Source organism: Streptomyces sp. NPDC056161 (assembly GCF_042268025.1).
In the GTDB taxonomy this organism is placed as follows: domain Bacteria; phylum Actinomycetota; class Actinomycetes; order Streptomycetales; family Streptomycetaceae; genus Streptomyces.
This window is the reverse complement of record NZ_JBHJUV010000008.1, coordinates 1-115,343: the sequence shown is the minus strand read 5'-3', so window position 1 is coordinate 115,343 and position 115,343 is coordinate 1. Positions and strand designations below refer to the sequence as shown.

Here is a 115,343-nt window from a genome sequence, read left to right as displayed (position 1 = left end):
GGCGGTAGCCCCGCAGGGCCAGGCCGATCGCGGTGCCGACGATGCCCGACTCGGCCAGCGGGGTGTCGATGACGCGGCTCTCGCCGAAGTCCTTCTGCAAGCCGTCGGTGACCCGGAAGACACCGCCGAGCTTGCCGACGTCCTCGCCCATGACGATGACCTTGGGGTCCGCCTCCAGGGCGCGGCGCAGCGACTCGTTGATCGCCTTGGCCAGCGGCACGTTCCTGGTGGCCGTGGTCTCCACTGCCATGATCAGACCCCCTCTGAGTCCGCGAACGACGCCTGGTAGGCGGCGAACTGGGCTCGCTCCTCGTCGACGAGCGCATGCCCGTCCGCGTACACGTTCTCGAAGATGGCGAAGGTGTCCGGGTCCGGCATGGCACGGACCACTTCGCGTACTCGTTTGCCCAACGCTTCGCTCTCCGCGTCGAGTTCCGTGAAGAATCCCTCGTCCGCGTGGTTTGAAGCCTCCAGATAGCGGCGAAGGCGCAGGATCGGGTCCTTCGCCTCCCACGCGGCGCGCTCGTCGTCGTGCCGGTAGCGGGTCGGGTCGTCGGAGGTGGTGTGGGCACCCATCCGGTAGGTGTACGCCTCGACCAGCGTCGGGCCCTCGCCGTTGCGGGCGCGCTCCAGCGCCCACCGGGTGACCGCGAGGCAGGCCAGCACGTCGTTGCCGTCCACCCGGATGCCCGGGAAGCCGTAGCCCTGGGCGCGTTGGTAGAGCGGGACGCGGGTCTGCTTCTCGGTCGGCTCGGAGATCGCCCACTGGTTGTTCTGGCAGAAGAACACCACCGGGGCGTTGTAGACCGCGGCGAAGGTGAACGACTCGGCCACGTCGCCCTGGCTGGAGGCGCCGTCGCCGAAGTAGGCGATCACCGCGCTGTCCGCGCCGTCCTTGGCGACGCCCATCGCGTAGCCGGTGGCGTGCAGGGTCTGGGAGCCGATGACGATGGTGTAGAGGTGGAAGTTGTTGCTGTTCGGGTCCCAGCCGCCGTTGTTGACGCCGCGGAACATGCCGAGCAGGTTGGTCGGATCGACGCCGCGGCACCAGGCCACGCCGTGCTCGCGGTAGGTCGGGAAGACGTAGTCCGCCGGCCGGGTGGCCCGGCCGGAGCCGATCTGGGCGGCCTCCTGGCCCAGCAGCGAGGCCCACAGTCCCAGTTCGCCCTGGCGCTGGAGGGCGGTGGCCTCGGCGTCGAAGCGGCGGGTGAGGACCATGTCGCGGTAGAGGCCGCGCAGCTCCTCGGGGGTGATGTCGGCCACGTACCCGGCGAATTCCGCGCTCTTGGCGTTCTTCGCGTTCTGGGCGTTCTTCGCGAACTTGACGCGCTTGCCCTCGGGGGTCAGCAGCTGTACCAGCTCGGGATCGGTGCTCTGCTGCGCGGGGGTGCCGGCGGTTCGGGTGGCGCCGGCGGTTCGGGTGGCGCCGGTGGTGCCGGCCTTGCGTGCGGCGCTGCGTCGCGGCTTGCGCGCGGCACTGCTGTCCACGGTCACGTGTTGCTCCTCCGTCGGTCCGGCTCCCGGGGTTGCCGGGTAACCAGTGCGGCTCACCGATTCCAGACCACCGGGCACGGGGTGGGTGCCGCTCGGCCGGGAACAGGCGGGACAGGTGCCCCGGCGAGCGCCCTGCAAAAGTCACGTTACCCAGTGCGCCACATATCTGTGAAACCCCTCCTGACCTGCGTTTTTGCTTGGATATCCAAGTAAATCGGCGCGGACTGGAAGGGCGCTGGTCACAGCCTTGCAGGAGGCCGGAGCAACGGCACGTTATCCCGGCCACCCGGCCCACGGGAAGACTTCGTGTGTGAGACTGATCCCGTGCGCGAAGAGGGAAAAATCAGGGTATTTCTCTTGGACGATCATGAGGTCGTCCGCCGCGGGGTGCACGAACTGCTCTCGGCCGAGGACGACATCGAGGTGGTCGGCGAGGCCGGCACGGCGGCCGACGCGCCGGCGCGGATCGCGGTCACCCGGCCCGACGTGGCGGTCCTCGACGTGCGACTCCCGGACGGCAGCGGTGTCGAGGTGTGCCGCGAGATCCGGTCCCGGGACGAATCCGTCCACTGCCTGATGCTGACCTCGTTCGCCGACGACGAGGCCCTGTTCGACGCGATCATGGCGGGCGCCTCCGGATACGTCCTCAAGGCGATCCGCGGCCATGAGCTGCCGGCCGCCGTGCGGGACGTCGCCGCGGGGAAGTCCCTGCTGGACCCGGTCGCCACCGCACGGGTCCTGGAGCGGCTGCGCGGCGGCGGCACGGCCCGCGCCGACGACCGGCTCGCCCGCCTGACCGACCAGGAGCGCCGCATCCTCGACCTGATCGGCGAGGGTCTCACCAACCGCCAGATCGGCGAGCGGCTGCACCTGGCCGAGAAGACGATCAAGAACTATGTGTCGAGCCTGCTCGCCAAGCTCGGCATGCGCCGACGCTCCCAGGCCGCCGCGTACGTGGCCCGGATGCAGGCACAAAGAAACTGACATCCGCCCGCCGGTCATCCGCGCGCGGGACGCCCGCACGTACGGAGAACGTCACTTCGAGCACGTACTGTGAACGAATGCGACTGCGTGTGACAAGGCCCAGCTCACCGGCCCTTTTTGTGCCCTAGCATCTGGCGCGTGCCGCGCTCATGTGTACCACCCCTCGTGTCCCACGCGCCCCCGCTGGGCGCCCTGCTGCGCCTGTACTCCGCCGGTTCGGCCCTCACCTGCGAGCCCGTCGACCAGGGCCTCCTCAACCGCGGCTACCGCCTGCGCACCACCCGCGGCCGCTACTTCCTCAAGCACCACTTCGACCCCGACACCGCCGACCCGGCCGCCATCGAGCGCCGGCACCGGGCCACCCAGCGCCTGGCCGACCTCGGCGTCCCGGTCGCCCCGCCGCTCGCCCACCGCGAGGGCCGCACGGTCGCCGTGGTCGGCGGCCACGCCTACGCCCTGCACCCCTGGATCGACGGCAGGCACCGGCACGGCGGCCAGCTCACCCGCGGCCAGTGCACCCGGCTCGGGGCGCTCCTCGGCGCCGTACACGCCTGCCTGGAGCGCGTGATGCCGCCCAAGGCGGGCACCCGGCCCGCCACCAGCCCGCATCCGGTGGAGAGCGCCGACCCCGCCGCCACCTTCAGCCTCATCGACGACCTGCTCGCCCAGGTGCGCCGCCACCGCCCGTCCGACGCCTTCGACGAACTGGCCAGGCACCGCCTCCTGGAGCGGCGCGCGCTGCTCGAACAGCACGCCGACCGGCGACCGCCGCGCGGCGGCTCGGTGGGCTGGGTGCACGGCGACTTCCATCCGTTCAACCTGCTCTACAAGGGGGACGCGCCCGCCGCGATCGTCGACTGGGACCGGCTCGGCGTGCAGCCCCGCGCCGAGGAGGCCGTCCGCGCCGCGGCGATCTTCTTCGTCCGGCCCGCGGGCACCCTGGATCTGCCGAAGGTGCGGGCCTACGCGCGCGCGTACCGGCGCGCGGCCGGGGCCACGCCCTCGCAGCTCGCCGCGGCCGTGCACCGCGTGTGGTGGGAGAGGCTCAACGACTTCTGGATGCTGCGCTGGCACTACGAGCGCGGCGACACCCGCGCCGACCCCCAGTTCCCGGCCGCCTCGGCGCTGGCGGTGTGGTGGACACGGGAGTACGACGCCGTGTGCGACGCCTTCGTGGCATGAGCGGAATCCGACGCCGCGCGGACGAGGACGCCGCGAACCCCGCCGGCCCGGCGAACCCGGCGAGCGCTACGCGCGCGTGGAGCGTCGTTCCGCTCTCACGCGCGCGGGAAGGCCGCCCGGAACGGCGCGGCCGACGCGGACGCGACGGCACGCCCGGCACCCGGGACGTTCGCCTTTCAGGGACCCCCGCCGGGCAGACCGGCGGTGTCCCCCTCCGTCGTGCCGCCCGGGTCGGTCGCCGTCTCCGACGGCTCCGACTGCGTCGGGGTCCCCGGGTTCGTCGGCTGCTGGCTGGTCTGCTGGTTCGTGGGCGGCGGGCTCGATTCGCCGCTCGTGCTCTCGGACGGGCTGAACGTCGGTGTGGACGGCGGGGAGTAGCCGGAACCGCTGCCCGAGTCGGTCGAGTCGTTCGTAGGAGCGCCGCCCGTCTGGTCGGTCGCCTCCTCGCTCGGCCCCTTGCTGGCCGACTCGTGCTCAGTGGTCGGCGAGGTGGTCGGCGACTGCGTGGTGTCCGTGCCGCCCTGACCGCCGCCGCCGGAGTGGTTCATCGCCAGCGCCACGCCCGCCGCGATGGCGATCACCGCGAGCACGGCCAGGATCCACAGCTTGCCCCGGCCGCTGCCCTTGTTGCCGTGCCCTTCGAAACCGCCCTCGTCGCCGTTTCCGTACCCGGTGGGCAGGATCGGCTGCGGGATCTGCGCGGTGCCTGCGCCGTACTGGCCGGGGTGCTGCATCGCGGTCGTGCCCGCGAAGCCGCCCGGCGGGGTGTGCCGGCCCTCGTGCAGCTCCACCGGGCCGGTGTTCCAGGTGCCCGTGTGGCTGCCCTGCTCGTACAGCATCTGCAGGCCGTACTGAATCAGTCCGCGCATCTCCTCGGCCGTCTGGAAACGGTCGTCCGGCTCCTTGGCCAGCGAACGCACCACCAGGCCGTCCAGCTCCGGCGGCGAGCCGGCGGTGATCTGTGACGGGGGCGTCGGCAGGTCCTGGACGTGCTGGTAGACCACCGAGAGCGGGGTCTCGCCGACGAACGGGGGCCGCAGCGCGAGGAGTTCGTACAGCAGGCAGCCGGTCGCGTACAGGTCGGAGCGGTGGTCGACCGCCTTGCCGAGCGCCTGCTCCGGCGACAGGTACTGCGGAGTGCCCATGACCATGCCGGTCTGCGTCATCGTCGTCGACGCACCGTGCAGGGCGCGGGCGATGCCGAAGTCCATCACCTTGACGGCGCCGTTGTCGGTGATGATGACGTTGGCCGGTTTGATGTCGCGGTGCACGATGCCGTGCTGGTGAGAGTAGGCCAGCGCCTCCAGGACCCCGGAGACGATGATCAGGGCCTGCTCGGGACCGGGCGCCTCGGCGCTGATCAGCAGGTCGCGGATGGTGCGGCCCTCGACCAGCTCCATCACGATGTACGGCACGGACTGGCCGCCCACGGCGTCCTCGCCGGAGTCGTACACGGCGACGATCGCGTGGTGGTTGAGCCCGGCCACCGACTGCGCCTCGCGCGTGAAACGGGCCTTGGAGACCGGGTCCTCGGCCAGGTCGGAGCGGAGCAGCTTGACCGCGACGGTGCGCCCGAGGCGCACGTCCTCGGCGGCGAACACCTCGGCCATGCCGCCCCGCCCGAGTCTGTGGGTCAACCGGTACCGGCCATCGCCGACGAGCCCTCCGTTGCCCCACATCTCCGGCGCGTCTGACATGCCGCCGCCAGTCGCCTCGGGGTCGGACGGGCCCTGGGCGCTGTGCGTCTGTGCCATCGGTCCTCGCCGTCGTTTCTGCCCGCGGTGCGCGCGGTGTTGTCACGGTCTCCGTCGGCCACGCTACAGCCTCCGCGCATGCCTCCGGCCCCGGACCGATGCCCCGACCGGCCCGAAGACGGACCGGCCATGAAACCGGTTGACCATACCGTCGTGCAAATTCCGTGCGCCGGTCGTACAACTGCGGTAACGCTTCCGCGACGCTTCTTTCGCTTACGGTCACGGAACGGGCACCGACCTTGACGTGTCAGTGCCCTTCGGCAGACTTGGCCGCGCATGGCACATTCGATCAACGGGGCGCCCGACGGCGCGGTGGGGGACGCGGAAAGATGAGCCAGGACGGCCCGCAGGGCCGGTATGCGGGGCGGGCCCTGGCCGGCGGCCGCTACCAGCTGCGCGACCTGCTCGGCCAGGGCGGCATGGCCTCCGTGCACCTCGCGTACGACACCGTGCTGGACCGCCAGGTCGCGATCAAGACGCTGCACACCGAACTGGGCCGGGAACCGGCGTTCCGCGAGCGCTTCCGCCGCGAGGCACAGGCCGTGGCGAAGCTCACGCACACCAACGTCGTCTCCGTCTTCGACACCGGCGAGGACGACGTGGACGGCGTGACCACGCCGTACATCGTCATGGAGTACGTCGAGGGCCGCCCGCTGGGATCGGTGCTGGAGGAGGACGTACGGCGGCAGGGCGCGATGCCCACCGACAAGGCGCTGAAGGTCACCGCGGACGTGCTGGCGGCGCTGGAGATCAGCCACGAGATGGGACTGGTCCACCGCGACATCAAGCCCGGCAACGTGATGATGACCAAGCGCGGCGTCGTCAAGGTGATGGACTTCGGGATCGCCCGCGCCATGCAGTCCGGCGTCACCTCCATGACGCAGACCGGCATGGTCGTCGGCACCCCGCAGTACCTCTCCCCCGAGCAGGCGCTGGGCCGCGCGGTGGACGCCCGCTCCGACCTGTACTCGGTCGGCATCATGCTGTTCCAACTGGTCACCGGGCGGCTGCCGTTCGACGCGGACTCGCCGCTCGCGATCGCGTACGCTCACGTGCAGGAGGAACCGCCCGTCCCCTCCACGGTCAACCGCGCGCTGCCGCCCGCGGTGGACGCGCTGGTCTCCCGCGCGCTGAGGAAGAACCCCAACGAACGCTTCCCGACCGCCGAGTCCATGCGCGACGAGTGCCTGCGGGTCGCCGTGTCCTGCCAGGCGGCCCCGCCGAGCATCGTCCCGGGGACCCCGCCGCAGAGCGGCGCCGGTGTCGGCTCCGCGGTGTTCCCGCCCGTCGACCGGACGGCCCCGGCGCCCCCCGGCCCGGTGCAGACGCCCTATCAGCCGGCCCCCGCACCGAACCCGTACGGCGGTGCCCCGGCCCCCTCCCCGGCGTACGGCCACCCGCAGCAGGGCGGCTACCCGGCGCCCGCTCCGCCCGGGTACGGCCGGCAGGCTTACCCGACCCCGCCGCCGTACGACCTGGCGCCGCCGTCCGTGCACCCGTCACCGGGTCCGGACGGCGGCAAGGGGAACAGACCGGTGGTCATCGGCTCGATCGCGGTGTCAATCGTCGCGGTCGTCGCCCTGGTCGTCGCGCTGATACTGAACAACGGGAGCGGTGACGACGCCGCTGCCAAGGGCGGGGGCACCAGCGCCTCGGTCTCCGGGTCGCAGGCGGTGGGCCACCGCGGCCCGGACCCGTCGAAGACGATCGACGCGACCGAGTGCTCGGAACCGCGGGAGTCCTACACGGACCCGGACAAGATCCAGGTGCCCAGCTTCAAGTTCAAGTACGTCAAGTCGGTCAAAGCCTGCTTCCAGAGCGCGGGCTGGAAGATGCAGGAGATCGAGGTCGACGAGAACACCTACGGCGAGGGCACGGTCATGGACCAGTTCCCCGCCGCCGGCACGGACGTCGACCCGGGAGACATGCCGACGATCCAGCTCAAGATCTCCACGGGCGATCCGGCGACCGGCTGAGGCCCGCAGTCCGCAGTCCGCAGTCCGCAGTCCGCAGTCCGCAGTCCGCAGTCCGGCAGAACGTACGGGCCCGTGCGAGCCGGTACGAGCCGGTACAGGTCGAGGGCCCGGCGACGTGCCGCCGGGCCCTTCGCGGAGCGGTGGTCTACAGGTACGGTCCGCCCGCACGGCCGCCCGGCTGTTTGTCCTCGGCGCCGTCGTGACCGCCCACGCCCGGCGGCAGCGCCCGGCGCATCTGCTCCAGCTGGGCGCGAGCGGCCATCTGCTGGGCGAACAGCGTCGTCTGGATCCCGTGGAAAAGACCTTCGAGCCAGCCCACCAGCTGGGCCTGCGCGATGCGCAGTTCGGCGTCGCTGGGCGTCGCCCCGTCGGTGAAGGGGAGGGAGAGCCGCTCCAGCTCCTCGACCAGCTCCGGGGCGAGACCGTCCTCCAGCTCCTTCACCGAGCTGCGGTGGATCTCCTTGAGCCGGGCACGGCTCGCCTCGTCCAGGGGAGCGACGCGCACCTCTTCGAGCAGTTGCTTGATCATGCTCCCGATCCGCATGACCTTGGCGGGCTGCTCGACCTGCTCCGTCACCGGGATCTCGCGCGAGTCGTCGTCTCCGCCGCCACCGAGCGCCATGCCGTCCTGGCCCACGACCAGGATCTGGGGGTTCTCGGGCGACCTTTCGTTCCTCGGCATCTCCATACGGCCATTCTCTCGCACACCCGCATCGCACCGCCCTGTGCCCCCTGATCTGCCCGATCCGCCTTTTAGACCTGTCGGCGGAGTACGGAATGCCAGGAATGACAACACATGTGAGGCTTGACTGTGTTGATCTTGGCAACTGGGTTCCGGGAGGTCACCGACGTGGCTCCATGGCTGCGTTTCACGCTCCGTCTCGCGCGACTGCTGCTGGTGCTGGCGGCGGTCCTGGTGCCGTGCGGCACGGCCACCGCGTACGAACCCGAAGCCGCGCCGTCGGACTCCGCGGCCCCCTCGTCCGCCGCCGCGCCGTCCCCGGCCGGGAGCCGTCCGGGCGAGGCGCGGCCACAGCCGGATCACCCGGACGGGCCCGCGGCCCGCACCGAGGGCAAGGAAGACGCGGACCGCACCGAGGGCAAGGAGGACACGGACCGCACGAACGACGCGGACGGCACCGACGAGGAGATCGGGGAAGGCGAGGGCGAGGGAGACGACGACACCTCGCCGCAGCGGACCGGCCCGCGGACTCCGCAGGAGGACGACGACGGCGACGGTCTCGTGGACCCCACCGGCTCCGAGTCACCCCAGGCAGCCGGTCAGGTCCCGTCCGCCACCCCGTCGGCCGACGCCGCGAACCCGGACCTGGACCGCGACGACCAGGAGACCGCCACCGGGCCCGCCATGCGGCTGCTGCCCCTGGGCAGCGGACTGGTCCTCATCGGCCTGGGCCTCGGCCTAGCCTTCCTGGGGCTACGGGTGCGGCGCGGTTGAGGGGCCGGGTGCGACGGGTCCGGCCTGTTTGAGGGGGGGCCGGGTGCGACGGGTCCGGCCTGTTTGAGGGGGGCGGTTGCGGCGGGCGCGGCCTGGTTGAGGGCCGGGTGCGGCGGGCGCGGCCTGGTTGCGGCGGGTGCGGTCTGGTTGAGGGGCCGAGGGTGGCGCGGCTGAGAGGTCGGGTACGGCGTTGAGGGGGCGGGGTGGCGCGGCGGAGAGGTCGGGTGCGTAAGCGCTGCCGGCTCCGGGCGTGCTGCAACTGCCGACCGGGAGCGTCGCGGCCGGCTTCGGACGCGCCCCCGGTCGGCACGACCTGTGGGCGGGACTCGGCGGGCAAAACCCGGCGGGCGAGACCCTGTGGGCGGGACTCGGCGGGCAAAACCCGGTGGGCACACCCGGCCACGACGCTCCCGGCAGTCGGTCGGACGGTCCCCGCCGCGTACGGCGAGGGCCCGGCGCCCGGGGTTACGGCGTGACCAGCAGCACCTTGCCGATGTGGCCGCTGGCCTCCAGTACCCGGTGGGCCTCGGCGGCCTGCGACATCGGCAGTTCGCAGTCGACGACCGGGCGGACCTGGCCCGAGGCGAACAGCGGCCACACATGCTCGCGTACGGCCGCCACGATGGCCGCCTTCTCGGCGAGCGGGCGGGCCCGCAGCGAGGTCGCGCTGACCGCCGCCCGCTTGGCCAGCAGCGCACCCAGGTTCAGCTCGCCCTTGCTGCCGCCCTGAAGGCCGATCACGGCGAGCCGCCCGTTGACGGCGAGCGCCTGCACATTGCGCTCCAGGTACTTGGCGCCCATGTTGTCGAGGATGACGTCCGCGCCCGCGCCGTCCGTGGCCCGCTCCAGTTCGGCCACGAAGTCCTGCTCGCGGTAGTTGATCAGGATGTCCGCGCCCAGTTCGGCACACCGTTCCAGCTTCTCCTTGCTGCCCGCGGTGACGGCGACCTTGGCGCCCACCGACTTGGCCAGCTGGATCGCCATCGTGCCGATGCCGCTGGACCCGCCGTGCACGAGCAACGTCTCGCCCGGCCGCAGCTGGGCGATCATGAAGACGTTGGACCAGACCGTGCAGACCACCTCGGGCAGCGCGGCGGCCCACTTGAGATCGACGCCCTCGGGGACCGGCAGCAGTTGCCCCACCGGGACGACGACCCGTTCCGCGTAGCCGCCGCCCGCCAGCAGTGCGCACACCTCGTCGCCGACGGCCCAGCCGGTGACGCCGGGCCCGATCGCCGCGATCCGGCCGGAGCACTCCAGACCGGGGTAGGGGGAGGCGCCGGGCGGCGGGTTGTAGAAGCCCTGCCGCTGTAGGACGTCGGCGCGGTTGACGGCCCCCGCCACCACGTCGACCAGCACTTCGCCCTCGCCGGGCGGTGCCGGATCGGGCACCTCGCTCCACACCAGCGCTTCGGGGCCACCAGGTTCGGGAATCGTGATCGCATGCATGCCCCGGACGCTACTCCTCCGCCCTGGGCGAGGTCCCGGACAACATCGGCACGGAAAAAATCCGCTGCGTACGGCGATGAGCCAGCCTCGCGATCGAGCCGGTGACCGGCCGTCCGTCCGACCGACCGGGACCGGTCCTGGACCCGGAGCCCCGGGCTCAGGCCCGGGGCAGGTGGCGGATGCCTGGCGTGACCGGTGCCGTCGGTGATGCTCGGACGATCGTGATCAGACGGTCGGTCAGCTGGAGGGCTCCGAGGGACGGATCGTCGTAGCCGAGCACCCGGTGTCCGCGTACGACGCTCACGACCAGGTCGTCCGTCTGCCGCGGGCTCTTGCCGACCTCGGCCTTGACCACCGGGCGTTCGACGATGTCGAGCCCGATGCCCTGCTGGATGAGGTCCTCCATGACCATGCCCGCGGCGGGACTGAGCACGGACAGGCCAAGCAGCCGGCCGGCCGCGCTGGCGCTGGTGATGACGGCGTCGGCGCCCGACTGCTTGAGCAGCGGCGCGTTCTCCTCCTCGCGCACCGCGGCCACGATCTTGGCGCCGGGGTTGAGCTGCCGGGCGGTCAGCGTGACGAGAACGGACGTGTCGTCGCGCTGCGGGGCGACGATGATCTGCCGGGCCTTGTGCACCTCGGCCCGCTTCAGCACCTCGCTGCGCGTGCCGTCGCCGGCGACGCCCGCGTATCCCTCGGCGGTCGCCGCCTCGACCGCCTTGGAGCTGGGATCGACCACGACGACCTGGTCCTTGTTCAGACCGGTCGCGCAGACGGTCCGAATCGCCGACCGCCCCTTCGTGCCGAAACCGATGACGACGGTGTGATCCCGCAAGGTGGCCCTCCAGCGCTTTCCCGAAAATGCCCCGAGGGCAAAGTGCCCCAAGGGCATGGACAACGGCCTTGTGCAGCACGTCCGTCGAGACGTCAGGGAGAGACCGTCCGGACCGGATCGGACCGGACCGAACCGGTTCGCCCGCCCTTCGAGTCGACGAGAGCCGCGCTGCCGCTGCGGGCGACGCTACCGCCGCCACGGACACCAGGCCCATGGTCCGGCCGCCGACCGCCGACCCCGGCCGACGGCCGGCAACCCGAAACCGCCAACCGCCAACCCGCAACCCGCAACCGGCTCATGTCTGCCCACGGCTGCCCACATGTGACAGGGTCACCCACGTCATGTGGACAGCGGTCGACGCTTCGGCCGGGGCGGCCGAGTATGTTTCTTCCGCTCCTGCACGGAACATGGTCCTCTAGATCCGCGACGTCGACCGCAGAGGAAGCACGGGATGAGTTCTCCCAGGCAGCCAGGATCCGCCCGGGGTCGCCTTCCGATCCTGCGGTCCCTCCGCTACTGGTCACGGGCCGAGGAAGACCAATCCGTCAGATTGCCGGCCGGCGTCACCTCACCGCCCCTCCAACAGGTCCTCCGCCGCTTGGCGATGGCACTCCTGGTGCTCGTCGTCACCACCCTGGTGGTCTGGCTCGACCAGGCCGGATACCGGGACAATGCCGACGGCAACGTCGACCTCATCGACGCCGCGTACTACGCGACCGTCACCCTTTCCACCACCGGCTACGGCGACATCACCCCGGTGACCCACGGCGCCCGCATCACGAACATCTTCGTCATCACGCCCCTGCGCGTGCTGTTCCTCATCATTTTGATCGGTACGACCCTCGAAGTCCTCGCCGAGCGCACCAGGCAGCACGTCCGGATCGAACGGTGGCGCGCACGCACCCGCGGCCATGTCGTCGTGGTCGGCTACGGCACCAAAGGCCGGCATGCCGTGGAGACGCTGCTGGGGCAGGGCACCCCGAAGGACCAGATCGTCGTGGTCGACCCGCAGGAGAAGGCGGTGGACGCCGCCAGCAGCGACGGCCTCTTCTCCGTGCACGGTGACGCCACCCGTACCGACACCCTGCTGAAGGCGGAGTTGCAGAGGGCGGCCCAAGTCATCATCACTCCCCAGCGCGATGACACCGCCGCCCTGGTCACCCTCACGGCACGGCAACTCAACAAACGGGCGGCCATCGTCGTGGCCGTCCGAGAGGACGAGAACGTGCCACTCCTCAAGCAGAGCGGCGCCACCACGGTGATCACCAGCTCCAGTTCCGCCGGAAAGCTGCTCGGAGTGGCCATGTCCAGCCCGCACAGCGCTGACGTCCTGGAAGACCTCATGACGTCCGGCAGCGGACTGGACCTGACCGAGCGGGCGGTGACCTCGAACGAGGTGGGAGTCTCACCACGCCAAAGCCCCGATCTCGTCGTAGCCGTCGTGCGCGGCAAAGAGGTGCTGGACTACGCCGATCCGAGGCTGGAGACCCTTGAGCACGGGGACCGGCTGATCACCATCCAGCGTGCTGTGCCGAGCTACTGACGTGGGTGGGAACCAAGACGAACAAGGTGCGGACGAGGCCGAGCGGGGCAAGGACGAAGGCTGACGGAGCGCGGACGAAGATCGTCAGGCCCTGACGCCGCGGCGTGGACGTTTCACGTGAAACACACCCCGATCCCCGCGGATGCCCACGGCAGGTCGAGCAGTTCCGTCTCCTGGCCCCGTTCCGCCCCGCCCGGCGGCACGACCGCCAGCGCGTCGGCGGCGGCGATACCGCGCAGCATGGCCGGACCGCTGTAATGCAGCGGCATGGCACGGTCGCCGCGCACCACGACGGGGACCAGCCGGGTGTCGTACGGATGCCCGTGCACCGCCTCCCACAAGGGCAGCGCATACGGCTCGGGAGCGGGGTGGACGGCCAGGGTGCGCACCAGGGGCTCGGCCAGGGTGAGCAGGCCCGAGACAGCCGCAAGAGGGTTTCCGGGGAGACCGACGAGGTGCTGGTTCTCCTTGGTGCGGGCCAGCAGCATGGGGTGGCCGGGGCGCACCTTGACCCCGTCGATGAGAAGTTCGGCGCCGATGCGGGCCAGGGTGGGGTGGACATGGTCGACCGGGCCGGCCGCGGTGCCGCCGGTGGTGACCACGAGGTCCGCGTCGGAGAGGGCGATGGCCTTCCGGAGTGCCTGGGCGTCGTCCCCCAGCCGCCGCACGGCGATGACCTCGGCGCCGAGGGCCCGCAGCCAGGGCGGCACCATCGGACCGAGCGCGTCGCGGATCAGACCGTCGTGCGGCAGTCCTTTGGTGAGCAGTTCGTCGCCCAGGACGAACACCTCGGCACGCGGGCGGGGGACGACGGTGACGGTGTCGTATCCGGCGGCGGCCGCGAGGCCCAGGACCGCGGGGGTGATCAGGGTGCCGACGGGCAGCAGTTGGTCTCCGGTGCGGCACTCCTGGCCGCGTGGGCGGATGTCCTGGCCGTGGCCTACCTCACGTCCGGCGTACAGGCGCCCCTTGGGGTCGGTGCGGCCGTGTTCGGAGCGCAGGACCGCGGTCGTGTCCGCCGGGACGCGGGCGCCGGTCGCGATGCGCACCGCCTCGCCGTCGGTCAGCGGTTCGGGCTGCGCCTGGCCGGCCAGCACGCCCTCGTCCCGGACGGACCAGGGGCCGGGCCCGGCGACCGCCCAGCCGTCCATCGCGGACGTGTCGAAGGAGGGGAGGTCGCTGAGCGCGTCGAGCGGGGCGGCGAGAACCAGGCCGAGGGCACCGGCGAGCGGCACCGAGACCGGGGTGCGGCGGGTGCCGGACCGGGCGGCGCGCGCGGCGATCTCCCGGGCCCGCGGCCAGGGGGTGGCCCGGTGCTCGTGCGTCGGGGCGGGTGCGGGCACCTGGCCTGCGGAGGCGGAGCCGGAGCCGTGGCCGTCGCCGGGTCTGCTGGGTTGCCTGTGCTCCCTCACGAGGGCGAGCGCCTCCTCGACGTCGAGGTCGTCCATGTCCTCGGTGGGCCCGTCGGCCCGGATGCCGCGGGCCGTCATCCGGTGTGCGAGCCCGGATCGGGCTGGTCGGCGGGGCGTGGTGCCTCGGCCCGCGCGACGTCGTTCCGTTCCGCCGGTTCGGCTGCCCGCGCGGCCTCCGACTGCTCGGCCTCTTCCTCCCAGCGCAGCGCCAGCGCGGCGGCCTTGCGGGCGGCGTCGGCGACCGCCTCGGGGCCGCCCTTGCCCTGGGCGGCGGCGTAGCCGACGAGGAAGGTGGTCAGCGGGGCGGCGGGGCGGGCCACCCCGTGGGCGGCGTCACGGGCCAGGTCGAGCAGTACGCCGGTGTCGACGTCCAGGTCGATGCCCAGCTCGTCCTTGACTGCGGAGATCCATTCATCCAACACGTGCCCATGCTCCCTGATCCGTGCCCTGGCGGTGGCGATGTCGTCCCAGGTGTCGCAGTCGAAGGACGCGAGCGGGTCCGGGACGCGGGTGAGGTCGAGCGCGCCGGTGAGCCTGCGCAGCGGCAGCCCGGTGAGGCTGCCGTGCGCGTCGGCGAGCGCCGCGAGTCCGCGGCGCAGCGCGCTCGTGCGGTACGCGGCCACGAGCGGCTGGTCGCGGCCGTCCACGTCGGTGACCAGCGCCCCCTCGGTGCCACGGGACACGAGTGCGTTCAGCAGTCCGCCCACCGTGGCCGCTGCGAGGAACGGCAGGTCGGCGGAGAGGACGACCGCGTACTCCGCCTCGGTGTGCCGCAGCCCGGCGTCGAGCGCGGCGACCGGTCCGGCGCCCGGGGGTTCCTCGCGCACCCAGCGCACGGGGCGCGCGGTGGGGCGGGGGTCGGCCACGACGACGGTCGTGCGGGCCGTGACGCAAGCGGCCAGCACCCGGTCGAGCAGGGGCCGCCCGCCGACCCGCAGGCCGGGTTTGTCGACCCCGCCGAGCCGCCGGGCGGCGCCGCCCGCCAGGACGACGGCGTCGTACGGCACTGTCGTCGCGGCGGCGGGGGCGTTGTCGGTCACCCTCCGAGTATGCGTGCCGCGCTGATCACAGGGAACCGATCCGGGCGGACGTGATCCGCGGGGAACGTCTGGGGGCTTGCGCGGGGGCGGCCGGGGGTGCCGCCTGGATCACCGCATGATCACAGCGTCCGCAGCAGCACCGCCGGCTGTTCCACGCAGTCCGCGACATACCGCAGGAAGCCGCCCGCGGTGCCGCCGTCGCACACCCGGTGGTCGAAGGTGAACGAGAGCTGGACGACCTGCCGCACGGCCAGCTCGCCCTCGTGCACCCAGGGCTTGGCGGCGATACGGCCGACGCCCAGCATGGCCGCCTCGGGGTGGTTGATGATCGGTGTGGAGCCGTCGACGCCGAACACTCCGTAGTTGTTCAGCGTGAAGGTGCCGCCGGTCAGCTCCCCGGGGGTCAGCGTGCCGGAACGGGCGGCCTCGGTCAGCCGGGCGAATTCCGCCGTCAGTCCCTCGGCGTCCCGCGCGTGCGCGTCGCGTACGACGGGCACGACCAGGCCGCGCTCGGTCTGTGCGGCGAATCCGAGGTGGACGCGGTCGAGCCGGACGATCTCCCGGGCCTCGGCGTCGACGGTGGAGTTCAGCTCGGGGAACCGGGCCAGGGCGGCGGTGCAGATCCGGGCGAGGAGCGCGAGGAGGGAGATCTTCGGCCCGCCCGCCGCGTTCATCGCCGCCCGCGCGCCGAGGAGTTCGGTCGCGTCCGCGTCCACCCAGCAGGTCGCGTCCGGGATCTCCCGGCGACTGCGGGACAGCTTGTCGGCGACGGTTGCGCGCATGCCCTTGAGAGGGATGCGGGTGGCCGCGGCGGCCGCCGCCGGGGCAGGCCCGGTCGCCCCCGGAGCGACCGGAGCGGGGACAGGTCCGGTGCCCGGTGCGGCCGACACCGGGGCGGCTGCGGCGGCCGGGGCGCTCGGGGCCGAGGTGGGCAGGCCGGCCGTCACATCCGCGGTGGGCGTGCCACCCGCCGCGGCGGCGCGGAGCGCCTGCTCGACGTCCGCCCGCAGGATCAGCCCGTCGGGACCGGAGCCGGTCAGCCGGCGCAGATCCACCCCGTTGTCCCGGGCGAGCCGGCGGACCAGGGGGGAGATCACGGGTACGGGGCCCTCGGCGGGCCGTACGGCACCGCGCACGGGTGCCGTGGCCACCGCACCGGTACCGGCAGCCGTCGTGGACACCGCCGCGCCGGGCGCCGACCGTACCCGGCGCCGCCGCGCCGGAGGCGCCCCCGTGCCGTAGCCGACCAGGACGTTTCCCGAGCCCTCCGACTCGCCGCCCGGAGTGTCGGTGGAGGTAGACCCCACCGCGACCATCAGCAACGGCGACCCCACGGGCAGTTCGGCACCCTCCTCGCCGAAGCGGGCCGTGACCACGCCGCCGTACGGGCACGGCACCTCGACCATCGCCTTGGCCGTCTCGACCTCGACGACCGGCTGGTCGACGACGACCACGTCACCGACCTCGACCAGCCAGCGGACGACCTCCGCCTCGGTCAGCCCCTCCCCGAGGTCGGGGAGCTTGAACTCCAGCACCTGTGCCATCAGCCTTCGGCCTCCCATTGCAGCCGTGCCACGGCGTCCAGGATCCGGTCGACACCGGGCAGGTGGTACCGCTCCAGCATCGGCGGCGGATACGGGATGTCGAACCCGGCCACGCGCAGCACCGGCGCCTCCAGATGGTGGAAGCAGCGCTCGGTGACCCGCGCCGCGATCTCCCCGCCCGGCCCGCCGTACCCGCCCGACTCGTGCACCACGACCGCGCGCCCGGTCCGCCGGACCGAGGCGCAGACCGTCTCGTCGTCGAACGGCGCCAGCGAGCGCAGGTCGACGACTTCGAGGTCCCAGCCCTCCGCCCGCGCCGCCTCCGCGGCCTCCAGGCAGACCGGCACGGACGGCCCGTACGTGATCAGCGTGGCGGTGCGGCCGGAGCGGCGCACCACCGCGCGGCCCAGTGGTTCGACGGCCGTGGGCCGCTCCGGGTTCCAGGTGGCCTTGGCCCAGTACAGCCGCTTGGGTTCGAGGAAGACGACCGGGTCGTCGGAGGCGATGGCGGCGCGCAGCAGCCCGTAGGCGTCGGCGACGGTGGCGGGCGTGACGACATGGAGCCCCGGAGTCGCCATGTAGTACGCCTCGGAGGAGTCGCTGTGGTGCTCGACCCCGCCGATGCCGCCGCCGTAGGGGATGCGGACGGTGATCGGCAGGGGCATCGCCCCGCGGGTGCGGTTGCGCATCCGGGCCACATGGCTGACGAGCTGTTCGAACGCCGGGTAGGCGAAGGCGTCGAACTGCATCTCCACGACCGGACGCAGCCCGTACATCGCCATGCCGACGGCCGCGCCGAGGATGCCGGCCTCGGCCAGCGGGGTGTCCGTGCAGCGCTCGTCGCCGAACTCCCGGGCGAGCCCGTCGGTGACCCGGAAAACTCCGCCGAGCGTGCCGACGTCCTCGCCCATGACGTGCACGGCGGGGTCGGCGGCCATCGCGTCGCGCAACGCGCGCGTGAGGGCCTGCGCCATGGTGGCGGGTTTGACCGCGACGGTGGTCATCGGTCACCGCCTTCCGGCCCTGCGACCGTCCCGGTGCCCGCCTCGGCGTCCAGTTCGGCCCGCAGGAGGGCCTGCTGCTCGCGCAGTTGCGGGGTGGGCGTCGCGTGGACGTGGGCGAACAGGTCCATGGGGTCGAGCGCGGGGTCCTGGTTCATGCGCTCGCGCAGGTCCGCGGCCATCGCCTCGGCGTCCTCGCGGGCGGCCGTGACACCGTCCTCGTCGAGCAGCCCGCGGCCGGTCAGCTCCCGCTCAAGGAGCAGGACCGGGTCGTGGGCGCGCCATGCCTCGACGTCGGCGTCGCCACGGTAGCGGGTCGCGTCGTCGGCGTTGGTGTGGGCGTCGATGCGGTAGGTGACCGCCTCGACGAGCGTCGGGCCGCCGCCCTCGCGCGCGCGTCGTACGGCGTCGGCGAGGACCTGGTGCACGGCGGCGGCGTCGTTGCCGTCGACCAGCCGGCCCGGCATGCCGTACCCGACGGCCTTGTGGGCCAGGGAGGGCGCGGCGGTCTGCTTGGCGAGCGGGACGGAGATCGCGAAGCCGTTGTTCTGGACCAGGAAGACGACCGGTGCCTGCCAGACGGCGGCGAAGTTCAGCGCCTCGTGGAAGTCGCCCTCGCTGGTGCCGCCGTCGCCGACCATGGCGAGCGCGACCACGTCGTCGCCCTTGAGGCGGGCGGCGTGGGCGAGGCCGACCGCATGCGGCAGCTGGGTGGCGAGCGGGGTGCTCAGCGGGGCCACACGGTGCGCGTAGGGGTCGTAGCCGGTGTGCCAGTCGCCGCGCAGCAGGGTGAGGGCCTCGACGGGGTCGACACCGCGGGCGACGACGGCGAGGGTGTCGCGATAGCTGGGGAAGAGCCAGTCGCGGTCCTCCAGGACCAGCGCGGCGGCGACCTCGCATGCCTCCTGGCCGGTGCTGGAGGGATAGACGGCGAGTCGGCCCTGCTTGGTGAGGGCGGTGGCCTGGGTGTTGTAGCGGCGGCCGCGCACCAGCAGCGCGTACAGCCGAAGGAGCAGTCCGGGATCGGTCCGGGCGGCCGCCTCGGTACCGAGGACGCGGTGGGGCTCGGCGTCGGGCAGCAGCGGTGCGGGGTCCAGACGGGGCTGCCAGGCGGGCGGCGGCGAAGGCCGGTACGCGCCCCGCTGCTCCATGACCGTCATGACGGCACCTCCTCGTGGGAACGGCTACGGGAGGCGTGTCGTCGGTGACCCGCCTCACCTGACGATTGTTCGGTCGCCGACACATTTTGGCTACAGGCGGCTTCAGGCTGTGGACAAACGGTTCTCCACAACTTGCAATGAACGCAGTACGTCCATGCTAGGGAGGCAGGGGGACATGGCACCTGAACAAATGGCCGAAGGCCCCGAGGCCGGTGCCGCACTGCCGCCCCCGCGCCCGCTGGACGCCATCGATCAGGACATCCTGCGGATCCTCCAGTCGGACGGCCGGGCGTCGATACGGTCCGTCGCCGAACGCGTCCACGTCTCGCGCGCCAACGCCTACGCCCGTATCAACCGCCTCATAGAGGACGGTGTCATCCGCGGCTTCGGCGCCCGTGTCGACCACGAACGGGCAGGTCAGGGCACATCGGCGTACATCACCCTGACAATCGTGCAGAACTCCTGGCGCACGGTACGCGAGCAGTTGCGCGAGCTGCCCGGGGCCTCCCACATCGCGCTGGTGGGCGGCGATTTCGACGTGCTGCTCCTGGTGCACACGCCGGACAACAGGGCGCTGCGCGAGCTGGTGCTCACCCGGCTCCAGGCGATCCCGGAGGTGCTGAGCACACGCACGCTGCTGGTGTTCGAGGAGGAGGACCTGGAGCCGAGCGGCTGACGTCAGTCGCGGCGCAGCCCGGAGAAGACGAGGCGCACCACCGCGTCGGCCACCTCCCGCTCGGCGACGCCGCGCCCGTCGGGCCGGTACCACTCCACGATCGAGTTGATCATTCCGAAGACCAGCCGGGTCGCGAGCCGCACGTCCACGTCCTCGCGCACGTCGCCTTCGTCGGCGGCGGCCTTGAGCAGCGCGGCCACCCGGTGGTCGAAGTCGCGGCGCCGCTCCAGGGCCCAGCGCTCGGTGGCGGTGTTGCCGCGCACGCGCAGCAGCAGCGTCACATAGGGCAGCTCGGCTATGAGGACCTCGACCATGCGCCGTACGACGTACTCCAGGCGCTCCACGGCCCGCCCCACGCGCGCGTGCTCCTCGTCGAGGATGCCGAAGAGGCCGTCGAGCGCCCGGCTGACGGCACGCCGCAGCAGTTCCTCCTTGCCCGCGACGTGGTGGTAGATCGACGACTTGGAGATGCCGGCCGCCTTGGACAGGTGCTCCATCGACGTGCCGTCGTAGCCGCGCTCGTTGAACACCTGGACGGCCACGGAGAGCAGGGTCTCGGGAGTGTACGTGTCACGCCTGACGGTGGTCATGAGGTGCTGCCCTCCCGCTTGTCGGTGGCGTACGCGTGGCGGTAGAGCGCGAGGGACGGCGCGTAGCGGCCGGAGGGGTCGCGCAGGTGCAGGTCGTCCAGGAGGTCGTAGGCCCAGCTGCGGCCGAGCCTGCGGCTCCATTCGAAGGGGCCGAGGGGGTAGTTGACGCCGAGGCGCATCGCGGTGTCGATGTCCTCCTCGGTGGCGACGCCCTTGGCCACGGCGTCATGCGCGAGGTCGATGATCCGCGCCACCGTACGGGCGACGATCATGCCGGGCACGTCACCGATGACGCTGACGGTCTTGCCGAGCGCCTGGAAGAGGCCGATGGCCTCGGCGACGGTCTGCGGGGAGGTGTCCTGGGAGGCGGACAGGGCGATGCGGGTGGCGCTGCGGTAGTCCATCGCGAGGTCGAAGTAGACGACGTCCCGGAACTCCACCGAGGTCTGGCCGTCGGCGAGGGCCAGCTGGCCGCCGCCGGGCAGCACCAGGCGGCTGCCGTGGTCCTCGTCCTCCTGGCGGACCTGGATGCCGGCCTCGTGGATCAGCCCGAGGAGTTCGGCCGCCGGGCCCAGGTCGCCCTCGGCGACGACGTACGCGGGCGCCCGCCGCGGCTCGGCGGTGTGCGGCTCGGGACGCTCGGCGTCCGCGCCGTACTCGTACCAGCCGTGCCCCGACTTGCGGCCGAGCCGGCCGGACTCGACGAGCCGGCGCTGCGCGAGCGAGGGCGTGAAACGCACGTCCTGGAAGAACGACTGCCACACGGAGTGCGAGACGGACTCGTTGACGTCCTGGCCGATGAGATCGGTCAGCTCGAAGGCGCCCATCCGGAAGCCGCCGCACTCACGCAGGACGGCGTCGATGGTGGCGGGGTCGGCGGCCTGCGCCTCGTGGACCGCGAACGCCTCGGCGTAGAAGGGCCTGGCTATCCGGTTGACGATGAAGCCCGGGGTGTCCGCGCAGGCCACCGGAGTCTTGCCCCAGGCCCGCGCCATCTCGTACGCGCGCGTGGCGGAGGAGACGTCGGTGGCGAACCCGGAGACGACCTCGACCAGCGGCAGCAGCGGGGCCGGGTTGAAGAAGTGCAGGCCCACCAGGCGTCCGGGGGCACGCAGGGCGCCGCCGATGGCCGTCACCGACAGGGACGAGGTGTTGGTGGCGAGCAGGCAGTCCTCGGTGACGATGTTCTCCAGCTCGCGCAGCAGGTCCTGCTTGACGTCCAGGCGCTCCAGCACGGCCTCGACGATCAGCGCGCAGTCGGCGAGTTCGGCCGGGCTCTCGGCGGGCAGCAGCCGGGCCCGGGCCGCGTCCCGCTCGGCCCCGGTGAGCCGGTCCTTCTCGACGAGCCGGTCGAGGCGGGCACCGATCGCGGCGGCTGCTTCCCCGGCCCGCCCGGGGACGGCGTCGTACAGCCGTACCAGGTGGCCCGCGACCAGCGCGACCTGGGCGATGCCCTGACCCATGGTGCCGGTGCCGACGACGGCCACGGGGCTGCTGAGGTCGAGTCCTGTCATGTGCGCGATCCTCCCGCACGACGTTTTCCACAGATGCGGCGGACCCCCTTGTCCCGACCGATCGTTCGGTTACTCTAACCCTGACGGAGCGTCCCTGCCCATGTTTCCGCACAGGTCATGAGCTCGACGACGAGCTCTTGAGACGAGGAGTTGGTCCCGCATGGCCGCCCAACCGACCGAGCACGCACTGACCGCCAAGCACCGGCCCACCCTCGACCAGGCGCTGGAGGCCATCCGCACGCGCGCGTACTGGTCCCCGCACCCCGAGCACCCGAAGGCGTACGGCGAGCACGGCAGCCTGGACGCGGCCGCGGGCAAGGCCGCCTTCGACGCCGTCCGCGGCACCCGCCTCGACCTGGGCCAGCCCGGCACCGACGACTGGGTCGGCGGCGAGGTCTCGCCGTACGGCATCGAGCTGGGCGTGACCTACCCGCACCCGGACCTCGACACGCTGCTGCCCGCGATGAAGGCCGGTCAGCGCGCCTGGCGGGACGCGGGCCCCGAGACCCGCGCGGTGGTCTGCCTGGAGATCCTCGCGCGCATCAGCGCCCGGACCCACGAGTTCGCGCACGCGGTGATGCACACCAGCGGCCAGGCGTTCATGATGGCGTTCCAGGCGGGCGGCCCGCACGCCCAGGACCGCGGCCTGGAGGCGGTGGCGTACGCGTACGCGGAACAGGTCCGCACGCCCGGCACGGCCGAGTGGACCAAGCCCCAGGGCAAGCGCGACCCGCTCAAGCTGACCAAGCGGTTCACCCCGGTCCCGCGCGGCATCGCACTGGTCGTCGGCTGCAACACCTTCCCCACCTGGAACGGCTACCCGGGCCTGTTCGCCTCCCTCGCCACCGGCAACGCAGTCCTGGTGAAACCGCACCCGCGCGCGATGCTGCCGCTCGCGCTCACCGTGCGGGTCGCCCGCGAGGTGCTGGCCGAGGCGGGCTTCGACCCGAACCTGGTGGCACTGGCCGCCGAGCGCCCCGGCGAGGGCATCGCGAAGACCCTGGCCACCCGCCCGGAGATCAGGATCATCGACTACACGGGCTCCACCTCGTTCGGCGACTGGCTGGAGGCCAACGCCCGCCAGGCGCAGGTCTACACGGAGAAGGCCGGCGTCAACACGGTCCTCGTCGAGTCGACCGACGCCTACCGGGGCATGCTGTCCAACCTGGCGTTCTCACTGTCCCTGTACAGCGGCCAGATGTGCACCACCCCGCAGAACCTGCTCATCCCCCGGGACGGCATCCGCACCGACGAGGGCCCCAAGACCTTCGACGAGGTGGTCGCCGACCTCGCCCGCGCGGTCGACGGCCTGCTCGGCGACGACGCCCGCGCGAACGCCCTGCTCGGCGCCATCGTCAACCCCGACGTCAAGGCCCGCCTGGAGGCCGCCGCCGGACTCGGCGAGGTCGCCCTCGCCTCCCGCGAGATCGACAACCCCGACTTCCCGCAGGCGATCGTCCGCACGCCCGTGATCGTCAAGCTGGACGGCGCCAAGCCGGACGACGAGGCCGCCTACATGAGCGAGTGCTTCGGGCCCGTCTCCTTCGCCGTCGCCGTCGACTCGGCGGCCGACGCTGTCGAGTTGCTGCGGCGCACCATCCGCGACAAGGGCGCCATGACCGTCGGCGCGTACACGACCGACCCGGAGGTCGAGGAGGCCGTCCAGGAGGTCTGCCTGGAGGAGGCCGCCCAGCTGTCCTTCAACCTCACCGGCGGGGTGTACGTCAACCAGACCGCCGCCTTCTCCGATTTCCACGGCTCCGGCGGCAACCCGGCGGCCAACGCGGCACTGTGCGACGGCGCGTTCGTCGCGGGCCGCTTCCGGGTGGTGGAGGTGCGCCAGGAGGTCTGAGAGCCGTCGGGAGGCCCGAACCCCACTGGGCCGGAGCGGGTGCGCCCCACCTCGTAGGGGGAGGAGCGCTCGCGACCGGCCCCGGCCCCGGACCCGGACCCGACCGTGGCGGTGGCGGCAGCGGCAACGGCAGCGGCAGCGGCAGCGGCAGCGGCAGCGGCAGCGGGGACGGTCGCCGGCTCGGACGGAGCCCGCGCCTCCGGGCCTGACGCGCACGTGTGCCGACAGACACGCGTCCTGGCGTGCAGGGACCTTGCGGGCGGCGTAACGGCCCGTCCGGCGGTGCGCGCTCAGGCGGGCGGCGACGCGCCCCCGACGGCGCTCCAGTGGTACAGCGTCATCGCCACACTGGTGGCGAGGTTGTAACTGGAGACCTGGGGGCGCATCGGCAGGGCCAGCAACCGGTCGGCACGCGCGCGCAGTTCGGCGGACAGCCCGCTGCGCTCCGAGCCGAAGGCCAGCACGGCGTCGTCCGGCAGCTTCGTACCCCGGATGTCCTCGCCCTCGGGATCGAGGGCGAACAGCGGTCCGGGCGGCAGTTCCTCGACGGCCAGCCGCTCCACCACGGTCGCGAAGTGCAAGCCCGCACCGCCGCGTACGACGGTGGGATGCCAGGGGTCGAGGGTGCCGGTGGTGACGACCCCGGTGGCACCGAAACCGGCGGCGAGCCGGATCACGGCCCCCGTGTTGCCGAGGTTGCGCGGGTTGTCGAGCACCACGACGGGCGCCCGACGGGGTGTGCGGGCGAGCGTCCGCAGACCGGCCTCCCGGGACGGCCGTACGGCCAGGGCGGCGACCGCGGTCGGATGCGGACGCGGCACCAGTGACGCGTACGTCCCTTCCGGCACCTCGGCCAGCAGGGCGTCCAGCACCTCCCGCACGTCCGCGGCCAGCTCCTCGGCCAGCGTCAGCGCCGCCCGCCGGTCCGTGGTGACGGCCACCGGAACCTCGGCCCCGAAGCGCAGGGCGTGCTTGAGGGCGTGGAAGCCGTCGAGCAGCACGGCACCGCCGGCGCGCTCGCGCCACAGGGTCACGGGGTCGGTCATGCCGGGAAGCCTACGCGTGCGGGTATGGCGCCTTCGGGGGTGCGGGCCACGACGAGGGGAGGCAGGCGAGGCGGGATGGCCTGCACCGACAGGCAGCCCGCGGCGACTGGCGGCCGGTTACCACGGGTTGCCGGCTTCGACAGGGGGCGGCTACGACAGGGGGCCCGCGCCGACGGGCGACCGACTACGACAGGGGGCCGGCTACGGCTGGCGGCCCGCGCCGACGGGCGGCCGGCGTGCGCGTGAGGCCACGACGGTCCTGTCCGGTCCGGGCGCGGCCGCCGCCACCGGGCCCCGGCGGCCCGCTCCGATCCCTACGGCGACGGCGACCGCAACTGCGACTGCGGTTCCTGCTCCGAGGGGGACTGCGGCCTCGGTTCCGGTCCGGGGTCCGGTGCCGACTCCGACATCGATACCGGCACCGGCACCGATTCCGGTGCGGGCACCGATTCCGGTGCGGGCACCGATTCCGGTGCGGGCACCGATTCCGGTGCGGGCACCGGCTTGGCGCGGCCGGTGCCGCCAAACCGGACGAAGGGTACGCGTGCCACCCAGCCGCCGAGGCGGCGCAGGAACGACGTCGGCAGGAAGACCGAGTCCGCGGCGATCATCGCCAGCGAGAAGAACGGCAGCCCCAGGAGGACGGCGATCGCCAGGTGCTCGATCATCATCCCGACCAGGAGAACGTTCTTGACCCGCCGGTTGAACAGCGTGAACGGGAAGGCGACCTGCACCATGACCGTCCCGTACGTCACCAGCATGACCAGGACGCCGCTGACTGACAGCAGGTTGGCGAGGGCGGGCCAGGGCGAGAAGTAGTCGAGTTGCAGCGGGTAGTAGACCGCGGTGCCGTCCTGCCAGCGTGAGCCCTGGATCTTGTACCAGCCGGCCGTGGCATAGATCAGGCACGCCTCGACCATGATCACGAGCAGGGCGCCGTTGTGCACGATGCTGGCGATCACGTCCAGCAGGGTCCGGGACTCGGACGTCGGCCCGAACCGTCCCACCAGCCACCACAGCCCCAGCACCGCCCACACCGTCCACAGCAGCGCGGGCACCAGCCAGCCGGTGTCGAACCGGCCGCCCAGGGTCACGGCGGCCAGTACCAGGCCGAGACCCACCCACAGGACCGGTCCCAGCCGGTCGGTCACCCGCTCCCCACGCGCGCGTGCCGCACGTTCGCGCGCCACCCGCCGTGCGTCGAGGGACCACACCTGAGCGCAACGCGTGAACACCAGGTAGATGGCCATCAGGTGCAGCACGTTGTCGCCGCCGTCGCCGACGAAGACGCTGCGGTTCTGCAACGAGAGCACGCCGACCATGAACAGCACCGACGACGTGCGCGAGCGCCAGCCGAGCAGCAGGAGCACGCTGGAGACGACGGCGAGCAGGTAGCAGACCTCGAACCAGAGTTGCCCGTTCGACCACAGCAGCGCCGAGAAGGCGCCGTTGTCCGCGGTCAGCTGCTTGCCCAGGGACCAGCTCCAGGGGCCGTCGGGCCCGTACAGTTCCTGGCGGTGCGGGAACTCACGCAGCAGGAACAGCAGCCAGGTCGCCGAGAAGCCGATGCGGATGACGGCGGACTGGTAGGGGCCGAGCGAGGATCCGGTGACATGCGCGATCGCGCGCGAGACCGACGGCACGAGGCGGTTCACCGCACACCCCCCGCGGCCTCGTCGGTCGTGACCGTCCACCAGGGCAGTACGCGGTAGACGGGCTTGTCGGAGACTTGCTCGTCGCTCCACTCGGGCGGCGGCACGCTGGTGGTGCGCGAGCGGATCTGGATCATCTCTATGGACCCCGCGCGGCCCGCCGCGTCCTGCCGCTGCAGACGCAGCACCGCTATCCGCCGTACGTACTGCTCGGAGAGCGCGCCACGAAGTCCTACGGGACGGTTGTCGCCGTCGTGCGTGGCGACGAAGAAGTCCCAGGCCCTGCGGAGTTCGTTCTGCCGGGTGTGGCTGGGCAGCAGGTTGCCGTCGATCGCCCGGCCGTCCTGCGCGGACAGGTCGTACCAGCCGGTCGTCGCGGTGTCACCGTCGGCCGTGCGGGTCTCCGCACGGACCTCGACGGCGATGTTCTGCTGCAACGGGTTCGGCGCGAACAGCTTCCAGTTCTGCTCGAACTCCGGAAGGACCCAGTCCTGTATCGCCTCGCCGTGCTGCTTCGTCAGGGTGTTGGCGGGCGCGAGGCTCAGGAACACCATTCCGAGATGCACGCACGCGGCGAGGGCGACGATCGCGAGAGCCAGGGCGGCACCGATCTGGTACCGCGGGGAGAGCGCGGCCACTCCGGTGCGCGGGGCGGCCGGGGACGAGGAACTGTCGTCCGAGGAGACCGCGCCGGCTCCGAAGGAGGGCGCGCCAGCTCCGAAGGAGGGCGCGCCGTCCTCTCCGGGGGAGCCATCCGGTCGTCTCCCGCCCGGCGGCCCGTCCCACCCGGACCGCGGCCGCACCACGACCGCGCCTCCGGCATTTCCCACGGCACCGTCGACACGGTCCCCGGCCTGGGCTCCTTCGGCTCCGGCCCGGCCTCCTTCGGCTCCGGCTCGGGCTCCTTCGGCTTCGGCTCCGGCTCCGGTTCCGAAGTCCCCGGTCTCGGTCTCGGCCTCGGCCCTGAGGCTCCCGGCTCCGGCCTGCGCCTCGGCTTCGGCTTCGGCTTCGGGGCTGTACGACGCGGGGTCGCGGGGGCCGCCCGGACCTTCCGCCCGACGCGCCTCGCCCGACCCGTCCGGCCCCCGCTGGGCGTGCGAGTCCTTGTCGTACGCGTCCATTCCGCCCCGTTCCCCATCCCGCTTCGTCGTCCGGCCGTCGCCGCGGGTCACCGCGCCGCCCGGCGAACCCTACTTGCTCGGCGTTCGCACGGAACGGTACTCAGCTCCACCCATTCGGCGCAGCCCCGAGGCACAGCTCGCGGGCGTTGCCGTCGCCACTGCCACGTCCGTACCGGGCCAGTCGGCCCGGCACGGGACCGGGGCCGCCCCGCGCAGACCCACGGTCCTCGGTTGTCCACAGAGAGTTGTCCACAGGTTCTGGTCCACGGACCGCGGCATGCGCGTCGGCGTCGGCATGGGCGTCTGCGTGGACATGGGCGTGGGCGCGGGCGCGGCCGTGGGCGGAGTTGTCCACAGCGGTTGACACCTCACGGCGGCTCGCCCACCATGGAATCGCACGGACCGAACGATCGGTCGGTTCCGAATTTCCGAAAGAGCCCGAGGTCAGGGGGACCGCATGGCCACAGCAGCCGCCCAGGGCACAGCCCGCGCCGAGGCGTACGACAGCGAGGGCGCCGCCGACACGACGGTGTACGAGCGTGCCTTCGACGCCGCAGTGGCCGCGGACGAGCGCATCGAGCCCCGTGACTGGATGCCCGACGCCTATCGCGCGACGCTGGTCAGGCAGATCGCCCAGCACGCCCACTCCGAGATCATCGGCATGCAGCCCGAGGCCAACTGGATCACCCGCGCCCCTTCCCTGCGCCGCAAGGCCATCCTGATGGCCAAGGTCCAGGACGAGGCAGGCCACGGCCTGTACCTGTACAGCGCCGCCGAAACCCTCGGCACCGGCCGCGACGAACTGCTCGACAAGCTGCACACCGGCCGCCAGAAGTACTCCTCGATCTTCAACTACCCCACGCTGACCTGGGCGGACGTCGGCGCGATCGGCTGGCTGGTGGACGGCGCGGCGATCACCAACCAGGTGCCGCTGTGCCGCTGCTCCTACGGCCCTTACGCACGAGCGATGGTCCGCATCTGCAAGGAGGAGTCCTTCCACCAGCGCCAGGGATACGAACTGCTGATGGCCCTCAGCAACGGCACTCCCGAGCAGCACGCAATGGCGCAGGACGCGGTGGACCGCTGGTGGTGGCCGTCCCTGATGATGTTCGGCCCGCCCGACGACGCGTCCCAGCACTCGGCGCAGTCGATGGCCTGGAAGATCAAGCGCCATTCGAACGACGAGCTTCGGCAGCGCTTCGTCGACATCTGCGTCCCGCAGGCCGAATCCCTCGGCCTCACCCTCCCCGACCCGGACCTGCGGTGGAACAAGGAACGGGGGCACCACGACTTCGGCCCGATCGACTGGACGGAGTTCTGGGAGGTCCTCAAGGGCAACGGCCCGTGCAACGAACAACGGATCACCCAACGCCGCCAGGCACACGACGAAGGCGCGTGGGTACGGGAAGCGGCCGCGGCCCATGCCGCGAAGCACAGCGGCACGGCCGGGTCCGGCCGGAGCGGAGGAGCGCGGGCATGACGAACACCGACTGGCCCCTGTGGGAGGTCTTCGTACGCTCCCGCCGCGGGCTCTCCCACACCCACGCCGGCAGCCTGCACGCCCCGGACGCGGAACTGGCCCTGCGCAACGCCCGCGACCTGTACACCCGGCGCGGCGAGGGCGTCTCCATCTGGGTCGTCCCGGCAGCCGCGATCACCGCGTCCTCGCCCGACGAGAAGGACCCCTTCTTCGAACCCGCCGCGGACAAGCCCTACCGGCACCCCACCTTCTACGAGATCCCGGAGGGGGTGAAGCACCTGTGACCACCACCCAGCCCACGCCCACCGAGCCCACGCCCACCGAGTCCGCGCCGACCGCGACCACCGCACCCGGGCCCGGCCCGGCCACGCCCACGGCCGCCGCGCTCGCGCTCGGGGACGACGCCCTGGTGCTCTCGCACCGCCTGGGGGAGTGGGCGGGCCACGCGCCCGTCCTGGAGGAGGAGGTCGCACTCGCCAACATCGCACTCGACCTGCTCGGTCAGGCCCGCGTGCTGCTGTCGATGGCGGGCGACGAGGACGAACTCGCCTACCTGCGCGAGGAGCGCGCCTTCCGCAACCTCCAGTTGGTCGAACAGCCCAACGGCGACTTCGCCCACACCATCGTCCGCCAGCTGTACTTCTCCACCTACCAGCACCTGCTGTACACGGAACTGGCCGTCGGCGACGGTCCGTTCGCGCCCCTCGCCGCCAAGGCCGTCAAGGAGGTCGCCTACCACCGCGACCACGCCGAGCAGTGGACCGTGCGGCTCGGCGACGGCACCGAGGTCAGCCATGAGCGGATGACACGCGCATGCGATGCCCTGTGGCGGTTCACCGGGGAGATGTTCCAGCCGGTGGCGGGCCTGGACACCGACCGAACCGTCATGGAGGCGGCCTGGCTGGAGTCCGTCCAGGACGTGCTGCGCCGGGCCACCCTCACGGTCCCCGAGGGGCCGCGCACCGGCGCCTGGTCGGCGGGCGCGGGCCGGCAGGGCCTGCACACCGAGCCGTTCGGGCGGATGCTCGCCGAGATGCAGCACCTGCACCGCAGCCACCCGGGGGCATCATGGTGACGACGACGGCAACACCGCTGGAAGCGGAACTCCTCGACCTCGCGGGCTCGGTGCCCGACCCCGAACTGCCCGTGCTCACCCTCCGCGAGCTGGGCGTGGTACGCGCCGTGCACCTGCGGGGCACGGACGCCGTCGAGGTGGAGCTGACCCCCACCTACACCGGCTGTCCCGCCATGGAGACCATGTCCGTCGACATCGAGCGGATACTCCGCGACCACGGCATGCGCCAGGTCACCGTGCGCACAGTGCTCACGCCCGCCTGGTCGACCGACGACATCACGGAGGAAGGGCGGCGCAAGCTGCACGAGTCCGGCATCGCTCCCCCACGCGTGCGGCACGGCTCCGGTCCGGTACCACTCACCCTCGCCCCGACCCGGACACACACCGGCACATCGAAGGCACCACAAGCACCACAAGCACCGGAAACGCTGGAAACACCGGAGGACGCGAACTCAACCGCCACAGCCGACGCACCGGCCGCCATCCCTTGTCCGCACTGCGGATCGGCCGACACCGAACTGCTGAGCCGGTTCTCCTCCACCGCCTGCAAGGCGCTGCGCCGCTGCCTGGCCTGCCGTGAACCGTTCGACCACTTCAAGGAGTTGTGATGGCCCGCTTCCACCCGCTCCCGGTGGCCGCGGTCGACCGGCTCACCGACGACTCCGTGGCCCTCACCCTCGCCGTACCGCCAGGGCTGCGCGAGGAGTACCGGCACGCACCCGGCCAGCACCTCGCCCTGCGCCACCGGGCAGACGGGCTGGACATCCGGCGGACCTACTCGATCTGCTCCCCCGCTCCCGCACCCGGCGACGAAGGCCCGTCCACCCTGCGGGTCGGGGTGCGGCTGGTGGAGGGCGGCACCTTCTCGACGTACGCGCTGAAAGAAATCAACGTCGGCGACGAGCTGGAGGTGATGACCCCGGCCGGACGCTTCACCCTGGAACCGGCCCCGGGACTCTACGCGGCAGTCGTCGGCGGCAGCGGCATCACCCCGGTGCTGTCGATCGCCTCGACGCTGCTGGCACGTGAACCGAATGCCCGGTTCTGCCTGATACGCAGTGACCGTACGGCCGCCTCGACGATGTTCCTGGAGGAGGTCGCCGACCTGAAGGACAGCTATCCGCAGCGGATGCACCTGGTGACGGTGCTCTCACGGGAGGAGCAGCAGGCTGGCCTGCCCTCCGGGCGGCTGGACCGGGAGCGGCTGACAGGGCTGCTGCCCGCACTGCTGCCGGTGGACGCGGTTGCCGGATGGTTCCTGTGCGGTCCGTACGGGTTGGTGCAGGGCGCGGAGCGGGCGCTGCGCGATCTCGGAGTGGACCGGGCACGGATCCACGAGGAGATCTTCCACGTGGACGCGGCTCCGGCACCGAAGGTGACCGTCTCGGCCCCCGCTCACAGCACCGTGACCGCCCGGCTCGACGGACGCGGCGGAACCTGGCCGGTCCGGGACGGGGAGTCACTGCTGGAGACGGTGCTGCGCAACCGGCCCGACGCGCCCTACGCCTGCAAGGGCGGCGTGTGCGGGACCTGCCGGGCCTTCCTGGTCTCGGGCGAGGTCCGCATGGACCGCAACTTCGCCCTGGAGTCGGAGGAGACAGCGGCCGGATACGTGCTGGCCTGCCAGTCGCATCCGGTGACGGAAGAGGTGGAACTGGACTTCGACCGCTGACCGCCACGTCCCCACCACCGCCTGCCGTCCGGCCTTCCAGCCCGCCGAAGTGGACCGGACCGGTCACGCCAGCCGGCCACACCGGCCGGTGACGCTGACTGGTGGCCCGGACCAGCGGCCCGGACCGGCGACGGCGGCCACTGCCCGGCGAAGCTGCGCCCGGCACACCGGCACACCGGCGCACCGACGGACCGACGGACCGACGGACCGACGGCGGACCGTTCCCTTCTCCTAGAACCTGTTCTATCTTGACGATCCGTCAGATGAGCGGAGCCGCCGGGAGGACAGAACCGTGGACTTCACCTTCACCGAGGAACAACTGGCGGCGGCCGAAGCGGCCGCGGGGGTGTTCGCCGGGGTGGCGCCGGACGCGGTGCCGAGCCCCGCGCTCACCACGGGTGCCGTCGCCGAGGACTTCGACCGGCCACTGTGGACCCGGCTGGCCGAGGCGGACCTGCTGAGCCTGCTGCTCGACGCGGAGCACGACGGGGCGGGTCTGGACGCCATCGCCCTCTGCCTGGTGCTGCGGGAATCCGCGAAAGTGCTCGCGCGGGTACCCCTGTTGGAGAGCAGCGCCGCCGCCGCGGCCGTACAGATCTACGGTGGAAAGGAGTTGGCGGCCGAACTGCTGCCGCGGGCCGGACGCGGCGCCCTCGTCCTCACCGTCGCCGCAAGCGGGCGCAGCGGCCACGACCCGGCCGAACTGGCCGTCACCGCACGGCCGGACGGCGACGCATGGGTGCTGGACGGAGTGCAGACGGCGGTGTCATGGGCGTACGGCGCCGATCTCATTCTGGTCCCCGCGCACTCCGAGGCCGGCCGTACCGTCCTCGCGCTGGTCCCCCGCGATCACGACGGCGTCTCCCTCGCCGAGCAGTTCTCCACCAACGGAGAGCGGCTGGGCGAACTGCGCCTGGAAGCCACGCGGATCACGGCGCGCCACGTCATCGACACCGACGGGGCATGGGAGTGGCTGCGTGGGCTGCTGACCATCGGGACGTGTGCGCTCGCGCTCGGGCTGGGCGAGCGGGTCCTTGAGATGACCAGCACGTACGCGAGCAAGCGCGAGCAGTTCGGGCACCCGATCGCGACCTTCCAGGCCGTCGCCGTCCAGGCCGCCGACCGCTTCATCGACCTGCGTGCCATGGAGGCCACGCTGTGGCAGGCCGCCTGGCGGATCAGTTCCGGGGCACCGGGTCCGCTGCCCGTCACCGGGGACATCGCCGTGGCGAAGATCTGGGCGTCGGAAGGCGTCCGACGGGTGGTACAGACGGCACAGCACCTGCACGGCGGGTTCGGCGCCGACACCGACTACTCCCTGCACCGCTACCACGCCTGGGCCAAGCACCTGGAACTCTCGCTAGGCCCGGCGGCGGCACACGAGGAGGCGCTGGGCGACCTGCTGGCGGCGCATCCACTGAGCTGACGGGCCGCCCGCGCACACACCGCCCACGCCGTCTACAGCACGTGACCGGGCTGACACCCGTCGGTGACGACCGGGCGGCCGACGGCCTCCCAAACCTGCATGCCGCCGTCGACGTTCACGGCGTCGACGCCCTGCTGGACCAGATACATGGTGACCTGGGCCGAGCGCCCTCCGGAACGACAGATCACATGGACCCGGCCGTCCTGCGGGGCGGCCTCGGTCAGTTCCCCGTACCGGGCCACGAAGTCGCTGATGGGAATGTGCAGTGCTCCCTCGGCATGGCCCGCCTGCCACTCGTCGTCCTCGCGGACGTCCAGCAGGAAGTCGTCGCTCTTGAGGTCCGCGACCTCGACCGTGGGCACACCAGCTCCGAAACTCATGCCGCCGACGCTACCCGAAGGGCATCGCGGACCCGAAGTACACAGGGGGATTCCGAAGACCGTCGGGAATCACGATGGCCATCAGGAAGCACGTCCATCAGGGAGCACGAGCGTCGGGAAGCACGAAGGCCGTCGCGAGTACGGAGCCCGTCGGGAAGTACGAAGGCCATCGGGAGTACGGAGCCCGTCGGGAGGTACGAAGGCCGTCGGAGATCGCGCAGGCCGTCAGGACGGGGCCGGGCGGGCTATTCCTGCGCCAGGAGTTCCGCCAGCTCCGCCTCCCGTCGGGCCACATCGCCCCGAAGCCGCTCGGCGATCTCCTCCAGCAGAGCGTCGGGGTTGTCGGGGGCCAGCCGGAGCATGGCCGCGATCGCACCGTCCTCCAGTTCACGGGCGACCATGGTGAGCAGTTCCTTGCGCTGGTCCAACCACTCCAGCCGGGCGTACAGCTCCTCGCTGCGGCTCGGGACCGGATCGGCGGGTGCCGGGCCCGCGGCCCACTCCTCGGCCAGTTCACGCAGCAGCGCCTCGTCGCCGCGGGCGTAGGCGGTGTTGACGCGGGTGATGAACTCCTCACGCCGCTCCCGCTCGTCCTTCTCCTGCGCGAGATCCGGGTGGGCCTTGCGGGCCAGCTCGCGGTAGAGGCGGCGGGCCTCCTCGCTGGGACGTACCCGCTGCGGGGGCCGGACCGCCTGGTCGGTGAGCATCGCGGCGGCCTCCGGGAAAAGACCGGTCCCGTCCATCCAGCCGTGCAGCAGATCCTCCACGCCGGGCATGGGCATGACCCGGGCACGGGCCTCCTCGGCAGCGCGCAGGTCCTCGGGATCACCGGACCGGGCGGCTCTGGCCTCGGCGATCCTGGCCTCCAGCTCCTCCAGCCGGGCATACATCGGGCCCAGCTTCTGCTCGTGCAGCCGGGAGAAGTTCTCGACCTCGATGCGGAAGGTCTCCACCGCGATCTCGAACTCGATCAGCGCTTGCTCAGCAGCCCGTACGGCCCGCTCCAGCCGCTCCTCGGGCCGGGGCTCCTGGGACTGCTCAGCTTCCGGGGTCGTCACCGGGCCAGCCTAGGCCACACCCCCGACCGTCGGGACCCGAGCACCGATCCCGCGCTCACCGCCGGGAATCAGGCATCCGGGCTGCCACACCGCGCACCTTCCGTACGGGCCCCTCTCCCTCCCCCCTCCCCCTCCCCCTCCCTCCCCTCCCCCATCCCCCGCCCACCCCAAAAAACCCGCCCCCTCCTCACACCCCGCTGTCAGCGGCGATGCGTCCTGTCCTTACCGCCGCCACCAGTTCCGCGTGGTCCGCCTCGGTGCGGTCGGCGTAGGCGACCGCGAATCCGGCTATCGCCTCGTCCAGCTCCTCGTTCTTGCCGCAGTAGCCCGCGATCAGGCGCGGGTCGACGCTGTGGGAGTGGGCGCGGGCCAGCAGGGCACCGGTCATACGGCCGTAGTCGTCGATCTGGTCTGGGGCGAGTGCGGCGGGGTCGACGCTGCCCTTGCGGTTGCGGAACTGACGGACCTGGAAGGGACGGCCGTCCACCGTCGTCCAGCCCAGCAGGATGTCGCTGACCACCTGCATGCGCTTCTGCCCCAGCACGACCCGCCAGCCCTCGTGGTCGACGGACGGCGTCTCGAAGCCGGCCGTGGCCAGATGCGGGACCAGCGCTGAAGGACGGGCCTCCTTCACCTGTAGGACCAGCGGCTCGCCCCGGTGGTCCAGGAGCAGGACGACGTAGGAGCGGGTGCCCACGCTGCCCGTGCCGACCACCCGGAACGCCACGTCGTGCACCGCGTGCCGGGCGAGCAGCGGCAGTCGGTCCTCGGACAGGGTGGTCACATAGGTCTCCAGGGATGCCGCCACCTGCGCCGCCTCGGCGTCCGGTATGCGGCGCAGCACGGGTGATGCGTCGACGAACCGGCGCCCGCCCTCGTCGACGGCTTCGGTGGACCGCGCCGCGAACCGCCCGCTGGTGTTGGCGCGGGCCTTCTGCGAGACCCGCTCCAGTGTGCCCAGCAGGTCGTGGGCGTCGGTGTGGGAGACCAGTTCCTCGTCCGCGATCGCGTTCCAGGCGTCCAGGACCGGCAGCTTGGCCAGCAGTCGCATGGTGCGCCGGTAGGCGCCCACCGTGTCGTGCGCCGCGGCGCGGCAGGTGTCCTCGTCGGCGCCCGCCTCGCGGCCGGCCAGCACCAGCGAGGCGGCGAGCCGTTTGAGGTCCCACTCCCAGGGGCCGTGGATCGTCTCGTCGAAGTCGTTCAGGTCGATGACGAGGCTGCCGCGGGCGTCTCCGTACAGGCCGAAGTTGGCCGCGTGCGCGTCGCCGCAGAGCTGGGCGGCGATCCTGGTGGTGGGGGTGCGGGCCAGGTCGTAGGCCATGAGGCCGGCCGAGCCGCGCAGGAAGGCGAAGGGCGTCGCCGCCATCCTGCCCACGCGTATCGGTGTGAGGTCGGGTATGCGGCCCCGGTTGGACTCCTCGACGGCGCTCAGCGCGTCGGGGCGGGCGGCGTCCAGGTCGAGGGCGCTGTGTGTACGGCGTGGGACGCTCGCCCGCAGTGCCTTGCCCTCTGTTTTCGGTGAGCCCGGCGACGGCCATGGGGCGAAGCCGCGCACCGGGGGAAGCCTGCGTCCCACTCCGGTCGCGGTGCCGGCGGCCTGCGCCCCGGCCCCGGGCGCGGTACTCACCACCGTGACACCGACACGGGCACCGACCCCGACCCCGGCCCCGTTCCCGGTCGCCGGGCCCGTGGCTCGCGCCCCGTCACCGGTCGCCGGGCCGGTTGCTGCCGCCCCGCTCCCGGTCACGGTGCCCGCCGCTGCCGCCCCGTTCGCGGTACCCGTACCCGTACCCGAATCCGTATCAGTACTCGTACTCGTACCCGTCACTTCCGCCCCCGCCTCGGTCACCGCGACCGCCCTCCCGTGCATGTACGAACATCAACTTGTGCCGACCGTACCGCCGGTGGCCGGGGCCGCGTCAGGACCTGTGGACAAGCCCGCGGTTGTGGACAACGGCGTCGGCGGGCCGCCGGGACCGGGGGCTCAGGCCCTCAGATAGGCCAGGACCGCCAGCACTCTGCGGTGGGTGTCGTCCGCCGGGGGGAGGTCCAGTTTGGTGAGGATGCCGCCGATGTGCTTGCCCACGGCCGCTTCGGTCACGACGAGTTCGCGGGCGATCGCGCCGTTCGACCTGCCCTCCGCGACCAGGGCGAGGACTTCTCGTTCGCGTGGGGTGAGCCGCTCCAGCGGGTCGCGGCGGCGGCGCAGCAGTTGTCGTACGACCTCCGGGTCGACGACCGTGCCGCCGGCGGCGACCTCGCACAGGGCGTCCACGAACTCCTCGACCTGTCCGACGCGGTCCTTGAGCAGGTATCCGACGCCCGATCCGGTTCCGGAGTCGAGGAGTTCGCCGGCGTACCTGTGCTGCACGTACTGGCTGAGGACGAGGACGGGCAGGGCGGGGGTGGCCTCCCGCAGGCGTACCGCCGCGTGCAGGCCCTCGTCCTGGAATCCGGGGGGCATACGGACGTCGGTCACGACGATGTCGGGGGAGTGTTCCTCGGTCGCGGTGACCAGTGCGCCGGCGTCGCCGACCGCCGCGACGACGTCGTGGCCGAAGCGGCCGAGCAGGCCGACGAGTCCTTCGCGCAGCAGGACGCTGTCCTCGGCGAGCACTATGCGCAGTGGTCGCTCGGCCCGCAGGGTTCGCAAGGAAACTCCACACTCAGCAGGGTCGGTCCGGCCGGCGGACTGGACAGGGAAAGTCTGCCATCGAGGACCGCCACCCGGTCCGCGAGTCCGGTGAGGCCGGTGCCGGCGGTGGCGTCGGCGCCGCCTCGGCCGTCGTCGCGCACCCGTACGTGCAACCGTCCGTCGTGGTGGCCGCCGGTCACCACGGCGTGGGTCGCCTCGCTGTGCTTGGCGATGTTGGAGAGGGCCTCGCAGACGACGAAGTAGGCGGCCGCCTCGATGGGCCGGGGCAGGCGTCCGGGGAGTTCGAGGGCGACGTCCACGGGGATCGGGGAGCGGTCCGCGGCGTCGGCGACGGCGGCTTCCAGGCCGTAGTCGGCGAGCACCTGGGGGTGGATGCCGTGGATGAGTTCGCGCAGTTCGGCGAGGGCCCGGCCGGCTTCGCCGTGTGCCTTGGCGAGTTGGTCCGCGAGCGGACCGGGCGGTGCGTCCAGGCGGGCCAGTCCGAGTGTCATCGTCAGGGCGACGAGGCGTTGTTGGGCTCCGTCGTGCAGGTCGCGTTCGATGCGGCGCCGTTCCGCCTCGAAGGCGTCCACCAACCGGGCGCGGGAGCGGGTGAGTTCGACCACCTTGGCGCCCAGGTCACCGTCTCGTGGTGCGATCAGCAGCCGGGTCAGTTCGGCGCGGGCGCCGGCCGTCAGCCCCAGGACGTAGGCGCCGACGGCCAGGAGGGCGAGCCCGAGCGCGGCGACGGCGAACGCGGCCGGCCAGGTGGTGACCGTCCACTGCTTGAGCACCTTGGTCTCCTGGCCGTCGCCGGCCGTGGCCAGCAGCAGCGGTGTCGCGGCCACGGAGAGCGGAAAGAGCAGCCCGACCGTGATCGCGAGGGCGTCGACCGGCCACAGCAGGCCCGCGAACAGCAGGGCGTGGCCGAGTTCCCGCCAGGTCGTCCGCTCACGCAACCGGGTCGTCAGCCAGGCCCGCAGGCCCGTGGCGGCGGGTGCGGCGTACCGGCCGGGTGCCGGGTCCTGGTCGACGAGGCGCAGCCTGCGGCGTTCCAGCCGGGCCACCGGGATGCCGGCCAGGGCGGTGAGAACGAGGAGCGGCAGCCCCACCAGCACGATGGCGAGTGCGCCGCCCACCACCCCGGTGGTCACGATCCCCACCAGGGCGACGGCGCCGCACACCGCGCCGGAGAGCAGGTACGCGGCCGAACGCCACGGCCACGGCGACAGCACGAAGCCGGTGCGGGACATGGCCTGCCACACGTTCCGGGGGTGCGGGTGCCCCAGGGTCCGGGGGTGCGGGTGCCTCGGGTTCCGGGGGTGCGGGTGCCTCACGTTCCGGGGGTGCATGGGGAGCACGGTAGGAGGTCCGCCGGTGCCGGGCCATCGGGCCTGTGGGCGGACCGGGGGTAGGTCTGGCCCTACCCCGGGTTCTCGGTCCTGCCGCACTGCGCCGGGGCGCCTCCACGCGATTTCGTGGTGGGGCCGGGCACCGGAAGGACCGGAGGCCGAAAGGGCCCGACACCGAAAGGGCCCGACGCCAGAAGGACCGGACACCAGAAGGTCCGGACACCAGAAGGTCCGGACACCGGTGGGCGCCGGCGCAGCGAAATCACTCACCAGGCGGGGGAAGATGAACCACGAAGCGATCCAGTTGCGCTCCGTCAGCAGGCGGTACGGGTCGGGCGACGATGTCGTGACCGCGCTCGACGAGGTCTCGCTCTCCTTCCCCAAGGGGACGTTCACCGCCGTGATGGGTCCGTCCGGTTCCGGCAAGTCGACCCTGTTGCAGTGCGCGGCGGGTCTCGACCGGCCCACGTCCGGTTCGGTCACCGTGGGCGGGAGGGAACTGACCGGGCTGAGCGAGACCGAGTTGACCCTGCTGCGCCGTGAGCGCATCGGTTTCGTCTTCCAGGCGTTCAATCTCCTGCCGTCCCTGACGGCCGAGCAGAACGTGGCACTGCCGCTACGGCTGGCCGGCCGCCGTGTCCCCAGGGCGCGGGTGCACGACGCGCTCCGCCAGGTCGGTCTCGGCGAGCGGGCACGGCACCGGCCGGCGGAGCTGTCCGGCGGCCAGCAGCAGCGCGTCGCCCTGGCCCGTGCCCTGATCACCCGGCCCGAGGTGCTGTTCGGCGACGAGCCGACCGGTGCGCTGGACTCGCGGACCGGTCGCGCGGTGCTGGCCCTGCTGCGCGGCATGGCCGACCACGAGGGCCAGACCGTCGTCATGGTCACCCACGATCCGGTGGCGGCCTCCTGTGCCGACCGCCTGGTCTTCCTCGTCGACGGGCGGGTGGCCGGCGAACTGGCCGGTGCGGGCGCCGACGGCATCGCCGCGCGGATGGCCGAACTGGAGGCCGTGCCGTGCTGAGCGTCGCCCTGTGCACCGTGCGCACCCGCTGGGTCACCTTCGTCGGCAGTTTCGTCGCGCTCTCGCTCGGCGTCGCGCTGCTCGCCGTGATGGGACTGGCCCTCGCCTCCTCGCTGGACGCGCCCGGCCGGGCACCGGAGCGGTTCGCCACCGCACCGGTCGTGGTCAGGGCGTCGGACACCCTGCGAGTGCCCACCCCGGCCGGGGACCGCCTCCACAAGCTCGCGCACCCGCGTGCCCTGCCCGCCGGCACCGTCGCGCGGCTCAGGGAACTCGGGACCGTCGTCGAGGACCGGACGTTCGCGGTGCGCGTCGCGGACGGGCCCGCCGACCTGGTGGGTCACCCCTGGTCGACCGCCGCCTTCGCCCCGTACGGGATCACCGCGGGGCGGGCGCCGACGGCCGCCGACGAGGTCGTGGTCAGCGGCGACTGGGCGGATCCGGGCGCACAGGTCCGGACGGATCGTGGCACCGTGCGGGTCGTCGGCACCGTCACCGACCGCGGCTTCGAGAACGCCGTCTTCTACACCGACGCGCGGGCCGCCGAACTGTCCCCCGTCTGCGTCCAGGTGGCCGTACGCGCGAACCCGGCGGCCGTACGCGAGGCGATACGCGACACCGCCCAGAACGACGCCGACAGCACCGAACGCGACACCGGCACGGGCACCGTCACGGGCACGGGCACCGGCACCGGCACCGGCACCGGCACCGGCACTGAGATCGCCCCCGCCCCCGCCCCCGATTCCGGTTCCAGTTCCGACGTGCAGGTCCTGACCGGTGACGCGCGCCGCCTCGCCGACCCCGACCCCGACCGCGACTCCGCGGCCGTCACCGCGCTGAACGCCATGTTCGGCACGGCCGGCGGCGTCACCGCCTTCGTGTCGGTGTTCGTGGTGGCGTCCACGTTCGCGTTCTCGGTCGCCCGACGGCGCCGGGAGTTCGGGCTGCTCAGCATCGCCGGGGCGACCCCGGGGCAGCTACGGCGCACGGTCCTCGCCGAGGCGCTGGTGGTGGGCGTGCTCGCCGCCACCGCGGGCTGTCTGCTCGGCCGTTGCGTGGCGCCACGGCTGGCCGACCTGGTGGTCGACGGCGGGCTCGCGCCGGGCTGGTTCACCATCGGCGATCACATCTGGCCGTACCTCATGGCCTTCTGGACCGGTCTGCTCGTCGCCCTGTGCGGTGCGGTCGCCGCCTCCTGGCGGGCCGGCCAAACCGGCCCCGCCCAGGCGTTGCGCGAGGCGTCCGTGGACAGCGGGCCGATGACCCCGGGCCGTCTGCTGTCCGGGACGGCGCTGCTGCTGACCGCCGCGGTCACGCTGTGCCTGGCGCTGGCCGGCGACCCGGGTGAGCTGCTGCACCGCAAGTCCTACGTGAGCCGGCCGATGCTGCTGATCACCGCGGTCGCGCTGCTCGCGCCGGTCGTGGTGCGCCCGCTGGTGCGGCTGCTGGCCTGGTTGCCGGCCCGGCTGCCCGGCGCCGTGGGCATGGTGGCGGGCGAGAACGCCGTCGCCGGACTGCGGCGCACCACGGCGGTCGCGGCGCCCGTCCTGGTCACGGTCGCCCTCACCGGATCGCTGCTGGGCGCGACCGCCACGCTCAACCGGGCGCAGGCCAGCGAGGCGCGGGAGCGGACCTCCGCCGCGTTCGTCGTCACCCCTGCGGACGGGTCCGGTTTCGACCCGGCGACACTGGCCGCGCTGCGTGCGGTGCCCGGTGCCGAGGTGTCGGTGACCTACTCCAGCGCCGTCCACGTCCTGGAGGACGGGGTGGCCGTCGTCGAGTCCGCGGCCCGTGCGGCCGAGCCCGGTCCGCTCGCGGCCACCGCCCGGCTGCCGCTCGCCGCCGGGAAGGTGAGCGACCTCGACGACGGCTCGATCATCGTCAACGAGGAATGGCAGCGGCACGGCGTGGGGCAACGCGTACGGGTGTGGCTCGGCGACGGCACGGAGAAGACACTGCGGATCGCCGCCGTGATGACCACCGGCACCGGCGGCAACGGCGTCTACGTCACCCCGCGCAACGCCCCCGGCGCGAGTGCCGACCGGGTCGACGTCGCACTCACCGACAGTGCCGGCACGGACCCCGTGACCGCCGCGACCGCCGTGGCCGCCGGACTGCGCGAGGCGGTACGGGGCTCGGGCGGGCAGGTGCGTACCGCGGCCGACTGGGTGCGGGCCACCCACCCGGAGACCGACCGCACCACCCGGCTCGGCCTGTTGCTGGTCCTCGGCATCGCCCTCGTCTACACGGGCCTCTCCGTGGCCAACACCATGGTCATGGCGGCGTCCGACCGGGCGCGCGACCTGGCCGTGCTGCGGCTCGCCGGTGCCACCCGCCGGCAGGTGCTGCGGCTGGTGGGCGCCGAGGCGCTGCTGGTGGTCGCGGTGGGCGCACTGCTCGGGCTGGCGGTGACCGGGCTCAACCTGGCGGGCATGTGGGGCGCGCTGGCCCTGCTGTCGGTGCGGACCACGATCGAACTCCCCTGGGCCGCGATCGGCGCGACCGTCGCCGCCTGCACGGCGCTCGCCGTCCTCTCGGCCGTCGCGCCCGCCGGGTTCGCCCTGCGCCGCCGGGCCGTGGAACTGGCGGGCGTACGGGAGTGACCCCGCCCCCTCCGTTCTCGCCACGCTCCCGGCCGACGCAGCGTTCCGGAGAACGGTGCGCGGGGCGCGTGGGCCGAGACCGATCCGAATGACGCCGGCCATGGCCCCCTCAGTGGTCGAGCGGTTGCGACAGGGCGCGCTTGACCTGCCTGGTCCGCTCGTCGGTGAGGACCTCGACCCGGTCGTTCTCCAGGGCTTCCATGGTCTGCTCGGCGACGTCGGCCGCGCTGATCTTCGGTGCGTCCGTGAAGGAGCTGAGTTCCGTCTCCACGAAACTGGCGTGCACGCCGATCACGAGCGTCCCCTGTGCGCGCATGCCTTCCCGCAGCGCGCCCGTCAACGACCACTGGGCCGCCTTGGACGCCGCGTAACCGGGGTAGTCCGGCCGCGAGGCCCAGGAGGCGGTCGACAGCATGTTCACCAGCGCACCGCCGCCGTTGCGGGCCAGGACGGGGGCGAAGGCACGGGAGACGGCCCAGGTGCCGAAGTAGTTGACCTCCATCGCCTGCCGTGCGCCGTCCAGCGAGCCCTCCCAGAGCTTGGTGCTGAAGCCTCCGACGCCCGCGTTGTTGATCACGATGGTGACGTCACCCGCGGCGACGGCGGCAGCGACCACCTCCTCCAAAACCGTGACGTCCAGACGCAGCGGGGACAGGTCCTTGTCGCGCACGCTCGCCGGATCGCGGACACCGGCGTAGACCTTGTCCGCTCCGCGGTCGAGCAGCGCCCGAGCGAACTCCCGGCCGATACCGCGATTGGCCCCGGTCACCAAGGCGACCGATCCCTTGATCTCCATCGCGCTTCCTCCTGTCACTGTCTGCCCGCCCGAGCGGCACCGCGGCCTGCTCCGCCCGAGCGGCACCGCGGACAGGTGACGTCCCCGCGACCGGCTCACCCCGGCCGCACCGCGCAGGGCGCGCCGGTGCGCGTGCGCGAGGTGCGCGGAAAGGGACACCCCGGCCTGGCCGGGCCTGGATCTCGCACCGCCGTTCCGGGGCGACGCCGGACGGACGGGCAGTTGCACAACCGCCCCCGCGGAACGTGTGTCCTCCCCTGCCAGCCTGCACCGAACCCCACGGCTGCGCATCACGCCGCCACTGCCGCACGCGCCGGGCAGCACCGGGCACGGGACCGACGACAGCGGACCTGTCCGGGACCGGCGGCAGGGGGACGAGCACGGGACCGACGGCAGGCGGACGAGCACGGGACCGACGGCAGCGGACCGGTACGGGACCGACGGCAGCGGACCGGTATGGGACCGACGACAGCGGACCGGTACGGGGCCGGCGGCGACGGACGTCGACGATCCCCCGAACGGGAGCGGCGTTCCGCCCTGTTCGCCGAGTTCCCGCCCGCCGCCCGCGTACGAGCCCTCCATGGGCCGCCGGGTCCGGAGATCCTCGACCAGACTTCGCGCACGCGAACGCGGAACCCGAATTCCCCGTCGGCGCCCGCGCCTTCCACTACCCGGACCCGACGAATGGCAACTCCCCGTCGGTCCCGTCGCTCCCCTCAGTCCGGTCGACCCCGTCAGCCCCGTCGCCCCCGTCGGCCGGCTGAAGTTCCACCGCCGAACGCACGAAGATGCGCCACCGTGCACCGGCCGAACCGGGCCGGGCCGTGAGATAGGTCACCGGCGACGCCGACGGCACCTGTCCACAGGCTGTGCGATGCCTCACAACACCGACCGCGCCGCACAACGAGAAAGGGCCCCTGCCGTTGACTTCCGTCACCGGCGGGGACCCGTTCCGTCGCTACTTCTCGGTGCGCGAGGGGGGAGTTGAACCCCCACGCCCTTGCGGGCACTGGAACCTGAATCCAGCGCGTCTGCCTATTCCGCCACCCGCGCATTGGGTGTGTCTTCCGGTTCTGACCCTTTTGGGTTGGCGCCTTCCGACATGCAGAAGATTAGCACGCCGGACAGGGTGGGTTCACATCACTTCTGACCGCCCTCCGGCCGCCCCCGACCCCGCTCCGGGACCCCCTCCCGCACCCCGGGAACCGCGTCTCGTATCAAGCTGTCCTGGTTCGCGTATCAACCTCGTACCGGTCCGGGCCATCTCTCCATGAGGAGGACCGGGTCCACAGCCGGGTGCGGGACACTTGTCCCCACTCGCCTCTACGATCCTTGACAGGAGGAGTCCGAAGGGCGGCCGTCCGGGGAACCGGCCGATCGGCGGGCGCGTGGATACGATCAGTAAGCAGTACCAGGACGGGCGGGCGGTTCCGGGACCGCTCGGCAGGACAGGCAAGTGCGGCAGTAGCAGCAGCAGTAGTAATAGTGACTGTCGCAGTAGCGGCAGCACGGCAGGGAAGAACGGCAACGACGGAGGAGGTGCCCCATGGGAGTCCTGAAGAAGTTCGAGCAGCGTCTCGAAGGTCTGGTCAACGGCACCTTCGCCAAGGTGTTCAAGTCCGAGGTCCAGCCCGTGGAGATCGCCGGAGCGCTCCAGCGGGAGTGCGACAACAACGCCACCATCTGGAACCGGGACCGGACCGTCGTCCCCAACGACTTCATCGTGGAACTGAGCGCCCCGGACTTCGAGCGGCTCAGCCCCTACTCGGGCCAGCTCGGCGACGAGCTGGCCGGCATGGTGCGCGACTACGCCAAGCAGCAGCGCTACACCTTCATGGGCCCGATCAAGGTCAACCTGGAGAAGGCGGACGACCTGGACACCGGCCTGTACCGGGTCCGCAGCCGTACCCTCGCCTCCTCCAGCGACCAGCAGGGTCCGGCGCCCTCGGCGGCCGGGCGGCCCGGCACCGGCGCCGCTCCGGGCGGCTACGGCTACCCGCAGCCCGCCATGCCCGCGGCAGCGCCCCCCATGCCCTCGGCGCCGCCACCCGGCGCCCGTCCCGGCGGCTACGGCTACCCGCAGCCCGCGGGCCGGCGGCCCCCGGCCGCCCCGGCGGGCGGCGGCCGCACCCGCCACTGGATCGAGATCAACGGCACCCGCCATCAGATCTCCCGCCCGACGCTGGTGCTGGGCCGCAGCACCGAAGCCGACGTGCGGATCGACGACCCCGGCGTCTCCCGCCGGCACTGTGAGATCCGGACCGGAACGCCCTCGACGATCCAGGATCTCGGCTCCACCAACGGCATCGTGGTGGACGGGCAGCACACCACCCGCGCTACGCTCCGCGACGGCTCGCGGATCGTCGTGGGCAGCACCACCATCATTTACCGGCAAGCCGAAGGGTGAAGCGGGGGCAATGTCAGAGCTGACCCTCACGGTCATGCGGCTGGGCTTTCTGGCCGTACTGTGGCTGTTCGTGATCGTGGCCGTGCAGGTCATCCGCAGCGACCTGTTCGGTACGCGCGTCACCCAGCGCGGGTCCCGCAGGGACGCCGGGCGCCAGCAGGCCGCCCGGCAGGCCCCGCCGCCGCAACAGCAGCAGCGTCAGCAGCGCGGCCAGCAGAGCGGCGGCCGCCAGCGCCGCAACGCCCCCACCAAGCTGGTGGTGACCGAAGGCACACTGACCGGGACCACGGTCGCGTTGCAGGGCCAGACGATCACCCTGGGCCGGGCGCACGACTCCACGATCGTGCTGGACGACGACTACGCCTCCAGCCGCCATGCCAGGATCTACCCGGACCGCGACGGCCAGTGGATCGTCGAGGACCTGGGCTCCACCAACGGCACGTACCTGGACCGGTCCCGGCTGACGACGCCTACGCCGATCCCGCTGGGCGGGCCGATCCGCATCGGCAAGACCGTCATCGAGCTGCGGAAGTAGTGCTACATCATGAGTGAGCGCGAGCGGAGCGAGCACGCAACGGCGGACCGCGGTGCGGTCTCCGGCGCGCTCCCGACCGGAGGGTGGGCAGGGTGGCTCGACACGACCGGCTGTACCCGGAGCAGCCGACCGGCGAGGTGCGCATGAGTCTGTCACTGCGCTTCGCCGCCGGATCGCACAAGGGCATGATCCGGGAGGGCAACGAGGACTCCGGTTACGCCGGTCCCCGGTTGCTCGCCATCGCCGACGGCATGGGCGGCCAGGCGGCCGGCGAGGTCGCCTCCTCCGAGGTGATCTCCACGCTGGTCACCCTCGACGACGACGTGCCCGGCTCCGACATCCTGACCTCACTCGGTGCCGCCGTGCAGCGCGCCAACGACCAGCTGCGCGCCCTCGTCGAGGAAGATCCGCAGCTGGAGGGCATGGGTACCACGCTCACCGCCCTGCTGTGGACCGGCCAGCGCCTCGGTCTCGTACACGTCGGCGACTCCCGTGCCTACCTCCTGCGGGACGGCGTCCTCACCCAGATCACCCAGGACCACACCTGGGTGCAGCGGCTCGTCGACGAGGGCCGGATCACCGAGGAGGAGGCCACCACCCATCCGCAGCGTTCGCTGCTGATGCGTGCGCTCGGCAGCAGCGAGCACGTCGAACCCGACCTGTCGATCCGCGAGGTCCGGGCCGGCGACCGCTATCTGATCTGCTCCGACGGCCTGTCCGGCGTGGTCTCCCACCAGACGATGGAGGAGACCCTCGCCAGCTACCAGGGCCCGCAGGAGACCGTGCAGGAGCTGATCCAGCTCGCGCTGCGCGGCGGCGGCCCCGACAACATCACCGTCATCATCGCCGACGTCCTCGACCTGGACACCGGTGACACCCCCGCCGCCCAGCTGTCCGACACCCCCGTGGTGGTCGGCGCGGTCGCCGAGAACCAGCTCCACCTGCACGACAACGGGATCATGCAGACCCCGGCGGGCCGCGCCTCCCACCTCGGCCGCCAGGCGCCCGGCCAGGGCGGCGGCGAGTTCGGCCCGCCCGGCAGCGGCGACACCACCGGCTACGCACCGGCCGACGGCTTCGGCGACTACGGCGACGACGACTTCATCAAGCCGCGCAAGGGCCGCAGGTGGCTGAAAAGGTCCCTGTTCGGCGGTCTCGCGCTCGTCGTCATCGGCAGCGGCCTCTACGGCGCCTACCGGTGGACCCAGACCCAGTACTTCGTCGGCGTCAAGGACGAGCACGTCGCGCTGTACCAGGGCATCAGCCAGGACCTGGCCTGGGTGTCGCTGTCGAAGGTGGAGCAGGACCACCCCGAGATCGAACTCAAGTACCTGCCGCCCTACCAGCAGAAGCAGGTGAAGGCCACGATCGCCGAGGGCGGTCTGGGGGACGCCCGGTCGAAGGTCCAGGAGCTGGCGGTGCAGGCTTCCGCCTGCAAGAAGGAGACGGAGCGGCAGACCGTCCAGGGCTCGGGCAACGCCAAGGCGGGCAAGGGTACGAGCGGCGGCACCGCCGGAACCGGCCACACCTCCCTCACGTCCAAGACCTCGCAGTCACCGAACCCGTCGACTTCCCCGGGGACTTCCTCGTCCTCGCCGAAGTCCACGACCACGACCCCGTCCGCGCCCCCCAGCCCCGGCCCCACCCTCTCGGAGGATGAGCAGAAGGTCGTCTCGCTGTGCGGTAAGCAGTAGGCAGCCGTGAGAGGCCCCGTCACACGATGAGCAGTTCTACCAACACGTCGACGCACCACACGTCCACGATCGGTTCCATCGGCGCGCCGAGCCGGCGCAACACCGAGCTGGCGCTGCTGCTGTTCGCCGTCGCCATCCCGGTGTTCGCCTACGCCAACGTCGGCCTCGCCATCAACGACAAGGTGCCGCCGGGCCTGCTCAGCTACGGCTGCGGACTCGGCCTCATCGCGGGCGTCGGCCACCTGGCCGTACGGAAGTTCGCGCCGTACGCCGATCCGCTGCTGCTGCCCCTGGCCACGCTCCTCAACGGCCTCGGACTCGTCGTCATCTGGCGTCTCGACCAGTCGAAGCTGCTGCGGTCCATCAACCAGGCCGGCAACGCGGCGCCCCGCCAGCTGCTGTACACCGCGATGGGCATCGCGCTGTTCATCGTCGTGCTGATCTTCCTCAAGGACCACCGCGTCCTACAGCGCTACACCTACATCTCGATGTTCGGCGCGCTGGTGCTGCTCCTGCTGCCGCTGGTGCCCGGCCTCGGCGCCAACATCTACGGCGCCAAGATCTGGATCAACATCCCCGGCCTGGGCTCCCTCCAGCCCGGCGAGTTCGCGAAGATCGCCCTCGCCATCTTCTTCGCCGGGTACCTGATGGTGAAGCGTGACGCGCTGGCCCTCGCCAGCCGCCGCTTCATGGGCCTCTACCTGCCCCGCGGCCGCGACCTCGGACCCATCCTGGTCGTCTGGGCCATGTCGATCCTCATCCTGGTCTTCGAGACGGACCTCGGCACCTCGCTGCTGTTCTTCGGCATGTTCGTCATCATGCTGTACGTCGCCACCGAGCGGACCAGCTGGATCGTCTTCGGTCTGCTGATGTCCGCGGTGGGCGCCGTCGGTGTCGCGAGCTTCGAACCGCACGTCCAGCAGCGTGTCCAGGCCTGGCTCAACCCGCTGCACGAGTACAAGCTCAGCCAGCAGGGCGTGCTCGGCCACTCCGAGCAGTCGATGCAGGCGCTGTGGGCCTTCGGCTCCGGCGGCACCCTCGGCACCGGCCTCGGCCAGGGCCACTCCGACCTCATCCGGTTCGCCGCCAACTCCGACTTCATCCTGGCCACCTTCGGCGAGGAGCTGGGCCTGGCCGGCCTCATGGCGATCCTGCTGCTCTACGGCCTGATCGTGGAGCGCGGCGTCCGCACCGCCCTCGCCGCCCGCGACCCCTTCGGCAAGCTGCTCGCCGTCGGCCTCTCCGGCGCCTTCGCGCTCCAGGTGTTCGTCGTGGCCGGCGGTGTGATGGGCCTCATCCCGCTGACCGGTATGACGATGCCGTTCCTCGCCTACGGTGGTTCGTCCGTCATCGCGAACTGGGCACTCATCGGCGTGCTGATCCGCATCAGCGACACCGCGCGCCGCCCGGCCCCGGCCCCCGCCACCAATTCCGACGCCGAGATGACCCAGGTGGTCCGCCCGTGAACAAGCCCCTCCGCCGGATCGCGATCTTCTGCGGCCTCCTGGTCCTGACCCTGCTCATCCGTGACAACTGGCTCCAGTACGTCAAGGCCGACAGCCTCAAGGACGACAAGCTCAACCGGCGCGTCACCATCGCCCGCTACTCCACCCCGCGCGGGGACATCATCGTCGACGGCAATCCCATCACCGGGTCCAAGACGACCAGTACGAGCGGTATCAACGACCTCAAGTACAAGCGCACCTACAAGGACGGCCCGATGTGGTCGCCGGTCACCGGGTTCGCCTCCCAGTCCTTCGGCGCCAACCAGTTGGAGTCCATCGAGGACGGCATCCTCACCGGCAACGACGACCGGCTGTTCTTCCGCAACACCCTCGACATGATCACCGGGAAGCCGAAGCAGGGCGGCAACGTCGTCACCACGCTCAGCGAAGCCGCGCAGAAGGCCGCGTACAACGGCCTGAAGGCCCAGGGCGGCAAGGGCGCGGTCGTCGCCCTCGACCCGTCCACCGGCAAGATCCTGGCGCTGGCCTCCTACCCGTCGTACGACCCGTCGTCGTTCGCCGGGAACTCGACGGAGACCGACGCCAAGACGTGGAGCAAGCTGCTGAAGGACCCGAACAACCCGATGACGAACCGGGCGCTGCGCGAGACCTACCCGCCGGGTTCCACGTTCAAGGTGGTCACCGCGGCGGCGGCGCTGGAGAACGGCCTGTACAAGTCGGCCGACGAGAACACCGACTCGCCGCTGCCGTGGATCATGCCGGGTACGACCCTGCCGCTGAAGAACGAGGGCAACCTCCCCTGCAAGGACGCCTCCATGCGCCTCGCCCTGGAAGTGTCCTGCAACAGCGTCTTCGGCAAGATCGGCGCCGACCTCGGCAACGAGAAGATGCTGCAGGAAGCGGAGAAGTTCGGCTTCAACGCCGAGCAGTTCACCCCGGTCCGCTCCAACGCCTCCGTGTTCGACGACAACATGAACCCGTCGCAGACCGCGCAGTCCTCGATCGGCCAGTACAACACCGCCGCCACCCCGCTGCAGATGGCCATGGTCGCCTCGGCGGTCGCCAACGACGGCAAGCTGATGAAGCCCTACATGGTCGACAAGCTCCAGTCGTCGAACCTGGACACCATCGAGCAGACCAAGCCCGAGGAGCTGAGCCAGCCGCTGTCCTCCGACAACGCGCAGATCCTCCAGTCGATGATGGAGACGGTCGTCAAGACCGGTACCGGTAAGAACGCGCAGATCTCCGGCGTCACCGTGGGCGGCAAGACCGGTACCGCCCAGCACGGTGTCGACAACAGCGAGAAGCCGTACGCCTGGTTCGTCTCGTACGCCAAACTCCCCGACGGCAGCTCGCCGGTCGCCGTGGCCGTGGTGGTCGAGGACGAAGCCGCCAGCCGCGACGACATCTCCGGTGGCGGTCTCGCCGCGCCGATCGCCAAGAACGTCATGGAGGCGGTCATCAACTCCAAGCAGTGACCGCCGTCACATCCCCTTCACATCGGCGCACGGTGCGATACCGGTCCTGTATCGGGTTACGGGCTTGGCCAGGTCACACAGAGCGAGCCGGGTACGGTAGGCCCGGACGGCAGCCTCCGGCCGCGCACACCGCGCCGGCCGGGACCGACGGAGAGGGCTGGTAGGTAGCTATGGAAGAGCCGCGTCGCCTCGGCGGCCGGTACGAGCTGGGCCAGGTGCTCGGCCGTGGTGGCATGGCGGAGGTCTACCTCGCGCATGACACCCGGCTCGGCCGCACCGTGGCGGTGAAGACGCTGCGCGCCGACCTCGCGCGCGACCCGTCCTTCCAGGCCCGGTTCCGCCGGGAGGCCCAGTCCGCCGCCTCGCTCAACCATCCCGCGATCGTGGCGGTCTACGACACGGGCGAGGACTACATCGACGGGGTCTCGATCCCGTACATCGTCATGGAGTACGTCGACGGCTCCACGCTCCGTGAGCTGCTGCACAGCGGCCGCAAGCTGCTGCCGGAGCGTGCGATGGAGATGACCGTCGGCATCCTCCAGGGCCTGGAGTACGCGCACCGCAGCGGCATCGTCCACCGTGACATCAAGCCCGCCAACGTGATGCTGACCCGCAACGGCCAGGTCAAGGTCATGGACTTCGGCATCGCCCGCGCCATGGGCGATGCCGGCATGACGATGACGCAGACCGCGGCGGTCATCGGCACCGCGCAGTACCTCTCGCCGGAGCAGGCCAAGGGCGAGCAGGTCGACGCCCGCTCCGACCTGTACTCGACGGGCTGCCTCCTCTACGAGCTGCTGACGGTACGCCCGCCGTTCGTCGGCGACTCCCCGGTCGCGGTCGCCTACCAGCACGTCCGCGAGGAACCGCAGGCGCCGTCGGTCTTCGACCCCGAGATCACGCCCGAGATGGACGCGATCGTGCTGCGCGCGCTGGTCAAGGACCCGAACTACCGCTACCAGTCCGCGGACGAGATGCGCGCGGACATCGAGGCGTGCCTCGACGGCCAGCCGGTCGCGGCGACGGCGGCGATGGGCGCGGTCGGCTACGGCGGCTACCCGGACGACCAGCCCACGACCGCGCTGCGCGCGGACGGCGGGGCACCGGCGACGACGATGCTGCCGCCGATGAACCCGGACGACGGCGGCTACGGCTACGACGAGCGACCCGACCGGCGCCGCCAGCCGCAGAAGAAGAACCACACCTCGACGATCCTCCTGGTGGTCGCGGGCATCCTGGTCCTCGTCGGCGCGATCCTGATCGGGAAGTACCTGGTCAGCGGGGACGGCGACGTGGGCGGCGGCAAGATCCCCACCCCGCACTTCGTCGGCGAGACCGAGAAGAACGCCCGGAAGATGGCCGACAACGTCGGCCTGTCCGTGACCACGACCAGCAAGACCTGCGAGAACCAGCCGAAGGGCAATGTCTGCTCGCAGGACCCGGTCGCCTCGACGGAGATCAAGAAGGGTGAGACCGTCACCCTGGTGATCTCGACCGGCGCCCCGAAGGTCACGGTGCCGGACGTGCGGGGCGTGGCCTACGACGAGGCGAAGTCCCAGCTTGAGGAGAAGGGCTTCAAGGTCGAGCAGAAGACCCAGGAGTCCGACCGGACCCCCGACGTCGTCATAAGCCAGGACCCCGAGGGCGGCACGGACAAGCAGAAGGGCACCGTGATCACGCTGACGGTCGCCAAGGCACCGGAGACGGTGGCCGTGCCGGACGTGCGGAATCAGACCTGTGAGGCCGCCCAGAAGCAGTTGCAGGACAACCAGCTGACGCCGGGCTCCTGCACCGAGGTGGACACCACCGACCCGAACATGGTCGGCAAGGTCGTCCAGACCAACCCCGCGGCGGGACAGCAGGTCAAGAAGGGCGCCTCGGTCGAGATCCAGATCGGCAAGGCGGCCCAGCAGACGACGGTTCCGGAGGTCCGCGGCGGGACGGTGGCGCAGGCCAAGCAGACGCTGAACGCCGCCGGCTTCACCAACATCCAGTTCGCGAACGGCAGCGACCAGAGTGACGGTGCGCTCGTCACCGGCGTGAGCCCGAACCCGGGCTCGCCGGTCGGCGATCCCGGCGGCACCGTGATCACGCTGACGACCGCGGGCGGCAACGGAAACGGCAACGGCGGCAACGGCAACGGCGGCTTCTGGGGCATGGGGCAAGGCTGATCCGCCCCTGACGCCGCAACGGCTCGTGGCCCCTGCCGGGACTTCCCGGCGGGGGCCCACGCCTTTTCCCGGCCTGGAACGGCAGCGGCGGCTTGAGCGCTGGAGAGGACCGGCCTGCCGTCAGCGTCACGGCGGCCGTGACGGGCGTGAACGCAGCGGCCGGCCCTCAGAGCCGCCCGCCCTCAGAGCGACCCGGCGCTCAAAGCGGCCCGGCGCTCAGCGCAGTTCCTTCGGTGGTGTCCGCTTGCTGTCGACCTTGTCCACGCGGACCAGTTCGCCCCAGACCACGTAGCGGTACTGGCTCGTGTAGACCGGGGTGCAGGTCGTCAGGGTGATGTAGTGGCCGGGCTTCTTCTTGCCGGACTCCTCGGGGACCTGGTCGAGTACCTCGACGTTGTACTTCGAGGTCTCGGGGAGGACGGCGTACGTCCGGTAGACGTACCAGTCGTCCTTCGTCTCGAAGACGATCGGGTCGCCCTTCTTCATCCTGTCGATGTTGTGGAACTTGGCGCCGTGGCCGTCGCGGTGGGCGGCGAGGGTGAAGTTGCCCGGCTTGCCGGTCATGGGGAGCGCGGCCTTGGCCGGGTCGGTGTAGTAACCCGCCACGCCGTCGTTCAGGACCTCCGTCGACGTGCCCTTCTCGACCAGCACCTCCCCGTTCTTCATCGCGGGCACGTGCAGGAAGCCGATGCCGTCCTTGGTGTCCAGCGCACCGGGTCCGGTGTCCTTGGTCCAGTGCTCGCGGACCTTGTCGGACTGTTTGCCGGCCGCGCGGTCGGCGACGACGTTCGTCCACCACAGGGAGTAGGCGACGAACAGGGCGAGCACCAGGCCCGCGGTGATGAGGAGTTCACCGAAGACGCTGATCGCCAGGGCGATCCGTCCCGTCCTCCGGCGTCCCGGCTCCGGCACCGGCCCGGGTGCGGACATCTGGTCCTGGGTGTCGTCGGCGGTCGCTGACACAGTTCATCTGTCCTTTACTGGACGAGTGCATCCGGCTTGCCCTTGCTGCGCGGCCGTTCCTCGACCATCTTGCCCCAGACGATCAACCGGTACTTGCTGGTGAACTCCGGCGTACAGGTGGTCAGGGTGATGTAGCGGCCCGGCGCGGTGAGACCCGACCCGTTCGGTATCGGGTTCAGCACGCTCGTGTTCGACGGCGACGTCACCGGCAGGGTCGACGCCACCTTGTACACGAAGTACTCCTCCTGCGTCTCGACCACGACCTCGTCACCGGGCTTGAGCTTGTTGATGTACCTGAACGGTTCGCCGTGGGTGTTGCGGTGGCCCGCGAGCCCGAAGTTGCCGGTCTTGTCGGACGGCATCGCGGTCTTCAGCGGTTCCTCGGAGTAGTGCCCGACCATGCCCTTGTCGAGGACCTTCTTGTTGCTGACGCCCTCGGCGATCGGGACCACGACGTCCAGTTTCGGGATGTGCAGGATGGCGAAGCCCTGACCCGGCGCGAACACCCCCGGTGCCCGCTTGCCGCTCTCCCAGTCCTGCTGGAGGTTGTCGGCCTCCTTGCCGGCCTGTGCGTGCGCCCGGACGTTCGTCCACCACAGCTGGTAGCTGACGAACAGCAGCATCAGCACACCGGTGGTGATGAACGCCTCGCCTATCACCCGGCTCGCGACCACGGCCGGGCTCGGTCTGCGCAGCCGGGCCTGCCGCCGGGCCTCGACCCGGGACAGCGGCGCCCTGGGCTCGTCCCCCTGCGGCGCCGGCTCGGCCGCTCTGGCACCGCCGCCGTGACGCCCGCCGCGCCGCTTGGCGGCCTTTCTGCGGGCCGCGCGGCCGCCCGGCTCGGGTCCGGTGGCCGATGGGCCGGGAAAGGCGCCAGAAGGCGATCCAGCGGCGGTCGTGGACCCGTCGGCGGCCGAGGGGGGAGGCGGTATACGCAGCGCGACCGTCTCGTCGTCGGCGGGGGGCAGGTACGGCTCGCCGGCCGGGAGCGGGTCCGGCTCGTCGACCGGAGGCAGGTGCGGTGCTTCCCGCTCGCCTTGATCGCGCCGGTCCGCGGGAGCGCCGGAAACCTCGTACGACTGATCCCCGTACGAGGCATCGGTCTCCCGCTCCGGGCGCAGCGCGGTCACGCCGTGGCCCTGCCCACCACCGGGGCGAGCCCCGCCGACCTCGCCACCGCGCCCTGGTCCCCGCACTCCACCAGCCAGTTGGCCAGCATCCGGTGGCCGTGCTCGGTCAGCACCGACTCGGGGTGGAACTGCACGCCCTCGACGGGCAGTTCCCGGTGCCGCAGGCCCATGATGATGCCGTCGTGGGTGCGGGCCGTGACCTCCAGCTCCGGCGGGACGGTGGCCGGGTCGGCGGCCAGCGAGTGGTACCGGGTCGCCGTGAAGGGGGAGGGCAGCCCGGCGAAGACTCCCTTGCCCCCGTGCTCGACCGGCGAGGTCTTGCCGTGCAGCAGTTCGGGCGCGCGGTCCACGACACCGCCGTACGCCACCTGCATCGACTGCATGCCGAGACAGACGCCGAAGACCGGGACGCCGGTGGCGGCGCAGTGCCGGACCATCTCGACGCAGACCCCGGCGTCCTCGGGGGTGCCGGGGCCGGGCGACAGCAGGACGCCGTCGAATCCTCCCCCGCTCCCGGCCGAACCGAAGCGGGAGGTGCCCCCGGGGACGTGTGCCGTCGACACCTCGTCGTTGCGCAGCACCTCGCACTCGGCGCCCAGTTGGTACAGGTACTGGACCAGGTTGAAGACGAAGCTGTCGTAGTTGTCGACGACGAGAATCCGCGCACTCACTGGTTGTCCACCGTCACATCGTTGAAGGGCAGCAGCGGTTCGGCCCAGGGAAAGACGTACTGGAACAAGACGTAGACCACGGCCACGACCAACACGAGGGAGATCATCGCCTTCACCCACGCGTTGCCCGGCAGATGCCGCCAGATCCAGCCGTACATGCCGCCCCTTCCGTAGCGCCACGGCACCAGACTCACGCCGTACGCCACCAGACTAACGGCGCAGCGCCTTCGGTTTGCCTGCCTCCACAGGCTGTGTGGAGTCCAAGTGCGCCCAGACGATCAACCGGTGGCTGTGGCCCCATTCGGGATCACACGTGGTCAGCGTCAGATAGTGGCCCGGACGAGAGTATCCGGACATACGTGGCACCGGGTCGATCACCGCGACATCGGTCGGAACTGTTTTGTAGGGGCCTTTGTCGATCCGATAGGTGAACCAAGTGGTCCCGTCCGTGAGCACCACCGCGTCCCCGCGCCGCAGCTCGGGGAAGTCCTTGAACGGATCTCCGTAGGTGCGCCGGTGCCCGGCGACCGAGAAGTTGCCCGTCCCGCCGAGCTGAGCGGTGCTCGCGTAGTGGCCCAGTCCTTCCTTCAGGACGTCCGTGCCGGTGCCCTCCAGCACCGGCTTGTTCCACGTGAAACCGAACCGCGGGATGTACATGATCGCGAAAGCCCTGCCGTCGCGGTACGGGGCGGTGCTCGTGGCGGTTCCGGGGTCCGCCGGCTCGTGCACGGCGCCCTGCGACCACTGCTGCTGGAGCCGGTCGATCTGGTCGCTCATGGCGCTGTCGGCCTTCACCCCGGTCCAGAACAGCACGTACGCGACGAAGAGAACGATCAAGGCGCCGACGGTGATGCACAGCTCGCTGACGGTTCTCACGATCACGCGCACCGGCAGCTCCTGTACGGACGCCCTCGGGTACTGATCGACGGGCCTCTACTCGACGGGTTTCGCGTAGTGCAGATCCACTGTGCCCGAGTAACCCGGCAGAGTCACCGCCCCGTCGTCGGTGACTTTCCAGCCGAGGCCGTAGACGTTGACGTACACCAGGTAGTTCTGGATGGCCGGGGAATCGGTGAGCGCCTTGCGCAGCTTCGCCCGATCGCCCACCGCCGTGATCTTGTACGGCGGTGAGTAGACGCGGCCCTGGAGGATCAGCGTGTTGCCCACGCAGCGCACGGCGCTGGTGGCGATCAGCCGCTGGTCCATGACCTTGATGCCTTCGGCGCCGCCCTGCCACAGGGCGTTCACCACGGCTTGCAGGTCCTGCTGGTGGATGACGAGGTAGTCCGGCTGCGGCTCCGGGTAGCCGGGGAGCCTGGCGGTGGCGTTGGGCGGGGCGTCGTTGAGCGTCACCGTGACCGCCTTGCCGGTGAGCTTCTGGGTGCCCGTGTCCTTCTCCAGCCCGGAGAGCCGCTGATCCTGCGCCTTGCTGCTGCCGTCGCGCTCGGCCAGCGCCTCGATCTCGTCGTGCGCTCCCGCGTTGGACTCGTCCAGTTCCTTGTTCTTGCGGCTGCGCTCCTGGATCAGGTCGGACAGCTTCAGCAGGGAGGTGTCCGTGCGGATGTCCGTGCCCTTGGCCGTGTTGAAGCTGGTGAAGAAGATGAGCCCGGCCAGGGCGAACACGCCCACCGTGAGGATCCGCACCGGCCGCAGGCGCGGCGAGCCGGCCTGCCGATCCGCGCGGACCTGCGGGGAACCCGTTGATCTCCTCCCTGGGGAGTCGGCAGAATTGCTCAACGTACCCTTATCTCCTTCGGCGCCGCGGAACCACTACGCTAACGGACGCCCGGGGGAGTACTCAGCGTCCCCTTGTACGCTGCTCCGGAGCCCGATCCAGTTACCTGCGCGGCCACGCAGCGCATCGACAGGAGAGACCCTCGTGCCGAAGTCACGTATCCGCAAGAAGGCCGACTACACGCCGCCACCGGCGAGGCAGGCGGCGGCTATCAAGCTGAACAACCGCGCGTGGGTGGCACCCGTGATGCTGGCCATGTTCCTCATCGGTCTGGCCTGGATCGTCGTCTTCTACGTGACCGACGGGTCGCTGCCGATCGATTCCCTGGACAACTGGAACATCGTGGTCGGCTTCGCGTTCATCGCGGCCGGGTTCGGCGTCTCCACCCAGTGGAAGTAAGAGCCGCGCTCCGGTGAACACGGCTCTACCCAGGGCTATCCACTGAGTTATCCACAGGCCCGGGGTCGACATCCACACCCCCTGGGGAAAAGGTCTGAAGATCTGTGGATAACCCACTGGGTGTTGACGCCGGTGTGACTGACCTACTGGTCGCCGCAAACTTGTTCGCCCCCCGTCCGACCTGGGAAAACGCACCCGGGCGGCGGGGGGCTCACTTGTTCCGCACACTGTGCACAGGATTCGACACGGGCTGTGGACAACGGTTCGGTATCAGCTGCACCAAGGCGGCGCGTTCACCTGGAGCGGTCCGCCCTGGTCATGTGAGCTGCGTCGTTCTGACGACGGTCATGACCACGACGACCACCAGCACCAGGGCACAGACGCCGTACTGGATCAGCGCCCGGTTCTTCCGCGGGGCGTGCACCATCGCGTAACCGGTGATGACGCCGGCCACCAGGCCACCGATGTGCGCCTGCCAGGCGATGTTGAAGCCGGGGCTGAAGGTGAAGATCAGGTTGATCACCAGCAGGGCGATGACCGGGCGCATGTCGTAGTTGAGCCGGCGCAGCAGGACGGCGGTGGCGCCGAACAGTCCGAAGATCGCCCCGGAGGCACCCAGCGAGGGCTGGTTGGGCGCGGCGAGGAGATAGCTGAGGGCACTGCCGGCCAGTCCGGAGACGAAGTAGAGCGCCACATAGCGGGCCCGGCCGAGGGCCGCTTCCAGCGGGCCGCCGATCCACCACAGGCTGAGCATGTTGAACAGGATGTGGACGACGCTCGCGTGCAGGAACATCGCGGTCAGCAGGCGGTAGTACTGGCCTTCCGCGATGCCTTCGACCGAGCCGAGGACCGGGACGTACGCCTGGCCGATCAGCTCCAGCCGGTTGGTGAAGCTGTCGCCGACCGCCTGCTGGACCAGGAAGAGGGCCAGGTTGAGGCCGATCAGGACCTTGGTGATCAGCCGGGGATCGGACGTCACGGTGCCGCCCGCGATGGTGCGGGGCCGGGCAGCGGCGGCCGGGGGCTGTCCGGTGCCGGAACCGCCACGGACACAGTCGGGGCACTGGAAGCCCACGGAGGCACTGACCATGCATTCCGGGCAGATCGGGCGCTCGCAGCGGGTGCAGCGGATACCGGTCTCGCGGTCCGGATGCCGGTAGCACACGGGCAGGCTCTGGGCGTCCTGCGCGCGGCCTGTGGCCTGGTCCATGGGGTCCCCTCGGTCGGTTTCGGGCACTGCACCGCCCCGCCCATCCTTACGGACGAGCGGGGCGTTTGGTTCCCTGCGGCAGAACCGGAGCGCCTGCGCGCGGACCGGTGGCGGCGAAACGGCGCGGCTCAGCCCTGGCGCTTCTCGACGACGACCGATTCCAGGACGACGTCGTTGACCGGCCGGTCGTTGGGGCGGCTGGTGGGGGTACCGGCGATGGCGTCCACGACCTTCTGGCTGGCCGGGTCGGTGATCTCGCCGAAGATGGTGTGCTTCCGGTTCAGCCAGGTGGTCGGCTGGACCGTGATGAAGAACTGCGAGCCGTTGGTGCCGGGGCCGGCGTTGGCCATGGCCAGCAGGTACGGCTTGTTGAAGGACAGGTCCGGGTGGAACTCGTCCTCGAACTCGTAGCCGGGGCCGCCGATGCCGGTTCCGAGCGGGTCGCCGCCCTGGATCATGAAGCCGCTGATGACCCGGTGGAAGATCGTGCCGTCGTAGAGCCGGTCCTTGCCCTTCACGCCGGTCTTCGGGTGCTCCCACTCCCGCTCGCCCTGGGCGAGTTCGACGAAGTTCCTGACCGTCTTGGGCGCGTGGTTCGGAAAGAGCCGGACCTCGATGTCGCCGCGGTTGGTCTTCAGGGTGGCGTAAAGCTGCTCGGCCACGATCTGCCTTCCGTTGTTTCCTGTGACTCTCCGATCCTCGCACGGCTCGGCTCGCACGTCGCCCGGCGGTGGTGTGCGGGCGGGCATCTCCACGAATCGCTTGCGGAAACCGGCTCCCGTCCGCTCGGACCCGAGGCGCATGCGGCAGCGATCCGTGGCATCGTCGACGACAAGTTCCCCTTCAGTGGAACCTGTGCTTCGTGCGCTCTGCTCCTGATCGAGCGGACCGGCACCCGTATGCCCGCCCCGCATGCTTCGGGGCGCGCGGGCAGGCATGATCCTGAAAAGGGTGGAAAGTCGAAATACCGTACGCCACCGAGAAGGAGGATCCCGTGACCCGCATCGACAGCGTGCGCGCCGCGACCGGCTCGGCAAAGGACAGCGTGCTGCACGCCGCGGAAGTGGTGGCGCCCTACGCCGACACAGCCATGGACCGTGCCGCGCACTACGCACAGGAGGCGCGCGTACGGCTGGCGCCCGTGATGTCGCAGGCCGCCGGACAGGCCCGCGTCCAGTACGGCGCCCGGCTCGCTCCGCGTCTGGAACTGGCGCGGGCCCATGTGCCGCCGAAGATGGACCAGGCGGCGCATGACGCAGCCGTACGCACCCGCCGGGCGGCCCGGCAGGCCGCCGAGTACTCACGGCCGCGGATCGAGCAGGCCGTGGCCGCGGCCGGACCGGTCCGTGACGAGGCCGCCGCACGGAGTGCCGCCGCGCTCGCCGCGCTGCGTGGCCAGGTCTCGCCCCAGGAGATCCAGAAGCTGGTCCGCAAGCACGAGCGGCGAGCGAAGGCCGGCCGGACGGCGAAGGTGCTGGCCGTGGCCGGCGTGCTGGTCGGCGCCGTCGTCGCCGCCTGGAAGTGGTGGGACAGCCAGACCAACCCCGACTGGCTGGTCGAACCGCCCGCCGCGACGGATGTGTCCGAGGCCCATCGGCTGCATTCGGTGGACGGCAGCCCCGACGCCTCCCTGGACCCCGAGGTTCGGGCGAAGCAGGCCGAGGAGCAGTCCCGCAGGGACGACGACCAGCGCTGACGGCCCGGACGTCCGAACGCCCGGCGTCCGGTGTGGCGCCGTACGGCGGGAGATCAGCCTTCTAGGTCTCCCGCCCGTCGCCGTGTGCCACGGGGGTCTCCTGTGCCCGTCGCGGGTGGCGCCTGTCGCTCCTTGCGCTGCCCGTGCGCGTTGCGGGTGTCCCCTGCCTTTGGACGGCCGCTGCCCTCGGACGCCGGCGGGTCCGTGTTTCACGTGAAACATCGGGTGGTCGACATCGGGTGGTCGACGTCGGGTGGTCGACATCGGGTGGTCAGGCCCGCCGGCGGGCGTCCTCCAGGTAGTGGAGGACGGCGGCCACCCGCCGGTCCACCCGATCGGTGGGGGCGAGGTCGAGCTTGGCGAAGATGCTGCGGATGTGCTTGTGGACGGCCCCTTCGGTGACCACGAGCCGCTCGGCGATGGCGCCGTTGCCCAGCCCCTCGGCCATCAGGGCGAGCACCTCCCGTTCGCGGGGGCTGAGCCGTTCCAGCCGGGTGTCCTGACGGGACCGGGTGAACAACTGGGCCACGACCTCGGGGTCGATGGCGGTGCCGCCGTCGGCCACCCGTCCGAGCGCGTCCAGGAATTCCTCGACGCGCCCCACGCGCTCCTTCAGCAGATAGCCGAGGCCGCCCACGCCTCCGGTGAGCAGTTCGGTGGCGAAGGACTGCTCGACGTAGGCGGACAGGACGAGGACGGCGAGGCCGGGCCGCCTGCGCCGGGCCTCGACGGCCGCGCGGATGCCTTCGTCGGTGTGGGTGGGCGGCATCCGGACGTCGAGGATGGCGATGTCGGGCTCGTGCCGGTCGATGGCGTCCAGCACGTCCTCGGGGTTGTCCGCGGTGGCCACCACGTCGAGGGACTCCGCCCGCAGCAGGAGGGCGAGTCCCTCGCGCAGCAACGGGTCGTCCTCGGCTATCACGATCCGCACGTCACGCTCCACAGGTCACTGTCCGTCCGGCACGTTCCACAGGTCTCTGTCCGCTCTGCCACCGGTGCCGGTGAGCCGGCCGGGCTCACCGGTCTCTGCCGCCACTGCCGGCCTCCGCCTGTCGCGGCTGACCGGTCTTCCCCGCCGCTCCGGTCCGTCTGTCGCGGCTGACAGTCTTCCCCGCCGCTGCGATCCGCCTGTCGAGGCCGACCCGACCGGCTCTCTGCCCGCGGGCGCCGTCCGTACGGCACTTGCCGCGTGACAGGGGCCGACGGTCAGGATCCGACGGGCAGATCCGCTTCGAGGACGGTGGGTCCGCCCGGCGGGCTGGCCACGGTGAGCGTACCGTCGTGCGCGGCGATGCGACGGCGGATGCCGGTGAGCCCGGAGCCGCGCTCCTCGTCCGCGCCGCCGCGGCCGTCGTCCTCGATCCGCAGGAACAGCCGCCCGCCCCGGCCACGCACCGTCACCGCCGCCGTGGTGGCACCGCTGTGCTTGGCGATGTTGGTCAGCGCCTCGGCCACGACGAAATAGGCGGTGGCCTCCACGGACGCGGCGCATCGCTGTGGCGCCTCGACATCGACGCGGCAGGGCACGGCACAGTTCGCGGCGAGGCCGGACAGCGCGCCCGCGAGTCCGCGGTCGGCGAGCACCGGCGGCAGGATGCTCCGGGAGACCGTGCGCAACTCCGCGAGCGCCTGTTCGGCGGCGGTCTGGGCACGTTCCAGCAGTTCCTCGGCGCCGGAGGGGTCACGGGCCACCATCCGGCGGGCGGCGCCGAGCAGGACGGTCACGGTGACGATCCGGTTCTGGGTGCCGTCGTGCAACGAGCGCTCGATGCGGCGCAGTTCGGTGGCGTGGGCGTCCAGGGCGGCGGCGCGGGTGGCGGTCAGCTCGGCGACGCGCAGCGAGAGGTCGGTGTCCGGGCCGACGGCGAGCAGGCCCCGGCCGGGCCGGGCCTGGAGCCGGGCCATCGCGGGCGTCAGGCACAGGATGATGGCGGCCCAGGCCACCCCCAGGAGGGCCACGGAGGCCGCTGCCGTCCAGGAGTGGGCGACGCCGAATCCGAGCGAGGTGCTGGTGGCGTCGCTGGGCGCGAACCGCCACCAGATCGGGAAGCTGGCGTCCCGGACGGCCGCGATCGGCAGCAGGACTGCGGCCAGGCCCAGCAGCAGACCCAGGGTGGCGTGCCGGACCAGCCAGCGCAGTTCGCGGCGGGTGGTGGGGTCTGCGAGCGCGGCGCGCAGTCCGGTGGGGGACGCGTCGGGTGCGACGATCTCCGGACCCCAGCGGTTCAGCCGCTCGCGTTCCCGGCGGGCGAGCTTGTGCAGGGCGCGCAGCGCGAGGGGGGCGAGCAGCAGCCCCACACCGGCGGGCACGGTGACCGCGCTGAGCACGGTCCACAGCAGGACGGCCAGCGCGAGCAGTGCCGTGCCGAGTCCTCCGGCGAGCTGCTGGACCGCGGCGAGGGCGGCGAGGGCGGTCCGTACGGTGATCTCTCTGAGGGGCCGCGCGGACCGGGTCGCCCGGTCGGGCCGGCCGGGCGCTCCGGCCGTGGCTCCGACTGTGGCCTCCGGTGTGGTGGTGCGGTCCGTACTCATTCCTGCCTCCCCGGTGACCACCCGTGTCCGTCTCCCGGGTCGCCGCCGACCCTACGACGGGAGCCGGGCCGGCGGCGGGTTCCCAGGCGGAAAGTACAGTGTGCTGTACCTCCGACCGGGCTGCGCACGGGATCGGCCCGGGGGCCCTCGCTCCGTAGCGTCCTGAAGTGACGGAAAGCCGCCGAGCGAGCCCCCTGGAGGAGCCCCGGATGCCGGACAACGACCCCTATCGCCTCACCGCCGCCCCCGCCCGGGAGGGCGGCCCGCGCCCCGGGTCACCGCGGGTCGGCCGCACCGTGCTGTGGCTGCTGCTGGTGCTGAGTGCCGCCGCCAACACGGTGACCTCGGTGGCCGGTGTCACCACCGCCGTGAGCCTGGCGTGCGGCCTGGTCACCGTGGCCAGCGTCATCGGCCTCGTGGTGCTGCGGCTGCGGGGTCGGCGATGACCACCACGACCGATCCCGCCGTCCGTGCCACGCCGGTCGTCCCCGCCATCGCGCTGGAGCACGTGACCAAGACGTACGACGGCGGCGTGCGCGCCCTCGACGACGTCTCGCTGACCGTCGGACACGGCACGTTCCTCGCCGTGATGGGGCCGTCGGGCTCCGGCAAGAGCACGCTGATGCACTGTGCCGCCGGGCTGGACACCCCGACCACGGGCAGCGTCCGTATCGCCGGCCGCGAAACAGCCGGGCTCAACGAGACCCGTCGCACCGAGCTGCGCCGTGAGCGCGTCGGTTTCGTGTTCCAGGCGTACAACCTCATCCCCTCACTGAGCGTCGAGGACAACATCACGCTGCCGTTGCGGCTGGCCGGCCGGCGTCCCGACCGGGACTGGCTGCGGGTCCTGGTGGAGCGGGTCGGGCTGGCCGACCGGCTCGGACACCGCCCGGCCGAACTCTCCGGCGGCCAGCAGCAGCGGGCCGCCGTGGTGCGGGCGCTCGCGGCCCGGCCCGCCGTGGTCTTCGCGGACGAGCCGACCGGGGCGCTCGACCTGCGCAGTGCCCACCAGGTGCTGGACCTGCTGCGCGAACTGGTCGACGACCTGGGGCAGACGGTCGTGATGGTCACCCACGACCCGGCGGCCGCGGCCCGCGCGCACCGGGCGCTGGTGATGGCCGACGGCCGGGTGGTCGACGCCCTGGACGCACCCACCGCCCCCGGACTCGCCGACCGTCTCGTCGCGTTGGGAGAGCGCTAGCCATGCTGCACCTCGCGGTCCGAATGGCCGCCCACCGCATCGCCGCCCTGCTGGCCGTGGCGTGCGCCGTGCTGGGCGGCGCGGCGCTGGTCACCACCACGGGCGTACTGGCCGAGACCGGTCTGCGCTCCCATCTGCCCCCGGGCCGGCTCGCGGGCGCGGACCTGGTGGTCGGCGCCGACCAGGAGTTCCACCCCGAGGGGGACCTGCCGATCGCGCTGCCCGAACGGGCCAGGGTCCCGGCCGCGCTGGTGGACCGGCTGGCCGTGCTGCCGGATGTGTCGGCGGTGGTCGGGGACGTCGGTTTCCCCGTTTCGCTCGTCGGCCCCCACGGCGGCGTCGTGCCGGCCGCGGACCCCGGTCCGGCCGGGCACGGCTGGTCCTCGACCCGGCTGCTCGCGACGGCGCGGGTCGAGGGCCGGGCGCCCACCGGTTCCGGTGAGATCGCGTTGTCCGCCGAGCTGGCCGGTGCGGCCGGGGTCGGCGTCGGCGACCCGGTGCGGGTGCTGGCCGGTGACCGGCCCGCCACCGCCTACCGGGTCTCCGCGGTGGTGACCGCGCCGGACGCCGGTGTCTACGTCGCCGACGCCACGGCCGTACGCCTGGCGGGCCGTGCGGGGACGGTCGACCTGGTCGGTCTGACGACGCGGCCGGGGGCGCGCGACCGGGTCGCCGACGCGGTGCGCGAGCGGGTCGCGGGCAGCGGGCTGAAGGTCCGTACCGGTGCGGACGTGGGCATGGCCGTGTCACCGGGCGCGGACGCGTCGCGCTCGCTGCTGATCGTGCTCGCGGGTTCGCTCGCCGGGATCGTGCTGCTGGTCACCGGGTTCGTCACGGCGGGCGCGCTGGGCGTGTGCATCGCCGGGCAGCGCCGTGACCTGGCGCTGATGCGGGCGGTCGGGGCGACCCCGAAGCAGATCCGGCGGCTCGCGGCCGGTCAGTCGACGCTGGTCGCGGCCGTGGCGCTGGTGCCCGGTGTGGCTCTCGGCTATCTGCTGGCCGGACAGTTCCGGCAGTTGCTGGCCGACCGGGGAGTGCTCTCCGCGGACCTGCCGCTGGCCGTCGGCCCGCTGCCCGCCGTGGCGACGCTGCTGCTGATGCTCGGGGTCGTCGGGCTCTCCGCGCGGGCCGCGGCCTGGCGGACCTCGCGGATGGCGGCGACGGAGGCGGTCGCCGAGTCGCGCAGCGAGCCGCGCCGGCCCTCGCGGGCGCGGACCAACGCCGGTCTGCTGCTGATCGTCGGCGCGGGCGTCATGTCGGTGGTGCCGCTGCTCGCGCGAACGATGGTCGGGGCCACGGCCACCTCGCTCGCGGGCATCGTCTCGGCGATCGGTCTGGCCCTGGCCGGGCCGGCCCTGGTCGCACGGGCCGGGTCGGCGGCGGTACGGCGGCTGGGGCCCGGCACCGCCGCGCCCACCTGGCTGGCGCTGGCCAACATCCGCGCCTACGCCCAGCGGATCGCCGGTGTGGTCAGCCCACTGGCCATGGCGGTCGTGTTCGTCCTGACGTACACCCTGACACAGACGACCGTGCTCGCCGCCACCGCCGCCGACACCCGGGACGGCACCCTCGGGCAGTACCGGCTGAGCGCATCCGGGCAGGGCACGGTGACCGACGGGACGCTCGCTGCCGTACGGCGGCTGCCGGGTGTGCGGGCGGCGGCACCGGTCGGTACGACCACGGTGGTCTGGCAGTACGAGCAGTTCGGCGACGTGCAGACCGAGTCCGAGTCGGCGCTGGTCCTGGGCCCGGACGCGGCGGGCGTGCTGGACCTGGACGTGCGCGAGGGCGCGGTGTCCGGGCTCACCGGACGCACGGTCGCCGTGAACACCGAGGTGGCCGGCTCCCGTGGCGCGCAGCGCGGCGACCGGGTGCGGCTGGTGCTCGGCGACGGCACGCCGGTCGTCGCCCGGGTCGTGGCCGTGTACGGCCGTGGGCTCGGCTTCGGCTCGGTGGTCCTCTCCCGCGACCTCGCCGCCGGGCACACCACGACGGCGCCGCAGCCGAGCGTCCTGGTCCGTACGGACGGCTCGGCTGCGGCAGACCGTGCCCTCACGGGGTTCGCCGAGTCCCGGCCCGGTCTGGTCCTCAGCGGCGCCGGTCCGGCGGACGGCGGCGCCGACACCCCGCCGGAGGTGTGGATCAACCTGGCCACCGTGCTGGTGCTGCTCGCCTACCTGCTGCTGAGCATCGCCAACAAGCTGGTCGCCGCCACCGCCCAGCGGCGCACGGAGATCGCGGCGCTGCGGCTGGTGGGTACGACGCCCCGGCAGATCCGGTCGATGATGCGCCGTGAGGCGGCGGTGATCGCCACGTCGGCACTCGCCGCCGGGCTGCTCCTGTCGGCGGTTCCGCTCGCCCTGCTGGGCCAGGGATTCCTCGGCCGCCCCTGGCCGACGAGCCCGCTGTGGCTGCTGCCCGCCACGGCGGTCACGGTCGCCATGACGGCCTTCGTCACCGTGGAAATCCCCACTCGGCGCACCCTGCGCCGCCCACCCGCGGAGACGATCCGTACCGCTTGACGGACGGGCAGGGGCGGGCCGGGCGGCCAGGCGGGCCGGGCGGAGCGGGGGCCGGGAAGGGTGGACCGGCCAGGTGGGCCGGGCGGTCCCGCGAGCCGCTTCCGACGCCGTCGGTCCACCGCAGCGGTTAGCATACTTGCATGAGAGCGCAAGTAGCGTCCTGGGACGAGGAGCGGGCCGAGCGGTCGGTGGCGGTGCTCAAGGCGGTCGCCGACCCGTCGCGGTACCGGCTGCTGTGGGCGCTGAGCGAGCGGGAACTGCCGGTCAGCCGGCTCGCCGAGCTGATCGGCGCCCATGTCGCGGCCACCTCGCAGCACCTGGCCAAGCTGCGCTCCCTGGGGCTGGTGGCCTCCCGGCGGGACGGCACGCGCATCTACTACCGGGCGGCGGGTCCGCGGGTGCGGGCGCTGCTGGAGAGCGCGGTACTGGCGGCGGACGAGGCGGATCTCGCGGGCGCGGCCCCGGCAGCGGAGACGGCACGGCAGCCGGAGCACGCGACGCAGGAAGAGGGCGCCGCGGTCAGAAGGATCCGGACACCGCAGCCCGCGACGGAGCACTGACCGGCACGGAACACCGACCGGCACGGAACACTGACTGACACGGAACACTGACCACCCCGCCCGCGAACTCCCCTGGGCCGTCGCCGCGCCCCGGCCGCCCTGGCTGTCCCCCGAGCTGCCCCAACGGCCGACCCACACCGGACCGACCCGCACCGGGCCGGCCCGCCGCCCGACTCGTGCCGGCCCGCCGCCCCACCCGCGCACTCGGCCCCTCCCGTTCCTTGCACCCCACCCGGTCCCGGCACCCTCTTCCGACCTACCGCACCACCCGGTCCCGGCACCCTCTTCCGACCTGCCCCCTCCCGGTCCCGGCACCCCACTCACACCCGGCGTCCCGCTCAGGGCCTGACCGCCGCCCGCTCCACCCGTACCGGCCCGTCGCTTCGCCAGGCCGGTCACCGCGGAGCCGAGGCAGCGGTCGGCGGCCGGATCTCATCGGGGTCGTCGGGATCATCGGGCTCTCCGATGTCGCCGTTCTCGTCGAGGTGGTACTCCTCCGGTTCCGCGTCGTAGGAGTACAGCTCGGCGTAGCGGCCCCAGTCGGTGGCCGTGTCCAGCTGCCGGGTGACCTGCTCGGCGGTGAAGTGGTGGGCCAGGAGGTCGCGGAAGAACCCGGCGCGCAGGGTTCCCTCGGCGTTGGACCGCAGGCTGTTGGTGATCAGCCCGACCAGCGGGGCCCGCCGGACGGCCGCGGCGAAGATCTTCTTCGACCCCTGCACGTCCGCGCTCGCGAACTCGGTGCCGACCGGCGTCAGCAGCAGGTCGTCGCCGCTGAGGCTGGTGAAGCCGAGCAGGTCGAGCGCGTCGACCTGGGGCAGCAGGTCGTCCACCGCCAGTCCGAGGTCGTCCGCGAGGTCCGCGAGGTCGCAGCGGCCGCCGCGATGCAGCACCATCTCCGCGAGACCGGACAGACCGTCCACGCTCGCCGACGGCAGCGGGGTGTTGCCGGGAGTGCGTTTCTCCAGTTCGACCGGCTCGTGCCGGCCGGGGACGCGGCCTTCCTTCTGCCGGCCGGTCATGGTGCGGTAGACACGGTCGATCAGCTCGTCGAAGGCGGCCGAGTCCCGGTCCCGGGGGCGGTCGAGACCGACCTCGAAGACCTCGCGGATCGTGCCGTAGGGCCGCGCGCCCAGCACCACGATCCGGTCGGCCATCAGCACCGCCTCCTCGATGTTGTGGGTGACCAGCACGATGGCCCGGGTGGGGAACCGGCCCGACTCCCACAGCTCCATCAGCTCGCCGCGCAGGTTCTCGGCGGTCAGCACGTCGAGGGCGGAGAACGGCTCGTCCATCATCAGCACGTCCGGCTCGACGACCAGGGCCCGCGCGAAGCCGACCCGCTGGCGCATGCCGCCGGACAGCTCCTTGGGGTAGGCGGACTCGAAACCGTCGAGGCCGATCAGGTCGATCGCCTGCACGGCCGCGTCGGCGCGCTCGGCGGCGGGCACCCCCTTGGCCTCCAGGCCGAGTTCGACGTTCTGCTGCACGGTCAGCCACGGCAGCAGCGCGAAGGTCTGGAAGACCATCGCCGTACCCGGGTTGGCCCCGGTCAGCGGTGTGCCCCGGTAGGCGACGGTGCCGGAACTGACCGGCAGCAGTCCGGCCAGGCAGCGCAGCAGCGTGGACTTGCCCGAGCCCGACTTGCCCAGCAGGGCGACCACCTCGCCCGCCCGGACCCGGAGGTCGATGCCGGACAGGACGGGCAGCTCGCCGTCGGCTCCGGCGTACGACTTGGTCAGGCCGACGGTCTCCAGCAGCAGCTCGCCGTCGGCGGGCCGGGGGCGGTCGGCGGGGAGGTGGGCGAGGGAGGTTCGGGCCTGCCGGCCCGCACGCAGGTTGCGGAGGGTGTTCAGCACCATGGCGTCTCCAATGCGGGAAGGTCTGGGCGTTCAGAGGGAGTAGCGGCTCTCGGCCAGCCGGTACAGGCGCCGCCACAGCAGGCGGTTGAGGGCGACGACGTAGAGGCTCATCACGGCCACCCCGGCGATCAACCGCGGGTAGTCGCCGTGCCCGGTGGCCCGTGCGATGTACGCGCCCAGGCCGGTCGCGGTGAGCGTGGTGCCGCCGAAGGTGACGACCTCGGAGACGATCGAGGCGTTCCAGGCACCGCCGGACGCGGTGATGCCGCCGGTGACGTACGCCGGGAAGATGCCCGGCACGATCAGCCGCCGCCATCGCTGCCAGCCGCGGACGCCGAGGTCGTCCATGGCCTCCCGCAGGTCGGTCGGGATGGCCATGGCGCCCGCGATGCTGTTGAAGAGGATGTACCACTGGGCGCCCAGGGCCATCAGCAAGGTGCCGCCGAGGTCGATGGACAGTCCGGTCCGCAGGAAGAACCACACCGCCAGCGGGAAGAGGAAGTTGGCGGGGAAGGACGCGAGGACCTGGACGACCGGCTGGGCGATGCGGGTGAGCCGGGGCGAGAACCCGATCTTCACGCCGATCGGCACCCAGATCACCGTCGCCACCGCGACCAGCACCACCACGCGGGCGAGCGTTGCCAGGCCCACCAGCAGCGGCTCGCCGAACACGCCGAGGCCGGTGCGGTCGTGGAGGTAGCGGCCCAGGTCGGCCAGGCCCCACAGGATCAGTCCGCCCGCGACGAGGGCGAAGACGAGGTCACCGGTGCGCTGCCGGGTGCGGTCCACCGTGAGCGGCCGGTCGTCCCGGCCGAAGATCCGGCCCGCCTGCCCGAGGCCCCGGCCCACCGGACCCAGCACCCGGCCGAACAGTCGGGGCCAGTGCGAGCGCCGCAGGAAGTCCAGCACCGCCGAGCGCTGGATCTCGCTCGCCTCGGACTGCTCGTTCTTGAACTTCTCCGCCCACGCCGTCAGCGGCCGCCAGAACAGGAAGTTCACGCCGATGACCATGACGGCCATGGTGAGGATGGCCCAGCCGACCCGGCCCAGGTCGCCACGGGTGATCGCGGCGCCGGCGTACGAACCGACGCCGGGCAGCGCGTACCGCTGGTTGTTGACGCTGATCGCCTCGGAGGCCACCAGGAAGAACCAGCCGCCGCCGAAGCTCATCATGCCGTTCCAGACCAGGCCGATCATGCCGGCGGGCAGTTCGACCCTCCAGAACCGCATCCACCGGGTGAAGCGGAACGACCGTGACAGCTCGTCGAGTTCACGTGGGAGGGCGGTGAGGGAGTAGTAGAAGCCGAACGTCATGTTCCACGCCTGCGAGGTGAAGATCGCGAAGACGGAGGCGAACTCCAGGCCCAGCACGGAGCCGGGGAACAGGGCGATGAAGCCGGTCACGGCCACGGTCAGGAAGCCCAGCACCGGAACGGACTGGAGGATGTCGAGCGTGGGGATGAGGATCCGCTCCAGCCTCCTGCTCTTGGCCGCGGCGTACGCGTAACCGAAGGTGAACGCGACCGACAGCGCGAGCGCGGCGAACATCCGCAGCAGCGAGCGGGCGGCGTCGTACGGCAGCCGGGCGGGATCGGTGTCGACGTTGGCGTTCTGGTGGGTGTTGAAGGCGACCGTGGTGCCGTGTCCCACCCGCAGCACCACGTACAGCACCACCAGGACGGCCGCGGCGACCGCGGCGTCGACCCAGGAGAACTGGGACAGGCCCCGGGGCAGCAGCCGCGCCGCCATGGGTGTGCGAGCCACCGCGTCGGCGCGCTCGGTGTCCGTACGGATCGGCATCACGAGGACCTCCGCCCCCCACCCTGGACGCACTCGCCCGGCCCGGCCACGGCAGGCACGCCGAGACCGGGCCGGGCTCACCCGGGCAGCATGGGCACCACAGATAAATGAAGGGAGATATGGGAAAATTCGGGCAAGTGGGAAGGTGCTGAGCCGACGGTCACCACGGCCTCATCGAGACACCGCCCCGGCCGGACGTCGGGGGCCGCACGTCCGCGCAGCCCCCGCGAACGTCAGCCCGTGCCCCGGAGGCAGCGCGGACTGGGAGGGTCTGCACCCATGACTGCCTCCGATCCGTGATGCGACTCCGTCCCGACGGCGCACGAGGACGACATTCGCCGTACGCCACACGAAGCGCGGCGCACGGCGCGTGAAGCACGCCGCGTGAAGCAGAGCGCACGAAGTACGACGCACGCCACGTGACGTACGGCTCATGCCGCCCAGCTCACGGCTCATGCCGTACGGCGCACAGCTCTCCGCGGCGCGGCGCCCGTGACGGGACCCGACCCCCTGAGTGTGCCCCTTGTTGCGTCCACACGCAAATAGCAAGGTCGGAGCGGCATCTGCCACCGCGCCCGGACTGCGGCAGGGTCATCGGTAGCGCAGCAGGAGCATCGCGGCATCGTCCTGGAGCGGGCCGCTGACGTGCTGGAGCAGGTCCTGGCGCAGAATCTCCAGGGCGGCCTCCGCGTCCCGCTCCTTCAGCAGGTGGGCGCGCTCCGGCAGCGGGTAGAAACGCCCGTCGGCGTCCCGCGCCTCGGTCACCCCGTCGGTGTACAGCAGCAGTTGGTCCCCGGGGAAGAAGTCCGCGTCGAAGGGCTCCGGCGGCTCCCCGCCGTGCGCGCCCAGGCCCAGCGGCAGCGCGTACGCGGCCGGTTCGGGCAGGTCCACCGTGCCCTCGGCGCGGATCAGCAGGGGTGCGGGGTGCCCGAAGTTGAGGAAGGTGACGCGCTCGTCGCTCACCTCGGCCAGGATCGCGGTGACGAACTTCTCACCGTCCAGCTGCCGGTCCACGGCCCGCTCCAACCGCCCGCCCACCCGGGCCAGATCCACTTCGTCCGGCGCGGCCTCGCGGAACGCGCCCAGAACCACGGCAGCCGTCTCCACCGCCTCAAGCCCCTTGCCCTGGACGTCCCCGACGATCACCCGAACCCCGCCGGGGAAGGCGACCACCTCGTACAGATCGCCGCCGATACGGGCCTCGGCGACGGCGGACATGTAGGCGACCGCGGCGCGCAGCCGTCCGGCGAGCCGCGGCACCGGTTTGAGCAGCACCCGCTGGGCCGCCTCCGCGATCGACCGGAAGCTGTCCAGTTCCGCCTCCCGCCGCTCCCGCATGGACACGGCCACCAGCCCCGCCACGGTGACCCCGAGGACCGCGGCGAGGGCCATGTAGCTGCGCTGCGCGTCGATCACGTCGTTGTACCAACTGAGACCCGCGGAGAGCAGCAGCGCCAGCAGCCCGATGCCGGCGGTGCGCCGCCGGCCGCCGACGAGTGGCGCGAACGCGGGTCCCACCGCGACCAGCGGCAGAAATCCCAGGGACGGGCTGGTGGTGAGGTCGGCGACGGCGACCGCCGCCATCGTCGCGAAGGGCAGCGCGGCCAGCACCGTGCGACGGGGGCTCCGCGCGGTCTCGTCCTTCTCCGGCACCGGGCGCCTCCCCCTCCACGCTTGCCGCCGAACAGGATCATCGTGGCAGACCCCTGCATCGGCCTCCAGAGCGCGCGGCTCAGTGCAGGACCGGCCCGCAGCGCCCTTCACCCATGGAATCGGGAGATCCAGGATGTTCCGATGATTTCAGTGATCCGGGAGATTCCGGAGAATTAGGAGATTCCCGAGTTCTCGGAGATCCGGGAGACCCTGGAGATCCGGTGGATCCGGTGGATCCGGTGGATCCGGTGGATCCGGTGGATCCGGTGGATCCGGTGGATCCGGTGGATCCGGTGGATCCGGTGGATCCGGGAGCTTGCGGAGATCCTGGCGAAGCGGCCGGGGCCAGGGCCGGTAGGGGCTCTGGGGGCCGTGGCGGGCGTGCGGGGGAATGGGCCGGGGGCGCGTCGGCTTCCGGCAGGGGCGCAGGGGTGGCGGGTGGATTCGAGTTGGGGCCGGGTGGGGGCACCTGGGAAGGGCTCGGGGAGCGGGCGGGCGCGAGAGAGGGAACCTCGGGGGCGTGGGAGCGGCCGGGGACACGAAGACCGAGCCGCTCCGGCCATCGGGGGAGCCGGAGAGGGACACGCGGCGCTTCCCCCTCCGGCCGCAGCGGGAACCGGCGGCCGAGCCACTGTGGCCGGTGACCGTGCAGGACGCCGAGGACGATCGCGACGGCCACCGCGATCAGATGCTCACGGCCGGCCAGGTTGGGTACTTCGATCGACTCCCACACCATCGACCCGCCGGTGAGGGTGAACACCACCGGAGCGCGCCGGACGACGGAGAGGTAGGTGAACAGGCCCACCACCGCGGCGGACGGCCCGGTGTCCAGGACCTGCCCGACCTCGGGCGGCAGCCCCAGCCCCCACCAGCCCGGCCCGAGCGCGATCATCACCCGTACCGACAGGGTGCCGGCCAGCGTGGCCGCGTACGCCACCGCGAGCGTACGGGCCCGGCCCAGGGCGAGTTCGGCCAGCGCGAACGCCAGGAACAACTGGGTGATACCAGCCCAGACCGGCAGATCGAGGGCGGGTACGTAGAGGGAAACCGGCGTACGCAGCAGGGCGAGCCACAGCGGCAGATCGGCGGTGACCCCGCCCACCCGCGACACCACCAGCGCACCCGTCGGCCGCTGGGCCAGGTCGTGGAAGAAGATGACCCCGAACGCCGCCACGAACGCCAGCGAGAGCCCGGCCGGCCCGCGCCGCCGAAGCTGCCGCAGCGGATCGACGACGATCCCCTGCCACTCGCCGCGCAGCGTACGACCCACGAACCTCGCCGCGTGCAGCAGCAGGTCCCGCGGCCGCCCGTGCCCGGCCCCGCTCACGCCCACGAGAGCCCGCGGTACGTCATGATCGGTTCGCCCCCACCCGTAATGACCCCCGGTCACCCATTCCAGACGCCATCGTATAGATCGTCCGTACCGTACGATCGGACAGCACCCGGTCTCTATCGAACGACCGAGCGATGCCCGTAGTGCCCGCCAGGACGGAGCCGGAAGCCCCGCGGCCCGCCCCGGGTGCCCCCGCGGGACGGAGCCGGGATCGGACGCCCCGCACCGGCAAGTAGGCTGAGCCCGCTGCGGCACCCCCACCAACACCGCCCCACGCACAGAGTGTTGGCCTGCGGCGACAGGAGTTGGCCCACGGCGTGAGGATGAAGGACAGGTGCTGATAGCGGGCCGGTATCGGCCGCAGACCACCCTCGGGCGCGGAGCGATGGGTGAGGTCTGGCAGGCACGGGACGAGACGCTCGACAGAGATGTGGCGATCAAGTTCCTGCTGGCCCAGGGCTCCGACGCCACCGCCACCGCCCGATTCCGGCTGGAGGCGCAGACCGCGGGCCGGCTCGACCACCCCCATGTGGTGGGGGTCCTGGACTTTGGCGCTCATGAGGACCGGCTGTTCCTGGTGATGGAACTGGTCGAGGGTGACAGCCTCGCGCGCGTGCTGGCCAGTGCGGGTTCGCTGCCCCCGGAGCGGGTGGCCCGCATCGCGGCCGAGGCGGCGGCCGGCCTGGCCGCCGCGCACCAGCAGGGGATCGTGCACCGCGACATCAAGCCCGGGAACCTGCTGCTCGCCGCCGACGGCTCCCTCAAGATCGGCGACTTCGGCATCGCCCGCTTCATGGACGACCCGGCGGGCGGCCTCACCGCGACCGGCCAGATCGTCGGCACCAGCCTGTACCTGGCCCCCGAACGCGCCCTGGGCCGCAACGCCGGGCCGCCGTCCGACGTGTACTCCCTGGGCTGTGTGCTCTACCAACTCCTCACCGGCCGACCGCCCTTCGAGGCGGACACGGCGGTCGCCATCCTCCACCACCACCTCGACACCGCGCCCACCCCGCCCCGGCAGTACGGCGTCGACATGCCGCCCGCGCTGGAGAACTACCTGCTCGGCATGCTCGCCAAGCAGCCCGAAGCACGCCCCACCGCAGCCCAGGTCGCCGACTGGTTCGGCGTCGACTCCTGGCGTGGGCACCGCGAACCGCTCCCGCCCGCCGAGCCCCGGCAGTCCGGCAGGCGCGCAGCCGGACCGGGCGGCCCCGGACCCGGCTCTGCCACCGCCGGTCCGGCATCCCAGGCAGCGGCCCGGCACACGGCCGCCGGATCGGGCGGGAGGTCGGGCGCCGTCACGGCCGGGCGGACCGGCGGCGGTCCGGGCACCCGGGGCAACCGGGGCGGCCGAGCGGACGGTGGTCGCGGCGGCCGAGCGGGGGGCGGTCCGGTCGGACATCCGGGCGCGGGCGCGCTCGGACCGGTCGGCGGCGGGACGACGGCCCCGCACACATCCGCCGAACCGGGCCCCGCGACCACCTACGCGCTGCCGAACTCCAGCGCCCACGCCGCCCTGCCCCGCCGGGGCCGCAGTCGTCGCCCCGCACTGCGGCTCCTCGTCACCCGCAGCCCCAGGCTGGTCGGTGCCATCGCCGCGGCGGTGCTTTTCCTGGCCGCGCTGCTGATCGGCATGGCCTTGTTCTCGGCCGGCTCCGGCTCGGCGGAGACCTCCGGACCCGACCCGTCGCCCTCCACCGGTTCCACGGCCGGGTCCACCGGTCCGCCGTCCGCGGACCAGGCCCCGGTCGGCACCGCGAACGACTCCGGGAAGAACCACCCCCAGCAGCAGGACGACGAGGCCGACGACGACAACGATTGACCCGGCCGGGAAACACCGCGCGCCACCGCGCCTTCGTGGCCGGTCCAGCAGTGTCACCAGCCACCCGGCCGACGCGCCCGTCCCGACCCGAGGAGCCCGACCGACGAGCCGACCGGGGTCGTTCTCATGCACCCCGTCCTCGACAAAAGGCTCTAAATACCTGTTATGTGACCTTGAGTTCTATTGCTGCACCTTTGTATCCGTTGTGTGCACTCTGCCGATATTCCTGAGTCTTTGGGTCTGTTGCTTGACCTTTGGGTCCTTTACTGGACCTCTGGGTCTGTTGCTGGGTGGCTCGGTCAGAGCAGCCGCCCCATCCCCTGGCCGGGGTGGGGCGGTCTGCGTTCGTACGGACGGCCCCCGCCGAGTCACGCGGAGGAAATCGCCGCCTGCGGGCCGGGGTCTCCCCATCCGGGAGCCGCAGGAACGACGAGCCTGCGGCTGGCGCGAGAGTGGGAGTTACGCCACCTTCGTCCCGTCTGAACTCCAGGACGACGAGCGCATTGATCACGCCCCCGGCAGGCGACGGGCGAACCATGATCGTTCGGGGTTGTGGGGCCCTGCGCGGTTCCTGATCAAGGAAGTGCCCTCCGAGATTCATCCTCGGAGGGCACCTGACCTGCGGTGGAGCCTAGGGGAGTCGAACCCCTGACATCTGCCATGCAAAGACAGCGCTCTACCAACTGAGCTAAGGCCCCTGGTGAAAGACGTCCGTCACGAGCATCACGCTCGGGTCGGCGCCGCAGACCAGAGTACCGGGTCACCCCCGGGATCTCGCAAAAAAGATGGGGGTCCCTGGAAACGACCACGCTCCGTAAGATGCTCGGCGTGGTTCGCTACAGCGAACCACGTTTCTTGGGGAAGCGATGGGGAGACGCGAAATGGACGCCGCACAGCAGGAAGCCACCGCTAGAGCGCGGGAGCTGCAGCGGAACTGGTACGGAGAGCCGTTGGGGGCGCTCTTTCGAAAGCTCATAGACGATCTCGGACTCAATCAGGCCCGCCTCGCGGCGGTACTGGGGCTGTCCGCTCCGATGCTGTCACAGCTGATGAGCGGCCAGCGCGCCAAGATCGGCAATCCCGCTGTGGTCCAGCGGGTACAGCTGCTGCAGGACCTGGCGGCGCAGGTCGCGGACGGCAGTGTCAGTGCGGCCGAGGCGACCGACCGCATGGAGGAGATCAAGAAGTCGCAGGGGGGCTCCATGCTCAGCAACACCACACAGACGACGAGCGTTTCGGGCGCGCCGACGGTCAAGCGGGTGGTCCGCGAGATCCAGTCGCTGCTGCGCTCGGTGGCCGCCGCGGGGGACATCATCGAGGCCGCCGACTCCCTCGCCCCGAGCCACCCCGAACTAGCAGAGTTCCTCCGGGTGTACGGCGCGGGCCGCACCTCCGACGCCGTCGCGCACTACCAGTCCCACCAGAGCTGACTCCCCCGGTCCGTCCATCGGAGGGGGTCCGACGGACGGGCCGACGCAGCGGGGGAGTGCCTGAGGGCACGACAAGGGGTCGTATCACTCATCTCGGGGGAAGCAAGAGGGGCAAGGGGGAACCGCAGGGGGAGGAGCGACGGACAGCCATGGGTGAGGTCTTCGCCGGCCGGTACGAGCTGGCCGACCCGATCGGACACGGAGGCGTCGGCGCCGTCTGGCGTGCCTGGGACCACCGTCGCCGCCGCTATGTCGCCGCCAAGGTGCTTCAGCAACGCGATGCCCACTCCCTCCTGCGGTTCGTACGGGAACAGGCCCTGCGGATCGATCACCCCCATGTCCTCGCTCCGGCCAGTTGGGCCGCCGACGACGACAAGGTCCTGTTCACCATGGACCTCGTCGCCGGCGGCTCGCTCGTCCACCTGGTCGGCGACTACGGCCCGCTGCCGCCGGCCGTCGTCTGCACCCTGCTCGACCAACTCCTGTCCGGGCTCGCCGCGGTGCACGAGGAAGGTGTCGTGCACCGCGACATCAAGCCCGCCAACATCCTGCTGGAAGCCACCGGAACCGGCCGTCCACGGCTGCGCCTGTCGGACTTCGGCATCGCCATGCGGCTCGGCGAACCGCGCCTGACCGAGACCAACCTCGTGGTGGGAACGCCGGGCTATCTCGCGCCCGAGCAGATGCTGGGCGCGGAACCCGACTTTCCCGCCGACCTGTTCGCCGCGGGCCTGGTCGCGCTGTATCTGCTGGAGGGCGCCAAGCCCGATGCGAAGGCCCTGGTCCAGTACTTCGCCGAGCGCGGGACGCCAGGTGCGCCCAAGGGCGTCCCCGAGCCGCTCTGGCAGGTGGTGTCGACGCTGCTGCAACCGGATCCGGTGGCGCGTTTCCGCACCGCGACGGGTGCCCGCAAGGCGCTCGTCTCGGCCATGGCACTCCTGCCGGAGCCCGGCCCCGACGACGAGTTGATCGAGATCTTCGACCAACTTGGCCCACTTCCTCCCGGTTTCGGGCCCGAGGGCCCCCTCAAGCCCGCATCGGGCGTGGACGTCGAGGCGGCGGGGGATACCGGAACCCGCCCCGGGCAGCCGGGACCGGCCGCGCCGGGCGGCGCGTCCGGAGCCTGGACTGCCGGCGAGGGGGGCTGGACGGCCAGCGAGGGGGGCTGGACGGCCGGAGCCGAGGTCTCTGGTGTCTCTTTCTCCAGTTCCGCCATCTCCAGTTCCGCCATCTCCGGTGCAGCGGTCTCCGGTGCCGGTCTGGGCGGTGACCCGTTCGGCGTGCAGGACATGTCCGCTTCGGTGCACGACCACCCCACACAGGACCCGCCCCGTGTCTCGGGTCGGACCGGGCCCGACGGCACGGGCTCCGCACCCGGCTCTCCGGAAGCCCCCGCAACCGTCGATCCGCGTGAGGACACCGGTCCGCAGTCGGCCGGTATGTCGGACACCGGGAGCTTCCATCTGCCGCCTCCGCAGCCCACCCGGCCGCACAGCACGCAATCGCCGCCGCCACCGGCCGCCCAGCCCTACGTCCCGCTGCCGCAGCAGGCCGGCCAACACGTCGACCACCACATCGACCACCACATCGACCACCACATCGACCACCAGGCCGATCACCAGAGCGCGCAGCCGCAACCCCAGCACCCCGCGCAAGCACAACCGCCAACGGTGACCGTGCCCAATCCCGGACACTCCTCGGCCTCCCCCTCCCCCTACGTCTCCCCCCATGCCCTTTCCTCCCCCCGTCCGCAGACCCCGTGGAACCCCGCTCAGGCTCTGCCGCCAGAACAGCCGCGCCGCGTTGACGCCCCTACTGTTTCGTACACCGCTCAGAGCCCGCGGGTTCCGCATTCCGCGCCGGAATCTCACGTACCCGTGCCGGATCACGTGCCCCCGCCGGAATCTCCGGCACCCGCGCCGCGCCGCGCCACGCGCCACGCTCGCCGCGCCCGCCGTCCCGGCCCTCCGGCGAAGGCCGCGATACCGATCCTCCTTCTCGCGCTGGCCTGCTACGCCGTGGGTTTTTGGGCCCTGACCCGCGTCTGAGCGGCGAGCGGCGAGGGGCGAGCGCCGGTCATCGTCTTGGCACCGGTCATCGTCTTGGCACCGGTCAGCATCTTGGCGCCGGTCAGCATCTTGGCGCCGGTCAGCATCTGAGCAGCGACACTCGTCCCCGGCGACGGACCGCGTCTAGGAGCCGGTCCGGCGCCGGGCGGCCACCGTCCACACCCCGAGCACCAGCAGCAGCGCGCTTCCCATGCCGATGCCACCGGTCGCGAGCGCCCGCATCGCGGTGTTCCCCCCGCCGTCGCTCCGCCCGGTCACGGCCGCCTCCCGGTCCTGGGCCGTGACGTCGAAGACGTCCCGCGGCTCGGGCTGCCCGGCGTACCCGGGGGCGGCGTGCGGAGTACCGCTGAGACGCACGCGCAATGTCACCCCGAAGGGCCCCTGGCCGAACGTGTCGGCCATCCCCTCGCTGAGGTGCACGACGAGGTAGTACGAGCCGGCGAAGCGCATGGAGTTCACCTCGTCGGGCACGGCGTACCGGTTGCGGTACTCGACGGGCGGCAGGGGATCGAGGGCGGCTTCCTGCTGGCTGCCGTTGTAACTGAGGGCCGCGTCGTCGACGTAGCCGCGTACGGGGTTGTGGAGCGTCAGGTCGAGGGCGCCGCTGACATAGCCACCCGACCCTGCCGTGCTGCCGAGGTCGGCGGTGGCGTGCACCTGCTGGCCCCAGTCGACCGGCACCTTGTAGAAGAGGGTCTGTCCGGGCCGCAGGTCGGTCTGCCACACCCCCTGCTCCAATGCCCGCGCCGTGGCGAAGCCCGCTCCGCCGGTCCGCCGCCGGGGCTCACCGGTGACCGGCTCGGGCGAAGCGGAGTCCCACACCTCGGGTGCGCTCGTGCTCCCGGACCGCGTCAGGCCCGGCTCGGCCACCGGCGCCAACTCCAGGTCCCAGGCCCCGGAGCCGGAACCCGAATCGGAGCCCGATCCTGAACCCGAGCCGGATCCTGAACCCGAGCCGGATCCTGAACCCGAGCCGGACGCGCCACCCGAGGCGGACGCGTCACCCGAGGCGGACGCGTCACCCGAGCCGGACGCGTCGGGTGTTTCCAGGCGTTCGACCAGCACGTAGTACGTACCCGCCCCCTGGCACAGGGTCTTGCCGGCCTCGCGCATCCCCAGTGCCGTGACCGGCCGGGGGCTCAGGCCGGCACCGAAGCGCGCCGAAGCGTAGGAGCAGGAACCGCCGTTGGCGTCCTGCACCGACACCCTGATGCCGTCGCTGGCCGAGACGGCGGCACGGGCGGGGGGTATGGCGGTCACGGGGACGTACGCGGTCGTCGGCGCCTGGAGTTCCAGGCGGTAGTAGAGCTTGCGGTTCCCCGCGAGGGAACTCCGGTAGGTTTCGCCCGGTTCCAGCCGCGCCGCGTCCGTGGTGCTCTCCGCTCCGGCGACGGTACGGGCGCCGGGCGTGAAGGCGTACCCCGGGGAATCCCCGGTCGCCGAGCCCAGGCCCGAGTCCGAGCCCACGCCCGCCGACGCGGTCGCGGCCACGGCCGACGCACCCGGCAGCAGCGCAACAGCACACAGCACGGCCAACGTCCCGGCCGCCGCCGCACCACGCACGGCGGAGCCGGGCGCCCGACGGCGCCACCGGGTTCGTCCGGGCCACCACCACGCCGTACGCCGCCCCATTCCGCGCCACCCCTCGTCGTGTCCCACAGTTCGCCCGGCCGCCGGGACGCACATCCGTCCGTCGACGGGACGCCTATACAGCGGGAAGCCGGATACCGCACGTCGTCACGCACCGCACGCCGTCGTACACCACACGGCGCCGCGCACGACAGGTTGTCGTACGCCGCACGGCGCCGCCCACCACACACCGGCGTACACCGCATGCCGTCACGCACCACGCGTACCACGCAAACGCACCACACGCATCACACGCCCCGTACGCCACACGTCGCCGCGGCGCACGCCGTCCTACGCCGCTCGCGACCGACGAACCGCCAGGAGAGCTGTCTCCGCCGCCCCGCCACACCGCCCGTATGGACCGTGGCCCATCCTGCCCAACGCACACCCGGGTCATCCCGCCGATCCGTGCGGCCGTCCGAAACGCCCCGCGCGTGGGAGGCCCCTACCCCGTCATCGGCGTCCAGGCAACACAAAACCCCGACCGCAGGGGCGGCCGGGGTCCGATTCAGTTTCTGGTGTCTTTGTTCACGAACCCGTGGGCACGGAGTCAGTCGCCTCCGTCCACAGATCCTGCTCGGCGCGATCCGCCTGGATCTGGCGGTACACGAGGAGCCCGCCGATGGCGGCCAGTGCGACCAGGAGAAGCTTCTTCACCGCGCGACCTCGTCTTTCCTTGACGTAGGGGACCTCTGCCGCCCGACTATACACACCGACCGATATCGGTCGGTGACCTGAGCCGGGTCCCAACTCCCGCCCTCAAGACCGCAATAGACCAGGTCGGCGGCACCTTCACCGCAGAGTGATCATCCTTCCACACAGCGTCACTTTGCTCCTCTTTCATCCATCCACATCCCTATCTAGGAGCTTTTCTTCTGATCTGAGCCCATTCGAGTGGTGTTCATCTGAACATCGACGCGCCACGGGCCCAGGTCCACCACTTTGCGACGCTCATACACATCATGAGGAAAGTACGCAAATCGCCCAACCTGAAAGTGAGGGGTCATGGCCCGCACCACCACGGTCATGAAGCTGTGGACCGCCATCGTCACCGCCTTCCTCGCGCTGTGCACGGCGCTCGGACTCGGCACCGCCGCCACCGCCGCGGCCGCACCGCAGATCGAAGCTCCGCTCAAGAGCGCCGCACCCGCGCCGGCAGCGCCGACGGCCCAGTTCTCCTGGTCCAGATCCGGGGCCCGGGCCGGCACGCTGCCCCCCACGATGAAGCAACGGATCGGCGCCGAGGCCCACGGCAAGTCCCCGAGTTGCCGCCACCGCCCCCTCGAAGACACGTCAGCGAACGCCCCGACCGAAGCGGAAGCCGACGCGCCGCTCACCTGCTGAACCGGGGCCCCTCCACCGCAAGAAGTACGCGTGATCAAGAAATACGCGTGATGACGTAATGCAGCGGCAGGAACACGAAAGACGCAGTGCCGTCGTGACGCAGCGCCCGGACACCCGGGACGGCGGAACGGCAAGGGCCGCGGGACAGCGTGCCTCCGCTACAGAGCAACAACGCAACGCAGCAATGCAGCAACACCGTGATGCCGCAACGTAACCGGTAGCAACGCAGCGACGTAACGACGTAGCGAGCAACACCTTTCAAAGGCGAATTGCGTACAGCTTCACATCGCCAGAAGCCCCCGGTCTCCCCCCGGCCGGGGCCTTCGCATGCCCGCTTTCCCCGGCCGACAGATACGGATTCAGCCCCGGGCCACAGGAAACGCTTTGCCGGACGAACCCGGCGCGGCCGACACACACCGGCGGCCGAGCGTCACCAGGGTCTCCACCACAGGATTGCCCAGGGTCTCTCTCCCGGGGACTGCCCGAAGCCTCCCCCACCGCACTGCGTATCGTCGCTACTCGGTGACGCTGATCGCCTGGGAGGGGCACCGCTCGGCCGCGTCCCGCACGAGCGCCTCGTCTTCGCCGCCCTCGCGACCGGGGCGTACGACGCCGTATCCGTCCTCGAAGGCGAAGACGGACGGCACCCGGTGGGCGCACTCGCCGGAGCCGTAACAGAGGTTGCGGTCGATGGAGACCGTCATGCGCACTCCAGTCGCGAGCGGGCATCGCCCCTCGATCGGGTACGACCGGCGATGCGGACCAAGGGACCTGACCTACAGCGACGTCACTGCCCTCCCAACGGCCCCGCGAATCGAACTTGGCCGCAGACGAACGACGGCACGTCGCGGCACTGCCACATCGCGGCACTACCAGCGGAGCGCTCAGCCCTCGCCGCCGGCCGTCGCGAGCCAGTGGGCGACCCTGCGCAGGGTGGTCTCGTCCAGTCGGTCGACGAGGGTCTGTACGGCGGTGAGATCGTCCTGCGCCAGGTCGTAGAGGCCCGCCTTGCCCAGTCCCGCCATGAGCACCTGATGCCGCCGGTCGTCCATCCGTTCCGCGAGCTTGCTCTGCGGCTCCACCCGCTCGCTCGCCTCGCCGACGTCGTCGGCAGCGGCACCGGCAGCGGCACCGGCACCGGCACCGGCGGCAGCAGGTGCGGGGTGCGCGAGGGCGGCTGGGTCCGGGGAACCGGCGCGGTCGACGGGCTCGGCGGGCGACGGCCCCGTCAGGACGGGAGACGGCACGGCCCCGGGGGGCGCCGCGGAGCGTTCGGCCCGGTGCCACGCGCCGTCCCGCGGCCCCCACAGGGCGACGACCGGTTCGCCGCCACGCGCGCGTACGGTCTGAGTCATCTCGCCCACCGCGTACAGCACCGGGGAACGATGCGGCGACTCGGCGCCGATCCGCCATGCCGCCGAGGCCGGCTCGTAGAACATCGCAACCCAGCGAGGGGTACCCGAAGGCTCCGGGCTCTGGAGACGTGATTCCACCGTGCTCACCCTTTCGGAGGCATCCCTGACGGCCGACCATAACTGACGGATCGTCAGATTCACAGGGTGAGGCAGGAGCGCTCAGGGCCTGACGACGTAGAGGTACACGGGCGTAGGGGCGTACGCCCCCGTACGGCATAGAGGCGTATGAACGTAGAGGCGTACGCGACGGCGTACGACTTGCGGCGCGCCTGCGGGTTTCGGCCACCCATGGCCGCCGGAACCCCGCCGTCCGGCACTGGTCCCTCCCCACGCGGGGACCAGTGCCGGACGCTGCGGGCGGCATCGATCCGCGCCGAGCCGACAGGATCGACGCGGATCGGAGGATCGGGAGCCCGGTGGTCAGCGCGACAGCCGCCGGAAGCGGCGAGGGTCACGCGCCTCTCGGGCCTGCGGTCGGGATATCGGGCTCACCGCGTCACGTCCGGGCTTACGGTCGGGCTTGCGCGTCCTGCCAGATCCGCACGGCCGGACCCGCGCCGCCGTGCGACGACTTGGGCCGAAGGTGGCCGAGAACATACGGCGCCATGAGCTGTTCTCCGAAGCTCTGGGGTGCTGACCTGTCCGGACAACGAGTAACCGGTCGGCTACTGTATCGCGATCCTGCCATCTGCGGCGCATCGCAACGGGAGTCCGGTGTCCACCCCCGGACATAGCCGCAGTTCAGCCGCAGGTCAGCCGCAAGGAGTGAGTTCTCCATCAACGACTGGCGGCGGACCAAGAACGTACCGGCGCGGTTCGGCGCCCTCGCCGCGGTGCTCCAGGTGCTGATCCCCGAGGCGTGGAAGCCCTCGTCGACCAGCTCCGCGGCGCGGAACTGACGGGTGGTCCGGTCGCACCATCGACGGCAGAACGCCGGGCGGCGCCGGCAGCGACGACGACACGGCTCGGCCGCGGGACGCTCAATGGTCGACAGCGCTGGGCGGCCGACGACGCTCAGCGGACGACGACTCAGCGGACGACGTCGTTGGGCCGCCGGTCCCCCCGAACAGCCAGTGGCACACACCCGTCCCTCCGGGCACGGCCGAACCGTGACGACACACCCCACCCCGTGATCCAGATCACAACTCCCGGTCACCGATCGGCAGTTGGCCCCCACGGCCCGACCGGCCTTGTTACCCTTGGCCATAGCTCGACCGCTGGTGCATCCCCCGTCGCCAGCGGTCGAGCGTTTTCCTGTCCTGCCGGATGTTGGCCGGTTCGCCGAACACCGCCCGCACCCCCGTCCTACAGTGCGACGCCGTGACGTCCTCCATCCCGTACTCCGGCCACCCGCACGACCAGCGATCCCACCAGTTCCTGCTGCTCGCCTCGGCCCGTGTCATCTCGGTGCTCGGCAACGGCTTCGCCCGCGTGGCGCTCGGTTTCGCCGTGCTGGCCCTGCCCGGGGCGACACCCGCACGGCTGTCGCTGGTCCTGGCCTGCCAGGCACTGCCGCAACTGGTGTTCATCCTGGTCGGCGGGGTGCTCGCGGACCGGATGTCACGCGCGCGGTTGATGGTCCTGGCCGACCTCGTCGGCGCCGCCGCCTACGCGGGCCTCGCCGCCCTGGCCCTGTCCGGCCACGCGCCCCTCGCCCTCATGTGCGCGCTGGCGGTGGTGGCCGGCACCGCGACCGCCCTGTTCTCCCCCGCCATGGACGGCATGGTGCCGCTGGTCGTGCCCGCCGAGCGGCTCCAGCAGGCCAACGGACTGCTCCGGGTGGGCACCAACATCTCCCTGCTTCTGGGACTCGCCCTGTCCGGGCTCACCGTCGCCTGGATCGGAGCCGGCTGGGCACTCGCCCTGAACGCCGCGTCCTTCGTCGTCAGCGCCGCCCTCACCGCCCGCCTGCGCGTGCCGGGCCGCCCGGCGAAGACGTCCTCGGGCTGGGACGACCTGCGGGAGGGCTGGCGCGAGTTCTCCTCCCGGCAGTGGCTGTGGGTGGTCGTCGCCCAGTACGCGGTCGTGGTCGCCGCGCTGAACGCCAACGCCGGCGTGCTGGGCCCCCTGATCGCCGAGGAGGACCTGGGCGGGGCCCGCGCCTGGTCGATCATCGTCGCCGCCCAGGCGCTCGGCACCATCGCCGGGGCCGGACTTGCCACCCGCGTCCGGGTGCGGCGACCGGTCCTCGTGGCGGTGGTGGCCACCTTCCCGGCCGCCGTGCCGACCGCCCTGCTCGCCGCGTCGGCCCCGGTCTGGCTGACGGCGACGGCCATGTTCTGCTCGGGGGTCTCCTCCGACGTCTTCGCCGTGCTGTGGTCCACCACCGTCCAGCGCGAGATCCCCGAAGCGGCCCTGTCCCGCGTCAGCTCCTACGACTGGTTCGGCTCCCTGGCCTTCGCCCCGCTCGGCCTCCTCGTGGCCGGCCCCGCGGCGGACCTCACCGGCACCAGACCCGCGTTGGCCGCCTGTGCCACCCTCATCGCCCTGGCCACAGCCGCGGCCCTCCTCTCCCCCCAGGTCCGCGGCCTCACCTCCACCGCGCCCGGCCCCACCCCCGAACCGGCCACCGCCCCGGCCGCACCGGGCACCGACCTCCCCGAACCCTCCGCATGAGGGCACCGCTGGACAAGGGCACCGCTGAAACAGGGACACCGCGCACGCATCACGCAGCGGCAGCAAGGCAACGAGCCGAAAACCGCGGACGGCCGACGGATCACAGGAATCCATCGGCCGTCCGACGAGGTGTCATAGCAAGGCGATCGACCGCTGCGGCGCCCACCGCGCCCCCACCTGACGTGCCTCCCGGCTCCCGGCAGATGCACACCCTGCATACGCCACGCTCTCGGAGGTCACCCTAGGATGCCGAGCGGTCAGGGGAGGACGGACGTATGGGCGAGAGCCTGCGCAAGATCTTGCTGTGGGAACGGGCTCTGCAAGAGTGGTGGTCGGACCGTCTCGGCAAGGAGATCGTCTCCACATGGGCGGCAGGCATCATTTTGGGTGTTCCTGCCTGGATCTTCGTCGAGATGTTCTGGCACCCGGACTCGATCCTCGGTGACGGCGGGCTCGCCGCCATCGGGCTGCTTGTCATCCTGGCTGTCGCAACGCTCTTCGCATGGACGGGCGTCATGATCGTCCGCGAAACGATTGCCGAGTCCCCCGCGAATACGGGTGGCGCTCGGCACTGGTTGCTCACGGTCCAGGTACTCATGGCGGGGACGGCCGGGTGGGTCGCACTGAGGGCGATCCTGGTCTTCGATCATCACGTGTCGCCGACCGTAGGCTTGATCTCGGCGGTTCCGCTGGCGGCTCCGTACTCACTCGCGTTCCTGGCACTCGTCATGCGCGAGGTCGTCCGGTGGCGCGTGGTGCGCGCTGTGTTCCTCGCACCGATTGCCCTGGTATTGCTGCTCCGGTTCATGTGATGCGCTGCGTGCCGCCGCGCCGTTGTGTTCCCGGGAACCGTCTGGGCGCCCTCCTTCCCGGGCACCTCCTGGGCGAGTCGCTTGATGTCAGCCGTAGATGCCGAAGACCCCCAACCGGTCCCGGTTGGGGGTCTTCTCGTTGGTGGGGCTAACAGGATTTGAACCTGTGGCCTCATCCTTATCAGGGATGCGCTCTAACCAACTGAGCTATAGCCCCGCCGCGCTCTGCGGTACGTGTCCCGCGCGCTGACTCCTGAAGATTAGCGCACGACCGGGGCAGTCCCAAAATCGGTTGTCGCAGGCCGCACGGCAGAGGTTTGGCATCGCCATGACGTGGTACCTCACGCGTTCCCGGGCGGCACGTCACGCGTGACAGGCGGCCCGCCACTCGCCCCGGGCGACCCCTCACGCGCTCCAGGAACAACCCGTCACTCGTCCTCGGCGAGCGTCAACTCGACGCCGCCGACGAAGCCCGCGGACAGGTTGTAGATGAACGCGCCCAGCGTGGCCAGTGCCGTCGCCAGGACGACGTCGATGACCGCGATGATCGCCGTGAACGTCAGGACCTTCGGCAGCGACAGGAAGGACTGCAGGTCAAAGCCGTTCCCCTCGTTCGAGCCGGTCGCCTCGGAGATGGTGCCGCCGACCGTCGAGAAGACGCCCATCGCGTCCAGGACCATCCACAGCACCGCCGAGGCGACGATCGTGCAGATGCCGAGCGCGATCGAGAGCAGGAAGCTGACCTTCATCACCGACCACGGGTCCGCCTTGGCCACGCGCAGGCGCGCCTTGCGGGTGCGCGGCGTGGTCCGTGCGCCGGTGCGCGGCCGGCGCGTGGACCCCGTCGAGGAGGAGGTCTGCGCCGAGTACGCCTGCGGCGGGTGGTAGGGCCCGGTGGGCTGCTGCTGCCGCTCACCGGGCAGCGGTGAGGCGCCCTGCGCCTCACCTGCCGGGGGCTGGGCACCGGGGGTGGCCGGGCCCACCCCAGCGCCGTAATGCTGGGTGTGCGGGCCTCGGGTGTCCGTCACAGTTCCCCCCTGGGATCCATGAGTATCGGGCGAGTGCGGGTCGGTCGCGGGCGACTTGACCGGCTTGAGATTGGTCGTGTGCGGATCCACCGTGTTCATAGGGTCCATGGCGTTCCCGGCGTTCCCGGCGTTCCCGGGGTTCGCGGCAGAGCCACGGCCGCCGTCGTCCGTTCCCGTACCGGAATCGGTCCCGGTCGAGGTACCGACCGAACCGGCGCCCGTGGCTCCGCTCACGATGACACACACTCCTCGTGCTACTCGGCCGAGGATGCCTCACCCTCGTCCGTGCCGGTGGCCGCGGCGTCCTCGGCGGTCTCGTCCACGGCCACGTCGCCGTCGACTTCCTCCGCCTCGCGCCCCGCCTCGGCGTTACGTGCGATACCGACGACGGCATCGCGCTTGCCCAGGTTGATCAGTTGGACGCCCATGGTGTCACGGCCCGTCTCCCTGACCTCGTTGACTCGCGTACGAATCACACCGCCGGACAGGGTGATGGCGAGGATTTCGTCACTCTCCTCGACGATCAGCGCGCCGACGAGCGAGCCGCGGTCCTCCACGATCTTGGCGGCCTTGATCCCCAGGCCGCCGCGGCCCTGGACGCGGTACTCGTCGACGGCGGTCCGCTTCGCGTACCCGCCGTCCGTGGCAGTGAACACGAACGTACCGGGTCGAACGACATTCATCGAGAGAAGCTCGTCGCCCTCGCGGAAACTCATCCCCTTGACACCCGAGGTCGCCCGGCCCATCGGCCGCAGCGTCTCGTCCGAGGCGGTGAACCTGATCGACTGCGCCTTCTTGCTGATCAGGACCAGATCGTCGTCCGCCGAGACCAGTTCGGCTCCGATCAGTTCGTCATCGGAACCGTCCTCCCGCTCGCGCAGGTTGATCGCGATGACACCACCGGAACGCGGCGAATCGTAATCCTTCAGAGGCGTCTTCTTGACCAGGCCCGCCTTGGTGGCCAGGACCAGGTACGGCGCGGCCTCGTAGTCGCGGATCGCCAGGATCTCGGCGATCGCCTCGTCCGGCTGGAAGGCCAGCAGGTTCGCCACGTGCTGGCCGCGCGCGTCCCGGCCGGCGTCCGGCAGCTCGTACGCCTTGGCCCGGTAGACCCGGCCCTTGTTGGTGAAGAACAGCAGCCAGTGATGGGTGGTCGAGACGAAGAAGTGGTCGACGATGTCGTCTTCCTTCAGCTTCGTGCCGCGTACGCCCTTGCCGCCGCGCTTCTGTGCCCGGTAGTCGTCCGTCTTCGTCCGCTTCACATAGCCGCCGCGGCTGACGGTGACGACGATGTCCTCCTCGGCGATCAGGTCCTCGATGGACATGTCGCCGTCGTAGGGCACCAGCATGGTCTTGCGGTCGTCACCGTACTTCTCGACGATCGCGGCCAGCTCCTCGCTGACGATGCCGCGCTGACGGACCGGCGAGGCGAGGATCTCGTTGTACTCGTTGATCTTCGCCTGGAGTTCGTCGTGCTCCTGGACGATCTTCTGGCGCTCCAGGGCGGCCAGTCGGCGCAGCTGCATCTCCAGGATGGCGTTCGCCTGGATCTCGTCGATCTCCAGCAGGCCCATCAGGCCCGTGCGCGCCACCTCGACGGTCGCACTGCCCCTGATCAGCGCGATGACCTCGTCGATGGCGTCCAGGGCCTTGAGCAGACCGCGCAGGATGTGCGCCCGCTCCTCGGCCTTGCGCAGCCGGAAGCGCGTACGGCGGACGACGACCTCGATCTGGTGCGTCACCCAGTGCCGGATGAACGCGTCCAGGGACAGGGTGCGGGGCACCCCGTCGACCAGCGCCAGCATGTTGGCGCCGAAGTTCGTCTGGAGGTCGGTGTGCTTGTACAGGTTGTTCAGGACGACCTTGGCGACCGCGTCCCGCTTGAGGACGATCACCAGGCGCTGGCCGGTGCGCGAGGACGTCTCGTCACGGACGTCGGCGATCCCGCCGACCTTGCCGTCCTTCACCAGGTCGGCGATCTTCTGCGCGAGATTGTCCGGGTTGACCTGGTAGGGCAGTTCGGTGACCACCAGGCACTGCCGGTTCTGGATCTCCTCGACCTCGACGACCGCGCGCATGGTGATCGAGCCACGGCCGGTGCGGTACGCCTCCTCGATGCCCTTGCGGCCCACCACCAGCGCGCCGGTCGGGAAGTCCGGGCCCTTGATGCGCTCGATGAGGGCGTCGAGCAGCTCCTCGTGCGAGGCGTCCGGGTTTTCCAGGCACCACTGGGCGCCCGCCGCGACCTCGCGCAGGTTGTGCGGCGGGATGTTGGTCGCCATGCCGACCGCGATGCCCGCCGAGCCGTTGATCAGCAGGTTCGGGAACCGGGCGGGCAGGACGGTCGGCTCCTGCGAGCGGCCGTCGTAGTTGTCCGTGAAGTCGACGGTGTCCTCGTCGATGTCCCGGACCATCTCCATCGACAGCGGCGCCATCTTGCACTCGGTGTAGCGCATGGCGGCCGCCGGGTCGTTGCCCGGAGAGCCGAAGTTGCCGTTGGAGTCGACGAGCGGCATCCGCATCGCCCACGGCTGGGCCAGTCGCACCAGCGCGTCGTAGATCGAGCTGTCGCCGTGCGGGTGGTAGTTGCCCATGACGTCGCCGACGACGCGGGCGCACTTGTAGAAGCCGCGCTCGGGCCGGTACCCGCCGTCGTACATGGCGTACAGCACCCGGCGGTGGACGGGCTTGAGACCGTCCCGGACATCGGGCAGCGCACGCGAGACGATGACGGACATCGCGTAGTCCAGATACGAACGCTGCATCTCCGTTTCGAGCCCGACGGGCTCGATGCGCATGGTGGTGTCGCCGCCCTCTGCCTCGGGCGTGACTGGAGTGTTCTCGTCGGCCATTGCTGGTGAAGATCCTTCCCGGTGCGGTCAGCAGAGACCGACTCAGATGTCGAGGAAGCGAACGTCCTTGGCGTTGCGCTGGATGAACTGGCGGCGGGCCTCGACGTCCTCGCCCATCAGGACCGAGAACAGGTCGTCGGCCTGGGCGGCGTCGTCGAGGGTGACCTGGCCGAGGACCCGGTGGTCGACGTCCATCGTCGTCACCCGCAGCTCCTCGGCGTTCATCTCGCCGAGACCCTTGAAGCGCTGGATGGAGTCCTCCCGGACGCGCTTGCCGCGCTGGCGGCCCAGCTCCAGGAGCGCGTCGCGCTCCCGGTCGGAGTACGCGTACTCGACCTCGTCCCGGCCCCACTTGATCTTGTAGAGCGGCGGGCGGGAGAGGAACACGTGGCCCCGCTCCACCAGGTCCCGCATGAAGCGGAACAGGAAGGTCAGCAGCAGGGTGTTGATGTGCTGGCCGTCGACGTCGGCGTCCGCCATCAGAATGATCTTGTGATAGCGGAGCTTCTCGATGTCGAAGTCCTCGTGCACACCCGTGCCGAAGGCGGAGATCAGCGCCTGGATCTCCTGGTTCTGCAGGATCTTGTCGATCCTGGCCTTCTCGACGTTGAGGATCTTGCCACGGATCGGGAGGATCGCCTGGTACTGCGGGTTGCGGCCGGACTTGGCGGAGCCACCGGCGGAGTCACCCTCGACGATGAAGATCTCGCACTTGGTGGGATCGTTCGACTGGCAGTCGGAGAGCTTGCCCGGCAGCGACGCCGACTCAAGGAGGCCCTTGCGACGGGTCAGATCCCGCGCCTTGCGGGCCGCCACGCGCGCGGTGGCCGCCTGGATGCCCTTGCGGATGATGTCCGAGGCTTCGTTCGGGTTGCGGTCCAGCCAGTCGTTGAGGTGCTCGTAGACGGCCTTCTGGACGAAGGTCTTGGCCTCCGTGTTGCCCAGCTTGGTCTTCGTCTGGCCCTCGAACTGCGGCTCGCTCAGCTTCACCGAGATGATCGCGGTCAGGCCCTCGCGGATGTCGTCGCCCGTGAGGTTGTCGTCCTTCTCGCGCAGCAGCTTCTTGTCCCGCGCGTACTTGTTGATCAGCGAGGTCAGCGCCGCCCGGAAGCCCTCCTCGTGCGTACCGCCCTCATGGGTGTGGATGATGTTCGCGAAGGAGTACACGCCCTCGCTGTAGCCGCTGTTCCACTGCATCGCGACCTCAAGGGACAGGCTCTTGTCCTTGTCCTCGGCCTCCAGGTCGATGACGGTGGGGTGCACCACGTCGCCCTTGCGGGAGTTGAGGTACTTCACGAAGTCGACGATGCCGCCCTCGTAGTGGTACGTGACCGACTTGACCTCGTCCTTCTCGTCGGCCCCCGCCTCGTCCGCGCCGGCGGTCGCCTTCGCGGACTCGCGCTCGTCGGTGAGCCGGATGAACAGGCCCTTGTTGAGGAACGCCATCTCCTGGAAGCGCCGCGACAGCGTCTCGAAGGAGTAGTCGGTGGTCTCGAAGATCTCCGCGTCGGCCCAGAACGTGACCGAGGTGCCGGTCTCGCCGGTCTCCTCGTGCTCGGCGAGCGGGGCGGTCGGCACGCCCATCTTGTAGTCCTGCGTCCAGCGCCGGCCGTCGGTCCTGACCTCGACCGACACCTTGCTGGACAGCGCGTTGACGACGGAGACGCCGACGCCGTGCAGACCACCGGAGACCGCGTAGCCGCCGCCGCCGAACTTGCCGCCCGCGTGCAGCACGGTCAGCACGACCTCCAGGGCCGGCTTCCCCTCGGAGGGGACGATGCCCACCGGGATGCCGCGGCCGTTGTCGACGACGCGGACGCCGCCGTCGGCGAGGATCGTCACGTCGATCGTGTCCGCGTACCCGGCCAGCGCCTCGTCGACCGAGTTGTCGACGACCTCGTACACGAGGTGGTGCAGACCGCGCTCGCCGGTCGAGCCGATGTACATACCGGGTCGCTTGCGAACCGCGTCCAGACCCTCAAGCACGGTGATCGCGCTGGCGTCGTACGAAGCGGTGACGTCGCCGTTCGACGAGGTCACCGCGCCGTCGGCGCCGGCGTCGGGGGACGGGATGTTCTCGTTGAGGTTGCCGGAATCGGCCACGAAGCGCCCTTTCTGGCACAGCACGAGCCGAACTCGTCGGCAGGTTGCCGGAGCGGCTGCGGCATGTTGCGTTGGTAAGCCCTGAATCAGCGGTGCTCAGCTTTTCCCGGACGGTCCCCACGTTTGGGGCGGGATTGGCTTCCAGTCTACCGGTAGCGCCGACAGTGATGGGGGTTTGCCGGTACCTGAGTCCCCATGTGCCGCCCTCAACCGGTCTCGGCCGGGTACCGATATGCGGATGGGGGCTCCAAGAGGCTCACAGCGCCACTCAGCGCTTCGAGCTGTCAACCCCCGGCTACTCCACGGTCAGGTCACGTCCCAGGCCCCCGCGCGATCCTCCGGCCGGGTGACCCACCATGATCCGGAAAGCCCGCCGGACCAGCGGATATGTGAAGTCGGTCACCCACTCGGCAGCCCCCGCCCAGGCCCGCTCCGCAGGCCCGTCCGTCACCTCTCGGCGACGCGTCGGTCACCCGTAGGTGTCGCCGGGGCCCCTGCTGCCCGGGGCGCGGAGGGGACCGTAGCGACGGGTGGGGCCACCGGGACCGAACACCTTGATCGACTTCACCGTCCCGTGCCCCAGATCCTCGTTGAGGCGTGCCACCAGCGTCGGCGCGAGCAACCGCAGCTGCGTCGCCCAGGCAGTGGAGTCGCACTGCACCGCCAGCACGCACTCCTCCTCGTCGTACCGCTGCGGCACACAGTGCTTGGCCAGGTCGTCGCCGACGATCTGCGGCCACCGGCCCATCACTCCGCCCACCGCGGCCGGCGCCTCCCAACCGCGCTCGGTGATCAACCGGTTGATCGCGGCGCCCAGCGCCATCGGATCGCGGCCGTCGGCGCGCGCGCCGGAGCGCAGTCCCCCGCGCCGTGCCTGCTTCTTCTGCCGCACCGCGTCCCCACGCGCGCGTGCCGCCTCCTTCGCCGCGCGCAGCGCCACGCGCGCGAGATCGACGCCCGAGGGCTCGGGGGAGTGCTCGGGCCGCGCGGGGGCGGGCTCGTCCGTACTCACGCGCGCTCCACCGTCCCGTCCGACACCGTGTACCGGGCCCCCGCCAGCACGTGCGGTACGTCGTCGTCGACGGCGGCGGTCACCAGCACCTGCTCACCCGGCGCGACCAGTTCCGCGAGCCGCTCCCGGCGGCGGGCGTCCAGTTCGGCGAAGACGTCGTCCAGCACGAGCACCGGTTCGTTGCCCTCCGAGCGCAGCAGGTCGTACGAGGCCAGCCGCAATGCCAGCGCGTACGACCAGGACTCGCCGTGCGAGGCGTACCCCTTGGCCGGCAGCCGGCCGAGCTTGAGGACCACGTCGTCGCGATGCGGGCCGACGAGGGTGACACCGCGCTCGATCTCCTGCTTGCGCGCCTGGGCGAGCGCCGCCATCAGCTGCCCGTACAGCTCCTCGCGGGTATGGGCCTCGCCCGGCGCCGACGGCTTGTACTCCAGGGCGAGCGGGCCGCCCCCGGGAGCCAGTTGCTCGTACGCCTTGTCGGCCAGCGGTTCGAGTGCGGTGATCAGGTCGAGCCGCTGGGCGAGCAGTTCGGCGCCCGCGCGCGCGAGATGCTGGTCCCAGACGTCGAGCGTGGACAGGTCCGCCCCGGCGCCCGGATTCCCCCGCCCGGGGGCTTCCCCGGCCCGGCCGCCGCCGTGCCTGCGGGCCAACGCCGCCGACTTCAGGAGCGTGTTGCGCTGCTTCAGGACCCGCTCGTAGTCCGAACGCACCCCCGCCATGCGCGGCGTGCGGGCCGTGATCAGCTCGTCGAGGAAGCGCCGCCGCTCACCCGGATCACCCTTGACCAGGGCCAGGTCCTCGGGCGCGAACAGCACGGTCCGTACGATCCCCAGCACGTCCCGCGGCCGGACCTGCGACGAGCGGTTGATACGGGCGCGGTTCGCCCTGCCCGGGTTCACCTCCAGCTCGATCAGCTGCTGCCGCTCGCCCTGCCTGACCTGGGCGCGGATGACCGCACGCTCGGCCCCCATGCGGACCAGCGGGGCGTCCGAGGCGACCCGGTGGCTGCCGAGGGTGGCCAGATAGCCGACCGCCTCGACGAGATTCGTCTTGCCCTGCCCGTTGGGGCCGACGAACGCGGTGACGCCCGGGTCGAGCGGGACCTCGACCCGGGCGTACGAGCGGAAGTCGGCCAGCGAAAGATGCGTGACGTGCATGGTCGTGCGCCGACCTCCCCCAGGCTTGTGGACCGGAACCCGGCCCTGTGGATTACTTCTTCGCCACCGCGTGGCCGCCGAACTGGTTCCGCAGCGCCGCGATCATCTTCATCTGCGGCGAGTCGTCCTGCCGCGAGGCGAACCGCGCGAACAGCGACGCGGTGATCGCGGGCAGCGGCACCGCGTGGTCTATGGCGGCCTCCACCGTCCACCGTCCCTCGCCGGAGTCCTGTGCATAACCCTTCAGCCCGGCCAGGTGCTCGTCCGCGTCGAGGGCGTTCACCGCGAGATCGAGCAGCCAGGAACGGATCACCGTCCCCTGCTGCCAGGAGCGGAAGACCTCACGCACGTCCGTGACGGAGTCGGCCTTCTCCAGCAGCTCCCAGCCCTCGGCGTAAGCCTGCATCATCGCGTACTCGATGCCGTTGTGGACCATCTTCGCGAAGTGGCCCGCGCCGACCTGTCCGGCGTGCACCGCGCCGAAGTCGCCCTCCGGCTTGAGCGCTTCGAAGACCGGCCGCACCTTGGCGACGTGCTCCGCGTCGCCTCCGTACATCAGGGCGTAGCCGTTCTCCAGCCCCCAGACCCCGCCCGAGACACCGCAGTCGACGAAACCTATGCCCTTGGCCGCCAGTTCCTCGGCGTGCCTCTCGTCGTCCGTCCAGCGGGAGTTGCCGCCGTCCACGACGACGTCGCCCGGCTCCAGCAGCTCGGCCAGTTCGTCGACCGTGGACTGGGTGGCCTCGCCGGCCGGCACCATCACCCAGACCACGCGCGGCCCGGACAGTTTGCCCACAAGCTCCTCCAGGCTGTGGACATCGGCGAGGTCCGCGTTGCGGTCGTATCCGATGACGGTGTGGCCTGCGCGGCGGATCCGCTCGCGCATGTTGCCGCCCATCTTGCCGAGGCCGACGAGACCGAGCTCCATCTGATTGGTGTCCTTCGGTAGCTGTGTGACGGATGGGGCACACGTTCGTACCCGCGGCTGAGCCTAGACCCGGACCGCCGTGCACAGCTGTGGGCATACGCGCTCATACGTACGCCCTCACCTGGGGCTTTGCGGGACGCGAGGATCAGCCGCTGAGGCGCACCGGCATGATCAGGTACTTGTAGGTCTCGTCCGCCTCGGCGTCCACCGCGGGCCTGCCGCTGAGCAGCGCGGGCTTCGTGGACGTGGTGAACGACAGCTGGGCCACCGGCGAGTCGATGGCGCTGAGCCCGTCGAGCAGGAAGGTGGGGTTGAAGGCGACGGAGATGTCGTCGCCGTCCAGTTGGGCGTCGACTCTTTCCACAGCCTGTGCGTCGTCGCTGGAGCCCGCCTCCAGGATCAGCACGCCCTGCTCGAAGCTGAGCCGCACCGGGGTGTTGCGCTCGGCGACCAGGGCCACACGCTTGACGGCCTCCACGAAGGGGGCGGTCTCGATCACCGCGACCGAGTTGAACTCGGTCGGGAACAGCGTGCGGTACTTCGGCAGGTCGCCCTCCAGCAGACGCGTCGTCGTCCGCCGGCCCGCGCCCTCGAAACCGATCAGACCCTCACCCGCACCGGAGCCGGACAGGGCAAGCGTGACGCTGTCGCCGCTGGTCAGCGCCTTGGCGGTGTCCAGGAGCGTCTTGGCGGGCACCAGGGCGACCGCCGACGTGTCCGGGTTCTCGGGCTTCCACAGGAACTCGCGGACCGCGAAGCGGTAGCGGTCGGTGGAGGCCAGCGTGACCGTGTCGCCCTCGATCTCGATGCGCACACCGGTGAGGACGGGCAGCGTGTCGTCGCGACCGGCCGCGATGGCGACCTGCGCGACGGCGGCGGCGAAGACCTCGCCGGGGACCGTGCCCGTCGCGACCGGCATCTGCGGCAGGGACGGGTACTCCTCCACAGGCAGGGTGTGGAGGGTGAAGCGCGAGGAGCCGCAGACGACCGTCGCCCGTACACCGTCTGTGGAAATCTCCACCGGGCGGTTGGGGAGGGCGCGGCAGATGTCGGCCAGGAGGCGGCCGGAGACGAGGACCGTGCCCTCCTCCTCGACCTCCGCGTCGACGCTCACGCGCGCGGAGACCTCGTAGTCGAAGCCGGACAGGCTCAGCTGGCCGTCCTCGGCCTTGAGCAGGAGGCCGGCGAGGACAGGCGCCGGCGGACGGGCCGGGAGGCTGCGTGCCGCCCAGGCCACTGCCTCCGCGAGTACGTCGCGTTCCACCCGGATCTTCACCGTAAGCCGCCTCCTGCTGTTGCCACTGAGCTCTACGACGCGGTGTCGCTGTCCCCTGGGTGGGGAAGAACACCGGGGAACCAGTCTGACGCACCGCACTGACAGTAGGTGCCTGTCGGGGTCAAGTCGTGCCGGGAGGCAGTCGGGCACGAGACAGCGAGTTGTGCACAGGCCCCGCTTCGAAACGGATCCCGCTCTCTCTCTGCTTGGCGGTAGTAGTAGGGCCTGTGGAAACCGTGGATAACCACGTTTGCCCTGCTCAGCGCGGATATTTTGTCCACGGAGCCTGTGGGTGGAGGCGGTGGACAACCGGGCCTGTCTGTGGAGAACAAGAAGTTCTGCACACCCCGCCCACAGCCTGAGGCCAGTTCTCCCCAGCTGTGTCCCCAGGTTTACCCACGTTTCCCACATGCCAATCCGGCAGCTTGATGTGACGCCTTTCACTCGACACGGTGATCGGGTGCGTCGTGTTGCCGAACAGTGGACAGTCATGTGGAGAACGCGGCGTTCGCTGGGGACAACGGTCCTCAGCCTGTGGGTTGCCGGTGGACAACTTTGTGCACAGCTTGTGGATCTCCGCTTCGTCCACAGCCTGTGGAGATCTGTCGTCCACCGATCCACAACCGGATGACCTGCCTTGATGGTTTTTCGACAGGGTCGGCTGTGGACACGATCTGGACAACTCGGCAGTCCCCAGGGTGTGGACGGCAGAAAGTCACCGAATCTGTGGAGGGCGGCCGTAACCCGGCGGGTAATCGAACACGGGGTGGCCGAAGGACGTCGGGAATCCTCGGCCGCACCCCGGCCGGCCCGGGTCGGCCGGGGTGCGGCCGGGGTGCGGAAGGGGGCGGTGGTGACGGCGGAGGGGTTGGTGGAGGGGCGGCGGATGGCGTCGAGCCCGGCGGTCCGCGGCGCTGGAGCGGGTGGCTGGCGCCCATGGGGCCCTGGCGGCCCTCGGAACCCCCGGGGACACCGGGACGGGACGGAACGGCGCACGATGGCGTCCCAGCCTCCGCACGACTGCTCTCACCCCCCTCCGGAGACACCGGAGACCCCGGAATCACGAAGGGCGCCCCCGGGATCTCGGCGGATCCCAGCGGCGCCCCGTGCGTGCGGTGGTCGGCGTCAGCCGTTCTTGATGCGGTTGGTCAGCTCGGTGACCTGGTTGTAGATGGAGCGGCGCTCGGCCATCAGCGCGCGGATCTTGCGGTCGGCGTGCATGACCGTCGTGTGGTCGCGCCCGCCGAACTGCGCGCCGATCTTCGGCAGCGACAGATCGGTCAGCTCACGGCACAGATACATGGCGATCTGCCGGGCGGTCACCAGGGCGCGGCCGCGCGAGGTGCCGCACAGGTCCTCGACGGTGAGCCCGAAGTAGTCGGCGGTCGCGGCCATGATCGCCGTCGCGGTGATCTCGGGAGCCGAGTCCTCGCCGCCGGGGATCAGGTCCTTGAGGACGATCTCCGTCAGCCCCAGGTCCACCGGCTGCCGGTTGAGCGAGGCGAACGCGGTCACCCGGATCAGGGCGCCCTCCAGCTCGCGGATGTTGCGCGAGATCCGCGAGGCGATGAACTCCAGCACCTCGGGCGGGGCGTTGAGCTGCTCCTGCACCGCCTTCTTGCGCAGGATGGCGATGCGGGTCTCCAGCTCGGGCGGCTGGACGTCGGTGATCAGGCCCCACTCGAAGCGGTTGCGCAGCCGGTCCTCCAGGGTGACCAGCTGCTTGGGGGGCCGGTCGCTGGAGAGCACGATCTGCTTGTTGGCGTTGTGGAGCGTGTTGAAGGTGTGGAAGAACTCCTCCTGCGTCGACTCCTTGTCCGCGAGGAACTGGATGTCGTCGACGAGGAGGATGTCCATCTCGCGGTAGCGCTTGCGGAAGCTGTCGCCCTTGCCGTCGCGGATGGAGTTGATGAACTCGTTGGTGAACTCCTCCGAGCTCACGTACCGCACGCGCGTGCCCGGGTAGAGGCTGCGCGCGTAGTGCCCGATGGCGTGCAGCAGGTGGGTCTTGCCGAGTCCGGACTCGCCGTAGATGAAGAGGGGGTTGTACGCCTTCGCGGGCGCCTCGGCGACGGCGACCGCGGCCGCGTGCGCGAAACGGTTGGAGGCGCCGATGACGAACGTGTCGAAGAGGTACTTCGGGTTCAGCCGCGCCGTCGGCTCGCCCGGACCGGCCGCCGGAGCCGGCTGCGCGGTCAGTGGGCCGACACCGGTCGTCGGCGGGCTCGGCGCCATCGGGCCGCCGCGGTGTGGCCGGCCGGAGCCGGACGGCGGCTCGGGCAGCTCACGCCGGGCCGGGCCGCGCTGGTCGTAGTCCGCACGTGACGCGTCGTAGCCGGAGTGCTGCTGCTCGTACGGGCGCTCACGGCCCGGCGGGCGGTAGTCCTGCCCGGAGCCGTACGCGCGCTGTCCCGGGGGGTAGGCGTCCGGCGACGCGTAGGCGTCGCGTGATCCATAGGAGTCCTGCGACGGCGGCGACGCGTACGGATCGCGCTCCGGAAAGCCGAGTCGCGGCTGCTGCCAGCTGTATTCGTCCTGGCCGGGCTGCGGCCAGGCCCCGGGCTCGGGGCGCTGGTACTCGGACGGATAGGCCGGGCGGGGGGTGGGGATCTGGTCCGCGCCGGGGCCGGACTCGGCGCCCGGCAACGGGTCGGCGCGGTGCCGGCCGTACCCCTCGTACGGGCCGGAGGGCAGCGTGTGCTCCTCGTAGCGGGACGCCGGCGACGCCGGCCCGCCCTCGTCGTAGGAGGGCGCGGGCTTGGGGACGGGCGGCGCCGGGGGCTCGCCCGCGGACTCGTCGACGGTGATCGCGATGCGGATCGGGCGGCCGCACTCGCGGCTCAGGGTCTCGCTGACGATCGGCGCCAGCCGGCCCTCCAGTACGCCTTTGGCGAATTCGTTCGGTACGGCGAGCAGCGCGGTGTCCGCGACCAGGGCGAGCGGCTGGCAGCGCCTGATCCAGTGCTCGTCCTTCGCTTCCACACCCTGACCACGGCCTTCTCCGAGGAGCTGCTCCAGTACTCGCGGCCACACTGCGGCAAGATCGGCAGGTACGTCAGCCACAGGGCACGCTCTCTCACAGGTCCCACGAACGTGTGGTTGCGGGACGGGTCGGGATCTAAAACGGGTGGTGCGGGGGACAAGGGAACGAATCGGAGTCCAGTCACGGTAGTCAGCGCGGCGGCTACGGTTCAAGTTGTTGTCCCCAGCCTGTGGATAGTGTCTCTGCGTGACTCCGGGTTTGACCGGATGGCGTAGCCGCGCGTACCGTAACCAGGTCGAGTTGTCGATGGCTGCTGCCGCCTGCCTCCGATGGGCACAGGTCACGTCAGGTGATCGGTAAGCGGTGCACTCGGGCGTCACTGCGAGCTACTCGTGGGCGCACGGTGACAGCCAGGACGGCACCCCGCCACCACCGATACCTTCTGGAGCCCCCGAGTGAGCAAGCGCACCTTCCAGCCGAACAACCGTCGTCGCGCGAAGACCCACGGCTTCCGGCTGCGTATGCGCACCCGTGCCGGCCGCGCGATTCTCGCGTCCCGCCGTAGCAAGGGTCGCGCCCGTCTGTCCGCCTGATCCCGATCAGGTCATGACGTCGTGCTGCCCACCGAGAACCGGCTGAGGCGGCGCGAGGACTTCGCGACCGCGGTACGACGGGGTCGCCGGGCCGGGCGCCCGCTCCTCGTCGTCCACCTTCGTAGCGGTGCCACGGACCCGCATGCGCCTGAGGAGAGTGCTCCCCCGACGCGTGCGGGTTTCGTCGTCAGCAAGGCCGTGGGCGGCGCCGTCGTCCGCAACAAAGTGAAGCGCCGACTGCGTCACCTGATGCGGGAACGAGTCGCCCTCTTTCCCCCCGGTAGCCTGGTAGTCGTACGAGCGCTGCCCGGAGCGGGTGACGCAGACCATGCACAGCTGGCCCGGGACCTGGATGCCGCCGTGGGGCGGCTGCTGGGAGGGGGCGCGCGATGAAGTATCCACTACTGGTTCTGATCAAGCTGTATCAGAAGACGATCAGTCCGCTGCTCGGACCGGTGTGCAAGTACTACCCGTCGTGTTCCCACTACGGCTACACCGCCATCGACCGGCACGGTGCGATCAAGGGCACGGCACTCACCGCCTGGCGCATCCTCCGGTGCAATCCGTGGTCGCTCGGCGGTGTGGATCATGTTCCGCCGCGCAAGCGTCCCAGGTGGCACGAAATGCTGCGCAGCGCTTGGCGCGCACGCAAGGGCGGGCCCTCCGCCGCCGAACCGGCCCCCGAGGAGAAGCTCCCTTCCGGGCTTCCTTCGAGCCCGGCCGCTGAGACCTCGTCCCATGCCCAAGGAGCATGATTAGTGGACACGATTGCCAGCCTCTTCAGCTTCATCACGACACCCGTTTCCTGGGTCATCGTCCAGTTCCACACGGTGTACGGCGCCGTCTTCGGCCCGGACACCGGATGGGCCTGGGGCCTGTCCATCGTGTCCCTGGTGATCCTGATCCGCATCTGCCTGATCCCGCTCTTCGTGAAGCAGATCAAGGCGACCCGGGCCATGCAGACGCTCCAGCCCGAGATGAAGAAGATCCAGGAGCGTTACAAGAACGACAAGCAGCGTCAGTCCGAAGAGATGATGAAGCTGTACAAGGAGTCGGGCACCAACCCGCTCTCCTCGTGCCTTCCCATCCTGGCGCAGTCCCCGTTCTTCTTCGCCCTGTACCACGTGCTCAACGGCATCGCGTCGGGCAAGACCATCGGCGTGATCAACGACCAGCTGCTCGCCAGCGCCCAGAAGGCGCACATCATCGGCGCCCCGCTGGCCGCGAAGTTCACCGATGGCTCGGGCAAGGTCGCCGCCCTCGGTGCCTCGCTGACCGATGTCCGGGTCGTCACCGCGATCATGATCGTCCTGATGTCGGCGTCGCAGTTCTACACGCAGCGCCAGCTGATGACGAAGAACGTCGACACCACGGTGAAGACGCCGTTCATGCAGCAGCAGAAGATGCTGATGTACGTCTTCCCGGTCATGTTCGCCGTCTTCGGCATCAACTTCCCGGTCGGTGTCCTCGTCTACTGGCTCACCACCAACGTGTGGACCATGGGCCAGCAGATGTACGTCATCCGCAACAACCCGACTCCGGGTTCCAAGGCGCAGGCCGCCTATCTGGAGCGTCTGACCAAGCACGTCACGCACCACGGCAAGGTCGGCCGACGCAGCGAGAAGGCCATCATCAAGGCGATCGTGAGCAAGGGCCGGGACCGCAATGAGTTCGAGCGCAAGTTCATCAACGGCCTGAGCAAGGCGGGTCTCGCCGCACAGGCCGACGGCACGGTACTCAAGAGCGAGAGCCAGACCGTCACCGTGGCCGAGGACGGCACGACGACGACCACCACCGCTGCCGCCCCCAAGCGTCAGCAGCCCAAGCGCCAGAGCAAGGCCCAGCGCCAGTCCGGCGGCCCGAAGCAGGCCGACGCCGACGCCCACCCAGAGGCCGACGCCGACGCCCCGTCCACGTCGCTGGCGAAGTCCGAACAGTCGCAGGACGCCGAGCCCGCAGCCAAGCAGGCGGCGAAGCCGAGTGCCGGCACCCGAAGCAAGGCCCAGTCCGGTCAGCGCAAGAATCCGCAGCGGCCCAAGTCCCCGTCCAAGAAGTAAGAAGGAGTCCATCCCGTGACGGAAGGCACCACCTCCGCCGCTGCCGAGGGTGCAGACACCCTGACCCGCCTGGAGCAGGAGGGCGAGATCGCGGCGGACTACCTTGAGGGTCTGCTCGACATCGCCGACCTCGACGGCGACATCGACATGGACGTGGAGGCGGACCGCGCCTCCGTGTCGATCATCAGCGACACGGGCGGCCGTGATCTGCAGAAGTTGGTCGGCCGTGACGGCGAGGTGCTGGAAGCCCTTCAGGAGCTGACTCGCCTGGCCGTGCACAGGGAGACCGGGGACCGCAGCCGGCTGATGCTGGACATCGCGGGCTACCGTGCCCAGAAGCGCGGCGAGCTGTCCGAGCTGGGTGCGAAGGCCGCCGCCGAGGTCAAGAACTCCGGTGAGCCCGTCAAGCTGAAGCCGATGACCCCGTTCGAGCGCAAGGTCGTGCACGACGCGGTCAAGGCAGCGGGGCTGCGCAGCGAGTCCGAGGGCGAGGAGCCGCAGCGGTTCGTCGTCGTGCTGCCCGCCTGATCTGCCCCCTGGTTCTACCGGCCCCGTCTGTTGTCCAGGCGGGGCCGAACTTTGTCAGCCTGGTTGTTCTGTGGTCGGCGTACGACGTCGGCGCTGTACGGAAGGACGGTCCCCGTGACGGAGGCAGCGGATCTCCCCCCTGCGCCCGAACAGGCGCGGGAAGTGTTTGGCGAGCGTTTCGCCGATGCGGTCCGCTATGCGGAACTGCTGGCCGAGGCCGGTGTGCAGCGTGGGCTGATCGGCCCGCGCGAGGTGCCCCGCTTGTGGGGTCGCCACCTGCTCAATTGCGCGGTGCTCTCCGAGGTGGTTCCGGAGGGGGTGACGGTGTGCGACGTCGGCTCGGGTGCCGGCCTGCCGGGGATCCCTCTCGCGCTCGTCCGTGAGGACCTGAAGATCACGCTGCTGGAGCCGCTGCTCCGGCGCACGAACTTCCTGACCGAAGTCGTCGAGATGCTGGGCCTGGACCATGTGACGGTCGTCCGCGGCCGGGCCGAGGAAGTCATGGGGAAGGTACCGCCGGTCCATGTGGTGACGGCGCGGGCGGTGGCGCCTCTGGACCGGCTCGCCGGATGGGGGATCCCTCTGCTGCGGCCGTACGGCGAGATGCTTGCGCTGAAGGGCGACACCGCTGAGGAGGAGCTGAAGGCCGCGGGGGCGGCACTGAGCAAGCTCGGAGCGGTGTCGACCTCTGTTCTGCATGTGGGCGAGGGGGTCGTAGACCCGCTGTCGACCGTCGTACGGGTCGAGGTCGGGGAGAGTCCCGGCGGTGTGCGCTTTGCGGCCAAGCGGGCGAAGGCGGCCCGTACCGGGCGCACTCGCCGACGTCGCTGAGACGGTCGGGCGGATGAGCGCTGCTGATCCGTCCTGACGACGCCACTTACTCCACACAAGCCTCCAAACCTACGCAACCCGGAGTGTCGCGGAGATACCGTCGCAGCCGCTGTGCATCGTGTTTCACGTGAAACGTCGCTCACTGCTGCACGGCATCATCAGTCGCGGCCGGGCCGCGGCCGAACCTCGCGACCGCAAGCCCCTCGGTTCTCTCAGGGAGACAGCGCCTTCAGGCGGCAATCCGTCCCTCTCCAGGGGTGCGGAGTTGTCCACAGAGGTGGAATTCTCCACAGAACACCAGGGCTCACTGGTTCACGACCCCGAAGGCATGGGAGGCTCTGTTCATTGCGAGCCTGAAGTCGAGGAGAGTGAATCCTTGCGGTCCGACGCCAACATCGCGGGACCGATGACCGATCCGGTCCCCGGTCCCCGCACCGAGTCGATGGGGGCGGATGTTTCACGTGAAACACCGCCTCCGATGGACGACACTCCCATCGGTCGTGCTGCCCAACTGGCGGTGGAGGCTCTGGGCCGCGCCGGCGAAGGTCTGCCGCGCCCCGAGCGGACCCGAGTCGTCGTGGTCGCCAACCAGAAGGGTGGCGTGGGCAAGACGACGACGACGGTCAATCTTGCCGCTTCGCTTGCTCTGCATGGCGGTCGTGTCCTGGTGGTCGACCTCGACCCGCAGGGCAACGCCTCCACCGCGTTGGGGATCGACCATCACGCGGAAGTTCCTTCCATCTACGATGTGTTGGTCGAGAGCAAGCCTCTTGCGGAGGTCGTCCAGCCGGTCCCCGATGTCGAGGGTCTCTTCTGTGCCCCCGCCACCATCGACCTCGCCGGTGCGGAGATCGAGCTGGTGTCGCTGGTGGCCCGCGAGAGTCGGCTACAACGGGCCATCCAGGCGTACGAGCAGCCGTTGGACTACATCCTCATCGACTGCCCGCCGTCGCTCGGCCTGTTGACCGTCAATGCCTTGGTGGCGGGGGCCGAGGTCCTCATCCCCATCCAGTGCGAGTACTACGCGCTGGAGGGCCTGGGCCAGCTGTTGCGTAACGTCGATCTGGTGCGGGGCCACCTCAATCCCGCCCTGCATGTGTCGACCATCCTGCTCACCATGTACGACGGCCGGACGCGTCTTGCTTCTCAGGTCGCGGAAGAGGTGCGCAGTCACTTCGGTGACGAGGTGCTGAGGACGAGCATTCCGCGCTCGGTCCGTATCTCCGAGGCGCCGAGCTATGGACAGACGGTACTGACCTACGATCCGGGATCGAGTGGTGCCCTGTCCTATCTTGAGGCGGCACGAGAAATCGCGTTGAAGGGGGTCGGTGTCAACTATGACCCGACTCAGGCCCATATTGGGGCGCAGAGCAATCCGAGCATGGTGGAGGGGATCCAGTGAGCGAGCGACGGAGGGGGTTGGGCCGAGGTCTGGGCGCACTGATTCCTGCTGCCCCGACCGAGAAGAACCCGGCATCGGCTGCGATCGGGGGAGTGACATCCCCGTCCCCCGCGGCCCCGGTGCTGACGGCCGACCGTGGGGTGGCCGCGGCCAAGGTGGCCACGCTGCCGCCTGTTGTACAGGAAACCGAGGAACCGTCGGTGTTCGGTGTCGCAGAGGCGCCCGCACCGCCGATGGGCGCTCACTTCGCCGAGATCCCCCTCGACTCCATCACGCCGAACCCGCGTCAGCCGCGTGAGGTCTTCGACGAGGACGCGCTGCAAGAGCTCGTCACCTCCATCAAGGAGGTCGGCCTCCTCCAGCCCGTCGTCGTACGACAGTTGGGTCCCGGCCGCTACGAACTCATCATGGGCGAGCGGCGCTGGCGAGCCTGCCGTGAGGCCGGCCTCGAAGCGATCCCCGCGATCGTCCGGGCGACGGACGACGAGAAGCTCCTCCTGGACGCGCTGCTGGAGAACCTGCACCGGGCCCAGCTGAACCCGCTGGAGGAGGCCGCCGCCTACGACCAGCTGCTCAAGGACTTCAACTGCACCCATGATCAGCTGGCGGACCGCATCGGGCGTTCCCGTCCGCAGGTGTCCAACACCCTGCGTCTGCTGAAGCTGTCGCCGTCCGTCCAGCGCAGGGTCGCTGCCGGGGTGCTGTCCGCCGGTCACGCGCGGGCGCTGCTCTCGGTGGAGGATTCCGAGGAGCAGGATCGGCTGGCTCACCGGATCGTGGCCGAGGGACTTTCGGTGCGTGCGGTCGAGGAGATCGTGACCCTGATGGGTTCGCGTCCCCAGGCCACTCAGCGCTCCAAGGGACCCCGTGCCGGAACCCGGGTCTCCCCGGCCCTGAACGATCTTGCCACTCGGCTCTCGGATCGCTTCGAGACACGGGTGAAGGTCGACCTCGGCCAGAAGAAGGGCAAGATCACCGTCGAGTTCGCCTCCATGGAAGACCTTGAGCGGATCCTCGGGACGCTTGCCCCGGGTGAGGGACCGGTCTTCCCACAGGACCTCCAGGAAGTGGACTCGGAGGTCCTGGAGGACTGAGCGTGCGCTGACCCTGCCCCCTTGGGTGACGGAGCGGATCGTGTCCGGTGTGTACTGGAACGCGGTCCGCTCTTTGCTTTCTGGCGGTATCGATGCAAACGCATCGTGGATACGATGCGTTCGGGTATGGCGCTTTCACCTGGCAGCACCTCTCTTTGAGAGGCGGGAGCCATGCGAACGGTGAGCCGACGGTGGGCCGGACCGGACTGGCGAGCGCGGGCCTGGGACTGGGCGCGCTCGGCGGCTTCGCGGGCAGCCTGCTCGGGGAACGGGGCGCTTTGACAGCAGCCCGCGACGTCGCGGGCGAAGGAAGCGAGGAACAGCCTTCATGGGGCGCCGGCTCGTACCGCTCACGCTGGACAACCTCCAGGATCTTCCCAAGCGCTGTCGCTCGTGTGTCTTCTGGGAACTCGACCCGGTCAGTGGCCAGGCCGCGGTGAATGCGGGCACGGCCGCGGTGGAGAAGGAAGGGTGGCTCTCCGCCGTCCTGCTCGACTGGGGATCCTGCGGTCGGGTGGTCTATGTCGACGAGGCACCGGTCGGCTTCGTGCTCTATGCGCCCCCGGCCTACGTACCCCGCGCGACGGCGTTTCCGACGAGCCCCGTCTCTCCGGACGCCGTGCAGTTGATGACCGGGTTCATCCTGCCGGGTTATCAGGGGCAGGGGCTGGGCCGAGTCATGGTGCAGACCGTCGCCAAGGATCTGCTGCGGAGGGGGTTCAAGGCGATCGAGGCATTCGGGAACGCCCGCTGGAAAGAACCCGCCTGCGTCCTGCCGGCCGATCATCTTCTGGCAGTGGGCTTCAAGACGGTACGGCCCCACCCCGCCTACCCACGCCTGCGTCTGGAGCTGCGTACAACGCTCTCCTGGAAGGAAGACGTGGAGATGGCGATCGACCGGCTCCTGGGCGCCGTACAGAAGGAACCAGCGCTGCGACCGCTCTAGAAGGCGTCGATCCAGAGAGGACGTCGATCTCAGGCGAATGGGCCAACCCCGGCGGGTTGGCCCATTCGTGTTTCACGTGAAACATGCCGTCGGCTCGACCACGGCGCCGTTCAGCCGACTCACTCGGCGATGAACTCCTCAAGGTCGCGTTCGATGGCGGCCTTGGGCTTGGCACCGACGATGGTCTTCGCGACCTCGCCGCTCTGGTAGACGTTCAGGGTCGGAATCGACATGACACCGTACTTGGCGGCCGTACCCGGGTTCTCGTCGATGTTGAGCTTGACGACCTCGATCTTGTCGCCGTGCTCGGCGGCGATCGCCTCCAGAGACGGCGCGATCTGGCGGCACGGACCGCACCAGGCGGCCCAGAAGTCCACCAGGACGGGCTTGTCGCTCTTGAGGACGTCCTCTTCGAAGGAGGCGTCGGTCACGTTCTTCAGGCTGCCAGCCACGGCGAGCTCCTTAACTTGATCGTGCGGTGGGGCGGAAGGGGGTCAGACGGAGGTCTTCTCAGGTTCGGCCTTCTCCGCGTCCGCGAGGGCGGAGAGGAACCGCTCGGCGTCGAGAGCGGCCGAGCAGCCGGTGCCGGCAGCGGTGACTGCCTGTCGGTATGTGTGGTCGACCACGTCACCGGCGCCGAAGACACCGGTCAGGTTGGTGTGAGTGGACGGGGAGTCGACCTTGAGGTAACCCTCTCCGTCCAGGTCCAGCTGGCCCTTGAACAACTCGGTCCGCGGGTCGTGACCGATCGCGATGAACAGACCCGTCACCGGGAGGTCGGACAGCTCACCCGTCTTGACGTTGCGCAGCTTCAGACCGGAGAGCTTCTGATCGCCCTGGATCTCGGCGACCTCGCTGTCCCAGACGAACTTGATCTTCGGGTCGGCGAAGGCACGCTCCTGCATCGCCTTGGAGGCGCGCAGGCTGTTCCGGCGGTGGACAATCGTCACGGACTTGGCGAACCGCGAGAGGAAGGTGGCCTCCTCCATCGCGGTGTCACCGCCGCCGATCACGGCGATGTCCTGGTCCTTGAAGAAGAACCCGTCACAGGTGGCACACCAGGAGACACCACGACCGGAGAGAGCGTCCTCGTTCGGCAGGCCGAGCTTGCGGTGCTGCGAGCCCGTGGTGACGATCACGGCCTTGGCCTTGTGGACGGTACCGGCGGTGTCCGTGACGGTCTTGATCTCACCCGCGAGGTCGACCGAGACGATGTCGTCCGGCACCAGCTCGGCGCCGAAGCGCTCGGCCTGTGCGCGCATGTTGTCCATGAGGTCGGGACCCATGATGCCGTCGCGGAAGCCCGGGAAGTTCTCCACGTCGGTGGTGTTCATCAGTGCGCCCCCCGCTGTGACGGCCCCCTCGAACACCAGGGGCTTCAGCGAGGCGCGCGCAGTGTAAAGCGCCGCCGTGTAACCGGCGGGCCCGGAGCCGATGATGATCACGTTACGGACGTCGCTCACGGCTTCATTCCTCGTCTCTGGTCTCTGTCATTCGACCGGTGGGAGCCCCTGTCAGAACTCTCACCCCACCCAACGGATCCTACGGGGCCCGCATTCCCGGTGTGTCCGGGCACACGGGGCTTCCCCGCGCGAGGGTGTGCCGTTGTGGACCGAGACGAACCGCAGACCTTCAGGAACGGGTGAAGGACTGCTTCCACAGGACTGTGCCTGGCGACACGGGATCCCGGCCGATACAGGCCGCGTCGATGACGTAAGCAGTGACCCGGGTGCTGTCGCCGGCGTCGGGCAGCACGACGAGATAGGCGTCCTTCCCGTCGTAGATCCCCTTCTTGGCGGCGAGGATGTCGCCGCTGCCGTTGATGCCTCCACGGATACAGTCCGGGACCGGGGCGGAGGTCTGAAGCAGAGTGTCCGCACTCTTGACGGCGTTCGGTGTCTGGGGAACCGATTCGGTGCCGATTCGTGGTTCCTGGGTGTCGGGACCGGGCTGCGCGCCTTGGTGTGCGGCGAGAAGGTCGGCCACCTGGTTCCCCAGATTGCCCCCGGAGAAGGTGTCGGCTGCCGTGGTCTGCTGTGCGTACGGCGTCACGGGGGCGTTGTCGGTGCCGAACGATCGGAGAAAAAGAGATCCGGCTCCCAGGACGGCAGCGGTGAGGACGGCTCCCATGACGACGGTCCTGCGGCGTCCACGGCGGCGATCCTTCCGGCCCGGACCGGTCGCGCCATGGGGACGACCGACGGGACGGTCCGTGCGAGCCGATGTTTCACGTGAAACATGCGCCCCGGCGTCCTCACCGGATGAACCGGCGTCCTCACCGCATGAACCGGGGGACACGCTGACCGAGACCGTGGTGGGTGCGGATCCGGCGCTCGGCGTGGCGTCGAGCAGGGCTTCCGTGGCGAGTGCGGCGTCGATCCGACCGGCCACATCGGCAGGCATCTGCGGCGGGCCGGGTAGCGTGCCCAGGAGGCACTGGATCTCCTCCAAAGAGCGGAGGACGTCGGCGCAGAGATCGCACGCGTCGATATGGCGCCGTAGGTCCGTGATCCGCGACGGTGGGAGCAGACCTTCGGTGAAGTCGGAGATCTCGGTGACGTCCGGGTGCCCGGTCGTATCTGTCCTCGAATTCATGCTCGCCCACCTCCGCCCTTCACTACGGCTGAATCACTGGACCCCGTTTGCTCGGGGTCTCTGTCCCCGGCATGCGCTGTCGGTGGGACGGACGTCCCCTCCGAGTGGTTCCGTGCCGGATCCGGGCGGGTGTCCTGACCGGTCTCTTGCGGCCGTAGATGGGAGACGAGGGGGAGAAGCCTGGCTCTGCCACGCGCGCAGCGACTCTTCACGGTCCCGACGGGCACAGCGAGGATGCGGGCGGCCTCGGCGACCGGGTAGCCCTGCATGTCCACCAGGACGAGGGCGGCACGCTGGTCGTAAGGGAGCGTCGCCAGGGCTTCGAGCAGCTGCCGGTGCAGATCGTTCCGCTCGGCCGGCGCCGAGGCCGATTCATGCGGCTCCAGCAGCTGCTCCAGCCGCTCGGTGTCGTCGACCGGCGCGGTCCTCCGGGACGCCACCTTGCGAGCGCGGTCCAGACAGGCGTTCACCGTGATCCGGTGCAGCCAGGTCGTGACGGCCGAATGCCCACGGAAGGTATGCGCAGCCCGGTAGGCGGAGACAAGGGCGTCCTGGACGGCGTCAGCGGCCTCCTCACGGTCCCCCAGTGTCCGCAGGGCGACCGCCCACAGCCGATCCCGGTGCCGGCGCACCAGCTCACCGAAGGCATCGGGATCACCTCCGACGTGCCGGGTGAGCAGATCCTGATCGCTCACCCGGTCGAACCCGGTGTCGTCCGCCATCTGACCCCCTCCCGCTCCGGTGAGCGTCAGCCCGTGAACTTCACCTCGGTGAGGGCCTGCTTGTACCCGGCATCGCTGTACTCGGCGGGGTCAGGACCCGAGTACGGCACCGCGGTGAGCCACACGAGGACGTACTGGCTCTTCGCAGGCTTGGTGAGCTTCACCGTGGCGTCGGTGCCACTCGTACTGACGCTGCCGATCTTGTCCATCGCTTTGAGGGACGACGGGGTCAGGGAGTCGGACGCATACAGTTCGACGGTGGTGTGGTCGCCGGTGTAGCGCAACCCGATGGACGCCGCGGAGATCTCCTTCGCCGAACCAAGGTCGTAGACGATGCCCACACCCGGCTTGTACGGGGCGATGGGTGGACCCTCTTTGAAGGTCTTGGTCCGCCAGGTCGTCGAGGTGTCCCCGTCGTATGTCTTGCCGACATCCTCGGGGTGCTGGGCGTCGCCTTCGGCGACGAACTCCCGGGCATCCTGGATCTTGAGTGCCGTGCCGGGCTTGGCCTCGCCCTTGCCCTTCTCGCCGCCGTCCGTCGTCTGGGTGTTGTTGCTGTCGCCGGACTGGTTGCCGCGGTTCATCAGCGCGTCCGCGAGCTGCCAGCTGCCCAGTCCCAGGGCGGCGATCAGAAGTGCGGAGACCGTCCACTTGAGGGCTTTGCCGGTACGGCTCTGCAACGGGGGCGGCGGGGACTGGATGGGCTGGGTGGCGCCGGGGCGCGGCGCCGGGCGGCCGTAGGTGCCCTGCTGGTAGGTCGTGCGCTGGTACTCGGGGGGCGCCGTGAACGCCGGCTCCGGCGGACGGATGCGGGGCATCTCGCCGATCGCCTTCACCAGCTCCTCCGGCGTGGTGCACGGCGCCTCGTGCCGGGAAGCCGTCGCACCGTCGTTGACGAGCGCACGCATGGCCAGCTCGGACAGTCCACGGTGGACCCCCGCCCGCACCTGGTCCGGGGCGATCAGACCGATGTGCTTGGGCAGACCGGGCAGCCCGTAGGCGTCGTTCTCGTACGGCCAGCGCTGGGTGAGCGCGGCGTACAGGAGGGCGCCGATGGACTCGGTGTCCGTGCGCTGCGGGGTGTCGGAGTTGATGCCGCGCAGGGCGGCATTCACGGCGAGGCCCCGGATACGCCACTGGCCCGTGGAGGAGCGCAGCACGGCGTTCGGGTTGAGACGGAGATGCGCCAGACCTTCGCGGTGGGCCGCCGCCATGGCGCCGGCGACCTGGCTGACCATCTGGTAGGCGTCGTGCGGCTCCAGTGGTCCGGCGGACAGCAGCGCTGTCAGCTCGGTGGCGTCCGGCAGCCACTCGTGCACGACGTAGACAAGATCGTTCTCCTCCACGGCATCCAGGACCTGGACGAAGCGCGGGTCGCCGAGCAGTGCCGAGGACCGGGCGGCGGCCAGCACGTTACGGGCCCGCGCGTGGTCCGCCGGCAGGATGTGCACGCCGACGGCCCGCCGGAGTTTCTCGTCGACCGCACGCCAGCTGCTGAATCCGTCCAGACGGGTGACACATTCTTCCAGTCGGTAGCGTCTGGCGAGCTTGTGACCGCTGTGCAGCTCGGGAGGTGAGGTGTCCTTCCCGGGACCCTCGGCCCCGGTGCTTCCCTGTGCCTCGTCGTTGTCCGTGTCCCGCTCCGGGTTCTGGGCCACCCCGTCGGCCGTGGACTGGTCCGCCTTGGCGGTCAGCGGCTTGTCACCGCTGTTGTCTGCCACGTCGACGGCAGCCGTGCTCCGTTCCGCCACCGTCGTTCCCTGCCTCCCCATCCGTTGCACGCTGTCCGACGCCGAAACCAATTGTGCCCACAGTCTGCCGCTATGCACGACACACGGGGGCCGACGATGGTTGTGCGCCTACCCCTGCCTCAGCGTCCCAGACGCCCACGCACCATGCCCATGAGGGAGTTGATCTCCTCGATCCGCATACGGCGGGCCGCGACGAAGAAGACACCGAGCAGCAGGACACCACCGGCCACGAGCGCGAGGAACGAGCTGATGACTCCCTGACCCAGGGAGTGGCCGATGCCGTAGCAGGCGGCGCCGCTGAGCGCCGCGGCCGGCACGGAGGCGATGCACAGCCGCGCGTACGTCCGCAGGACGCGGGCACCGTCCAGGTCGCCGCCGAGCCGCTTGCGCAGCCGCTTCCAGGCGACGCCCACGCCGATCGCGTACGCGAGGCCGTACGCGGCGGCCATGCCGGCCACGGCCCAGCGGGCGGGGAGCAGGAAGTAACAGGCGGCCGTGGCACCGGCGTTGACGGCGGCCACGATGACCGTGTTGTAGAAGGGGGTGCGGGTGTCCTCGTAGGCGTAGAAGGCGCGTAGGACGACGTACTGCACGGAGTAGGGGATCAGGCCGAGGCCGAAGGCCATCAGCATGTAACCCATGTTGGTGGCCTCGCTGGTGCCCGAGGAGCCGAAGATCAGCGTGCACATCGGGATGCCGAGGGCCACGAAGCCGAACGCCACGGGCACGATCGCCACGGCCGTCGTCCGCAGTCCCTGGGAGATGTCGTCGCGGACGGCGCCGGTGTCGTTCTCCGCGGCCGAGCGCGAGATGCGCGGCAGCAGGGCCGCCATCAGCGAGACGGTGATGATGGCCTGCGGCAGACCCCAGATCAGCTGGGCGTTCGCATAGGCGGCGAAGCCGGTGCCGTCCACGGGTGAATGTTTGCCGGCCGAGGTGGAGAGTTGGGAGACGACGAGTGCGCCCGCCTGGTTGGCGAGGACGAACAGGAAGGTCCACTTGGCGAGCGTGGCCGCCTTGCCGAGACCGTGGCCCTTCCAGTCGAACCGCAGCCGCAGCCGGAATCCGGTCTCCCGCAGGTACGGGATCATCGCGAGGGACTGGACGACGAGACCGAGCAGCACGCCGATACCGAGCAGGCGCTGGCCCTCCTGCGGGATGTTCGTGACCTTCATCCCGGAGTGCGCCGCGGTGCCGTAGACCCAGATGAACATGCCGAGCGTCACGATGATGACGATGTTGTTCAGGACGGGGGTCCACATCATCGCGCCGAACTTGCCGCGGGCGTTGAGGATCTGACCCATCACCACATGGACGCCCATGAAGAAGATCGAGGGCAGGAAGTAGCGGACGAAGGTGATGCCGACCTCGTTCGCCCCCGGATCGCTCGCCACCGGGTCCGACAGCAGGCGGATCAGGAGCGGAGCGCCGGCGATGGCGAGCACCGTGAGCGCGCCGAGCGCCACCATCACCAGGGTCAGCAGCCGGTTGGCGTAGGCTTCGCCGCCGTCCTCGTCCTCCTTCATGGCGCGCACGAGTTGCGGCACGAACACGGAGTTGAGGCCACCGCCGACGGTCAGGATGTAGATCATCGTCGGCAACTGGTAGGCGACCTGGAAGGTGTCGCCGAGCAGACCGACACCCAGCGCCGACACGATGAGCGCGGAGCGGATGAAACCGGTCAGGCGGGAGACCATGGTGCCGGCCGCCATCACGGCACTCGACTTCAGCAGACCGGCCGCGCGCCCGCCCTTCTTCGCGGCGGGAGCGGCGGCGGAGGAAGCGGACGCCGAGGCCGTGGCGGCGTCGGTCGGGGCGGTGCCGGGGACGCCACCCGCGGGGGCGGTCGCGCCGGCCGCGGAGGGCGCCGCCTGGTACTGCGCCTGCCCGTACGGTCCTTGCTCGTACTGGGCCTGCTGATACGGAGCCTGTGGATACTGCCCCGCCGGGTACTGGGCCGCGGGGGGCCGACCCCCCTGGTACTGCGGCCCCGGATACGGCGCGGCTTGATACTGCCCTGGGTACTCCCCTGCCGAGTTCGGACTACCGGGGTGCGGCGACGCCTGGTACGGCCCTGCGGGCCCCTGCCCACCGCCCGAGCCGGAGTCGGCCGAGGACGTCACGGGCGGCTGTCCGGTGCCCTGCTGCTGGTCCCGGAAGAGATGAGCGAAGGCGTCCGGCTCGTGGCGTTCCTCACCGGAGTGCGTGACAAGGTCGTCCACCCCGACGAACTGGGTCGTCCGGGGGTCCTCACCGAAGGGCATGTGCTGGGTAGGTCCGGCCGGTTCGGGCGCCGGAGTCTGGGCCCACACCCGGGGGTCGGGGGCGTAGGGAGACTGGGGCGGCTGGCTGTACAGCGGCTGTTGCGCGTATGTCCCCGGGGGCGGCGGGGGGTGCGCGGCCCGGTCGTAGAGCGCCTCACCGACCGGATCCTGGGCGGCGAGGTCCTGGGCCCGGTAGGGGTCCTGGTCGTAGGCGTCCTGGAGGTACATGTCCGCCGCGTGCTGCGGCGGCACCTGGCCGGGCTCGGGCGGCGGCTCGGGGTAGCCCGAGC

The 115,343-nt window shown here is 71.0% G+C and carries 95 protein-coding genes, 3 tRNA genes and 1 pseudogene (1 of these 99 running past the window's edge); 42 read left to right on the top strand and 57 right to left on the bottom strand.

The annotated features are described in order from the left end of the window. Window positions 1-250, bottom strand: partial view of an alpha-ketoacid dehydrogenase subunit beta gene (locus ACFC09_RS10085; protein ID WP_376525481.1) — the start only. It extends 746 nt beyond the left edge of the window; only the first 250 of its 996 coding nucleotides appear in the window; the start codon lies at window positions 248-250; its stop codon lies beyond the left edge, outside the window. A gap of 2 nt (window positions 251-252) precedes the next feature. After that, window positions 253-1,494: a pyruvate dehydrogenase (acetyl-transferring) E1 component subunit alpha gene (gene pdhA, locus ACFC09_RS10080; protein WP_376525479.1), complete on the bottom strand. Its 1,242-nt coding sequence runs from the start codon at window positions 1,492-1,494 to the stop codon at window positions 253-255. A 324-nt stretch (window positions 1,495-1,818) separates the two neighbouring features. Here pdhA (ACFC09_RS10080) and ACFC09_RS10075 point away from each other — a divergent pair, with 324 nt between their 5' ends. Both ACFC09_RS10075 and ACFC09_RS10070 read left to right on the top strand, forming a co-directional pair. Next, on the top strand, window positions 1,819-2,478 hold the full coding sequence (locus ACFC09_RS10075; protein WP_376525478.1) for a response regulator: 660 nt from the start codon (window positions 1,819-1,821) through the stop codon (window positions 2,476-2,478). A 165-nt stretch (window positions 2,479-2,643) separates the two neighbouring features. Then, window positions 2,644-3,660, top strand: a complete 1,017-nt coding sequence (locus ACFC09_RS10070) for a phosphotransferase (protein ID WP_376525476.1) — start codon at window positions 2,644-2,646, stop codon at window positions 3,658-3,660. A gap of 176 nt (window positions 3,661-3,836) precedes the next feature. On the opposite strand, the gene ACFC09_RS10065 is transcribed toward ACFC09_RS10070, so the two are convergent. Further along, window positions 3,837-5,414: a protein kinase gene (locus ACFC09_RS10065; protein WP_376525474.1), complete on the bottom strand. Its 1,578-nt coding sequence runs from the start codon at window positions 5,412-5,414 to the stop codon at window positions 3,837-3,839. A 329-nt stretch (window positions 5,415-5,743) separates the two neighbouring features. On the opposite strand from ACFC09_RS10065, the gene ACFC09_RS10060 reads away from it, so the two are divergent. Further along, window positions 5,744-7,390, top strand: coding sequence for a protein kinase (locus tag ACFC09_RS10060; RefSeq protein ID WP_376525472.1), 1,647 nt, complete (start codon window positions 5,744-5,746; stop codon window positions 7,388-7,390). Between the two features lie 145 nt (window positions 7,391-7,535). Here the strand turns inward: ACFC09_RS10060 and ACFC09_RS10055 are convergent, their stop codons facing one another. After that, a complete protein-coding gene (locus ACFC09_RS10055) occupies window positions 7,536-8,078 on the bottom strand; it encodes a bacterial proteasome activator family protein (protein ID WP_376525470.1) in 543 nt (180 codons plus the stop codon). A 132-nt stretch (window positions 8,079-8,210) separates the two neighbouring features. Here ACFC09_RS10055 and ACFC09_RS10050 point away from each other — a divergent pair, with 132 nt between their 5' ends. After that, window positions 8,211-8,846 (top strand): hypothetical protein, encoded by a 636-nt coding sequence (locus ACFC09_RS10050; protein ID WP_376525469.1) that lies wholly within the window; start codon window positions 8,211-8,213, stop codon window positions 8,844-8,846. A 465-nt stretch (window positions 8,847-9,311) separates the two neighbouring features. Here the strand turns inward: ACFC09_RS10050 and ACFC09_RS10045 are convergent, their stop codons facing one another. Continuing rightward, complete coding sequence (locus tag ACFC09_RS10045; protein WP_376525467.1) at window positions 9,312-10,295, bottom strand: NAD(P)H-quinone oxidoreductase; 984 nt, start codon at window positions 10,293-10,295, stop codon at window positions 9,312-9,314. Between the two features lie 157 nt (window positions 10,296-10,452). Then, window positions 10,453-11,145: pseudogene (locus ACFC09_RS10040) on the bottom strand (potassium channel family protein); the annotation flags it as partial. A gap of 436 nt (window positions 11,146-11,581) precedes the next feature. Here ACFC09_RS10040 and ACFC09_RS10035 point away from each other — a divergent pair. Then, window positions 11,582-12,673 carry a potassium channel family protein gene (locus tag ACFC09_RS10035; protein WP_376525466.1) on the top strand — a complete coding sequence of 364 codons (1,092 nt, stop codon included), beginning with the start codon at window positions 11,582-11,584 and terminating at the stop codon, window positions 12,671-12,673. A gap of 113 nt (window positions 12,674-12,786) precedes the next feature. Here ACFC09_RS10035 and ACFC09_RS10030 read toward each other — a convergent pair whose 3' ends face one another. The 5 genes from ACFC09_RS10030 to pdhA (ACFC09_RS10010) all read right to left on the bottom strand — a co-directional run bounded on the left by ACFC09_RS10030 (window position 12,787) and on the right by pdhA (ACFC09_RS10010) (window position 18,830). Further along, window positions 12,787-14,163, bottom strand: coding sequence for a molybdopterin molybdotransferase MoeA (locus ACFC09_RS10030; protein WP_376525464.1), 1,377 nt, complete (start codon window positions 14,161-14,163; stop codon window positions 12,787-12,789). After that, on the bottom strand, window positions 14,160-15,125 hold the full coding sequence (locus ACFC09_RS10025; protein ID WP_376525463.1) for an NTP transferase domain-containing protein: 966 nt from the start codon (window positions 15,123-15,125) through the stop codon (window positions 14,160-14,162). Before ACFC09_RS10025 ends, ACFC09_RS10030 begins: the two co-directional genes overlap by 4 nt. 119 nt (window positions 15,126-15,244) lie before the next feature. Beyond that, window positions 15,245-16,669, bottom strand: coding sequence for a dihydrolipoamide acetyltransferase family protein (locus ACFC09_RS10020; RefSeq protein WP_376525461.1), 1,425 nt, complete (start codon window positions 16,667-16,669; stop codon window positions 15,245-15,247). Next, entirely contained in the window at window positions 16,669-17,673 is a 1,005-nt protein-coding gene (locus tag ACFC09_RS10015) for an alpha-ketoacid dehydrogenase subunit beta (RefSeq protein WP_376525459.1), read from the bottom strand. The genes ACFC09_RS10020 and ACFC09_RS10015 overlap by 1 nt, the downstream gene beginning before the upstream one ends. After that, entirely contained in the window at window positions 17,670-18,830 is a 1,161-nt protein-coding gene (gene pdhA, locus ACFC09_RS10010) for a pyruvate dehydrogenase (acetyl-transferring) E1 component subunit alpha (protein ID WP_376525458.1), read from the bottom strand. Before pdhA (ACFC09_RS10010) ends, ACFC09_RS10015 begins: the two co-directional genes overlap by 4 nt. Before the next feature lie 190 nt (window positions 18,831-19,020). On the opposite strand from pdhA (ACFC09_RS10010), the gene ACFC09_RS10005 reads away from it, so the two are divergent. Further along, on the top strand, window positions 19,021-19,506 hold the full coding sequence (locus ACFC09_RS10005; RefSeq protein ID WP_376525642.1) for an Lrp/AsnC family transcriptional regulator: 486 nt from the start codon (window positions 19,021-19,023) through the stop codon (window positions 19,504-19,506). Between the two features lie 2 nt (window positions 19,507-19,508). Here the strand turns inward: ACFC09_RS10005 and ACFC09_RS10000 are convergent, their stop codons facing one another. Together ACFC09_RS10000 and ACFC09_RS09995 are read right to left on the bottom strand one after the other, a co-directional pair. After that, window positions 19,509-20,096: a TetR/AcrR family transcriptional regulator gene (locus ACFC09_RS10000; RefSeq protein ID WP_376525456.1), complete on the bottom strand. Its 588-nt coding sequence runs from the start codon at window positions 20,094-20,096 to the stop codon at window positions 19,509-19,511. Then, the gene (locus ACFC09_RS09995) at window positions 20,093-21,610 is read right to left on the bottom strand and encodes a 3-hydroxyacyl-CoA dehydrogenase (RefSeq protein ID WP_376525454.1); all 1,518 of its coding nucleotides are present in this window, start codon (window positions 21,608-21,610) and stop codon (window positions 20,093-20,095) included. The genes ACFC09_RS10000 and ACFC09_RS09995 overlap by 4 nt, the downstream gene beginning before the upstream one ends. Before the next feature lie 160 nt (window positions 21,611-21,770). Between ACFC09_RS09995 and paaN the strand changes: the two genes are divergently transcribed. Beyond that, window positions 21,771-23,462 (top strand): phenylacetic acid degradation protein PaaN, encoded by a 1,692-nt coding sequence (paaN, locus tag ACFC09_RS09990; RefSeq protein WP_376525453.1) that lies wholly within the window; start codon window positions 21,771-21,773, stop codon window positions 23,460-23,462. Between the two features lie 290 nt (window positions 23,463-23,752). Here the strand turns inward: paaN and ACFC09_RS09985 are convergent, their stop codons facing one another. The 3 genes from ACFC09_RS09985 to ACFC09_RS09975 form a co-directional block, all read right to left on the bottom strand. Then, the gene (locus ACFC09_RS09985) at window positions 23,753-24,508 is read right to left on the bottom strand and encodes a TrmH family RNA methyltransferase (RefSeq protein ID WP_376525452.1); all 756 of its coding nucleotides are present in this window, start codon (window positions 24,506-24,508) and stop codon (window positions 23,753-23,755) included. Between the two features lie 314 nt (window positions 24,509-24,822). Then, entirely contained in the window at window positions 24,823-26,163 is a 1,341-nt protein-coding gene (locus ACFC09_RS09980) for an HTTM domain-containing protein (protein WP_376525450.1), read from the bottom strand. Next, window positions 26,160-27,281, bottom strand: coding sequence for a DUF5819 family protein (locus tag ACFC09_RS09975; protein ID WP_376525449.1), 1,122 nt, complete (start codon window positions 27,279-27,281; stop codon window positions 26,160-26,162). The genes ACFC09_RS09980 and ACFC09_RS09975 overlap by 4 nt, the downstream gene beginning before the upstream one ends. Before the next feature lie 457 nt (window positions 27,282-27,738). Between ACFC09_RS09975 and paaA the strand changes: the two genes are divergently transcribed. The 6 genes from paaA to ACFC09_RS09945 all read left to right on the top strand — a co-directional run bounded on the left by paaA (window position 27,739) and on the right by ACFC09_RS09945 (window position 32,934). After that, complete coding sequence (gene paaA / locus ACFC09_RS09970) at window positions 27,739-28,761, top strand: 1,2-phenylacetyl-CoA epoxidase subunit PaaA (RefSeq protein ID WP_376525448.1); 1,023 nt, start codon at window positions 27,739-27,741, stop codon at window positions 28,759-28,761. Then, a complete protein-coding gene (gene paaB / locus ACFC09_RS09965) occupies window positions 28,758-29,045 on the top strand; it encodes a 1,2-phenylacetyl-CoA epoxidase subunit PaaB (RefSeq protein WP_094218582.1) in 288 nt (95 codons plus the stop codon). Before paaA ends, paaB begins: the two co-directional genes overlap by 4 nt. Further along, complete coding sequence (paaC, locus tag ACFC09_RS09960) at window positions 29,042-29,836, top strand: 1,2-phenylacetyl-CoA epoxidase subunit PaaC (RefSeq protein WP_376525447.1); 795 nt, start codon at window positions 29,042-29,044, stop codon at window positions 29,834-29,836. The genes paaB and paaC overlap by 4 nt, the downstream gene beginning before the upstream one ends. Beyond that, complete coding sequence (gene paaD / locus ACFC09_RS09955) at window positions 29,830-30,444, top strand: 1,2-phenylacetyl-CoA epoxidase subunit PaaD (RefSeq protein ID WP_376525446.1); 615 nt, start codon at window positions 29,830-29,832, stop codon at window positions 30,442-30,444. The genes paaC and paaD overlap by 7 nt, the downstream gene beginning before the upstream one ends. Then, window positions 30,444-31,508, top strand: coding sequence for a 2Fe-2S iron-sulfur cluster-binding protein (locus ACFC09_RS09950; RefSeq protein WP_376525445.1), 1,065 nt, complete (start codon window positions 30,444-30,446; stop codon window positions 31,506-31,508). The genes paaD and ACFC09_RS09950 overlap by 1 nt, the downstream gene beginning before the upstream one ends. A 292-nt stretch (window positions 31,509-31,800) precedes the next feature. Beyond that, the gene (locus tag ACFC09_RS09945; RefSeq protein ID WP_376525444.1) at window positions 31,801-32,934 is read left to right on the top strand and encodes an acyl-CoA dehydrogenase family protein; all 1,134 of its coding nucleotides are present in this window, start codon (window positions 31,801-31,803) and stop codon (window positions 32,932-32,934) included. 32 nt (window positions 32,935-32,966) lie between these two features. Here the strand turns inward: ACFC09_RS09945 and ACFC09_RS09940 are convergent, their stop codons facing one another. The 5 genes from ACFC09_RS09940 to ACFC09_RS09920 form a co-directional block, all read right to left on the bottom strand. Continuing rightward, on the bottom strand, window positions 32,967-33,296 hold the full coding sequence (locus ACFC09_RS09940) for a rhodanese-like domain-containing protein (protein ID WP_376525640.1): 330 nt from the start codon (window positions 33,294-33,296) through the stop codon (window positions 32,967-32,969). 263 nt (window positions 33,297-33,559) lie between these two features. Beyond that, complete coding sequence (locus ACFC09_RS09935; protein WP_376525443.1) at window positions 33,560-34,372, bottom strand: hypothetical protein; 813 nt, start codon at window positions 34,370-34,372, stop codon at window positions 33,560-33,562. A 187-nt stretch (window positions 34,373-34,559) separates the two neighbouring features. Then, window positions 34,560-35,999 (bottom strand): DUF2252 domain-containing protein, encoded by a 1,440-nt coding sequence (locus ACFC09_RS09930; RefSeq protein WP_376525442.1) that lies wholly within the window; start codon window positions 35,997-35,999, stop codon window positions 34,560-34,562. A gap of 357 nt (window positions 36,000-36,356) precedes the next feature. Then, window positions 36,357-37,016 (bottom strand): response regulator, encoded by a 660-nt coding sequence (locus ACFC09_RS09925; protein ID WP_376525638.1) that lies wholly within the window; start codon window positions 37,014-37,016, stop codon window positions 36,357-36,359. Beyond that, window positions 36,989-38,260 (bottom strand): sensor histidine kinase, encoded by a 1,272-nt coding sequence (locus ACFC09_RS09920; protein WP_376525441.1) that lies wholly within the window; start codon window positions 38,258-38,260, stop codon window positions 36,989-36,991. Before ACFC09_RS09920 ends, ACFC09_RS09925 begins: the two co-directional genes overlap by 28 nt. A 382-nt stretch (window positions 38,261-38,642) precedes the next feature. Here ACFC09_RS09920 and ACFC09_RS09915 point away from each other — a divergent pair, with 382 nt between their 5' ends. Next, window positions 38,643-39,380, top strand: coding sequence for an ABC transporter ATP-binding protein (locus ACFC09_RS09915; protein WP_376525440.1), 738 nt, complete (start codon window positions 38,643-38,645; stop codon window positions 39,378-39,380). Then, window positions 39,374-41,983 (top strand): FtsX-like permease family protein, encoded by a 2,610-nt coding sequence (locus ACFC09_RS09910; RefSeq protein ID WP_376525439.1) that lies wholly within the window; start codon window positions 39,374-39,376, stop codon window positions 41,981-41,983. Before ACFC09_RS09915 ends, ACFC09_RS09910 begins: the two co-directional genes overlap by 7 nt. A gap of 109 nt (window positions 41,984-42,092) precedes the next feature. Here the strand turns inward: ACFC09_RS09910 and ACFC09_RS09905 are convergent, their stop codons facing one another. Together ACFC09_RS09905 and ACFC09_RS09900 are read right to left on the bottom strand one after the other, a co-directional pair. Next, window positions 42,093-42,779, bottom strand: a complete 687-nt coding sequence (locus ACFC09_RS09905) for an SDR family oxidoreductase (RefSeq protein ID WP_376525438.1) — start codon at window positions 42,777-42,779, stop codon at window positions 42,093-42,095. A 969-nt stretch (window positions 42,780-43,748) separates the two neighbouring features. Then, a tRNA-Leu gene (locus tag ACFC09_RS09900) sits at window positions 43,749-43,832 on the bottom strand. A gap of 493 nt (window positions 43,833-44,325) precedes the next feature. On the opposite strand from ACFC09_RS09900, the gene ACFC09_RS09895 reads away from it, so the two are divergent. The 6 genes from ACFC09_RS09895 (at window position 44,326) to pknB (ending at window position 52,530) form a co-directional block, all read left to right on the top strand. Continuing rightward, window positions 44,326-45,186: an FhaA domain-containing protein gene (locus tag ACFC09_RS09895; protein ID WP_376525437.1), complete on the top strand. Its 861-nt coding sequence runs from the start codon at window positions 44,326-44,328 to the stop codon at window positions 45,184-45,186. Window positions 45,187-45,196: 10 nt separating this feature from the next. After that, complete coding sequence (locus tag ACFC09_RS09890; RefSeq protein WP_376525436.1) at window positions 45,197-45,721, top strand: FHA domain-containing protein; 525 nt, start codon at window positions 45,197-45,199, stop codon at window positions 45,719-45,721. A gap of 143 nt (window positions 45,722-45,864) precedes the next feature. Further along, window positions 45,865-47,415 carry a Stp1/IreP family PP2C-type Ser/Thr phosphatase gene (locus ACFC09_RS09885; protein WP_376525637.1) on the top strand — a complete coding sequence of 517 codons (1,551 nt, stop codon included), beginning with the start codon at window positions 45,865-45,867 and terminating at the stop codon, window positions 47,413-47,415. A 26-nt stretch (window positions 47,416-47,441) separates the two neighbouring features. Next, window positions 47,442-48,881, top strand: coding sequence for an FtsW/RodA/SpoVE family cell cycle protein (locus tag ACFC09_RS09880; protein ID WP_376525435.1), 1,440 nt, complete (start codon window positions 47,442-47,444; stop codon window positions 48,879-48,881). Continuing rightward, window positions 48,878-50,359 carry a peptidoglycan D,D-transpeptidase FtsI family protein gene (locus ACFC09_RS09875; RefSeq protein WP_376525434.1) on the top strand — a complete coding sequence of 494 codons (1,482 nt, stop codon included), beginning with the start codon at window positions 48,878-48,880 and terminating at the stop codon, window positions 50,357-50,359. The genes ACFC09_RS09880 and ACFC09_RS09875 overlap by 4 nt, the downstream gene beginning before the upstream one ends. A gap of 170 nt (window positions 50,360-50,529) precedes the next feature. After that, complete coding sequence (gene pknB / locus ACFC09_RS09870; RefSeq protein WP_376525433.1) at window positions 50,530-52,530, top strand: Stk1 family PASTA domain-containing Ser/Thr kinase; 2,001 nt, start codon at window positions 50,530-50,532, stop codon at window positions 52,528-52,530. Window positions 52,531-52,746: 216 nt separating this feature from the next. Here pknB and ACFC09_RS09865 read toward each other — a convergent pair whose 3' ends face one another. The 6 genes from ACFC09_RS09865 to ACFC09_RS09840 are packed head-to-tail and all read right to left on the bottom strand — an operon-like array spanning window position 52,747 to window position 57,031. Next, the gene (locus ACFC09_RS09865; RefSeq protein ID WP_376525635.1) at window positions 52,747-53,460 is read right to left on the bottom strand and encodes a class E sortase; all 714 of its coding nucleotides are present in this window, start codon (window positions 53,458-53,460) and stop codon (window positions 52,747-52,749) included. Between the two features lie 47 nt (window positions 53,461-53,507). After that, the gene (locus ACFC09_RS09860) at window positions 53,508-54,623 is read right to left on the bottom strand and encodes a class E sortase (RefSeq protein ID WP_376525432.1); all 1,116 of its coding nucleotides are present in this window, start codon (window positions 54,621-54,623) and stop codon (window positions 53,508-53,510) included. Beyond that, window positions 54,620-55,294 carry an aminodeoxychorismate/anthranilate synthase component II gene (locus ACFC09_RS09855; RefSeq protein ID WP_376525431.1) on the bottom strand — a complete coding sequence of 225 codons (675 nt, stop codon included), beginning with the start codon at window positions 55,292-55,294 and terminating at the stop codon, window positions 54,620-54,622. The genes ACFC09_RS09860 and ACFC09_RS09855 overlap by 4 nt, the downstream gene beginning before the upstream one ends. Further along, entirely contained in the window at window positions 55,291-55,488 is a 198-nt protein-coding gene (locus ACFC09_RS09850; protein ID WP_376525650.1) for a hypothetical protein, read from the bottom strand. The genes ACFC09_RS09855 and ACFC09_RS09850 overlap by 4 nt, the downstream gene beginning before the upstream one ends. Window positions 55,489-55,504: 16 nt before the next feature. Next, window positions 55,505-56,182 carry a class E sortase gene (locus ACFC09_RS09845; RefSeq protein WP_376525430.1) on the bottom strand — a complete coding sequence of 226 codons (678 nt, stop codon included), beginning with the start codon at window positions 56,180-56,182 and terminating at the stop codon, window positions 55,505-55,507. 45 nt (window positions 56,183-56,227) lie between these two features. Beyond that, a complete protein-coding gene (locus tag ACFC09_RS09840; protein WP_376525429.1) occupies window positions 56,228-57,031 on the bottom strand; it encodes a DUF881 domain-containing protein in 804 nt (267 codons plus the stop codon). A gap of 142 nt (window positions 57,032-57,173) precedes the next feature. Here ACFC09_RS09840 and crgA point away from each other — a divergent pair, with 142 nt between their 5' ends. Next, window positions 57,174-57,428 (top strand): cell division protein CrgA, encoded by a 255-nt coding sequence (gene crgA / locus ACFC09_RS09835; protein WP_376525428.1) that lies wholly within the window; start codon window positions 57,174-57,176, stop codon window positions 57,426-57,428. 316 nt (window positions 57,429-57,744) lie between these two features. Here crgA and ACFC09_RS09830 read toward each other — a convergent pair whose 3' ends face one another. Together ACFC09_RS09830 and ACFC09_RS09825 are read right to left on the bottom strand one after the other, a co-directional pair. Further along, window positions 57,745-58,638 (bottom strand): rhomboid family intramembrane serine protease, encoded by an 894-nt coding sequence (locus ACFC09_RS09830; protein ID WP_376525427.1) that lies wholly within the window; start codon window positions 58,636-58,638, stop codon window positions 57,745-57,747. Between the two features lie 128 nt (window positions 58,639-58,766). Then, window positions 58,767-59,300 carry a peptidylprolyl isomerase gene (locus ACFC09_RS09825; RefSeq protein ID WP_376525426.1) on the bottom strand — a complete coding sequence of 178 codons (534 nt, stop codon included), beginning with the start codon at window positions 59,298-59,300 and terminating at the stop codon, window positions 58,767-58,769. A gap of 332 nt (window positions 59,301-59,632) precedes the next feature. On the opposite strand from ACFC09_RS09825, the gene ACFC09_RS09820 reads away from it, so the two are divergent. Continuing rightward, window positions 59,633-60,334 carry a DUF5324 family protein gene (locus ACFC09_RS09820; RefSeq protein WP_376525425.1) on the top strand — a complete coding sequence of 234 codons (702 nt, stop codon included), beginning with the start codon at window positions 59,633-59,635 and terminating at the stop codon, window positions 60,332-60,334. A 271-nt stretch (window positions 60,335-60,605) separates the two neighbouring features. Here ACFC09_RS09820 and ACFC09_RS09815 read toward each other — a convergent pair whose 3' ends face one another. After that, window positions 60,606-61,265, bottom strand: coding sequence for a response regulator transcription factor (locus tag ACFC09_RS09815; RefSeq protein ID WP_376525424.1), 660 nt, complete (start codon window positions 61,263-61,265; stop codon window positions 60,606-60,608). 275 nt (window positions 61,266-61,540) lie between these two features. Continuing rightward, complete coding sequence (locus tag ACFC09_RS09810) at window positions 61,541-62,866, bottom strand: sensor histidine kinase (protein WP_376525423.1); 1,326 nt, start codon at window positions 62,864-62,866, stop codon at window positions 61,541-61,543. A 209-nt stretch (window positions 62,867-63,075) separates the two neighbouring features. On the opposite strand from ACFC09_RS09810, the gene ACFC09_RS09805 reads away from it, so the two are divergent. From ACFC09_RS09805 to ACFC09_RS09790, 4 genes are all read left to right on the top strand, one after another. Further along, a complete protein-coding gene (locus ACFC09_RS09805) occupies window positions 63,076-63,312 on the top strand; it encodes a hypothetical protein (RefSeq protein ID WP_376525422.1) in 237 nt (78 codons plus the stop codon). Then, on the top strand, window positions 63,309-64,067 hold the full coding sequence (locus ACFC09_RS09800; protein WP_376525421.1) for an ABC transporter ATP-binding protein: 759 nt from the start codon (window positions 63,309-63,311) through the stop codon (window positions 64,065-64,067). The genes ACFC09_RS09805 and ACFC09_RS09800 overlap by 4 nt, the downstream gene beginning before the upstream one ends. 2 nt (window positions 64,068-64,069) lie before the next feature. Then, window positions 64,070-66,589, top strand: coding sequence for an FtsX-like permease family protein (locus ACFC09_RS09795; protein ID WP_376525420.1), 2,520 nt, complete (start codon window positions 64,070-64,072; stop codon window positions 66,587-66,589). Window positions 66,590-66,729: 140 nt separating this feature from the next. Then, window positions 66,730-67,149: an ArsR/SmtB family transcription factor gene (locus ACFC09_RS09790; RefSeq protein ID WP_376525419.1), complete on the top strand. Its 420-nt coding sequence runs from the start codon at window positions 66,730-66,732 to the stop codon at window positions 67,147-67,149. Window positions 67,150-67,544: 395 nt separating this feature from the next. On the opposite strand, the gene ACFC09_RS09785 is transcribed toward ACFC09_RS09790, so the two are convergent. The 4 genes from ACFC09_RS09785 to ACFC09_RS09770 form a co-directional block, all read right to left on the bottom strand. Beyond that, window positions 67,545-69,008 carry a nitrate/sulfonate/bicarbonate ABC transporter ATP-binding protein gene (locus ACFC09_RS09785; RefSeq protein WP_376525418.1) on the bottom strand — a complete coding sequence of 488 codons (1,464 nt, stop codon included), beginning with the start codon at window positions 69,006-69,008 and terminating at the stop codon, window positions 67,545-67,547. Window positions 69,009-69,038: 30 nt separating this feature from the next. Beyond that, window positions 69,039-70,757 carry an ABC transporter permease gene (locus ACFC09_RS09780; protein ID WP_376525633.1) on the bottom strand — a complete coding sequence of 573 codons (1,719 nt, stop codon included), beginning with the start codon at window positions 70,755-70,757 and terminating at the stop codon, window positions 69,039-69,041. Window positions 70,758-71,399: 642 nt separating this feature from the next. Continuing rightward, window positions 71,400-72,392 carry a PP2C family protein-serine/threonine phosphatase gene (locus ACFC09_RS09775; protein ID WP_376525631.1) on the bottom strand — a complete coding sequence of 331 codons (993 nt, stop codon included), beginning with the start codon at window positions 72,390-72,392 and terminating at the stop codon, window positions 71,400-71,402. A 148-nt stretch (window positions 72,393-72,540) separates the two neighbouring features. After that, window positions 72,541-73,788, bottom strand: coding sequence for a hypothetical protein (locus ACFC09_RS09770; RefSeq protein ID WP_376525417.1), 1,248 nt, complete (start codon window positions 73,786-73,788; stop codon window positions 72,541-72,543). 340 nt (window positions 73,789-74,128) lie between these two features. On the opposite strand from ACFC09_RS09770, the gene ACFC09_RS09765 reads away from it, so the two are divergent. Continuing rightward, complete coding sequence (locus ACFC09_RS09765; protein ID WP_376525416.1) at window positions 74,129-75,616, top strand: serine/threonine-protein kinase; 1,488 nt, start codon at window positions 74,129-74,131, stop codon at window positions 75,614-75,616. A 625-nt stretch (window positions 75,617-76,241) separates the two neighbouring features. Here the strand turns inward: ACFC09_RS09765 and ACFC09_RS09760 are convergent. Further along, a tRNA-Ala gene (locus tag ACFC09_RS09760) sits at window positions 76,242-76,314 on the bottom strand. 183 nt (window positions 76,315-76,497) lie between these two features. On the opposite strand from ACFC09_RS09760, the gene ACFC09_RS09755 reads away from it, so the two are divergent. Both ACFC09_RS09755 and ACFC09_RS09750 read left to right on the top strand, forming a co-directional pair. Further along, window positions 76,498-77,046: a helix-turn-helix domain-containing protein gene (locus tag ACFC09_RS09755; protein WP_376525415.1), complete on the top strand. Its 549-nt coding sequence runs from the start codon at window positions 76,498-76,500 to the stop codon at window positions 77,044-77,046. 149 nt (window positions 77,047-77,195) lie between these two features. Beyond that, window positions 77,196-79,094, top strand: coding sequence for a protein kinase (locus ACFC09_RS09750; RefSeq protein ID WP_376525414.1), 1,899 nt, complete (start codon window positions 77,196-77,198; stop codon window positions 79,092-79,094). Between the two features lie 144 nt (window positions 79,095-79,238). Here ACFC09_RS09750 and ACFC09_RS09745 read toward each other — a convergent pair whose 3' ends face one another. Both ACFC09_RS09745 and ACFC09_RS09740 read right to left on the bottom strand, forming a co-directional pair. Further along, window positions 79,239-80,645, bottom strand: a complete 1,407-nt coding sequence (locus tag ACFC09_RS09745; protein ID WP_376525413.1) for a hypothetical protein — start codon at window positions 80,643-80,645, stop codon at window positions 79,239-79,241. Window positions 80,646-81,272: 627 nt separating this feature from the next. Then, complete coding sequence (locus tag ACFC09_RS09740) at window positions 81,273-81,401, bottom strand: DLW-39 family protein (RefSeq protein WP_003999697.1); 129 nt, start codon at window positions 81,399-81,401, stop codon at window positions 81,273-81,275. Window positions 81,402-81,749: 348 nt separating this feature from the next. Between ACFC09_RS09740 and ACFC09_RS09735 the strand changes: the two genes are divergently transcribed. After that, window positions 81,750-82,088 (top strand): DUF6344 domain-containing protein, encoded by a 339-nt coding sequence (locus ACFC09_RS09735; RefSeq protein ID WP_376525412.1) that lies wholly within the window; start codon window positions 81,750-81,752, stop codon window positions 82,086-82,088. A gap of 515 nt (window positions 82,089-82,603) precedes the next feature. Here the strand turns inward: ACFC09_RS09735 and ACFC09_RS09730 are convergent. Continuing rightward, window positions 82,604-82,792, bottom strand: a complete 189-nt coding sequence (locus ACFC09_RS09730; protein ID WP_376525411.1) for a ferredoxin — start codon at window positions 82,790-82,792, stop codon at window positions 82,604-82,606. 180 nt (window positions 82,793-82,972) lie between these two features. Continuing rightward, the gene (locus ACFC09_RS09725) at window positions 82,973-83,527 is read right to left on the bottom strand and encodes a hypothetical protein (RefSeq protein WP_376525410.1); all 555 of its coding nucleotides are present in this window, start codon (window positions 83,525-83,527) and stop codon (window positions 82,973-82,975) included. Between the two features lie 1,296 nt (window positions 83,528-84,823). Here ACFC09_RS09725 and ACFC09_RS09720 point away from each other — a divergent pair. Both ACFC09_RS09720 and ACFC09_RS09715 read left to right on the top strand, forming a co-directional pair. Next, window positions 84,824-86,119: an MFS transporter gene (locus tag ACFC09_RS09720; protein WP_376525409.1), complete on the top strand. Its 1,296-nt coding sequence runs from the start codon at window positions 84,824-84,826 to the stop codon at window positions 86,117-86,119. Window positions 86,120-86,394: 275 nt separating this feature from the next. Continuing rightward, a complete protein-coding gene (locus ACFC09_RS09715) occupies window positions 86,395-86,931 on the top strand; it encodes a hypothetical protein (RefSeq protein ID WP_376525408.1) in 537 nt (178 codons plus the stop codon). Window positions 86,932-87,071: 140 nt separating this feature from the next. On the opposite strand, the gene ACFC09_RS09710 is transcribed toward ACFC09_RS09715, so the two are convergent. The 9 genes from ACFC09_RS09710 to dnaA form a co-directional block, all read right to left on the bottom strand. Then, a tRNA-Ile gene (locus ACFC09_RS09710) sits at window positions 87,072-87,148 on the bottom strand. 211 nt (window positions 87,149-87,359) lie between these two features. Then, window positions 87,360-88,193, bottom strand: coding sequence for a DUF3566 domain-containing protein (locus ACFC09_RS09705; RefSeq protein WP_376525407.1), 834 nt, complete (start codon window positions 88,191-88,193; stop codon window positions 87,360-87,362). 20 nt (window positions 88,194-88,213) lie between these two features. Further along, the gene (gene gyrA, locus ACFC09_RS09700) at window positions 88,214-90,811 is read right to left on the bottom strand and encodes a DNA gyrase subunit A (protein ID WP_376525406.1); all 2,598 of its coding nucleotides are present in this window, start codon (window positions 90,809-90,811) and stop codon (window positions 88,214-88,216) included. Between the two features lie 42 nt (window positions 90,812-90,853). Next, the gene (gene gyrB / locus ACFC09_RS09695; RefSeq protein WP_376525405.1) at window positions 90,854-92,938 is read right to left on the bottom strand and encodes a DNA topoisomerase (ATP-hydrolyzing) subunit B; all 2,085 of its coding nucleotides are present in this window, start codon (window positions 92,936-92,938) and stop codon (window positions 90,854-90,856) included. A 445-nt stretch (window positions 92,939-93,383) separates the two neighbouring features. Then, window positions 93,384-93,926 (bottom strand): DUF721 domain-containing protein, encoded by a 543-nt coding sequence (locus ACFC09_RS09690; protein WP_376525404.1) that lies wholly within the window; start codon window positions 93,924-93,926, stop codon window positions 93,384-93,386. Further along, on the bottom strand, window positions 93,923-95,083 hold the full coding sequence (gene recF / locus ACFC09_RS09685) for a DNA replication/repair protein RecF (RefSeq protein ID WP_376525403.1): 1,161 nt from the start codon (window positions 95,081-95,083) through the stop codon (window positions 93,923-93,925). Before recF ends, ACFC09_RS09690 begins: the two co-directional genes overlap by 4 nt. Window positions 95,084-95,135: 52 nt before the next feature. Continuing rightward, window positions 95,136-96,011, bottom strand: a complete 876-nt coding sequence (gnd, locus tag ACFC09_RS09680) for a phosphogluconate dehydrogenase (NAD(+)-dependent, decarboxylating) (protein ID WP_376525402.1) — start codon at window positions 96,009-96,011, stop codon at window positions 95,136-95,138. Between the two features lie 145 nt (window positions 96,012-96,156). Beyond that, window positions 96,157-97,287, bottom strand: coding sequence for a DNA polymerase III subunit beta (dnaN, locus tag ACFC09_RS09675; RefSeq protein WP_376525401.1), 1,131 nt, complete (start codon window positions 97,285-97,287; stop codon window positions 96,157-96,159). 1,125 nt (window positions 97,288-98,412) lie between these two features. After that, window positions 98,413-100,350, bottom strand: coding sequence for a chromosomal replication initiator protein DnaA (gene dnaA, locus ACFC09_RS09670; RefSeq protein ID WP_376525400.1), 1,938 nt, complete (start codon window positions 100,348-100,350; stop codon window positions 98,413-98,415). Window positions 100,351-100,725: 375 nt separating this feature from the next. Between dnaA and rpmH the strand changes: the two genes are divergently transcribed. The 9 genes from rpmH to ACFC09_RS09625 all read left to right on the top strand — a co-directional run bounded on the left by rpmH (window position 100,726) and on the right by ACFC09_RS09625 (window position 107,721). Further along, complete coding sequence (gene rpmH, locus ACFC09_RS09665; protein ID WP_003956500.1) at window positions 100,726-100,863, top strand: 50S ribosomal protein L34; 138 nt, start codon at window positions 100,726-100,728, stop codon at window positions 100,861-100,863. Between the two features lie 21 nt (window positions 100,864-100,884). Beyond that, window positions 100,885-101,256, top strand: coding sequence for a ribonuclease P protein component (gene rnpA, locus ACFC09_RS09660; RefSeq protein WP_376525399.1), 372 nt, complete (start codon window positions 100,885-100,887; stop codon window positions 101,254-101,256). Beyond that, window positions 101,253-101,618 carry a membrane protein insertion efficiency factor YidD gene (gene yidD, locus ACFC09_RS09655; RefSeq protein WP_376525398.1) on the top strand — a complete coding sequence of 122 codons (366 nt, stop codon included), beginning with the start codon at window positions 101,253-101,255 and terminating at the stop codon, window positions 101,616-101,618. The genes rnpA and yidD overlap by 4 nt, the downstream gene beginning before the upstream one ends. 3 nt (window positions 101,619-101,621) lie before the next feature. Further along, on the top strand, window positions 101,622-102,920 hold the full coding sequence (yidC, locus tag ACFC09_RS09650; RefSeq protein WP_376525397.1) for a membrane protein insertase YidC: 1,299 nt from the start codon (window positions 101,622-101,624) through the stop codon (window positions 102,918-102,920). 15 nt (window positions 102,921-102,935) lie between these two features. After that, window positions 102,936-103,448 (top strand): protein jag, encoded by a 513-nt coding sequence (locus ACFC09_RS09645; RefSeq protein ID WP_376525396.1) that lies wholly within the window; start codon window positions 102,936-102,938, stop codon window positions 103,446-103,448. Window positions 103,449-103,562: 114 nt separating this feature from the next. Next, window positions 103,563-104,279: a 16S rRNA (guanine(527)-N(7))-methyltransferase RsmG gene (gene rsmG, locus ACFC09_RS09640; RefSeq protein ID WP_376525395.1), complete on the top strand. Its 717-nt coding sequence runs from the start codon at window positions 103,563-103,565 to the stop codon at window positions 104,277-104,279. Window positions 104,280-104,607: 328 nt separating this feature from the next. Beyond that, window positions 104,608-105,681, top strand: a complete 1,074-nt coding sequence (locus ACFC09_RS09635; protein ID WP_376525629.1) for a ParA family protein — start codon at window positions 104,608-104,610, stop codon at window positions 105,679-105,681. Next, window positions 105,678-106,775, top strand: coding sequence for a ParB/RepB/Spo0J family partition protein (locus ACFC09_RS09630; protein ID WP_376525393.1), 1,098 nt, complete (start codon window positions 105,678-105,680; stop codon window positions 106,773-106,775). The genes ACFC09_RS09635 and ACFC09_RS09630 overlap by 4 nt, the downstream gene beginning before the upstream one ends. A 328-nt stretch (window positions 106,776-107,103) precedes the next feature. Further along, window positions 107,104-107,721 (top strand): GNAT family N-acetyltransferase, encoded by a 618-nt coding sequence (locus ACFC09_RS09625; protein WP_376525391.1) that lies wholly within the window; start codon window positions 107,104-107,106, stop codon window positions 107,719-107,721. 119 nt (window positions 107,722-107,840) lie between these two features. On the opposite strand, the gene trxA is transcribed toward ACFC09_RS09625, so the two are convergent. The 6 genes from trxA to murJ form a co-directional block, all read right to left on the bottom strand. Then, window positions 107,841-108,173, bottom strand: a complete 333-nt coding sequence (trxA, locus tag ACFC09_RS09620; RefSeq protein ID WP_376525389.1) for a thioredoxin — start codon at window positions 108,171-108,173, stop codon at window positions 107,841-107,843. Between the two features lie 42 nt (window positions 108,174-108,215). Further along, complete coding sequence (gene trxB, locus ACFC09_RS09615; RefSeq protein ID WP_376525388.1) at window positions 108,216-109,184, bottom strand: thioredoxin-disulfide reductase; 969 nt, start codon at window positions 109,182-109,184, stop codon at window positions 108,216-108,218. Between the two features lie 169 nt (window positions 109,185-109,353). Then, on the bottom strand, window positions 109,354-110,316 hold the full coding sequence (locus ACFC09_RS09610; protein WP_376525387.1) for a hypothetical protein: 963 nt from the start codon (window positions 110,314-110,316) through the stop codon (window positions 109,354-109,356). Continuing rightward, window positions 110,313-111,038 (bottom strand): RNA polymerase sigma factor SigM, encoded by a 726-nt coding sequence (gene sigM / locus ACFC09_RS09605; protein WP_376525385.1) that lies wholly within the window; start codon window positions 111,036-111,038, stop codon window positions 110,313-110,315. Before sigM ends, ACFC09_RS09610 begins: the two co-directional genes overlap by 4 nt. 26 nt (window positions 111,039-111,064) lie before the next feature. Further along, window positions 111,065-112,789, bottom strand: a complete 1,725-nt coding sequence (locus ACFC09_RS09600) for a serine/threonine protein kinase (RefSeq protein ID WP_376525383.1) — start codon at window positions 112,787-112,789, stop codon at window positions 111,065-111,067. Window positions 112,790-112,908: 119 nt separating this feature from the next. Then, a partial coding sequence (murJ, locus tag ACFC09_RS09595) for a murein biosynthesis integral membrane protein MurJ (RefSeq protein ID WP_376525382.1) occupies window positions 112,909-115,343 on the bottom strand: 2,435 nt, incomplete at its 5' end.

What these genes read in the sequence shown, in the direction of transcription:
- ACFC09_RS09920 (WP_376525441.1), bottom strand. Translation starts at nt 38,260, where the DNA reads ATGTCCCGCACCGGCTTCGTGCTGTCGCCGTGGCCGTGGCGTTCGGCC.
- ACFC09_RS09985 (WP_376525452.1), bottom strand. Translation starts at nt 24,508, where the DNA reads ATGACCGACCCCGTGACCCTGTGGCGCGAGCGCGCCGGCGGTGCCGTG.
- ACFC09_RS09995 (WP_376525454.1), bottom strand. Translation starts at nt 21,610, where the DNA reads ATGACAGGACTCGACCTCAGCAGCCCCGTGGCCGTCGTCGGCACCGGC.
- ACFC09_RS09915 (WP_376525440.1), top strand. Translation starts at nt 38,643, where the DNA reads ATGAACCACGAAGCGATCCAGTTGCGCTCCGTCAGCAGGCGGTACGGG.
- ACFC09_RS09735 (WP_376525412.1), top strand. Translation starts at nt 81,750, where the DNA reads ATGGCCCGCACCACCACGGTCATGAAGCTGTGGACCGCCATCGTCACC.
- ACFC09_RS09725 (WP_376525410.1), bottom strand. Translation starts at nt 83,527, where the DNA reads ATGTTCTACGAGCCGGCCTCGGCGGCATGGCGGATCGGCGCCGAGTCG.
- paaA (WP_376525448.1), top strand. Translation starts at nt 27,739, where the DNA reads ATGGCCACAGCAGCCGCCCAGGGCACAGCCCGCGCCGAGGCGTACGAC.
- pknB (WP_376525433.1), top strand. Translation starts at nt 50,530, where the DNA reads ATGGAAGAGCCGCGTCGCCTCGGCGGCCGGTACGAGCTGGGCCAGGTG.
- ACFC09_RS09790 (WP_376525419.1), top strand. Translation starts at nt 66,730, where the DNA reads ATGAGAGCGCAAGTAGCGTCCTGGGACGAGGAGCGGGCCGAGCGGTCG.
- pdhA (WP_376525458.1), bottom strand. Translation starts at nt 18,830, where the DNA reads ATGACGGTCATGGAGCAGCGGGGCGCGTACCGGCCTTCGCCGCCGCCC.
- ACFC09_RS09610 (WP_376525387.1), bottom strand. Translation starts at nt 110,316, where the DNA reads ATGAATTCGAGGACAGATACGACCGGGCACCCGGACGTCACCGAGATC.
- ACFC09_RS10055 (WP_376525470.1), bottom strand. Translation starts at nt 8,078, where the DNA reads ATGGAGATGCCGAGGAACGAAAGGTCGCCCGAGAACCCCCAGATCCTG.
- ACFC09_RS10000 (WP_376525456.1), bottom strand. Translation starts at nt 20,096, where the DNA reads ATGACCACCGTCAGGCGTGACACGTACACTCCCGAGACCCTGCTCTCC.
- ACFC09_RS09810 (WP_376525423.1), bottom strand. Translation starts at nt 62,866, where the DNA reads ATGAGTACGGACCGCACCACCACACCGGAGGCCACAGTCGGAGCCACG.
- ACFC09_RS10065 (WP_376525474.1), bottom strand. Translation starts at nt 5,414, where the DNA reads ATGGCACAGACGCACAGCGCCCAGGGCCCGTCCGACCCCGAGGCGACT.
- ACFC09_RS09865 (WP_376525635.1), bottom strand. Translation starts at nt 53,460, where the DNA reads ATGTCCGCACCCGGGCCGGTGCCGGAGCCGGGACGCCGGAGGACGGGA.
- ACFC09_RS09885 (WP_376525637.1), top strand. Translation starts at nt 45,865, where the DNA reads ATGAGTCTGTCACTGCGCTTCGCCGCCGGATCGCACAAGGGCATGATC.
- ACFC09_RS09890 (WP_376525436.1), top strand. Translation starts at nt 45,197, where the DNA reads ATGTCAGAGCTGACCCTCACGGTCATGCGGCTGGGCTTTCTGGCCGTA.
- ACFC09_RS09950 (WP_376525445.1), top strand. Translation starts at nt 30,444, where the DNA reads ATGGCCCGCTTCCACCCGCTCCCGGTGGCCGCGGTCGACCGGCTCACC.
- ACFC09_RS10060 (WP_376525472.1), top strand. Translation starts at nt 5,744, where the DNA reads ATGAGCCAGGACGGCCCGCAGGGCCGGTATGCGGGGCGGGCCCTGGCC.
- paaB (WP_094218582.1), top strand. Translation starts at nt 28,758, where the DNA reads ATGACGAACACCGACTGGCCCCTGTGGGAGGTCTTCGTACGCTCCCGC.
- ACFC09_RS09805 (WP_376525422.1), top strand. Translation starts at nt 63,076, where the DNA reads ATGCCGGACAACGACCCCTATCGCCTCACCGCCGCCCCCGCCCGGGAG.
- sigM (WP_376525385.1), bottom strand. Translation starts at nt 111,038, where the DNA reads ATGGCGGACGACACCGGGTTCGACCGGGTGAGCGATCAGGATCTGCTC.
- yidD (WP_376525398.1), top strand. Translation starts at nt 101,253, where the DNA reads ATGAAGTATCCACTACTGGTTCTGATCAAGCTGTATCAGAAGACGATC.
- gyrA (WP_376525406.1), bottom strand. Translation starts at nt 90,811, where the DNA reads ATGGCCGACGAGAACACTCCAGTCACGCCCGAGGCAGAGGGCGGCGAC.
- paaN (WP_376525453.1), top strand. Translation starts at nt 21,771, where the DNA reads ATGGCCGCCCAACCGACCGAGCACGCACTGACCGCCAAGCACCGGCCC.
- ACFC09_RS10020 (WP_376525461.1), bottom strand. Translation starts at nt 16,669, where the DNA reads ATGGCACAGGTGCTGGAGTTCAAGCTCCCCGACCTCGGGGAGGGGCTG.
- ACFC09_RS10030 (WP_376525464.1), bottom strand. Translation starts at nt 14,163, where the DNA reads ATGACGGCCCGCGGCATCCGGGCCGACGGGCCCACCGAGGACATGGAC.
- ACFC09_RS09880 (WP_376525435.1), top strand. Translation starts at nt 47,442, where the DNA reads ATGAGCAGTTCTACCAACACGTCGACGCACCACACGTCCACGATCGGT.
- ACFC09_RS09625 (WP_376525391.1), top strand. Translation starts at nt 107,104, where the DNA reads ATGGGGCGCCGGCTCGTACCGCTCACGCTGGACAACCTCCAGGATCTT.
- ACFC09_RS09785 (WP_376525418.1), bottom strand. Translation starts at nt 69,008, where the DNA reads ATGGTGCTGAACACCCTCCGCAACCTGCGTGCGGGCCGGCAGGCCCGA.
- ACFC09_RS09795 (WP_376525420.1), top strand. Translation starts at nt 64,070, where the DNA reads ATGCTGCACCTCGCGGTCCGAATGGCCGCCCACCGCATCGCCGCCCTG.
- ACFC09_RS09635 (WP_376525629.1), top strand. Translation starts at nt 104,608, where the DNA reads ATGGGAGGCTCTGTTCATTGCGAGCCTGAAGTCGAGGAGAGTGAATCC.
- ACFC09_RS09830 (WP_376525427.1), bottom strand. Translation starts at nt 58,638, where the DNA reads ATGGACCAGGCCACAGGCCGCGCGCAGGACGCCCAGAGCCTGCCCGTG.
- ACFC09_RS09750 (WP_376525414.1), top strand. Translation starts at nt 77,196, where the DNA reads ATGGGTGAGGTCTTCGCCGGCCGGTACGAGCTGGCCGACCCGATCGGA.
- ACFC09_RS10035 (WP_376525466.1), top strand. Translation starts at nt 11,582, where the DNA reads ATGAGTTCTCCCAGGCAGCCAGGATCCGCCCGGGGTCGCCTTCCGATC.
- ACFC09_RS09730 (WP_376525411.1), bottom strand. Translation starts at nt 82,792, where the DNA reads ATGACGGTCTCCATCGACCGCAACCTCTGTTACGGCTCCGGCGAGTGC.
- ACFC09_RS10045 (WP_376525467.1), bottom strand. Translation starts at nt 10,295, where the DNA reads ATGCATGCGATCACGATTCCCGAACCTGGTGGCCCCGAAGCGCTGGTG.
- ACFC09_RS09975 (WP_376525449.1), bottom strand. Translation starts at nt 27,281, where the DNA reads ATGGACGCGTACGACAAGGACTCGCACGCCCAGCGGGGGCCGGACGGG.
- ACFC09_RS09780 (WP_376525633.1), bottom strand. Translation starts at nt 70,757, where the DNA reads ATGGCGGCGCGGCTGCTGCCCCGGGGCCTGTCCCAGTTCTCCTGGGTC.
- ACFC09_RS09905 (WP_376525438.1), bottom strand. Translation starts at nt 42,779, where the DNA reads ATGGAGATCAAGGGATCGGTCGCCTTGGTGACCGGGGCCAATCGCGGT.
- ACFC09_RS10015 (WP_376525459.1), bottom strand. Translation starts at nt 17,673, where the DNA reads ATGACCACCGTCGCGGTCAAACCCGCCACCATGGCGCAGGCCCTCACG.
- ACFC09_RS09895 (WP_376525437.1), top strand. Translation starts at nt 44,326, where the DNA reads ATGGGAGTCCTGAAGAAGTTCGAGCAGCGTCTCGAAGGTCTGGTCAAC.
- recF (WP_376525403.1), bottom strand. Translation starts at nt 95,083, where the DNA reads ATGCACGTCACGCATCTTTCGCTGGCCGACTTCCGCTCGTACGCCCGG.
- gnd (WP_376525402.1), bottom strand. Translation starts at nt 96,011, where the DNA reads ATGGAGCTCGGTCTCGTCGGCCTCGGCAAGATGGGCGGCAACATGCGC.
- paaD (WP_376525446.1), top strand. Translation starts at nt 29,830, where the DNA reads ATGGTGACGACGACGGCAACACCGCTGGAAGCGGAACTCCTCGACCTC.
- ACFC09_RS09755 (WP_376525415.1), top strand. Translation starts at nt 76,498, where the DNA reads ATGGACGCCGCACAGCAGGAAGCCACCGCTAGAGCGCGGGAGCTGCAG.
- ACFC09_RS09715 (WP_376525408.1), top strand. Translation starts at nt 86,395, where the DNA reads ATGGGCGAGAGCCTGCGCAAGATCTTGCTGTGGGAACGGGCTCTGCAA.
- ACFC09_RS10005 (WP_376525642.1), top strand. Translation starts at nt 19,021, where the DNA reads ATGGCCGAAGGCCCCGAGGCCGGTGCCGCACTGCCGCCCCCGCGCCCG.
- ACFC09_RS09800 (WP_376525421.1), top strand. Translation starts at nt 63,309, where the DNA reads ATGACCACCACGACCGATCCCGCCGTCCGTGCCACGCCGGTCGTCCCC.
- ACFC09_RS09775 (WP_376525631.1), bottom strand. Translation starts at nt 72,392, where the DNA reads ATGGCGGCGGTCGCCGTCGCCGACCTCACCACCAGCCCGTCCCTGGGA.